Origin of the sequence: Rhizobium anhuiense, assembly GCF_003985145.1 — a bacterium.
Taxonomy (GTDB): domain Bacteria; phylum Pseudomonadota; class Alphaproteobacteria; order Rhizobiales; family Rhizobiaceae; genus Rhizobium; species Rhizobium anhuiense.
In genome coordinates this window covers 56,930-172,272 of sequence record NZ_ML133525.1, presented here as the reverse complement: position 1 = coordinate 172,272, position 115,343 = coordinate 56,930, and the positions used below count along the sequence as shown (strand labels likewise).

Below are 115,343 nucleotides of genomic sequence, written 5' to 3'. Positions count from 1 at the left end.
AAATGCGGCCGCTATGGGGGGAGTTGTAGACGAAGGGAATGGTCTGCGACACGGGCTCATGAACCTCAAAAAGCTCGTATTCGCGTATTTCCGGCACTTTCGGCCCTCTTTACCATGTCATGAACTGGCTGCTGCGCCCATGTTGCCAGTTGCCCGGCCTCAAGTCCATACTATGTAGAAGGGATGGCAATCACGCACAGGCAATTCACCGGTTGTTTACCGGCTCAAGACTAGTGTAAACGGCTGGCAGCCCACCAAAACTTATTGATCAGCGGTCTGGATTAATGACTCAGAAGATACTTCTCGCAGAAGACGACAATGACATGCGCCGCTTCCTGGTGAAAGCGCTCGAAAAGGCCGGCTACAAGGTCCTTTCCTATGACAACGGCGCCAGCGCCTATGACCGGCTGCGCGAGGAGCCGTTTTCCCTGCTGCTGACCGATATCGTCATGCCCGAAATGGACGGTATCGAACTGGCGCGCCGCGCTACCGAGCTCGACCCCGACCTGAAGGTGATGTTCATCACCGGTTTTGCCGCCGTGGCGCTGAACCCCGATTCGAAGGCGCCGAAGGATGCCAAGGTCCTTTCCAAGCCCTTCCACCTGCGCGACCTCGTCGACGAGGTCAACAAAATGCTTGCCGCGTAAGGCTTGCCGGGCGGCGCGTCACAAAACTGAAAAAAGCCTATTGACGGCTCCAAAGGTTTTGTGATCTATGCGCCGCCATCGGATGGGCGTGTAGCTCAGCGGGAGAGCACTACGTTGACATCGTAGGGGTCACAGGTTCAATCCCTGTCACGCCCACCATCCGATCCCCCTGACATCGTTGACAAATCCCCGCTTCGGGGATTTTTCGTTCTTCGCTGGCATGCGCTCCCAATCCGACACTTTACGGGCGCAAGGGCTTTTTAACTCGGATTATGTCCGGGCGGATTTCAGTCGGCTGTGCGGTCACCCGCACACGTGGGAAATTGGGGGGATGTATGGCGCAAAGAACGCGGACACGGAAAGCGATATCGATAATACTCGGCCTCGCCCTGGTTGGGATTGGCCTCTTCGGTTTCGGTTACATGCAGTTTCATGTCGTCGAACCGATCAGCATCACGTTTTGGCTGATTCCGACCACGATATTCGCGGCTGGGGTGGCGATCCTCTGGGATGATTTCAAAAATCCCTAACGCCCCGTTCGACGCCGAGCAGCGCCGGACAAGACCAAAATAAGTCACAGAACGGTGCCAATGCCTGATTATCCAACGCATGGCCGATTCGCCGTCGCAGACAGATGGGGTTGAGACAGAGAATGAGATTTTTCGCACCGGCAGCCGCCGCCATTTTTTCCGCCGCCTTCACCTTGCCGGTCTCTGCAGCACCAGCTGCTCCCGAGACGTTTCCGGGCGCACCCGGCGTCATTACCCTTTCCGGCAAATGCGCCAAGCTTGTTGTCGCCAAATTCGACGCCACCAAAGGCTGCAAGAACGAGCTTGCCAGCGTCACGCTGGCCAATGGCCTGGTGACCTTCATCTTCACCTCTGACGGCAAGGCGCTCGGCTTCCAGGGCGACGGCGCCGGCATCAAACCCGCATCCAACGGCAATGCCCGCCTGCCGCTCAGCCTTGTCACCACGGGTGTCGGCAACAAGATGACCGGGGAGGTCAAGGTCGCTGGCTTCTGCACCTTCGGCAATCCCTATTCCGGCAAGCCGATCGCAATCGAATGCACCGCCGAAAGCAAGGATTCCTCCTTTACCGGCAGCTTCCGCACCGGCGGCAAGCTGGTGAAGAAGGGCAAATAGTCCCCGTCAGAGCAGTTCCAGGAAAAGTGCGAAGCGGTTTTCCAAGGCAAAGCGCGAAGCGCTTTTGCCGGGAATGCGAAAAACAAAAGGATCGCGCGGTTCGGCGCTTCCGTTAAAAGCTGAACCGGTCTAGGCGCACCAGGCGGCGCCGGCAGCCCCCGGCTTGCGTGCCAGCCCCTCATTGATCAGCTGTGCGCCGAAAGAGCGCCCGTCGCGCGAGACGACGCGCGGCGCCCCTGAAGGCTCGGCTTTGCCCGCGGCATTCATCGTGAACGGTCCGGCGTTCAGAAGCGCCAGCAGCCGCGACTTGGCGGCAAAGGCCACCCGGCGTTCGCCGTCGCAACGCGCCTGGTCGACGACAGGGCTTGCCATGTCGGCTATCACGATCTTCTCGCCCTTGTACCAGAAGACACCGCCATCGCCGACGCAATTGATATGGGCGCCCTGCCCGCAATAGCCGAAGGCCACCGTCCCAGTTTCCGACACGGCCGGGTAGGCAGGCGACGGCACCGCCTTTATCGGCTGGATCGCCGGCGTCGGGATCGCGGCTGGCGGTAACGGTTGCGACTGTTGCACCGGCGGTGCAGCTTTCGGCGTCGGTGTGGCCAGCGCCACCTGCTTCGCCGGCACGTCCTTCCTGACTGAAGGTTTCAGCTCCGCCGTTTCCCGCGTGACCGGCGTTGCCTGCCTTGCAAGCATCGGCTGGATGCTCTTCCAATTGTCGTGGGCGACGATGCCGCCGATCGCGGCAATGCCGATCACCGCCCAGGGCAGCAATCCGCCACCGCTGCTGCGTGCTCTGCTCTTTCCTCTCGCCGGCGCCTTGCGGCGGCCGCGTGTCGCTGTCTTGGCCATCTGTCCGATTCCTGTGAGGCCGCAATTATCGCCGCCCAATCCTTTCTGAAAGGTTGGCGCGGCGGCAGGATGATGCTTGATCCGCCGATCTTTCCCTCGAATGGCATGCAAGCGTCGGCGCCTATCGGAGAGGCCAGCGTGGCGGCCGAAACGCGTGAGGGGAAAAAGCTGAACAAATCCCGCGCTCATACGTTAGCCAGCGAAAAATTCCGTATGTTCTGGGGAAAATCCATGGATCTCATCATCGCCGACATGATACCGGCGTCACGCATCCACTATCCTGTCATCTTCGCCCGCCTGATCGGCGCCATCCTCTTCGGCGGACTGATCGGTTTCGAACGCGAGGCCCGCGACCGCCCGGCAGGCTTCCGCACCCATATCCTGATCAGTCTTGCCGCTGCCCTCTTCGCCATCATCTCGATCGAGGCCGTGCACATGCCGGGTTTCGCCGATGATGAGCAGGTGCGCATCGATCCGCTGCGCGTCATCGAAGCGGTGACCGCCGGCGTCGCCTTCCTTGCCGCCGGCATGATCGTCTTTGCAAGAGGCCGGGTGCACGGGCTGACTACCGGCGCCGGCATGTGGCTCTCCGGCGCGATCGGCCTCGCCATGGGCTTCGGCTATTGGCCGATCGCCTTCTTCACGACGATTGCCGCCATCTGCGTGCTCTTCGCCTTCGGCAAACTCGAACAACGCTTCGGCTATAATTCCGGACAGCGGGTCGACCGGGATGAACATCGATAGAAAAAACGCCCGGCATCATGCCGGGCGTTTGTGTCAGCGTGACTGTCTGTCGGTTATTCGGAGCATGCGGCCGAAAGATCGTTTTTCTCAACCGGCGTCGCGTCGCCGATGGACGAGGCAAGCGGCTTCTGCCGTTTGCCGATCTGGATGCGCTCGTCCGCCGCCTCGCGTATGGCCTGCCATTCTTTTTCGTGCCGGATGAAGATCTCGCGGGGCACAAAGTTGATCGTCATATGTTTTTCACCCTGTTTCAAATCGACCGTCAGCGCGCCAAAGAGGCGGGAATGCTGGTTATTTCTTGGTCTCTGCATTGCTCTTGATGTCCGGGCCACCCTTGGAAAGATCCGCACCGGTAACATGGGCCGGCACATGAATGTCGTGATAGACACCGGGCGTCAGCGTCAGGTCGACATGATGCGGCGGCAGCACCTGCGCCTTCTGCATGCGGTTCGGCTTCGCCCGCTTCATGCGGTCGGATGCCTCCGTGCGTTTGTCGGGAATATGGGTCGAAGTGTGCATCATCGGCCTCCTTTTTTAAGCTCAACCAGAGCCTAACGGGCGGGCATCGGGATGGTTCCAAAAAAATTGCCTGATCTCCGGTGTGCCCGGAGCCTTGACTGGCCGGGGAAGTTCATTAACTAGAGCCTATCCCGCAGCCTTCCAGACATCGGCTGACGGGGAACTTTGGTGCCGGGCCCCTCTGGCGAGAGTTTTTACGGCGCTCTCGTGATGTCGGTACCGCCTGCAGCTTAGCCGGCGGATTTTTCATCGATGAACAAACTCACCATGCCTGACCCGCATGCCCGTTGTGGCGTGCCGCGTCTTTCCAATATATCCACCCTCTTCAACACGATTTGCGGCCACGAGGTGCGGCCATGAATCAGCCCGTAGTCCCTCAATCCTCGCTCGGCTATTTCCGCTGGGCTTTAATCGTCACTGCCCTCGGCCTCGTTCTCGGCGCCGTGCTCGGCTGGCAGACGACCGGCACGATCGGCGGCATGGCAACAGTCTTCTTCATCTGCACGGTGCTTGCCGTGCTGGAGATCTCGCTCTCCTTCGACAATGCCATCGTCAATGCCAACAAGCTGAAGGAGATGACGCCCGTCTGGCAGAAGCGCTTCCTCACCTGGGGCATCATCATCGCCGTCTTCGGCATGCGCATCGTCTTTCCGCTGGCGATCGTCGCGATCGCGGCGCGGATCGGCCCTTGGGACGCGCTGGTGCTGGCTGCCCGCGAACCCGAGGAATATGCCCGCATCATGAACGACGCGCATCTGCCGATCGCAGCCTTCGGTGGTACCTTCCTGATGATGGTCGGCCTCAGCTATTTCTTCGACCATGAAAAGAAGATCCATTGGTTTCGCGGCCTGGAAAAGGTGATGGCACGCTCGGCTACCATCCGAGGTATCGAGATCGCTTTCGTGCTGGCGCTGATGCTGGTTTTCTCCTGGTTGATCGGCGGCGAGGAGGCTAGCGTCTTCGTTCATTGCGCCATTTACGGCCTGCTCACCTTCCTCGCGGTCGAGGTCGTTGGCGAGTTGCTCGATGCTTCGCAGCAGACGATGAGCGCTGCCGCCAAGGGTGGTCTTGGCGCTTTCATCTATCTGGAGGTGCTGGATGCGAGCTTTTCCTTCGACGGCGTCATCGGCGCCTTTGCCCTGACGCAGAACCTATTCGTCATCGCGATCGGCCTCGGCATCGGCGCCATGTATGTGCGCTCGATGACGATCATGCTGGTGGAGAAGGGAACGCTTGCCGAATACCGCTATCTCGAGCATGGCGCCTTCTACGCCATCCTGATCCTGTCGGTGATCATGTATGCGCAGACCCTGATGCACATCCCCGAGGTTATCACCGGGCTCGGCGGCGCGGCCCTGATCGGCCTGTCGCTCTGGTCGTCCATCCGCCACAAGAGGCGCGAACGAGTGGAGGAGCACGGCGCCGAGCGGGAGGAGCTTCACGCCTGACGATGCAGGAAGCGCAGTGCGCAACAGCCTTGCGGTTAAAAACAAAGCCCGCGACCATCCGGTTGCGGGCTAATTCATTCATGCATGGCTTGAAGGCCTTAGCGGGAAGCCGGACCGAAGGAGGCCGGGTCGATGCCGAGTTCCTTGAGGTCGCTGGCACGCGGGCGGCGGCCGGCTTCAACGGCGGCGCTGACGGCGTTTGCGGCGCCCAGCACCGCAAAGGCGCGGCCAAAGAAACCTGTACGGACTGAATTGCGGATGGCGGACATTGTCCTTTTCCTCTTGCTCTATGATTGACTACCTATAGATGGCATCGCGCCCATACCTCCACAATGCTCAGAAAATCACCTCAGCCATGCAAAAACGAGAGGCCGGCGCATGTCTCCATGGCCGGCCTCGAGGGAGGGGTAAGGTCGTCTTTTTCTTCTTAGAGCGCCGCGTCTCTTCGGACCACAAAGGACGCTCTAACACTTTCAATCCCCGCATCGTGTTTTCCGAAAATCGATTCCGATTTTCGGGCCGATGCGCTAGTCTTCGTTTGCCGCCAGTTGCGACAGCACCTGGCCCCTGCCGCGCAGCCGCAGGATCAGCGGGATGAGGAAGGCGGCCGCCGCAACGATGAGCAGACCGGCCGCGATCGGCGACATCACCAGCGTCGTGACGTCGCCCTGGCTGATCGCCAGCGCACGGCGCAGCTGCTGTTCGGCCAGCGGCCCGAGGATCAGGCCGACGACGGCAGGCGCAATCGGATAGCCGAAGAGCCGCATCACATAGCCGAGCAAGCCGAAGGCGAGCAGCATGCCGAGCTCGAACACCGACGGATTGGCGCCGATCGTCCCAAGCGTTGCAAACAGCAGGATGCCGGCGTAGAGCCACGGTTTCGGAATGGTCAGCAGCCGCACCCAGAGCCCGATCATCGGCAGGTTCAGCACCAGGAGCATCGCATTGGCGATGAGCAGGCTGGCGATCAGGCCCCAGACGAGTTGCGGATTGGTGGCAAACAGCAGCGGTCCGGGCTGCAGCCCGTATTGCTGGAAGCCGGCAAGCATGATCGCCGCCGTCGCCGTCGTCGGCAGGCCGAGCGTCAGAAGCGGCACCAGCGTACCGGCGGCCGACGCGTTGTTGGCCGCCTCGGGACCGGCCACGCCTTCGATTGCGCCATGGCCGAACTCTTCCGGGTTCTTTGCCAGCCGCTTTTCAGTGGCATAGGAGAGGAAGGTGCCGATTTCGGCGCCGCCCGCCGGCATCGCGCCGATCGGGAACCCGATCAGCGTGCCGCGCAGCCACGGTTTCCACGAGCGCGACCAATCCTGCGCGTTCATCCACAGCGAACCCTTGACCGCCTCGACCTTCTCCGCGATCCGGTTGCCCTGCGCGGCGATGTAGAGCGTCTCGCCGATGGCAAACATGGCCACCGCCAGCGTCGTGACCTCGACTCCGTCGAGCAGGTCGGGGATGCCGAAGGAAAGCCGTGCCTGGCCCGTCTGCTGGTCGATGCCGACCATGGCAAGCGCAAAACCGATGAACAGAGAGGTCAGACCCCTCAATGCCGAATCGCCGAAGGCCGAGGAGACGGTGACGAAGGCAAGCACCATCAGCGCGAAATATTCGCGTGGTCCGAAGACCAGCGCCAGCTTGACGATATAGGGCGCGATGAAGGCAAGCCCGAGCGTGGCGAGCAGGCCGGCGACGAAGGAGCCGATCGCCGCCGTCGCCAGCGCCGGTCCGCCGCGGCCGGCGCGCGCCATCTTGTTACCCTCGAGCGCGGTGACGATCGAGGCGCTTTCACCCGGCGTGTTGAGCAGGATCGAGGTCGTCGAGCCGCCATACATGCCGCCGTAGTAGATGCCGGCGAACATGATCAGCGAACCGCCGGGATCGAGCTTGTAGGTGGCGGGCAACAGCAGCGCCACGGTAAGGGCCGGGCCGATACCGGGAAGCACGCCGACGGCGGTGCCGAGTGTGACGCCGACCAGCGCATAAACCAGGTTCATCGGCTGCATCGCAACCAGGATACCCTGCCATAGGAATTCGAATGTGCTCATCTTGGTGTCCCAAGCGGCATTCCCGACCCTGCGGTTTCGGGGTCAGGCGCCGCGCAAAATCAAAAGAGCTGACAGCGCCTCGCGCGGTCAGAAGAACAGATGTTCGAGCGGGCCGGCCGGCAGCGTCAGCTGCAGCAACTGCGAGAAGATCGCCCAGACGACGAAGCTGAAAACGATGCCGAACGGCAGCGAGATCCAGAGCTTGCGCTTGCCGAAGCCGCGCGCCGTCAGTGCGAACAGCACACCGGTGGCAATCGAGAAGCCGGCGGTGCGCAGAAGCAGCATCTGGGCGGCAAGACCGGCGACGATCCAGATGACCGGCGCCACTTCCTGCCGGTCGCGTTCCGGAAACTCGCCGCGCCAGGCTTCGGCGACGGTCCAGACCCCAAGACAGAAGAGCCCGAACGCCACCACTTCAGGCACCGTTGCCGGGCCAATGCGGTCGTATTGCGCGATCGTTTTCAGATGCGAGGCATCCCAGGCCATCACGCCGGCGACGACGAAGAGGAAAACGGCAATGATGAACGCCGCCCAATCAGGGCGGCGCTCGGTTGCCGAGGAGGTGTTATCCTCGCTCATTGAACAAGTCCGATCTCTTTGAGAATGCCTTCGGTGGCGGAGACGTCCTTTTCGAGCTGCGCCTTGAAGGCGTCGCCGGACAGATAGGTGTCGGCCCAGCCCTTGGTCTTCAGGGTTTCCTGCCAGGTGGCCGAGCTATGCAGCTTCTCGAAATCGGCGGTGACGGCGGCGACCTGTTCAGCCGACAGGCCGGGGGCAGCCGCAACCATGCGCCAGTTCTGGATGGTGACGTCGGTGCCGGCTTCCTTCAGCGTCGGGGCATCGACGCCGTCGATACGCTTGTCGCTGGAAACGGCGAGAAGGCGGAGCGTGCCGGATTTCACTTGCGATTGGAACTCGCTGTAGCTCGAGACGCCGGCCGTGACCTGGCCGCCGAGAATGGCGGCGAGTGCTTCACCGCCGCCGGAGAAGGCGACATAGTTGATCTTGGTCGGATCAACGCCGGACGCCTTAGCGATCAGGCCGACGGTGATGTGATCGGTACCGCCGGCCGAACCGCCGCCCCAGGAAACCGAACCCGGATCCTTCTTCAGCGCCGCAACCAGATCGGCCATGGTCTTGATCTCGGATGCGGCGGGAACGACGACGGCTTCGTACTCGCCGGTCAGCCGGGCAATCGGCGTAACGTCCTTGAGCGTCACCGGCGACTTGTTGGTGAGGATCGCGCCGACCATCACATAGCCGCCGACGATCAGCGAATTCGGGTTGCCTGCAGCCTGGCTGCTGAACTGCGCAAGCCCGATGGTGCCGCCGGCGCCCGGAACGTTCTGGACCTGCACGTTGCCGGAGATCTTCTCCTGCTGCAGCGCGGTCTGCAGCGAACGAGCCGTCTGGTCCCAGCCGCCGCCGGGAGCGGCCGGCGCGATGATGGTGTAGTCGGCCGCATAGGCCGGCAGCGCGATAACAGCTGCAAAAAGGGTTGCGATGAACGTATGCTTCACGATGTGTCCTCCGTCGGCGGCTGAGCAAACCGCCCGTTATTCTCCAGGGAATCGGGAGGATGGCTGATCAGCGGACACAAGTGTCCTGAATGACGAGCGGAATACCTCCCAAGGCTTCAGCTCTCCGCCTCCACGGAGAAGAAGTAGCCAAAGGCACCACAACAAGCTGTCATTTAGCTGACATCGGCAAGATATCCAGCAGCAGCGGACACTTTTTTGCCGTAATTGGCGGACGGCAGTCCGATTTCCAGCTTCAAAGGACGAAGCAGCTGGAAGCGGAACACCTTCACTGCGCGCGCAAGACCTCATTCCAATGCGCGATGAGCCGTGCCCGCTTCACCTGGTCGAGATAGACCATCAGCCCGGGGCTGACCGGCACCGGCCGAAGCTGGGCGCCCAGCAGCTCCTGCAGCGTATTGGCGGTATTCTCCCCCGCCACCTCAGGACTGACGGCCGGGATCTGCAGCTCCCGCGCCATGATCGTCTGACCCGCCTTCGACATGAAGAAGGCGAGATACCGCCGCCCGAGCTCCGGCTCGGCGGCCGCCTGCGGCACCAGCCCGATCCGCGACATCACCACCGTGTAATCCTTCGGCAGAACGATGCCGACATCGGGATAGCGCGAGGCCCAGTCCGCCGCATAGGAGCCGAGAATGTTGTAGCCGAGCACGAAGCGCCCGTCGGCGACGCGCTCGAGGATTGCCGAACTCGTCGAATAGAGCTTGACGCCGGCAGCCCCCATCGCCCCGATCACCGACCAGATGTCGCCGAATTGCTCCTGGTCGCGCGCCATGAACAGAAAGCCGACCCCGGAGCGTTCGATATCGTAGGTGCTGATCCGGCCATAGACCTTGTTGCCCTTGCGTTTCAGATAGTCGACGAATTCCGCCCGCGAACTCGGCACCGGCTCATGTACAAAGCTCGGCTTGTGATAGACGAACACCGCCGGCTCGAAGGTGAGCGCATAGGCGGTGTTGCGCCAGTTCGCCCATTTCGGCCATGCTGCACTCATCGGCAGGTTGCTGACCTGCGCATATCCGTCGTTGGAAAGCTTCACCTGCAGATCCATCGCCGAGGAAAAAGCGAAATCCGCCGTCTTCTCGCCGGCATCCGTCTCCTTGACGATCCGGTCGTAGATGTCGCCGGTCAGCATATCCTCGTATTTGACCGCAACGTCGGGATTGGCATCCTGGAAACCGCGGATCATCGGCCGCGCCAGCGGCTCGTCGAGCGAGGAGTAAACCGTCAGCACCGCCGCATCGGCCTGACCCGACTTCGCCGGATAGAAGGCCTGATCGGCGAGCGCGACGCCCGGCCAGAAGGCCAGCAGCAAAATGAAAACTCTCCTCATGCCGCAACAATGCCTGAGCGCGCCGGGAGGAGCAAGGCCGCCGACTAGGCGGCGACCCACTCCATCAGCGCATTCTGCGCATGCAGCAGAAAGGCTTTGGCGGCACGGCTCTGGCAGCGCGGATGTTCCATCGCTTCGGCCGTCACCTCCTGGCCACGCCTGACTGGCATGGCACGGCAGGAAGATCGCATCCTCCGACAAACGATCGAGCAGGTCGGCGCCGATCCGGTAGCCGGCGAGCGTCTCCGAGGCGGCATCGCCCGGCCATGAATCGGTGATGACGACGTCGGCGTCCGATAGCTCGCCCATATCGGCGCTCACACGGAAACGCCCGTTGAGCAGTGCAGCGTCACGGATGTGCCAGCGTTCGGGAAAGACCTGCACAACCTCTATCGGCAGCGCAATCGAGGCTTCGGCCCAGGAGCGGAGGATATTTGCGTCCGCCGCCACGCCAACGACCTTCAACCCGTCGATCGAGCCGCGCCGGCTCCTAATATAGGCAAGGTCACCGAGCGTCTCGCAAGGGTGGTTGGAGCCTGTGCGCGCATTGATGACAGGCACCGGCGAGACTGCCGCCGTCGCCTTCAATGTCGCAAGCGCCTTGGTGCGGATCACCAGCATATCGAACCAGTTGCCGAGATAACCAGCGAGATCGCCGGTCTCCTCCCTAACATCGAAACCGATCGGCACATGCGCGCAAATACCGCCCATTGCCTGAATGCCGAGATCAAAGGCAGTGGTATTACGCCAGCCACTATCGTCGGCAATCAGCGCGACACGTTTGCCCGCAAGGCTCTGCGGCACGGTGCGCTCATCCCAGCTTTTGGCGAGTTCGCCGGCGCGAGCGACAATCGATCGGAGCCCGGCCTCCGGAATATCGTGAAACTCCAGAAAATTCCGGGCCGAACCTGTCATCCAAAATCTCCGCCGCGCATGAAACATCGCCACAATAGCCGGCGCCGGCCTCATCGCAACCACCGAAGCAGCCGCGAATCACAATCATACGGCGGATACCCCTCGCAATTGTCTTCCGGCCCAACCCCTGGCTCCGCTTCAAGCCCCAAACCGCTCGACGGCCACTTTTATAGTGCCGCCCCCGAAGTATCGACCGATGAAATAAACCCGAATTTCTTCGATTAGAATTACCTTTTCATCACAAAGGATTAGCGCCGCGCACCATCCTTCACCCATTCAGAGTATTGATGAAGATCGGCGACCTTATATGGTCGCGCTGCCGCGTCAAAACGTCGAAACCGCCCGAATTTCTTATTCGGGGGACGACTCCGCGCAACAAAAACTCTATAAAAAGCTAGACTAAACTGGGAAGATCCTGGGAGGGGTCATGGAACGACGACTGAGCGCTATTCTCGCTGCGGATGTCGTCGGCTACAGCCGACTGATGGGCATCGATGAATCCGGCACGTTGCAGGCGCTGAACCGCCATCGCTGCGAACTGGTCGATATTCGTATTGCCGACTACAAGGGCCGGATCGTCAAACTCACCGGCGACGGCATCCTTGCCGAATTCCAGAGCGTGGTGAATGCGGTCGCCTGCGCCGCCGAGATCCAGCGCAGCATGGCGGCCCGCAACGAGAGCGTGCCCAAGGACGAGCGCGTCGAATTCCGCATCGGCATCAATCTCGGCGACGTCGTCGTCGAGAATGGCGACATATTCGGCGATGGCGTCAATCTCGCCGCCAGGCTCGAGCGTATCGCAGCGCCCGGCGGCATCGCCGTGTCCGCCTCGGTGCGCGATCAGGTCGGCTCGCGCCTCAATCTTGGCTTCGAGTTCATCGGCGAACATACGCTGAAGAACATCAGGCAGCCCGTTCAGGTCTATACTGTCAGCTTGGCGCCGCCCTCCTCGGCGAAATTGGTCGCGCAGAACCGCAACACGTGCTTCATTGCGGTGCTGCCCTTCACCAATATGAGCGGCGATGCCGACCAGGACTATTTCTCCGACGGCATCACCGAAGACATCATCACCGATCTCTCCAAGATCTCCAGCCTGCACGTCGTGCCGCGCAACACCATCTTCACCTACAAGGGCATATCGGTGAAAGTGAAGCGGCTCGCCCAGGAACTCGGCGTGCGCTACGTGCTCGAGGGAAGCGTGCGCATCTTCGGCAATCGCGTGCGCATCTCCGGTCAGCTGATCGACACCGCCAATGGCGACCATCTCTGGGCCGAGCGTTACGACCGCGACCTGACCGACATCTTCGCCATTCAGGACGAGATCACTCACGCGATCGTCGGCCAGTTGAAGGTGCGTCTGCTGCCGGAAGAGAAGAAAGCGATCGCCAATGAGCCGACCGCCAATGTCGAGGCCTATACCTATTACCTCAGAGGCCGCCAGCTCTCCCACACCTGGACCAAATCCTATCTGCAGCTTGCAAGGCGGATGTTCTGCAAGGCTGTCGAGCTCGACCCGGACTATGCCCGCGCCTATGCCGGCATCGCCGATTGCGATGCGGCGATCCGTGATTGGGCACCAGACGACGTGCCGCTGAGGCGCATTCTCGAGATGAGCGCCCGCGCCCTGGAACTTGATCCCGACCTTCCCGAGGCTCACGCCTCCCATGGTCTCGCCTTGCATCAGAGCGGCTATGACGACAGGGCGGCGGCGGCCTTCGAACGGGCTTTGGCGCTCGACCCCAACCTCTTCGAGGCGAATTTCCACTATGCCCGGTTCTTCTTCATGCACGGCAACTTTGCCGAATCGGTTCAATACTTCACCCGCGCCGCCGAGATCCGCCCTGACGACTATGTTTCGCCGATCCACCTGATGTCCGCCTACCGCTCGCTCGGCCGTGTGCTGGACACGGAAAACTGGGCGCGCCTCGGCCTGCTGCGCGCCGAACGCGCGCTGAACCTCAATCCGGAAAATTCCGGCCCCGCCCATCGTGGCGCGCTGGCGCTTGCCCATATGGGCGATGTGACGAGAGCCCGCGACTGGGCGGCCCGCGCGATCGCCATCGATCCCGACGACATCGTCGCCCAGTATAATCTCGCCTGTGTCTATTCCGTCCTCGGCGACGCCGACCAGGCGATCGACCTTCTCGAGAAGCTGCTGCCGAACAGCTCCGTCTACCATATCAAATGGTTCGACAATGATTCTGATCTCGACAACATCCGCGACGATCCCCGCTTCCGAAGACTCCTCAACGCCGCAATGACGCAGCGCGAACGAATCGAAATGACCGGGAGCTGACGCCAGTCTTTCCCGGCATTCGGTGGCGCATCGGCCGGAAATCGGAATCGATTTTCGCAAAGCTCGATGCGAGGATTAAAGTGCCACAGCGTATTTTGCGCGTCTGAAGGACCCGCTGCGCTGTAAGCTGCAAAATCGCTGTGACATCGCTCCGCCACCTCTGTAATCTCCTTTGAAAAACAGGGGGACATTCGTGCGCATCCTGCTCACCGAAGACAATATCGCGCTGGCCGACGGCCTGTCGGCGATCTTGCGCGGCACGGGCCACGCCGTCGATGTCGTCCATGACGGCGCATCCGCCAATGCGGTCATTGCTGCGGAAAATTTCGATCTGGTGATTCTCGACCTCAACCTGCCCGAGATGGACGGGCTCGACGTGCTGCGTGCCATGCGCGCCCGCCAGAACCAGGCTGCCGTCCTCATCCTGACGGCGCGCGGCACGCCGGAAGAAAGGGTGAAGGGCCTCGACCTCGGCGCTGACGATTACCTGATCAAACCCTTCGACATCGCCGAATTCGAGGCGCGTGTGCGGGTATTGCTGCGCCGCCAGGCGGGGCTGCGTTCGGCGACCGTCGGTTTCGGCGGCATTTCTTTCGATCTCAATTCCCGCACCTTTTCATCAGGCGCCGCACCCCTCGATATTCCCGCCCGCGAGCTCGGCCTGCTCGAAATCCTCTTCATGCGGGCCGGCAAGGTCGTCGCCAAGGAAGCGATCATCCAGTCGCTGACGGCCTTCGACGACGACATTTCCGCAAACGCCATCGAGCAATATGTCAGCCGCTTGAGAAAGCGTCTCTCGCCGCACGGCCTGACCGTCAAGACTGCCCGCGGCATCGGCTATTATCTCGACAAGCTGCCCGAGGCCTCATGAAAGCCGCCTATTCCCTCCGGCGCCGGCTGCTCTTCTGGCTGCTCGTCTCCACCGCCGTGATCGGCACGCTGGCGCTTGCCGATACCTATCGCGAGGCGGTCCAGACCTCGAACATCGTCTCCGACCGCGTGCTCGCCGGTTCGGCGCTGGCGATCGCCGAACGCGTCGTCGTCGCCGAGGACGGCACGCTGCAGGTCGATATCCCCTATGTCGCGCTTGAAATGCTGACCTCTGCCGCGCAGGATCGCGTCTTCTATCGCGTCGACGGCCCGCCGGGCCAATTCATCACTGGCTACCAGTCGTTGCCGGTCCTGAAGAAGACGCCGCCCAATGCTGCCGCCTTCGCCGACGACACCTTCCGCGGCGAGCCGATCCGTGTCGCCACACTCGAACGCTCAGCCTCGACGGGCATCCGCTCCGTGCCCTTCGTGGTAACGGTCGCCGAAACCACCATCGCCCGCCGCCAGCTGGCGCGGGCAATCCTCGTCCGCTCGGCATTGCGCCTCGCCTTCATGATTGCGGGCGCGGCCGTCATCGTCTGGATTTCGGTGACGGTGGCGCTCCGCCCGCTCTATAAGCTCGGCGACGCCATCGGCGAACGCAGCCCCGATGACCTGCATCCAATCAAGCAGACTGTGCCAAGCGAGGTCGAGCCGCTGGTCGATACGGTCAATTCCTTCATGGTCCGCCTGCAATCGGCGCTCGATGCGCTGCGCCATTTCACCGGCAATGCCAGCCATCAGCTGCGCACACCGCTGGCGATCATCCGCACCCAGCTTGCTCTTTCCGCCCGCGCCGGCTCGCTGGATGAGGCGCAGGCGGCGGCGCTGAAGGGCGATCAGGCGGTGGCGCATGCCGAGCGCATCCTCGCTCAGTTGCTCCTGATGGCCAAGATCGACGCCGCCACAGCCAAGGAAGCGCTGACCGCCTCCGCCATCGATCTTGCCGCAATCGCCCAGGAAATCACCGGCGAGCAGATCCCGACGGCGGCCGTCGCCGGCATCGATCTCGGCTTCGAGGGCGAGAGCCCGGCGATGATCCGCGCCGAGCCGCTGCTGATCGGCGAAATGCTGCGCAACCTCGCCGGCAATGCCATCGCCTATGCCGGCAACGGGGCTGAGGTCACCGTCCGCATTATCGCTGCGTCAGAGACGATCCGCCTCGAAGTCGAGGATAATGGCCCCGGCATTCCGCGCGAGAAGCTGGAGGCGGTACGCCAGCGTTTTTCGCGCGGCCATGATTCCGGCGCGCCCGGCGCCGGCCTCGGCCTGCCGATCGTCGAAGAAATCGCCAATCTTTTCAATGCCGACCTGACGCTGGAGCCGGGTACGGACGGCAAGGGCCTGAAGGCGGCCGTCACCTTCGCCAAGGCAGCGTAAAAGCCTTCGGCTCGTTTGACCTTTCCACCTTGCTTTCTTTCGCTGCATTGCACACACTGATTTTCGGGAACAGCAAGCCGCACGACGATGCGAGCCGGAAAAAAAGAGAAATATGTCGATCAAAGCCAGCATCTATCATCTGACGCATTACACCTATGACAAGCCGGTCCGCCTCGGCCCACAGATCATCCGGCTGAAACCTGCCTCGCATTCGAAGACACGAGTGCTCAGCCACTCGCTGAAGATCACGCCCTCCAACCATTTCGTCAACCTGCAGCAGGATCCCTACGGCAATTACCTTGCCCGCTACGTCTTTCCGGATCCGGTGACGGAGTTCAAGATCGAGGTCGATCTCGTCGCCGACATGACGGTTTATAATCCCTTCGACTTCTTCGTCGAGGAAGAGGCGACCAAGTGGCCCTTCGGATATCCGGAAACGATCCAGGAGGATCTGTCGATCTACATGACGCCGGAGCCGGCCGGCCCGCGCCTGAAGGCGCTGCTGCCGACGCTCGACTGGTCGCCCGGTCAGCCGACGGTCGATATGATCGTCGGCCTGAATGCCCGTCTGCAGCGGCAGATCGGCTATGTCATCCGCATGGAAACCGGCGTGCAGACGCCGGAGGAGACGCTGGAAAGCGCCAAAGGCTCCTGCCGCGACACCAGCTGGCTGCTCGTTCAGATCCTTCGCCATCTCGGCCTGGCCGCCCGCTTCGTTTCCGGTTACCTCATTCAGCTGACACCGGACCTGAAGGCGCTCGACGGGCCCTCCGGCACCGAAGTCGATTTCACCGACCTGCATGCCTGGGCGGAAGTCTATCTGCCCGGCGCAGGCTGGGTCGGCCTCGATCCGACCTCCGGCCTCTTGACCGGCGAAAGCCATATCCCGCTTGCCGCCACGCCGCATTACCGCAACGCCGCTCCTATCTCCGGTGGTTATTTCGGCGAGGCCGAAACCGAATTCGCCTTCGACATGAAGGTCTCGCGCGTTGCCGAACATCCGCGCATCACCAAGCCCTTCTCCGATGAAAGCTGGGACGAACTCAACGAACTCGGCGAGAAGGTCGATCGCGTCCTCGAAGCCGAGGACGTGCATCTGACGATGGGCGGCGAGCCGACCTTCGTTTCGATCGACGATTTCCAGTCCGAGGAATGGAACACCGCCGCCGTCGGCCCGACCAAGCGCGAAAAGGCCGACAGCCTGATCCGCCGGCTGCACGAACGCTTTGCCCCCGGCGGCTTCCTGCATTACGGCCAGGGCAAATGGTATCCGGGCGAAAGCCTGCCGCGCTGGACCTTCTCGCTCTACTGGCGCCGCGACGGCAAGCCGATCTGGCAGAACCTCGATCTGGTGGCCGCCGAAGGCAAGGATACTGGTGTTGCGGCCGAGGATGCCGAGAAGCTTCTGACGGCGATCGCCAAGGAACTGGCGATCAAGCCTGACATGGTGCAGCCGGCCTATGAGGATACTGCCGACTGGATCATCAAGGAAGGTAATCTTCCCGAAAACGTCGATCCCGCGAATTCGAAACTGAAAGATCCCGAGGAGCGCAACCGCATCGCGCGCGTCTTCGCCCGTGGCCTCACCGTCCCCACAGGTTACCTCCTTCCGGTTCAGGCATGGAACGCCAAGGCGGCCGAAACACGCGTCTGGATCAGCGAGAAATGGCGCACCCGCCGTGGCAAGATCTTCCTCGTTCCAGGCGACAGCCCGATCGGTTACCGCCTGCCGCTCGGCACGCTGCCCTATGTTCCCCCGGCGCGTTATCCCTATATCCACCCTGCCGATCCGACCATCCCGCGCGAACCGCTGCCTGATGTTTTCGTACCGGCCGGCCGAGCCATGCCGGAAGCCTCCTTCCACGCCGACGAGAGCAATCGCGGCCGGATCGAACAGACGCTCGGTGAAATTGGCGGCGCCGTGCGCACCGCCATGTCGGTCGAGCCGCGCGACGGCAGGCTCTGCGTCTTCATGCCGCCGGTCGAACGCATCGAGGATTATCTCGAGCTGATTGCCGCGGCCGAAAACGCCGCCGCCGAACTCAAGCTTCCCGTCCATATCGAAGGTTATCCGCCGCCGCAGGATGAGCGCATCAACGTCATCCGCGTCGCCCCGGATCCCGGCGTCATCGAGGTCAACATCCATCCGGCCTCGAACTGGAAGGAATGCGTCGATATCACCACGGCGATCTATGAAGAGGCGCGCGCCACCCGGCTCGGCGCCGACAAGTTCATGATCGACGGCCGCCATACCGGCACCGGCGGCGGCAACCACGTCGTCGTCGGCAGCGCCAATCCGAACAACAGTCCCTTCCTGCGCCGTCCCGATCTCTTGAAGAGCGTCGTCCTCCACTGGCAGCGCCATCCCTCGCTCTCCTACCTCTTCTCCGGCATGTTCATCGGCCCGACCAGCCAGGCGCCGCGCATCGACGAGGCCCGTCACGACGGCCTCTACGAGCTGGAGATCGCCATGGCGCAGATCGCTGCCCCCGGCCGCGGCCAGCAGCCGTTGCCCTGGCTCGTCGATCGCCTGTTCCGCAACCTGTTAACCGACGTCACCGGCAACACCCATCGCGCCGAGATCTGCATCGACAAGCTGTTCTCGCCCGACGGCCCGACCGGACGGCTCGGCCTCATCGAGTTCCGCGGCTTCGAGATGCCGCCGAACGCCCGCATGTCGCTTGCCCAGCAACTGCTGGTGCGCGCACTGATCGCCCGCTTCTGGGTCAATCCCGTCGACGGCAAATTCGTCCGCTGGGGCACGACCCTGCACGACCGTTTCATGCTGCCGCATTTCGTCTGGACCGATTTCCTCGACGTGCTCGCCGACCTTCGCGAAAACGGCTTCGACGTCAGCCCGGAATGGTTCAAGGCCCAGCTTGAATTCCGCTTCCCCTTCTGCGGCGAAGTCGAATATGAGGGCTCGAAGCTGGAACTGCGCCAGGCGCTGGAGCCCTGGCACGTCATGGGTGAGGAAGGCGCGCCGGGCGGCACCGTGCGCTACGTCGACAGCTCTGTCGAACGCCTTCAGGTGCGGCTCGAAACCAGCAATACGGCGCGCTATACCGTCACCTGCAATGGCCGCACCCTGCCGCTGACACCGACCGGCACGTCGGGCGTGTCGGTCGCCGGCGTCCGTTACAAGGCGTGGCAGCCGGCCTCCGGCCTGCATCCCGTCCTGCCGATCAACACACCTTTGACTTTTGACATTTATGATACATGGTCGAAGCGTTCGATCGGTGGCTGCATCTATCATGTTGCCCATCCGGGCGGCCGGACCTATGACACCTTCCCGGTCAACGGCAACGAGGCGGAAGCAAGGCGGCTCGCCCGCTTCGAGCCGTGGGGACATACGGCGGGCGGCTATATCCCGCGTGCCGAGACGGGTTCGCTTGAATTCCCGCTGACGCTGGATCTGCGGCGGCCCGCCGGAATTTAAGGCTGAGGTGAGGGCCGGGGGTTTAGGGCTTGGGTTTTGATGGGTAAGAGGCCGGCAGTGGAACGCAGGGGAGAGGCAGAGGACCGCATCAAGGATGCGGCCTTCGACTATGCGCCGCTTCCTGGTACCGCTGACGAGATGGTCGACAACAAAGGCGTAGTCCGCCCCGTCTGGCAGCGTTTCCTCTCGCATCTGAGCGCAATGCCGGAAAAGGATCTCGCCGAGCGCTTCGCCCGCGCCGACCGCTACCTGCGCGATGCCGGCGTCTTCTACCGCGCCTATGGCAGCAAGGGCACCGGCGAACGCGCCTGGCCGATTTCGCACATCCCCGTGCTGATCGATGAGCGCGAATGGCAGACGCTGTCGGCGGGCCTCGTCCAGCGCGCCGACCTGCTGGAGGCGATCGTTGCCGATATCTACGGCGACAACCGGCTGGTGGAGGAAGGCGTCCTGCCACCGGCGCTGATCGCCGCCAATCCCGAATTCCAGCGCCCGCTCGCCGGCATCCGGCCGGGTTCCGGCCACTATCTGCATTTCTGCGCCTTCGAGATCGGCCGCGGACCTGACGGCAACTGGTGGGTGCTGGCCGACAGGACGCAGGCGCCGTCAGGCGCCGGCTTCGCGCTGGAAAGCCGCGTTGCGACGACCCGGGCCTTCTCGGATATCTACGCCGAAACTCCGGTTCACCGCCTCGCCTCCTTCTTCGGCGCCTTCCGCGACGCGCTGCAGGGCATGAAACATTCGGGCGACGACCGCATCGCCGTGCTGACGCCCGGCCCCGCCAACGAGACCTATTACGAGCACGCCTACATCGCCCGCTACCTCGGCTTCATGCTGCTCGAGGGCGAGGACCTCACCGTCGTCAAGGGCCGCGTCATGGTGCGCACCGTCGCCGGCCTGAAGCCGATCGGCGTGCTCTGGCGTCGTCTCGATTCGGCCTTTGCCGACCCGCTTGAGCTGAACCAGAATTCGCATATCGGCACGCCCGGCCTCGTGGAAGCGCTGCGCGCCGAAAGCGTCACCATCGTCAATGCGCTCGGCACCGGGGTTCTCGAAACCCGGGCGCTGCTGGCCTTCATGCCGACCATCTGTCGCCGCCTGCTGGGCGAGGATCTGCACCTCCCTTCGATCGCCACCTGGTGGTGCGGTCAGAAGGAAGAGCGCGAGCACGTCGCAAAAAACATCGAGAAGATGGTGATCGGCCCAGCCTATTCCCGGGCACCCTTCTTCGACGACAACGGCGAATCCGTGCTCGGCTCGTCGCTGCGTGCGACGGCCAAGGATTCCATCACCGACTGGCTGAGTTCGGACGGCCCGAAACTGGTCGGCCAGGAAGTCGTCACGCTTTCGACGACGCCCGCCTGGGTGGACGGCAAGCTCGTGCCGCGGCCGATGTCGCTGCGCGTTTTCGCCGCCCGCACGGCAAACGGTTGGCAGATCATGCCCGGCGGTTTTGCCCGTATCGGCTCCGGAGCCGATGTCGCGGCGATCGCCATGCAGTCGGGCGGCGCGGCCGCCGACGTCTGGATCGTCAGCGACAAGCCGGTCGAGCGCCACACGCTACTGCCGGCCGAGGGCAGCTTCACCCGCAACATGCCGGGCAGCCTGCCGAGCCGGGCAGCCGACAATCTGTTCTGGCTCGGCCGCTACATCGAACGCGCCGAAGGGGCGCTGCGCATCCTGCGCGCCTGGCATGCACGTTTCGCCGAAGCGGCCGATCCAAGCCAGCCGCTGCTTGCCGATGTCTCCGAATATCTGACGGCCGTCGATATCGATACCGCCGAACCCGTGCCGGAAACGCTCCTGCGCAACATCGACAGCGCCGTTTATTCGGCAAGCAACATCCGCGACCGTTTCTCTCCGGACGGCTGGCTGGCGCTCAACGATCTCGCCAAGACCGCCCGCCGCTTTCACGTCACCGTCTCTGCCGGCGATGACGCCAGCCATGCGATGACGATCCTTCTGCGCAAGCTTGCGGGCTTCGCCGGCCTCGTCCACGAGAACATGTACCGCTTCACCGGCTGGCGCTTCCTTTCGCTCGGCCGTTATATCGAGCGCGGCCTGCACATGACGCGCCTGCTTGGCCACATGTCCGGCCCGGAAGCGCCGGACGGCGCGCTCGACATGCTGCTCGAGATCGGCGACAGCGTCATGACTCACCGCCGCCGCTACAACGTCAACACGGCGCGGCTGACCGTCACCGATCTCTTGGCGCTCGACCCCCTCAACCCCCGCTCGGTCCTCTTCCAGGTGAACGAGATCCACCACGAGGTCGAGCAACTGCCGAATGCCCTGATCAACGGCCAGATGTCACCCTTCTACCGCGAAGCGATGCGGCTCCATTCCGGCCTGGCGGTGATGACCCCGGAGGGCATGGGCGTCGAGGTCTATCAGCGGCTCGAACGCGAACTGGAGCAGCTTTCCGATCTGCTCGCCCAGACCTATCTCGGGTGACGTCAATGCTCTACGATCTCACTCTCCGCATGGGTTACAGCTACGACGTGCCGGCCTCCGGCGCCCGCCACGTCATGCGGCTGATGCCGCTGTCGCTGGCGAACCGCCAGCGCCTGGTCGCCGGCTCGATCACCGTCTCGCCGACGCCGGATGAGCAGGCGCATTTCGTCGATTTCTTCCATCATCCCGCCACCTCCTTCATGCTGCGTGCGCCGCACGAAACACTCGACATTCGCATGCAGGCCCGCGTGCAGGTGGAAAGCCAGCCGATCGCCGCCGATTTCTCGCCGCTGCTTGCCGACCTGCCGGAGGAGATATCAGGCATCTGGTCGTTGGCACCGGATTCGCCGCACCACTTCCTTGGCGACAGCCCGCGCCTCACCCAGGCACGCGAGATCAGCGACTATGCGCGAGGCTGTGCCCTGCCGACGCTGACGGCGATGCAGATCGCCCATGCGCTCTGCGCTCGCATCAACAAGGATTTCACCTACGATCCCGATGCGACGACGGTGGACACGACGCCGCTCGAGGCGTTCCGATTGAAGCGCGGCGTCTGCCAGGATTTCACCCACATCATGATCCTGGCGCTTCGAAGCCTCGGCATTCCGGCCGGCTACGTCTCCGGCTTCCTGCGCACCATCCCGCCGCCCGGCAAGGAGCGGCTGGAAGGGGCCGACGCCATGCATGCCTGGGTGCGGATCTGGTGCGGCGAGACGATCGGCTGGATCGAACTCGACCCGACCAACAACATCCCCGCCGGCATGGACCACATCGTCGTCGCCTATGGCCGGGACTATTCCGACGTCGTTCCCGTCATCGGCGTGCTAAAAAGCTATGGCGGCCAGCGCGCTGTCCAGGCGGTCGACGTCATCCCGCTGAAATAATCCCAAAACTGGAAAAATCCGCCGATTCGTTAAAATTCTATTGACGCCGTAAGGACCGCGGAAAGGAGAGACGTGCCTAATATCACCTCACAGGGTTTCCAGTTGGGTGAACATGATGAGCACCTCCTTTTTGCATCCCTGCCTGCGTCGCATGTTGAGCGACCGTGGCGGTAATTTCGGTATGATGACGGCTATCCTGCTGCCCGTCCTTTTCGGAGCAGCCGGCATGGCGATCCAGGTGGGCGATATGCTGCTCTCGAAGCAGCAGTTGCAGGAGGCCGCTGATTCGGCGGCGCTCGCGACCGCCACCGCCCTGGCAAACGGCACGATCCAAACGTCGCAGGCCGAGGCCTTTGCGCAGAATTTCGTTGCCGGGCAAATGGCGAATTACCTGCAGAGCGGCACCGATATCAAGAACACGACGAGCGTCAGTGTCCTGACGACGACATCGGGCAAGTCGACATCCTATCAGGTGACGGTTTCACCGAGTTACGACCTCACGGTCAACCCGCTGATGCAGGCGGTCGGCTTCAGCACGCAGCATCTCTCGACGTCAGGCACGACGGTCGGTGGTCACTCACAGACCCAGGGCTCGATCTCTATGTTCCTCGCACTCGATAAGTCGGGGTCGATGGGAGAGGATACCGCGACCCTCACGACGGAATCATACACCTACAAATGCAACCCTCACCCCAACAAAAACGGTAAGACAATTTACGACACCTGCACCGGCACGCGTACGCGTTATTACACAAAGATAGAAGCGCTGAAGCTCGCCGCCGACAAACTCTTTGGTCAGCTCGATAGCGCGGATCCCAATGCCGAATATGTCCGCACAGGCGCGGTATCCTATGATATTGTTGAATACCCCGCCAGCAGCCTCGCCTGGGGAACTGCCGCTGTCACGAGCTATGTCAACGCGCTTCAGTCGGGAGGTGGCACGAATTCCAGCGGCGCAGTGAACACGGCTTACACGTCTCTCACCGCCAAGAACGCCGCGGGCAATGACGCCGAAGACGCCGCCCACCGGCAGAAGACCGGGCAAGTGCCCAAGAAGTACATCGTCTTTATGACGGACGGCGACAATAACAATGATAGCGGCGGCGGCCGTTCCTACGACACCGCGACGAAGAAGACATGCGACGACGCGAAATCTAAAGGCATCGAAATCTATACGATTGCCTTTATGGCACCCGCAGGCGGACAGGCGCTGTTGCATTATTGCGCCTCCGACGACTCCCATTATTTCCAGGCTGAAAAAATGGAAGACCTCCTTGCGGCCTTTCAGGCGATCGGTGCGAAAGCCTCCGCTCAGCTGACACGTCTGACGAACTGAGCATACCGCTACGAAAAAGGGCAAAGGAAAAGCCGCTCCGGAACAAACCGGCGCGGCTTTTCGTTATTCTCGTCCAACCCATCTGATCGGGAAAAGCGATTGAAATCAATACCCTCAAGCCCCGTGAATATGAAGGTTTCGCAAATTTTTCGTTTGTCCAAATCCTTTGTTGCAAGTGCTTCCTAACGATGCATAAACTGTCGGAGCACAGGCGACAAATCGATTAAATCAGGCATAACATCCTGAAACCAAATTAAAATTGGCGAGATCTGACCATGAATACCGTTTCCAAGCCGGTTATCCCCTCTCCCGCTCCCCGCAGTTCAAGGCCGGAAATTCTCGCCGAAGAAATCATCGAACGCCTGACCTACCGCATCGGCAAGGACGCCAAGGTGGCAAAGCCGCATGACTGGCTGACGGCGACGATCCTGGTGGTCCGCGACCGCATCATCGATCGGTGGATGGCCTCCACCCGCGAGGTTTATGCGACCGGCGCCAAGCGCGTCTATTATCTCTCCCTCGAATTCCTGATCGGCCGCCTGATGCGCGACGCCGTCTCGAACCTCGGCCTGATGGAGGAGGTGCGCGATGCCCTCGCCTCGCTCGGCGTCGACGTCAACGTCATCGCCGGGCTGGAGCCGGATGCCGCACTCGGCAACGGCGGCCTCGGTCGTCTGGCGGCCTGTTTCATGGAAAGCATGGCAACCGTCGACGTGCCCGCCTATGGTTACGGCATCCGCTATGTCCACGGCCTGTTTCGCCAGCAGATGGCCGACGGCTGGCAGGTGGAACTGCCGGAAAACTGGCTCGCCCACGGCAATCCCTGGGAGTTCGAGCGCCGCGAAAGCTCCTATGAAATCGGCTTCGGCGGCGCCGTCGAATTCATCACCACCCATGACGACCAGCCGCGCTACGTCTGGAAACCCGCCGAGCGCGTCATCGCCGCCGCCTTCGACACGCCGGCCGTCGGCTGGCGCGGCAAGCGCGTCAACACGCTGCGCCTCTGGTCGGCGCAGCCGATCGATCCGATCCTGCTCGATGCCTTCAACGCCGGCGACCACATCGGAGCGCTGCGTGAAAGCAACAAGGCCGAAAGCCTGACCCGGGTTCTCTATCCCGCCGACGCCACCCCGGCCGGTCAGGAACTGCGCCTGCGCCAGGAATTCTTCTTCTCGTCGGCCTCGCTGCAGGACATCCTGCGCCGCCATCTGCAGCAATATGACGATTTCACCTCGCTGCCGGACAAGGTGGCAATCCAGCTGAACGACACCCATCCCGCCGTCTCGGTCGCCGAACTCATGCGCCTGCTCTGTGACGTCCACGGAATGGATTTCGACCAGGCCTGGGAAATCACCCGCCATACCTTCTCCTACACCAACCACACACTTCTGCCCGAAGCGCTGGAAAGTTGGTCGGTGCCGCTGTTCGAGCGTCTGCTGCCGCGCCACATGCAGATCATCTATGCGATCAATGCCAAGATCCTGATCGACGCGCGCAAGGGCAAGAATTTCACCGATGGGGAAATCCGCTCGATCTCGCTGATCGATGAAAGCGGCGACCGCCGCGTGCGCATGGGCAACCTCGCTTTCGTCGGCTCGCATTCGATCAACGGCGTCTCGGCCCTGCACACCGACCTGATGAAGGTCACGGTCTTTGCCGACCTGCACAAGCTCTATCCCGACCGTATCAACAACAAGACCAACGGCATCACGCCGCGCCGCTGGCTGCAGCAGTGCAATCCGGGTCTCACCAGCCTGATTCGCGAGGCGATCGGCGACGAATTCCTTGACGATGCCGAGAAGCTGACGCCGCTCGACAAGTTCGCCTCCGACCCGACCTTCCAGCAGAAGTTCGCCGCGGTGAAGCGGGCCAACAAGGTAGCGCTCTCCAATCTCGTTGCCAGCCGCATGGGCGTGAAGCTTGATCCCTCGGCGATGTTCGACATCCAGATCAAGCGCATCCACGAATACAAGCGCCAGCTGCTGAACATCATCGAGGCCGTCGCGCTCTACGACCAGATCCGCTCGCATCCGGAGCTGGATTGGGTGCCGCGTGTAAAACTCTTCGCCGGCAAGGCAGCGCCGAGTTATTACAATGCCAAGCTGATCATCAAGCTGATCAACGACGTCGCCCGCACGATCAACAACGACCCGTCGGTCCGCGGCCTCCTGAAGGTCGTCTTCGTACCGAACTACAATGTTTCGCTCGCCGAAGTCATGGTTCCGGCCGCCGACCTGTCCGAGCAGATTTCGACCGCCGGCATGGAAGCATCCGGCACCGGCAACATGAAGTTCGGCCTCAACGGCGCACTGACGATCGGCACGCTCGATGGCGCCAATGTCGAGATGCGCGACAATGTCGGCGAGGACAACATCGTCATCTTCGGCCTCAAGGCCGACGAGGTGTCGAAGGTCCGCAGTGATGGCCACAATCCCCGCGCCATCATCGAGGGGTCGCGCGAGCTCGCCCAGGCGCTCGCCGCCATCGGCTCCGGCGTCTTCTCGCCTGATGACCGCAATCGCTACACCGCACTGATCGACGGCATCTATTCGCACGACTGGTTCATGGTCGCCGCCGATTTCGACGCCTATGCCCAGGCACAGCGCGAAGTCGACCAGATCTGGACCAACCAGTCCGCCTGGTACACAAAGACGATCAACAATACGGCGCGGATGGGCTGGTTTTCTTCCGACCGTACGATCAGGCAATATGCAGACGAAATCTGGAGAGCCGGATGAAAACGCCGAAAACCGTCCCTGAAGTAAAGCTTTCCTGGGAAATTTCGGCAGATGAAATCGCGGCGATCCTTGCCGGCTCGCATTCCAATCCCTTTGCCGTCCTCGGTGTGCACCAGGCCGGCGACGTTTTCGTCGCCCGGTGTTTCATCCCGGGCGCCGAGGAAGTGACCGCCATGACGCTCGATGGCAGCGTCATCGGCGAGTTGAAACAGCTCCATGCCGACGGCGTCTTCGCCGGCCCGGTTTCCCTGACCAAGCTCCAGCCGGTGCGCTATCGCGCCCGGCGCGGCGATGCCGAATGGGCTGTCACCGATCCTTACAGTTTCGGTCCGGTGCTCGGGCCGATGGACGATTATTTTGCCCGCCAGGGCTCGCACCTGCGCCTGTTCGACAAGATGGGCGCCCATCTCATCAAGCATGATGGCGCCCAGGGTATCCATTTCGCCGTCTGGGCCCCGAATGCGCAGCGCGTCTCCGTCGTCGGTGATTTCAACAATTGGGACGGCCGTCGCCACGTCATGCGCTTCCGTTCCGATAGCGGCATCTGGGAAATATTCGCCCCCGACGTCCCGATCGGCGTTGCCTACAAGTTCGAGATCCGCGGCCAGGACGGCGTATTGCTGCCGCTGAAGGCCGATCCCTTCGCTCGCCGCAGCGAGCTCCGGCCGAAAACCGCCTCCATCACCGCCGCCGAGCTGGAGCAGGAGTGGGAAGACGAAGCCCATCTGAAGCACTGGCGCGAGACCGACAAGCGCCGCCAGCCGATCTCGATCTACGAGGTGCATGCCGCCTCCTGGCAGCGCCGGCAGGACGGCACGATGCTGTCCTGGGACGAGCTCGCCTCCAGCCTCATCCCCTATTGCGCCGATATGGGCTTCACCCATATCGAGTTCCTGCCGATCACCGAGCACCCCTATGACCCCTCCTGGGGTTACCAGACGACCGGCCTCTACGCGCCGACCGCTCGTTTCGGCGAACCGGAAGGTTTCGCCCGTTTCGTCAACGGCTGCCACAAGGTCGGCATCGGCGTCATCCTCGACTGGGTGCCGGCGCATTTCCCGACCGACGAACACGGCCTCGGCTGGTTCGACGGTACCGCACTCTACGAGCACGAAGACCCGCGCAAGGGCTTCCATCCCGACTGGAGCACGGCGATCTACAATTTCGGCCGCACCGAGGTCGTTTCCTATCTCGTCAACAATGCGCTTTACTGGGCCGAGAAATTCCATCTCGACGGCCTGCGCGTCGATGCCGTCGCCTCGATGCTCTATCTCGATTATTCGCGCAAACACGGCGAATGGATCCCCAACGAATATGGCGGCAACGAGAACCTCGAGGCGGTCCGCTTTCTGCAGGATCTCAACATCCGCATCTACGGCCAGCATCCCAACGTCATGACCATCGCCGAGGAATCGACCTCCTGGCCGAAGGTCTCGCAGCCCGTACATGAAGGCGGCCTGGGCTTCGGCTTCAAGTGGAACATGGGCTTCATGCATGACACGCTGAGCTACATGAGCCGCGATCCCATCTACCGCGGGCACCATCACAACGAGCTGACCTTCGGCCTGCTCTACGCCTATTCGGAAAATTTCGTCCTGCCGCTCTCGCATGACGAGGTCGTCCATGGAAAAGGTTCGCTGATCGCCAAGATGCCGGGCGACGACTGGCAGAAATTCGCCAATCTGCGCGCCTACTACGCCTATATGTGGGGCTATCCCGGCAAGAAGCTCCTGTTCATGGGCCAGGAATTCGCCCAGTGGAGCGAGTGGAGCGAGGAGAGGTCGCTCGACTGGAACCTCCTTCAGTATCGTATGCACGAGGGCATGCGGCGCCTGGTGCGCGACCTCAATTTCACCTATCGCAGCAAGCCGGCTCTGCATGAGCGTGACTGCGAAGGCGAAGGCTTCGAATGGCTGGTCGCCGACGACCATCAGAATTCCGTCTTTGCCTGGCTGCGCAAGGCGCCGGGCCAGAAGCCGGTCGCCGTCATCACCAATTTCACCCCTGTCTACCGCGAGAACTACTCGATCCGCCTGCCGTCCGCAGGCCGCTGGCGGGAAATCCTGAACACCGATGCCGACATCTATGGCGGCAGCGGCAAGGGCAATGGCGGGCGCGTGCAGGCCGTCGATGCCGGCGGCAACATCACCTGCTCGATCACCTTGCCGCCCTTGGCGACAATCATGCTTGAACCTGAAAATTAGTGACTGGTGGGAGGAGAAAATGGTAGAAAAACGCGTTCAGCCACTTGCCCGCGATGCAATGGCTTATGTTCTGGCGGGCGGTAGGGGAAGCCGTCTCAAGGAACTCACCGACCGGCGTGCCAAGCCGGCCGTCTATTTCGGCGGCAAGGCTCGCATCATCGATTTCGCCCTGTCGAACGCCCTGAATTCCGGTATCCGCCGCATCGGCGTCGCCACGCAATACAAGGCGCATTCGCTGATCCGCCACATGCAGCGTGGCTGGAACTTCTTCCGCCCCGAGCGCAACGAGAGCTTCGACATCCTGCCCGCCAGCCAGCGCGTCTCCGAGACGCAATGGTACGAGGGCACCGCCGACGCCGTCTATCAGAACATCGACATCATCCAGGATTACGGCGTCGAATACATGGTGGTGCTTGCCGGCGACCACGTCTACAAGATGGACTATGAATGGATGCTGCAGCAGCACGTCGATTCCGGCGCCGACGTCACCATCGGCTGCCTGGAAGTGCCGCGCATGGAAGCGACCGGCTTCGGTGTCATGCACGTCAACGCGAAGGACGAGATCATCGCCTTCGTCGAGAAGCCGGCCGATCCGCCGCCCATTCCCGACAAGCCGGATTTCGCCCTCGCCTCGATGGGCATCTACGTCTTCCACACCAAGTTCCTGCTCGATGCGCTGCGCCGCGACGCCGCCGATCCGAACTCGAGCCGCGACTTCGGCAAGGACATCATCCCCTATATCGTCAAGAACGGTAAGGCGGTCGCCCACCGCTTCGCCAAGTCCTGCGTCCGGTCCGATTTCGAGCACGAGCCTTACTGGCGCGACGTCGGCACGATCGACGCCTATTGGCAGGCCAATATCGACCTGACGGCGATCGTTCCGGAGCTCGACATCTACGACAAGTCCTGGCCGATCTGGACCTATGCCGAGATCACCCCGCCGGCGAAATTCGTCCATGACGACGAGGATCGCCGCGGCTCGGCCACCTCCTCCGTCGTGTCGGGCGACTGCATCATCTCCGGCGCCAGCCTGAACAACAGCCTGCTCTTCACCGGTGTCAGGGCCAACTCCTTCTCCAAGATGGAAGGCGCCGTCATCCTGCCGAACGTGAAGATCGGACGGCGCGCGCAGCTCAAGAATGTGGTGATCGACCATGGTGTCGTCATTCCGGAAGGCTTGGTCGTCGGCGAGGATCCCGAGCTCGACGCCAAGCGTTTCCGGCGGACGGAAAGCGGCATCTGCCTGATCACGCAACCGATGATCGACAAGCTGGATATCTGACTTATGAAAGTTCTTTCGGTTTCGTCCGAAGTCTTCCCTTTGATCAAGACAGGGGGCCTGGCCGATGTGTCAGGCGCCCTGCCGATTACTCTCAAAGCCTTCGGGGTCGAGACCAAGACCCTTCTGCCCGGCTATCCCGCCGTCATGAAGGTCATTCGCAACCCGGTCGCCAGGCTCGAATTCGCCGACCTGCTCGGCGAGCGGGCGACGGTGCTCGAGGTTGAACACGAAGGCCTCGATCTGCTCATCCTCGATGCGCCGGCCTATTACGACAGGCCGGGCGGCCCCTATCTCGATCCGCTCGGCAAGGACTATCCGGACAACTGGCGCCGGTTTGCCGCTCTGTCGCTTGCCGCCTCCGAGATTGCCGCCGGCCTGATGCCCGGCTGGCGGCCGGATCTCGTCCACACCCACGACTGGCAGGCGGCGCTGACGTCGGTCTATATGCGCTATTACCCGACGCCGGAACTGCCGAGCGTGCTGACCATCCACAATATCGCCTTCCAGGGCCAGTTCGGTTCCGAGATCTTTCCCGGCCTGCGCCTGCCCGCCCATGCCTTCGCCACCGAAAGCATCGAATATTACGGCACTGTCGGCTTCCTCAAGGGCGGCCTCAAGACCGCTCATGCGATCACGACGGTCAGCCCGACCTATGCCGATGAGATCCTGACCTCGGAATTCGGCATGGGGCTCGAGGGCGTCATCGCCAGCCGCATCGACAATCTGTACGGCATCGTCAACGGCATCGACACCGATGTCTGGAACCCGGCGACCGATCCCGTCGTCCACACCCATTACGGCCCGGCAACGCTCAAGAACCGCGAGGAGAACCGTCGCTCGATCGCCGAATTCTTCCATCTCGACAATGACGACGCCCCGATCTTCTGCGTCATCAGCCGTCTCACTTGGCAGAAGGGCATGGATATCGTCGCCAACGTCGCCGATGAGATCGTCGCCATGGGCGGCAAGCTCGTCGTGCTCGGCTCCGGTGAAGCGGCGCTTGAAGGCGCGCTGCTCGCCTCCGCCAGCCGCCATCCCGGCCGCATCGGCGTCTCGATCGGTTATAACGAGCCAATGTCGCACCTAATGCAGGCCGGCTGCGATGCGATCATCATCCCCTCGCGCTTCGAACCCTGCGGCCTGACCCAGCTTTACGGACTGCGTTACGGCTGCGTGCCGATCGTCGCCCGCACCGGCGGATTGAATGACACGGTGATCGACGCCAATCACGCCGCACTTGCAGCGAAAGTCGCAACCGGCATACAATTTGCCCCCGTGACAGAAACAGGCATGCTACAGGCAATCCGCCGTGCGATGCATTTTTACCAGGACCGAAAACTCTGGACCCAATTGCAAAAGCAGGGCATGAAATCGGATGTCTCCTGGGAGAAGAGCGCCGAACGCTACGCTGCCCTCTATTCAAGCCTCGTCTCGAAAGGCATGTGACCTAAAATGATCAAGTCCGTACCCACCACGCCCTATCTGGACCAGAAACCCGGCACGTCTGGCCTGCGCAAGAAGGTTCCAGTCTTCCAGCAACCGAATTATGCGGAGAACTTCATCCAGTCGATCTTCGATTCGCTGGAAGGCTATCAGGGCAAGTGCCTCGTCATCGGCGGCGACGGACGCTACTACAATCGCGAAGTCATCCAGAAGGCCGTCAAGATGGCCGCTGCCAATGGCTTCGGCAAGGTCATGGTCGGCAAGGGCGGCATCCTGTCGACGCCGGCCGCCTCCCACATCATCCGCAAATACAAGGCTTTCGGCGGCATCATCCTCTCCGCCAGCCACAATCCCGGCGGCCCGACCGAAGACTTCGGCATCAAATACAACATCAACAATGGCGGTCCGGCGCCGGAAAAGATCACCGACGCGATCTATGCGCGTTCCAAGACGATCGACAGCTACAAGATCGCCGATTTCGCCGACGTCAATCTCGACCGCATCGGCAAGGACGAGCTTCCCGGCGGCACGATCCTCTCGGTCATCGACCCGGTCGAGGACTATGCCGCGCTGATGGAAGAGCTGTTCGATTTCGGCGCCATCCGCAACCTGATCAGCCTCGGCTTCCGCATTGCCTTCGATGGGATGAGCGCCGTCACCGGCCCCTATGCCAAGGAAATCTTCGAAAATCGTCTCGGCGCTCCGTCGGGCTCCGTGCGCAACTTCATGCCGCTGCCGGATTTCGGCGGCCATCATCCCGACCCGAACCCGGTTCACTGCAAGGAACTCTTCGACGAGATGATGGGCGATGATGCGCCCGATTTCGGCGCCGCTTCCGACGGCGACGGCGACCGCAATCTGATCATCGGCCGCGGCATCTTCGTCACGCCGTCCGACAGCCTGGCGATCCTTGCCGCCAACGCCAATCTCGCCCCCGGCTATTCCGGCGGCCTCGCCGGCATCGCCCGCTCGATGCCGACATCGGGTGCTGCCGACCGCGTCGCCGAAAAGCGCGGCATCGGTATGTACGAGACGCCAACCGGCTGGAAATTCTTCGGCAACCTGCTCGATGCCGGCATGGCGACGATCTGCGGTGAGGAAAGCTCCGGTACCGGCTCCAATCATGTCCGCGAAAAGGATGGCCTCTGGGCCGTGCTGCTGTGGCTGAACATTCTTGCCGTGCGCGGCGAGAGTGTCGCCGATATCGTCACCCAGCACTGGCAGACCTACGGCCGCAACTATTATTCGCGCCATGACTATGAAGGCCTCGACACCGATGCGGCAAACGGCTTGGTCGACAATCTCCGCAGCCAGCTTTCCACCCTGGCCGGCAAGAGCTTCGGCAGCCTGAAGGTCGAGAAGGCAGACGACTTCGCCTATCACGATCCGATCGACAAATCGGTCAGCGAACATCAGGGTATCCGCGTGCTCTTCGAGGGCGGCTCCCGCGTCGTCTTCCGCCTGTCCGGCACTGGCACGTCTGGCGCAACCTTGCGTGTCTATATCGAGCGTTACGAGCCGGATTCGACTCGCCACAACATCGAAACGCAGGAAGCGCTCGCCGATCTGATCGCGGCCGCCGAAAGCATTGCCAGCATTCGGGAACGCACGGGACGCGACGCGCCAACCGTGATCACCTGATCCGGGGGGAACATGCGGGGAAGCAGTGCGGCGCAAGCCGGCGCGATCGTTTTCGAGACCGGCGTCGAATTTGCGGTGTGGTCGCATGATGCCGCACAGATCGAACTCTGCCTCTTCGAAGATGACGGCAACAGGGAATTCGCGCGCCTGCCGATGGCGCGCGACAGCAATCACATCCATCGTCTCTTTGTCGACGGGCTGAAGGCCGGCGCGCGCTATGGTTATCGCGCCGATGGTATCTACGCGCCCGATAACGGTCTCTGGTATGACCCCTCCAAACTGTTGCTCGATCCCTATGCCAAGGAGATCGACAGGCCGTTCCGCTACGATCCCCGTCTCGGCATCTATGGCGAAGACAGCCAGGATCTGATGCCGAAGGCGATCGTCACTGCCGATATACCCGCCTTGGTCAGCAAGCCGCTCTTCAATCCGGGCGGCTTTATCTATGAGGTGGCGGTGCGGCCCTTCACCATTCTCCATCCCGACGTGCCGGAGGCAGAGCGCGGCACGGTTGCAGCCCTTGCTCATCCCTCCGTCATCGCACACCTGAAGCGGATCGGTGTCGACGCCGTCGAACTGATGCCGATCACCGCCTGGATCGACGAGCGCCACCTGCCGCCGCTCGGCCTCACCAACGGCTGGGGCTACAATCCCGTCGCCTTCATGGCGCTCGATCCGCGGCTTGTCCCCGGCGGCATGACGGAGCTGCGCGAGACGGTCGCGGCCCTCCATGCCGAAGGCATCGCCGTCATCCTCGACCTCGTCTTCAACCATACCGGCGAGAGCGACCGTTACGGCGCGACGCTGTCGCTGCGCGGCCTCGACAATCTGCATTATTATCGCCACGCCCAGAATTGGCCGGGCGAGCTCATCAACGACACAGGCACTGGCAACACGCTTGCCTGCGATCATCTCGAGGTCCGCCGCCTCGTCATCGACAGCCTGCGCCATTTCGTGCTCAACGCCGGCGTCGACGGTTTTCGCTTCGATCTCGCCCCCGTGCTCGGCCGCACCGCAACGGGCTTCGAGCGCGACGGCGGAACGCTTGCCGCGATCCTCGCCGACGATGTGCTTGCCGACCGGATCATGATCGCCGAACCTTGGGATATCGGCCCGGGCGGCTATCAGCTCGGCAATTTCCCGGCGTCCTTCCTGGAATGGAACGACCGGGTCCGCGACGACCTGCGCTGTTACTGGCGCGGCGACGATTGGAAGACCGGCGCGCTGGCAACCGCACTCGCCGGCTCCTCCGACATCTTCTCCCGCAACGACGGCAGGCAAACGCGCAGCGTCAACTTCCTCGCCGCCCATGACGGCTTCACGCTGATCGATCTCGTCTCCTACGCCGGAAAGCATAACGATGCCAACGGCGAACACAATCGCGACGGCCACAACGAAAACCACTCCTGGAACAACGGCGTCGAGGGGGAAACCCTCTATCCCACCATCCGCAAGCGTCGCCGTGACGACGTGATGGCGCTGATATCAACCCTCTTTGCCACCCGCGGCAGCATTATGCTGACGGCAGGCGACGAGGGCGGCCGCAGCCAGCACGGCAACAACAACGCCTATTGCCAGGACAACGAGATCACCTGGCTGGACTGGAACGCGTTGGACGGGAATCTCATCGCCCACACCGCCTTCGTTGCGGAACTGCGCCGCCGCTTCACCGTCTTCTCCGAAACGGGTTTCCTGTCAGGAAATGGCGACGTCGAATGGATTTCGCTCTCCGGCGAGCCGATGACCGTTGCCGAATGGGAGACGCCGTCGCTTTCCACCCTCGGCATGCTTCTGTCGACCGAGGACCGCTCCGCCGGCGGCAGGCAGACCCGGCTTGCCGTGCTTTTCAACCGCTCGGGGAGCCGCCAATTTTTCACGCTCCCTTCCCGGGGCGAACCGGGCTGGCGCCAGTTGACGCCTGAAGGAGCGCAGAAAGCCGGCAAGAGTGCAGCCGTCGAGCCGCGCTCCGTCGCCTTTTTCGTAGAAAATTGACCGCCTGCCTTCGCTTGCGCAAATCCTTGTCGCAATCGTCACAAATGCGCGATAAGGCTTTGCCGCGACGGCTTGTTTCACGAGGAATTTATGGTCACGGAAATTTCACTCTCCGACGTGCGGGGATTGATCGGCATGGAAACGGGCCTATCGGATTGGATCACGGTCGACCAGTCGATGATCGACGCCTTCGCGGCGGCGACCGACGATCATCAGTTCATTCACGTTGATCTTGCACGCGCGGCAGCCGAGAGCCCCTTCGGTGGTACCATCGCCCACGGCTTCCTGACACTGTCTCTGCTGTCGACGATGAACTACAACTGCCTGCCGAAAGTGCGCGAGCAGACCATGGGCATCAACTACGGCTTCGAGCGCGTCCGCTTCATGACGCCGGTGAAGAGCGGCGCCCGCGTCCGCGGCCGCTTCCTGCTCTCCGAGGCCCGCTTCCGCGGCGCCGGCATGCTGATGACCACCTATGACGTCTCGATCGAGATTGAAAACGAGAAGAAGCCGGCGCTGACGGCAAAATGGATCACCATCATCCAATTCGACCCGAAGGACCGTCCCGAGGACGTCTAAGCAAAACTGCTTTTGCTACTCGGCCGAATTGAACACAGCTTCGAGAGCATGTCCGTCGGGATCCGTGACGAACGCCGCGTAATAGTGCTCACCGTAATGGGGCCGCAGGCCGGGCCGGCCATTGTCACCGCCGCCATGCGCTATGGCCGCCGCATGAAACCGATCGACCGCCTGGCGGTTCGGGGCGGCAAAGGCCAGATGAAAACCCGGGCCGGCTGGACGCTGGCCATCCGGGCGATGCTTGATCGCCAGTTTGTCCCCGCCGCCGGCAAGGCCATAGCCGATTGCCTGCCCCGTTTGCCCCGGCCGGATATCGTCCCAGACCCTGACGTAACCGAGCGCGGCCAGCGTGGTATCTTAAAATGCCGCCGACCGTTCAATATCGGAAACGCCGAGAGAAGCATGGTGCAGCATTGGCCTACCCCTTGAATGAAGGCTGACCCAGCCGGGATTGGCGCGGGTTCAATGCCCGGCGTCGTGAGCCGCCTCGTTCAGCAGCCCGAAGACGTAGTCCGAGAACGACCGCCAGCATTCCACCCGGAACGTGTCTTCTTCCGTGCGGAAAAGCACGATCTCCGCCTTGCCCAGGATCGTGCGCGATGCGGCTCCGACCGGAAAGCCAGCAAGCGACAGATCCTGCGGGCAGCCGGCCGAAAGCGTTGCCTCCGCACCCGGTCCCGAGACGATGATCGCGACATTGCGGTGGGACACGTCGGTCGCCGAATGCAGCGCGCCGGCACCGGAAAATGCCGCCATCAGGTCGGCGCCGTCCTCATCGATGACAAGCCATTCGTCCGGCCCGATCCACAGCGCCGAGCGGGCGCCAGCCCGGCCGGATGTTTTCGGGGCGGCCGGCACAGACAGGCCGAGAGCAGCGGAAAGTGCTGCGAGCGATTCTGCGGGCGCCCGCAGCGCCACCCGGCTGGCAGCGGGTGCGGTCGTCAGCCGCACCGTTGCGGAGCCGCCGAGACGGCCGGCAAGCGCCGGTTTGCGAATTGCGACTTCAGCCATGGATCCGGCCTCCTTCCTTGTCAAAGAATACGAGATCCGTCACTTCGACGGCGATCGTCCGATCCGGCATCGGCACATAGAGCGTTTCGCCCATCCGCGCCCGGCCGCCGGCGACGAGTGCAAAGGCGATCGACCTGTCGCAATTGTCCGACCAGTAAGCTGATGTGACGTGGCCGAGCATGGTCATCGGCTTCGGCTCGTTCGGGCTCGCGACGATCTGCGCGCCTTCTTCGAGCACCAGCTTCGGGTCCTTGGTGACGAGGCCGACAAGCTGCTTGCGCCCGTCCTTGACGAGATCCGGCCGCTTCAATCCGCGAATGCCGACGAAATCCGTCTTTTTCTTCGAAACCGCCCAGGAAAGTCCGGCGTCATCGGGGGTCACGGTTCCATCGGTGTCCTGCCCGACGATGATGTAACCCTTCTCGGCGCGAAGCACGTGCATCGTCTCCGTGCCGTAGACGCAGGCGCCGAGCGGTTCGGCATTGGCCCAGACCGCTTCGAGCACCGACTGGCCGTAGTCGGCCGGCACGTTGATTTCGAAGCCGGTTTCGCCGGTGAACGAGACGCGGAAGAGCCGCGCCGGCACCCCGCAGACCGTGCACTCGGCAACGCTCATATGCGGGAAGGCCTCGTTCGAAAGATCGAGCCCTTCGACCAGCGGCGCGACGATCTCGCGCGCCTTCGGCCCCTGCACGGCGATGACAGCCCATTGCTCGGTCACCGAGGTCAGCCATACCTTCAGATCCGGGAATTCCGTCTGCAGGTAATCTTCCATGTGGTGCAGGACGCGCGGCGCGCCGCCGGTCGTCGTCGTGACATGGAAACGGTCGTCCGCCAGGCGTCCGACGACACCGTCGTCATAAACGAAGCCGTCCTCGCGGGTCATGATGCCGTAGCGGGCCTTACCGGGCTTCAACGTATCCCAGGCATTGGTGTAGATGAGGTTGAGGAACTTCGCCGCATCCGGACCGACCACCTCGATCTTGCCGAGCGTCGAGGCGTCGAAGATACCGGCCGACTCGCGCGCCGTCCGGCATTCGCGTGCAACCGCCTGATGCATGGTCTCGCCAGCCCGCGGATAGAACCAGGCGCGCTTCCAGTTGCCGACATCTTCGAAGACCGCGCCATGGGCCTCCTCCCAATCGTGCAGCGGCGTCTTGCGTGTCGGGTCGAACAGCTCACCACGCGAATGGCCGATCAGCGTACCGTAGGTGACCGGCGTATAGGGCGCACGGAACGTGGTGAGCCCCACCTGCGGGATTTCCTTGCCGAGCATTTCGGCGGCAATCGCCAGGCCATGCATGTTGGAGAGCTTGCCCTGGTCCGAGGCCATGCCGTTGGTCGTGAAGCGCTTGATATGCTCGATCGAATGCATGCCTTCGCGCACGGCAAGGCGGATATCCTTGGCGCAGACGTCGTGCTGGAAATCGATGAAGGCCTTGGCGTTGGTCTTCGGACCGGCGCCTTCGGCAGCGCCGATCATGCCGCCCGTCCAGTCATAGGCCTGCTCGGCCGAAATTGCGATCTTCTCGCCGCTGCTTTTGCCGGTGGCCTGCGCCATCAGCTCGCCGGCGGCAAGCGATTCCTCGATCGTCCGCTGCAGGTCGTCGGTGCCGTTGCAGGCACCGACCGAAAGGCAATCCTGCGCGTAAGAGCCTGGCAGGAAACGCTGGCTTTCGGCATCGAAGGCCACCTTGCCGCGCGACTGCGAGAAGAGATGGACGGACGGCGTCCAGCCAGCCGAAACCAGGAGCGCATCGACCGCGATCTTGCGCGATGAACCGCCGCCGTTGCGCGCCACCGTCATCGATGAGATACGCAGCCGTCCCGCGGTGTTGATAACAGACTGGCCTGTGAGAACATCGATGCCGAGCGCACGCGCCTCTTCCAGCACCGCCGCGCCCGGCGCTTGCCTGCTGTCGACGATGGCGGCGATCGAAACACCGGCCCGTTTCAGATCGAAAGCCGCTTCATAGGCTGAATCGTGCGCCGTGTAGATGCCGACCTTGGTGCCGACGGCGACGCCGTAATGATTGAGATACATCCGCCCCGCCGAGGCGAGCATGATGCCCGGCCGGTCGTTGTTCGGAAATACCATGTGCCGCTCGATCGCGCCGGTGGCGAGGATGACCCGCTTGGCCCGGACCTGCCAGAGCCGCTCGCGCGGCAGATCGTGGGAGGGCTTGGCGATATGGTCGGTGACGCGCTCGGCAAGACCGACGAAATTGTGGTTGTAGTAGCCGAAGGCGGTCGTGCGGGTGAGCACTTCGACATTGTCCATCGCCTTCAGCCGCGCCACGGCCTTCTGGGCCCAGGCATAGCCGTCCTGTCCGTCGATCGTCACGCCGGCATCGTAGCGCAACGCACCGCCGGCTTCCGCCTGCTCGTCGCAAAGGATCACCCGGGCACCGGTCTCAGCCGCAGCCAACGCAGCCGAAAGCCCGGCAACGCCGGCGCCGACCACCAGCACGTCGCAATGGGCATAGCGGCTGGCATAATGGTCCGGATCCTCCTCCGTCGGCGCGACCCCGAGGCCGGCGGCGCGACGGATGAGCGGTTCGTAGACGTGTTTCCAGGCGGCGCGCGGCCACATGAAGGTCTTGTAGTAGAAACCGGCGGCGAAGAACGGCGACATCAGATTGTTGACGGCGCCGACATCGAAGGCGAGCGAGGGCCAGCGGTTCTGGGAGTTGACGATCATGCCGTCAAAAACTTCCTGCACGGTGGCGCGCACGTTCGGCTGCTTGCGCGCCGTATCACGGGCGACGTCGATCAGCGCGTTCGGCTCCTCGGCCCCTGCAGACAGAATACCGCGGGCCCGGTGATATTTGAACGAACGTCCCAGAAGATGCACATCGTTAGCGATCAGCGCCGAGGCGACGGTATCACCTTCGAGCGCCGTATAGCTCTTTCCGTCGAAGCTGAAGCGTGCGGTCTTGGCCGGTGTCAGGCGCCCCTTGCCGGCGATACGGTTCACGCCGCTCATTGCGCCTCTCCTTCCACGGCTTCATATGTCTCGACAGGCCCATGCTGCTTGGCCGCAGCCCCGATCTCAGGCTTCGGCTCGCCCGCCTTGTAGGTCACGATGAACTTGTCGGTCACCGTATCTCGCGCCGCGTTGAAGAAACGCCCGCAGCCGTGAATGTGTCGCCAACGTTCGAAGATCAGCCCCTTCGGATTGTCGCGCAGAAAGAAATAGGCCTCGAATTCCTCGTCCGAGATCGAGGCGATCTCGGCGGGCCGCGCGATATGCGCGTCACCCGCGCCGCGGAATTCGAGCTCGGAACGCTCTTCCTGACAGTAAGGGCAATGGATCAGCAGCATGTGGGATTTCCTTCTCCTCCCCTTCTCCCCAGCAGAGAGAAGGTGCCTGAAAGGCGGATGAGGGGGTAAGCGACGAAAGGAGTGAGCGTCCGAGGCTCAGCCATAACATTTGTCATCAGTGCGCCACCGCCGCCGCCGCTGCTTCGTCGATCAGCCGGCCGCTGCGAAAACGCTCCAGCGTCAGCCCGGCATTGAATTTATGCGGCTCGTCGCGGGCAATCAGATGCGCGAAGAGATTGGCCGAGCCTGGCGTCGCCTTGAAACCGCCGGTGCCCCAGCCGCAATTGACGTAGAGCCCGGGAACCGGCGTCTTCGACTGGATCGCCGAACGATCCGGCGTATTGTCGACGATGCCGCCCCATTGCCGCATCATCTTGACGCGCCGGAACATCGGGAAGAGCTCGCAGATGGCATCGAGCGTGTGGGTGATGATCTGCAGCCCGCCGGTCTGGGAATAGGAATTATACTGGTCGGTGCCGGCGCCGATGACCAGCTCTCCCTTGTCGGACTGGGAGATATAGGCATGCACCGTGTTCGACATGACGACGCAGGGAAAGATCGGCTTCAACGGTTCGGAGACCAGCGCCTGCAGCGGGCTCGATTGCAGCGGCACACGCACGCCGGCCATCTGCATGACCGTTGTCGTATGGCCGGCCGCCGACACGGCGACCTTCTTGGCGCCGATGAAACCGCGCGAGGTCTCGACCCCGGTCACCCGTCCGTCCGCACCGCGCCGGATCCCGGTCACTTCACAATTCTGGATGATGTGCACGCCGCGGTCCGAGGCCGCTCGCGCATAACCCCAGGCGACCGCGTCGTGCCGCGCCGTGCCGCCGCGGCGCTGCAGTGCTGCGCCGTTGATCGGGTAGCGCGCGCTGGCCGAGATATCGAGCGGCGGACAATAGGCCTTCGCCTGCTCCGGCGTCAGCCATTCATTGTCGATGCCGTAGAGCCGGTTGGCATGGATATGCCGCTTGAAGGACTGCTGGTCGTGAATATTGTGCGAAAGCATCATCACGCCGCGCGGCGAATACATCACATTGTAGTTGAGCTCCTGGGAAAGCCCTTCCCAGAGTTTCATCGAATGCTCGTAGATGTGCATGCTCTCTTCATAGAGATAGTTCGAGCGGATGATGGTGGTGTTGCGCCCGGTATTGCCGCCGCCGAGCCAGCCCTTCTCGATCACCGCAACATTGGTGATGCCGTGTTCCTTGGCGAGGTAGTAGGCGGCACCCAGCCCGTGGCCGCCGGCGCCGATGATGACGACGTCGTATTCAGCGCGCGGCTCAGGCGAAGTCCACTGCTTCTCCCAGCCCTTGTGGCCACGAAGGGCCTCCCGCGCCACGGCAAAAACCGAATATTTCCGCATCCGCCTTCTTCTCCTTCGGGCAAGGGGCTGTTCTCCGCGCCCATACAAATCGCAAATCCAAATGCGGCACAACGGTTCTTTTGCGACGCGCGAGAGCTTTGCTTTTGACACTAAACGACATGATGGCGAAAAACTGCGCGGTTTTCGGTCGACGCCATGCTCTGCCTCCTCCGTCCTAGCCCAACAGGGTGAGAAGACAAGCAATTGCTAAAATGCTAATCATCGCATGTTCTGGGGTATGTGTATCATGTGGGGTTGGCGCTCAGTATCAGTCGCGACGCTTTGCGTCGCGTTAAGCAGCGCATGGCCGGCACCCGCCGCCGAGCCGGTCGGCCAGGCTGTCGTCATCAAGACCGAGGTGACGGGACAAAGCGGCCCGATCGAGGTCGACACCAAAGTTCATCGCAACGAGCGCATCAAGACATCGCAATCGGGGCTCGGCCAGTTCCTGTTTCGTGACGGCACGAAGCTCGCGGTCGGCTGGGGTTCGTCGGTTGTCATCGACAAATATGTCTTCGATGATTCCCAATCGGTCAAGAAACTGACCATCAGAGCGGCAAAAGGGACGTTCCGCTGGGTCAGCGGCAGTTCCAACTCCTCGGCCTACCAGATCCTGACGCCGGCCGGCACGATCGGCGTACGCGGCACCGCTTTCGATTTCTACGTCGGCCCTGACGGCACGACCGCCGTCGTGCTGCTGAACGGCGCGGCCCAGTTTTGCGGCCCGGGCGGCTGCCGGCAGTTGCAGCAGCGCTGCGATTGCGTGGTGGCCAAGCCGAACGGCAATATGTCGGCGGCACGCCGGGTCGATCCCAGTGTTCTCGAGACGCTCGGAAATCCGCGCGCCCTCCCCTTCCTCTCCGGCAATCAGCGACTTTCGGGCGGCATCGGCATGCTCGGCGGCTGCAATGTGGCCTCCGTCGCGCCGGACAGAAAAGAGAGAAACCGGCCCTCGCCTCCGTCTTCAACCGAGCCGGCGCCCAATCCGCAGCGACAAGATCCGCCGCAGCGGCAGGCCGAGCCGCAGAAAGAGCGGCCGGCCACGCCCGACAAGCCCGACAAGCCTGACAAGCCGCATCACGACAAACCGGATAAACCCGATAAGCATGATGGCCGTGGCCGGCATGAACATCACGATCAGCACGATGATCACGACTATCACGATCGAGGGGATCATCGGGATCGTGACCGCGATCACGATAAAGATCGGGATCACAACAGGGATCGGAACCATGGCAAGGGCTGGGGTCTCAATCGCAACCGCTGACGCCCTCAGTCGGCCGCACTCTTCTCCAATCCATCGGGCGCCTCGCGAAAATGATCCGTCCTGCCGGATATTCGTTGATAGAATTCCGCCAGGCCGTCGATCACCTGCACCGCCCTGAGCTTTGCCGTGCCGATAAGCTTGCGGGTGTTCTTCGAATGCGAAAGCAGGGCCTGCATCAGTTGCTGATGAACGCCAACAAGTGCTGCAAACTCGGCAGATGCGGCAACACGTTCGTCGCCGACGACGGCAAGGATCTGCGTTCGGCTGCTCTTGCCTTTGAGCGGAATGGCGCCAGCCTCGATCAGCGCCATCCCCTGCACCGACTTTGCCGTGCTGTCGGATATCAGAATATCGAAGCCAACCTCCTTGCAGCATGATTCCAGCCGCGCCGCGACGTTGACGGCGTCGCCGACCGCCGAATAGTTGAAGCGGGTCTTGGCGCCCATATTGCCGACGCAGGCAAGGCCGGTATGAATGCCGATGCCGATCCCGACCTTTTGTTCAGGCCCGAAGCCGAAGGCGTCGCCGGCATTCAATTCGGCCAGCGTCTCGCGCATGGCAAGTGCAGCGCGAACCGCCTTGGTCTCATGATCGGCCACATCGACGGGCGCATTCCAGAATGCCATGATCGAATCGCCGATGAACTTGTCGAGCGTGCCTTCATTGGCCACCACATGGCGGCTCAGCGCATCGAGCAACGTGTTCAGGAACGCGACGACATCCGTCGGCGCCAGCCGCTCGCTGATCTCGGTAAAGCTCCTGACATCGACGAACATCACCGTCAGCTCGCGGTCGTCGCCGCCGAGGCGCAACGCGTCGCGGGTATGCTCGATGCGATGCAGCAGCGACGGAGAAAGATAATGGCCGAAGGCCCGCCGCACCGCCCGCCGCTCCCGGTCGATCACCAGGATCCGGAAGGAGGTCGCGGCAAAATGGATGATCGATCCGCTGACGATTGGAGCCAGCGGATCGAAGAGAAGTCCTGCATACAGAAACGAGAGCCAGGACGCCACCAACCCCATTGCCGTGATCAGCAGGCCGCAGATCAGCGCGACCGCCGGGCTGACGAAGGTCGTCACCACGACGAGCAGGCATCCGAGCACGGCAATCATCAGGATTTCCAGGCCGTCCGCCCAGTCGGGCCGCGACAGGTAATGACCGGAGAGGATCTGCTCCACAGCCTGCGCATGCAGCGAAACGCCGGGAACGTTCTCGCCGAGCGCGGTGACGCGAATGTCCTGCAGGCCGGCCGCCGACGTGCCGACGAAGACGATGCTGCCGTCGATGGCGGCCGCGACCTCGGGAGCGGCCCCTTCGGCGGCGAGCACCTGCCGGGCGGATATGTACCGCTCGGCCCGGTCGGGACTGACATAAAGCCAGAGTTCGCCCGCCGCCGTCAGCGGCACGACGAAATCCCCGATCTTTGCCGATGTCATGATGCCGGCGCGATCGGGCGCGCCTGACAGCACATAGGTCGACACTCCCTGCGCCACGCGCAGGGCCTCGATCGCCAGATTCGGATAGAGCTGCGTGCCGTCGGTCAGAAACAGCGGCACCGCCCGCACCACCGGCGAGGGATTGCCGGGGTTGAGGCTGATATGACCCAGGCCCGCCGCCTTGGCCTCCAATTGCGGCCTGAGTGGTGTCGAGGCGCGGAGATAGGGTGGAGCCGAGACGGGGCTTTCGCCGGTGAAGGCAAAGCCCGCCTTGACAGGCGGCCGGTAATTGCCCTCGTTGGAAAGACCGAAGCCGAGGACGACGGGTTTCTCGGCAATTGCGCTGGCGAATATCTCGTCATTGTCAGGCAGCTTCTCGGCAAGGGAAGGATCGACGCCGGCAACCTCGCGGACAACGTTGCGCGGCGACAGCCGGTCCGGCTCGGCGAACAGAATATCGAAGGCGATGGCCGCAGCCCCCATCTGCGAAAGCCGGTCCACCAGCAGGGCGATCCGGTCCCGCGGCCATGGCCATTGGCCGAATTCGCGCAACGATGCCTCGTCGATGTCGATCACGCGGACCGGCATCGGCTCGAAGGTTCTGGGAACCAGCCGCTGATACTCGTCGAACGTCACGCCGCGGATCAGCTTGAAAATCCCGGGATCGCCGGCCCGGAGGATCGTCAGCGCAGCCACGATCGCCAGGCCGATAACGACACCGATTTGCTGCACGCGCGTCATCATCTCACCGGGCGTCCCCTCCCACGGCAGACAGGGTAGGGCGGACCGAACCTGCCGTCAGACAGGCTACGCCGCTTTCAGTCCAAACGCCATTCGCACATGCATCCCGAGCAGTGTCTTTTCCGCCTCCCGCATTTCGTTTTCCGGCCGGCGGCCTGCAAACCTCTTCAATACCAACACACCTCCAATTTTGGCCGTGCTTTTGCTTGGATGACAAGGCTTCGACCTTGCTCGGCGCGCGGCGAAATGTTCTTGTAGCGACCGAAAAATCGGATGCTTTCGAGAGCGATGGAGGTCGCCGTGATTTCCGAAACCGCCGCGCGTCGCAGCGGCCACTGGCTGATTGTCGTCGTGCTGGCAATGCTCGCAGGGCTGCCGCTGGCCGTCTGGCTCGATATCAGCGATCTCTCCGGAAACACCCTGCGGCGTCAGGCGCGCGACATGAGCTCGCTGATATCGAGCATCCGCTCCTACTATTCCGCCAATGTCGTGGGGCGCGTGCTGGCCGCCCATGCCAGCGGCGCGACCGAAGGCACGATCGTCTCTCACAACTACGCGAATATACCAGGCGCCATTCCGCTGCCGGCCACATTGTCCCTGGAACTCGGCGACGTCATCAAGGAACAGCAGGCCAATATCACCTACCGTTTCGTCTCCGACCTGCCGTTCAAGAGCCGAGCCTCTCACGAGCTCGACGACTTCGAGAAGAAATCGCTCGCCGCGTTGCGCGCCAATCCGCAGCAGACGCTGAACGATCTCACCCGCGTCGGATTGACCGACACCTTGCGGTTCATCACCCCCGTCGTCATGGGCCAGGCCTGTGTTGCCTGCCACAATAGCCATCCCGAAAGCCCGAAGACCGATTGGAAGGTGGGCGATGTGCGCGGCATTCAGGAGGTCATCATCCGGCAGCCTTATGCGAGCAACGTCTTCGCCTTCAAATATCTGCTCTGCTATTTTCTTTTCGTCGCCATCATCGGCATCAGCTTCATTCTGCTCCAGCGGCAGCAGGCGCGCGCGATCCATAGCGCCAACCAGGATCTGGAAGCGGCGAACGAGTTTCTCGCCAGCGTTTCCCTGAAGATATCGCGCTATCTCTCGCCGCAGATCTACAAGAGCATCTTCTCCGGGCAGAAGGACGTGGTCGTGCATACCGAGCGCAAGCGCCTGACGATCTTCTTCTCCGACATCAAGGATTTCACGGCGACGACCGAGCGCCTGCAGCCGGAAGCGCTGACGGAGATGCTCAACGAATATCTGACCGAAATGTCGAATATTGCCCTGGAGCATGGCGGCACGGTGGACAAGTTCATCGGCGACGCGATGCTGGTCTTCTTCGGCGATCCCGAAACCAAGGGACCGGAGGAGGACGCCAAAGCCTGTCTGCGCATGGCCGTCGCCATGCAGCACCGTCTCGGCGAACTCAAGGACAGATGGCGCAGAAACGGCACCGAAGAGCCCTTCGTCGTCCGCATGGGCATCAACAGCGGCTATTGCAATGTCGGCAATTTCGGCAGCAATGACCGTATGGACTATACGATTATCGGGGCGGAGGCCAATCTCGCGGCCCGGCTGCAATCGATCGCCCAGGGAGGAGAGATCGTCATCAGCTACGAAACCTATGCGCTGGTGAACGAAATCGTCGACGCCCATCCCCTGCCGCCGATCACGATGAAGGGCATCCAGCGCGAAATCGTGCCCTATGCGGTGGATGGGCTGACGCTCGGCGCGGATCACAAGAGCCGTGTTCTCAGCGAGCATCTCTCCGGCCTTGACCTGCATCTGGATATGAGCCGGCTGGAGCCGGCCGACCGCCTCCGGGTCAGGACGGCTCTCAAGGAGGCCATTGCCGCGCTGGATGAAGCCGCGCCCGAAACGGCCGGATCGTGAGCGGATTCGGGGCAGGCGTGATTTTTCCACCTGCCTCCCATATCCATCTGGACTTCCCATACCCGATCTGCTATTTCGCATCACCAATCGCAAGGCTGCGGCCGCGCGAACGTTATTGTTTTGCCTCTGGCCGCTGCGCCGCCTCCGGCATCAACCAACCAAAGGAACGTGATTCTCGTGCAGGTACTTGTCCGCGATAACAATGTTGATCAGGCTCTCCGCGCTCTCAAGAAGAAGATGCAGCGCGAAGGCATTTTCCGCGAAATGAAGATGCGCGACTACTACGAGAAGCCGTCGCAGAAGCGTGCTCGCGAGAAGGCCGAGGCTGTTCGTCGCGTTCGCAAGCTGGCCCGCAAGCGCGCCCAGCGCGAAGGTCTGGTCGCACGCTGAGCGTTGCCGTCGTTTTTTCGACGTTTTCAGATGCATTGTGGCGGGGGCGATGGGTTCGCCGCCGCCTTTTTAGTTTGCCGCTGAAGATCGCATATCCGCGCACCGGATATGCCGCATGGGGAAAGCGAGCCCGAATGGCTGTCAACACCTTCAATCCGTCCCGCGCTTTGCGCTTGCAGAAAACCGCATTCCTGCCCGCCTTGGCGCTGGCGGCGATGTTCGGCCTCGCCGGCTGCGAGACGACCAACACCTCGGATGCCGTGATCCGCATCGACAAGGCGCAAGGTTCGGAAGAGAACATCGCTTCGCTGACGGCTGTTATCAATGCCAATCCGAGAGATCCAGAAGGTTACAACGTCCGCGGCTCCGCCTATGGCCGCGCCGGCGAGTTCCGCCAGGCGTTGAACGATTTCAACACGGCGCTGCAGATCAATCCGCGGTTTTTCCAGGCCTACGCCAACCGCGCCCTTGTCTATCGCAACATGGGCCAGCAGGCTCAGGCGATTGGCGATTACAATGCCGCCCTGCAGATCAATCCGAGCTACGACGTCGCCTATATCGGCCGCGGCAATGTCTATCGCATGGCTGGCCAGGACGATCAGGCTTTCAACGATTTCGACAAGGCGATCCAGCTCGGCACCACCGATGGCCGCGCCTATCACAATCGTGGCCTGATCTATCAGAAGCGCAATCAGCAGGACAAGGCGATCGACGATTTCTCGAAAGCCATCTCGCTCGCGCCGAATTCTGCCGAACCCTATAATGGCCGCGGCATTTCCTATATCGCGCTGAACGACGACGACAACGCCTTTGCCGATTTCAACCATGCGATCGAGCTCAACGGCAACCTCGCCGAATCCTGGGCCAACCAAGCGCTCGTCTACGAACGTCGTGGCGATAAGGCGAAGGCCGCCCGCTCTTATCGCCACGCGATCGGCCTCGATCCCAAATACCAGCCGGCACGCGACGGTCTTGCCCGAGTCGGCGTTGCCCCAGCCGGCTAAGGATATGAATCGGGCGGCCCGAAAACATCGGCCGCCCGTAGCAGCCCCTGCCGATCGCACCGCCCATCGGGGCGCCGGCCAAAGCCCTGAAGATTCAAACGAATCTTGCGGAAGCACCCTGCCTATATCGTCAATGTGAGATTGTGTCGCGCCGGGCGGCGGAAGCGATCCCCGCCAAAAAAAGCAGCCGCGCGCCTCCTTCAGAAGAGACGCCGGAAAAAGCGTCCGTCACGGTCGATCGCGTGTCATACCATGTTGCAACCTGCTCTTGCTCCCCCTAACATGGCGCTGCTTCGATAGCCCGCTATCGGGCGTTCGAACACGTGTTGGGGGCGGTTTGCGAGAGATGCGGATCTTTGCTTTCCTGGCCGCAAGCGAAAACCGTTGCGGGCCACGCGCATTCCGGCGCCGCGCGTCTTTTCAGGCGCGTAAAGGATGCAGTCACCCTGTGAATGGCTGCATAATTGTACCGTTAGATCGATCCGATTTAAGGAATTATGCCGTAGCCCACGTCATGTGGCGCGGCAGATGAAGATCGTCGCACTGTTCTTTCCCAAAGCCTCGATCGGCACCTACCTCGTCGCCATGGCGGTGGCGATCGCACTGCCGATCTTCGCCTTTGTGACGTTGCTTCTGCTACAGCTGGAAGACAACCAGCGCTCGGCGCTGAGGCGCGAGACGGCCCAGGATGCGCTCGCCCTTTCGCGCATCATTGATCGCCAGCTTCAGGATATGGCAACGACGCTGCGGCTGCTTTCCAGCTCGCCGGAGCTGGAAAATGGCAATCTCGCCGCCTTCCACGAACGCACCGAAACGGCCCTTCGAGACAATACGCTTTTCGTCATCGCCGTCGATCGCAGCGGCCAGCAGTTGTTGAACACACGCCGGGCATTCGGCACACCGCTCGACAAGACGGCGAACATGCCTGCCCTCGAGGCGGTCATGGCTTCCGGTCGCATCGAAGCATCGGACGTCTTTCGCGGCCGGACCAGCGGCGATTGGGTCTATAACGTTACCCTGCCGCGGAAGAACGATCCCGTTGCTGCCCTCATCATTACCCAGGATGCCAAGGATCTGCGCAAGCTCGTGACCACCGAGGGTCTTGCAACCGGCTGGTCGGCTGCCGTCATCGATGACAGCGGCCATGTCGTCGCGGCCACCGGCCCCGCCAATCTAGAACCCGGCACGGCTTTCGATCCGCGCATCCTGCCGGCACTCACCGCGCCGCGTGGCGTCTTCCGGGACGAGACGATCCTGCCGCACATGCTCCTCGGTTATGCCCAAATCCCAGGTTGGTCGTGGAAGACAGTGATCTGGGGACCGATCGCCCAGGCTTCGATCCTTAGCACCTGGCGTTTCCTCATCATCGGCGGCGTCGCCCTGGTGCTCGTCGCCGTGCTGGGCGCCTATGCCGTCGCAAGGCAGGTGCGTACCACCATCCGCGATATCGCCGAAATGGCGAACCGCATGGGCGAAGGCCATATCGTCTCGCCGGTCGAGACCAGCGTCATCGAGGCGAACCAGGTGGCGATTGCTCTTTCGAATGCCTCTTTCGATCGCAGCCAGACCGAGGACCGACTGCGTTTCGTCATGCATGAGCTCGTCCACCGCACCAAGAATCTTCTGACGCTAGCCCAGGCAATGATGCGCCAGCTCGCCAAGCAGTCCGACAGCGTCGAGACCTTCCGCGCCGCCGTCGCCGACCGCCTCGAGGGGTTGGTGCGTTCGATCGAGCTCCTGACCAGCGAGCAATGGGGCGGGGTGTCGCTGCGACGGGTGGTCGACATTCATCTGCAGGCCTTCCCGCAATCGCGCGAGCAGATCGACATCAGCGGGCAAGACTTCGTGCTGAAGCCGGATGCCGTGCAGAATCTCGGCCTCGCTTTGCATGAACTTGCCACCAATTCGGTGAAATACGGCGCGCTCTCGGTGCCGCAAGGCCGCGTCCGCTTCGAATGGCGCGATATCAGGGAGGAAGACAAGCCGGATGCCCTGCTCCGCTTCACCTGGGAGGAGCAAGGCGGCCCGACGGTCACCGAGCCATCACGCTCGGGCTTCGGCACGACCGTGATCAAAGCCCATGCCGCCTCCGCCTTCCGCGGCACGGTTGAGATCGATTTCCGCCCCGAAGGTCTGCTGTGGGTGCTGACGGCGCAACGCGCCACGCTGGAGCGGGAATAGAGCGCTGCGCGTCTCTGCAGACGCGCTGTCACTTTGAATCTGCGCCCGGAACAATCGCTATTTCCACCCGTTTCGGACAGGTCGTTCCAAAGGAGAAAGGCCATGTTCAAGCAAATCATGATCGCAGCCGCGGCACTGACGGCCGCTGCCTGGGCGAGCCCGGCGGGCGCGGAAAACTATGTCACGCTTGGCCGTCTGGTCTGCGGATCGGATGGCGGCCAGGGTCTGATCGTCACCTCGCAGAAGAACCTCATCTGCACCTACACACCGGCATCCGGCGGCGCCAAGGCGGTCTATGCCGGAAAGATCGAGAAATTCGGGCTCGATATCGGCCAGACCGGCAAGAGCGTCATGATCTGGCAGGTGCTGGCAAAGACCGGCACGGATATCCCGCAATTCGCCCTCGCCGGCGAATATTACGGGATCGGCGCCGATGCGAGCATCGGTGCAGGCGCCGGCGCCAAGGTCATCGCCGGCGGCACCGACAAGGCCTTCATGCTGCAGCCGTTGAACGTTCAGGCGCAGGAAGGTTTGAATCTGGCGATCGGCGTCGAGAAGATGACGCTGGTGCCGGGCGAGACCTGAGGAAACTAGCCAGGTCTGCCGCAAATCGAACAGCCGCCCCGAGGGCGGCTGCATCTTTGTCGATCAATGCGCGATCGCCTTGTTGATATCCTCGGTCATCTTCTTCGCGTCACCGAGCAGCATCATCGTGCCGTCCTTATAGAACAGCGTATTGTCGATACCCGCATAGCCCGAGCCGAGCGAGCGCTTGACGAAGAGGCAGGTCTTTGCCCGGTCGACATCGAGGATCGGCATGCCGTAGATCGGCGAGGTCTTGTCGTCGCGCGCCGCCGGATTGGTGACGTCATTGGCGCCGATGACATAGGCGACATCGGCCTGAGCGAATTCCGAATTGATGTCCTCGAGCTCGAAGACTTCGTCATAAGGAACGTTGGCTTCGGCGAGCAGCACGTTCATGTGGCCGGGCATGCGGCCTGCGACCGGATGGATCGCATATTTCACCTCGACGCCGTTTTTCTTCAGATTGTCGGCGAGCTCACGCAATGCATGCTGGGCCTGGGCGACCGCCATGCCGTATCCCGGCACGATGATGACCTTTGAAGCATTCGCCATCAGATAGGCTGCATCCTCGGCCGAGCCGAGCTTCACCGTCCTGTCGGATGTGTCCGGCCCGCCGATGGCCGTCTCACCCCCGAAACCGCCGAGGATGACGGAGACGAAGGAGCGGTTCATGCCCTTGCACATGATGTAGGAGAGGATCGCGCCGGAGGAGCCGACAAGCGCGCCGGTGATGATCAGCGCCAGATTGCCGAGCGTGAAGCCGATCCCGGCCGCAGCCCAGCCCGAGTAGGAATTCAGCATCGAGACGACGACGGGCATATCGGCCCCGCCGATCGGCACGATCAGCAGAACGCCGAGCGCCAGCGACAGCGCCACGACGGCCCAGAAGTCGAAATGGCTTTCGGTGGCGGCAAGCCCGATGATGAAGAGCACGATCAGCATCAGCAGGCTGGCATTGATCACATGCCGGTAGGGCAGCAGGATCGGCTTGCCGGACATGCGTCCGTCGAGCTTCAGAAAGGCGATGATCGAGCCGGTAAAGGTCAGCGCTCCGATCGCCACGCCGAGCGCCATTTCGACACGCGCCTCGGTGTGAATGTGGCCGATCTCACCGATGCCGAAGGAGGCAGGCGTATAGAGTGCGGAGGCCGCTACCAGTACGGCCGCAAGGCCGACCAGCGAATGGAAACCGGCGACGAGCTGCGGCATCGAGGTCATGGCGATGGTGCGGGCGACATAGGCGCCGACGCTGCCGCCGATGGCGAGGCCGAGGACGATCAGCACGAAGCCGCCAAAATTCGGCGTGGCCAGCACGAGCGTCGTCAGGATTGCGATCCCCATGCCGATCATGCCGTAGAGATTACCCTTGCGGCTGGTGGCCGGATGCGACAGGCCGCGCAGCGCCAGGATGAAGAGAACGCCGGAGACGAGGTAGAGAAAGGCTGCGATATTGGTCATCGGTCCCTTACCTGTCCTTCTTGCGGTACATCGAAAGCATCCGCTGCGTGACGAGGAAGCCGCCGAAGATGTTCACCGAGACGAGCACGAGGGCGACGAAACCGAAGCCGGTCGCAAGCCCGCTTGTGGAGATGCCGACCGCCAGAAGCGCGCCGACGACGATGACGGAGGAGATCGCATTGGTGACGGCCATCAGCGGCGTATGCAGTGCCGGCGTCACCGACCACACGACGTAATAGCCGACGAAGATCGACAATACGAAGATGGCGAGCTGGAAGACGAAAGGATCGATCGCCCCGCCGGTCGCAGCACTTGCCGCTTCCGGTGCCTGGGCCGCCGCCGTGATGACGGCGGTCACCGCCTGGTCGAGCTGCTCCAGCGCTCTGTCCATTGCTTCACTGGCCATCAGATGTCTCCCTTCTTCGCGCCGCCGAAGGCGGGATGAACCACGTCGCCGGCATAGGTCAGCATCGTCGCCTTGACCAGCTCGTCGTCGAGATTGACGACGACGCGGCTGGTTTCCTTGTTGACCATGGTCTCGAGGAAAGTGACGAGATTCTTGGCGTAAAGCGCCGAGGCACTGGCCGCAACCCGGCCCGGCATATTGGCGAAACCGATCACCCTGACGCCTTCGACATCGGCGATCTCGCCGGCGACGACGCCCTCGATATTACCGCCGCGCTCGACCGCAAGGTCGACGGCGACCGCCCCTGATTTCATCCCGGCAAGCATGGCGCGCGAAACGAGCCGCGGCGCCGCACGACCGGGAATCAGCGCGGTGGTGATGACGATATCCTGCTTGGCGATGTGTTCGGCTACCAGAGCCGCCTGTTTCGCCTGATAGTCGGCGGACATTTCCTTGGCGTAGCCACCGGCCGTTTCCGCCGCCTTGAATTCCTCGTCCTCGACGGCGATGAACTTGGCGCCGAGCGAAGCGACCTGCTCCTTGGCAGCGGGGCGAACGTCGGTGGCTGAGACCGCCGCGCCGAGACGACGCGCGGTCGCGATCGCCTGGAGACCGGCGACGCCGGCGCCCATGACGAAGACCTTGGCGGCCGGGACGGTGCCGGCCGCCGTCATCATCATCGGCATGGCGCGGTCATAGACACCAGCCGCCTCGATGACGGCCTGGTAGCCGGCGAGATTGGCTTGGGACGAAAGCACATCCATGGACTGGGCGCGGGTAATGCGCGGCATCAGCTCCATTGCGAAAGCCGAAAGCCCGGCACTTGCCAGAGCCGCGATCGCTTCGTCATTGCCGTAGGGATCCATGATGGCGATGACCACAGCACCGCTTTTATAGCCTGAGATTTCCGATCCGCTGGGACGGCGCACCTTCAGCACCACGTCGGCGGAGGCCGCATCGGCAAAACTGCCGATCCTGGCCCCAGCAGCCTCGAACTCCCCGTCCGGAATGCGGGAAGCCGCACCGGCGCCGGCTTCGACGACAACGTCGAAGCCGAAACTCTTCATTTTCTTCACGGTCTCGGCGGAGGCGGCGACACGCGTCTCCTCGCCCTCAGTTTCTCTCGCAACGAAAACAATATTGCCCAACTGCCCCCTCCTCCGGGTCAGCCGGACCGCCACAGGCTAGCCTGCGCGGGCCAAGCACCTAGTTCACAAAGCTTCGGAGAAGCTCTCCTCCCCTCAGAGCGCCGTGCACCTTTCGGACGCACAAAGGACGCTCTGACCCTCCGAATCTACGCGATTAGCGGAGCAGGACGATGCCGATGGCGAGAAGAATGATGAAGACGAAAAGACCGCCCAAAAGACCGGCGCCGCCGAAGAAACCGGCTGTCATTGCAAGCAGGAGGACGATGAGGAGCATCGAGCCGTATTTCGCGCCGGCGATGAACATGTCGTAGGTCTTTTCATGTTCCTTGTAATCCATCGGCGCGCCGGTCTCGACCGGTCCGGTATGATGTTCGGCCATAAATATCGTCTCCCTGAAATGCCTCTGCGCTGCCTGATTCCCCCGCTCTTGCGAGGGAAGTCCCTACGTGCAGGGATTACACAATGACAGGCGAAAGCGCAATGCATGAGAATGCCGCAGGCGCGGGTGACAACCACTATGTCAGAGGCCCGGAAAGAGCCTGAAGAGCGGCTGATATCTCTGCATTCGTCGCCCAATTCATCGGCCCCGCGGACATCGTCCCTCCGTCGGGGCAAGGACAAATCACAGCGGCAGGTCGGTGCCGAGTTCGCCTTGCGGCACGAAGCGTGCCGTCGGAATGATGGTGAGCGGCGGCAAGGTGTCGTTGGGATTGCGCGAAAACATCATGCGCTGCTCGCTGGCGCTGGAGATGAAGAAGGGATAACGCGTCAACAGCTTGCGCCCCACCTCGATCACATTCGTCGCCATCAGCGTCATGTCGATCCCGTAATTCTTCGCCAGCCGGCCGGGCACGACCGTATCGGCGTAGAAGACCCGCTTGTAGAAAGCCGCATGCGGCGGCCGAACGAACTGAAGAACGCGGTCCGCACGGAAATACGCTGCCGCCACGATGGTCGGCCTCAGCGTCAGATAAGGGATCCAGGGCAGATCGGCGGTGAGCTCGGGGTCGGCCGCAAAACGCGCCGGATCGATCAGGGTCAGTCCTGCATCCAGAAGCTCGTCCATCGCCTCGGGGAAGGCGCCGCCGGACTGGCTGAGGCGATGCTCGGGTGTCACATAATGAACCCGGATCGTGCTGACCAGCTCACCATAATAATACAGTCCGAAAATATAGGCGTGGCTGTCGAAATCGCTATCGTCCAGCAGCCCTTTCGGGGCGAGCGCCAGCACGTCATGGGCCTTGTAGGCCTTGTAGCGCAACCGTTCCACCTCTTCCATGTCTTCGCTGCTTTCGACGCGGCGATACTCGACATGATCCAAAATTTCCAAAATTTTTGTGCTGAAATCGCTACGCTTGAACAGTGTTTCTGACATTTCTCGATCCGCTCGTTAACGGATCATTAATCATACGCCAGTGAAATTTAGGCAAGGAAATCCGATAATTTCGGCCGTTTTTAAATTGTTAAGGTTAACGCGGCGCGTGACTTTCAGTGGAGAAAATCGGCCGATGAAGAGCGCTCAGGCGACTTTGTTGCGACGGCGTTGAACGACGCGGCGGCCGATGCCCTGCTGCAGCAGCGGGATATTTTGGGAAGGCACCGGCTGCGAGAAAACGTAGCCCTGCACAAGATCGGCGCTGCGGTGCTTGTTGAGCAGTGCGAGCTGCTCCTCGGTCTCGACGCCTTCGATGACGATCTTCAGGCCCAGTTCGCGGGCGAGATGGACGGTGCCGCGCAACAGCTTGAGCCGGCGGGTATCCTCGACGATGTTGCGCACGAAGGAGCGATCGATCTTGACGATATCGAGCGGCAGCGTGTCGAGATAGCTGAGGCTGGAGAAGCCGGTACCGAAATCGTCGATGGCGATGGTGATGCCGCGAGCCCTGAGCTCCGCCAGGATGGCGCGTACCGCCGCCGGCTCGTCGATCAGGCAGCTTTCGGTGACTTCGAGATGCAGCCGCGCCGCATCGAGGCCGGAATGGGCAAGCGCATCGGCAACCACCGCAAGGATGTCGGCATCGCGCAGGTCCCGCGCCGAGAGGTTGACCGAGACGGCGATATGGTCCGGCCAGTTCATGCATTCGCTGCACGCCTTGAACAGGACGAAACGGGTGATGTCGGAGATGATGCCCATATCTTCGGCGAGCCGGATGAAGACGTCGGGCGGGATCGAGCCCTTCTCCGGATGCACCCAGCGCGCCAATGCCTCGGCGCATTCGATGCGCGAGCCGTCGGCCCGGAACATCGGCTGGAAGACCAGATGCAGCGCCTGCGCCGACACTGCGTCGCGCAGATCCGCCTTCAGCTTCTGCTGCTCGATATAACGGCCGTCCATCTCCCGCTCGAAGCCTGATATGCCGCCCCTGAAGCGCGACTTGCTTTCAAACAGCGCCAGATCCGCCTTGACGCTCCATTCATCCATCGCAAAAGCGGTGCTTTCAAGGATCGCGTAGCCGGCGCTGAGCGAAACGAGGAAGGTCAGCTCGTCGACCTCATAATGACCCTGGATCGCGGCGTGCACGCGACGAATCTCGATGTCGAGCGAAGCCGGCTCCTTGGCATGCGGGAAGAACAGGATGAACTGGTCTCCCATCAGCCGGCCGAGGATGGCGTTGCCGGAGGCCTGCTTGATGCGGGCGGCGATGGCACAGAGCAGATGGTCGCCGGTGACGTGGCCGCGCATGTCGTTGACATGTTTGAACTCGTCGATATCGAGGACCATGAAGCCGAGCGGCCCGGACTTCCTCTGATGTTTGCCGAGATACTCCTGCACAAGCTGCCCGAAATATTCGCGGTTCGGCAGGCCGGTCAGCGCATCGAAGCGGACCATGTGCATGATCTTCTGCTCTGCCTTCACCCGGCTCGACACGTCCTCGAAGATCAGCACGGCGCCGCCATCGGCCCTACGGCTGGCGGAAAATTCGAGCGACAGGCCCTCGGGGAAATGAATGAGCGTGCGCGACAGGTTACCTTCGGCAACCTGGGTGAGCTGGCGCAGGATCAGCTCCGGCTGCGAGGCGTCCATGAAGCTGTAGCGCGCGCCATAGCGCAGCACGGCGCCGAGGTCGCGGTCCTTCAACCGCTCCGGCGCACCGATCTTCAGAAGCTCGCAGGCCTTGCGATTGACGACCTGGATACGGTTTTCGGCATCGACCATGACCAGGCCATGCGGCATGTTGTTGAGCGCCGTATCGAAGCGGTCGGCGATGATGGTGATTTCCCGGCGCGCGATGACATTCTCATAGAGGAACTCGCGCACACCGTTTGCCATCGCCCGCGTCGTCAGCCAGAAGGGAATGAGGAAGATCGACAGCAGGCCGCGATAAAAATCCAGCGCCAACAGGCTGCAGACGATCATCGGCAGACAGCAGGAGAAGGTCTGGAGGTCGACCGCCAGGCGTGAACCGTAATTGCGGCCGACGACGGAGACCATCGTCGCCATCGTGACGGCAATGCAGGCAAGCTCCGCAAAGGAATCGTGCACGACGAAGATGGCATAGCCGCTGGCGATGCCAAGCAAGGCGGTGGTGCAGGCCGCACCGGCAACCAGGATCCGCTCCCAACGCTCTATTCCGGCGCGCGACAGGCTTTCCTTGTCGACGCAATCGAACTGCCGGAAGATGACCATGCGAACGCAGAAGACCAGAAGGAAGGCGGCCGCCAGCGGGATATAGACGAAGAACTGCGTCTTGGCGGCAACGGCAAGGCACGTGGCGACATGCACGATCACGCCAGCAAGAAGCGTCATGCGATTCCCGGAAAGGGAACTCACAAACGACAGATACACATCTATAGGGACCCTGTTCGGGTTATCTGGCTTCATCCACACTTTCCCTGTGCGCGGGAATTCTAAGCCCAACCCTTTAAAAATTGATTTCAATGGAATCAAACATTTGGTCAAATTTTCTAAAACCAGAGGATGAACAGCACAGCCTACGCGAGATAATGCATCCTTCTCGCGAGTTTATTGAAATAATTTATCCACGCCTGGGTTGTCGAAATATTCGACGGCGCTAAAGCACGACCGGCGCGGATAAGACTATACTCCAAGGCCAGGCATTTATCCTTTCAATTTCAAAGGCCGTAGTCTACATCGGTTGCAAAGGGAAAACTGCCGGAAAACCGGCAGGATAAGAACAAGGGGAGAAAATGTCGGTACTTCTGGCCGCCAGTCGGCTGATCGACTCGATCAGCCAGTTCATGGGCAAAATTTCCGAATATATGGTGCTGTTCTGCTGTCTGATAAGCGCCGGAAACGCCATCGTCCGCTATGCCTTCAACTACAGTTCGAACGGTTGGCTTGAGATCCAGTGGTATCTCTTCGCCTTCGTCGTCCTGCTCGGCGCCTCGCATGCGCTGCGCAACAATGAGCATGTCCGCGTCGATCTGATCTATGGCTCGGTTTCCGACAGGGCGAAGATCTGGATCGACATTGTCGGCCTTATCGTTTTCCTCCTTCCCGCATGCATCTTCCTCACCTGGATTTGCTGGCCGTTCTTCGCGCTTTCCTACCAGCAGGGGGAAATATCGGGCAATGCCGGCGGGCTGATCCGCTGGCCCGTCAAGCTGGTCCTCGTCGCCGGTTTCGGGTTGCTTTCCCTTCAGGGCGTTTCCGAACTGATCAAGCGGATCGCAGCCCTTACCGGCCATATCAGCATCGATATGAAATACGAAAAGCCGCTGCAGTAGCGCGGGCTGGGAGAAACGGATTTGTTTGATTTCGGCATCATCCCGCCGGCCATGTTCCTGGGCATGGTCATCTTCATGCTCTACGGCTTTCCGGTCGCCTTTTCGCTCGCCGCCGTCGGGCTGTTCTTCGGCATTATCGGCATCGTCACCGGCCATTTCGGCGAGGTCTTCCTGCAGGCTCTGCCGCTGCGCTTCTTCGGCATCGTCTCCAACGACCTGCTGCTCGCCATCCCCTTCTTCACCTTCATGGGCGCGGTGCTGGAGCGCTGCGGGCTGGCCGAGGATCTGCTCGAAGGCACCGGCAAGCTCTTCGGTGGCATCCCCGGCGGCCTCGCCTATGCCGTCATCCTCGTCGGCGCCGTGCTCGGCGCCATCACCGGCACGGTGGCCGCCTCCGTCATCACAATGGGGGTGATCTCGCTGCCGATCATGCTGCGCTACGGCTACAGTCCCCGCCTTGCCACCGGCGTCATCGCCGCCTCGGGCACGATCACCCAGGTGATCCCGCCCTCGCTCGTGCTCGTCGTTCTCGCCGACCAGCTCGGCAGGTCGGTCGGCGACATGTATCTCGGCGCGATCGGTCCCTCGATCCTGCAGGTGACGATCTTCGTGCTCTTCATCCTGGTGATGTCGATCATTCGGCCGAAGTCGATGCCGCCGCTGCCGAAGGAGGTGCGCGGCGACTTCAACTGGGCGCTGCTCGTGAAAGTGCTGATGGGCATGGTGCCCTCGATCGTGCTGATCTTCCTGGTGCTCGGCACGATCTTCATGGGCCTTGCGACACCGACCGAAGCCGGCGCGCTCGGCGTTGTCGGCGCCATGCTGCTCGCCGCCATGAATCGTCGCCTCACCTGGCCGCTGATCCGCGAGGCGATGACATCGACCACGCATATCACCTCGATGGTGGTGATGATCCTCATCGGCTCCACCTGTTTCAGCCTTGTGTTCCAGGGCATGGACGGCTCGCGCTGGATCGAGCATATGCTGTCGGGCATACCAGGCGGCCCGGTCGGCTTCCTGATCTTCGTCAACATCTTCATCTTCGTGCTCGCCTTCTTCCTCGATTTCTTCGAGATCGCCTTCATCGTCATCCCGATGCTCGCCCCCGTCGCCTCCAGTCTCGGCATCGACCTGATCTGGTTCGGCGTGCTGATCTGCGTCAACATGCAGACGAGCTTCATGCACCCGCCCTTCGGCTTCGCGCTCTTCTACCTGCGCTCGATCGCCAGCAAAGACGTCAAGACCTCGGATATCTACATGGGCGCACTCCCCTGGGTCGGCATGCAGCTGATCCTGGTGGCGATCGTGATTTTCTGGCCGCAATCGGTAACCTATTGGCTGGATCGCGGCCCGAAGGTCGATCCGAACTCGATCAAGATCGAAGTCCCGGGCTTCGGCGGCCAGCTCGGCCTGCCGCCGCTGGGCGGCGGCAACGGCTCACCGCAGATCCCCGGCCTGACCCTGCCGCCACTGAACGGCCTGCCCGGAGCACCGCCGCCACCTGCCAAATAGCAGCCCAGAAAAACAAAACCCCGGACGGAATCCGGGGTTCTGCCATTGCGTTCATCTCAACTGCCGAGCTTGCCGGCGGAAAGCTTAAAGCTTCCCAGCCCGCTGCTGGATCATCATGAACGTGTCGAAGGTGTATTCCGAAAGCTGCATCCAGAGATAGGCATCCCGCTTGAAGGCGGTCTGATCGTCGTAGATCTTCTTGAAATACTGGTTGGTGCCCGAGATTTCGCTGTAGATGCCGGTCGCAGCCTGGAAGCATGCTTCCATGATCTCCTGGCTGAACGGGCGCAGCGTCGCGCCTTCCGCAACGAGCTGCTTCAGCGCCGTCGGGTTCTTCGTGTCGTACTTCGCCAGCATATTGGTGTTGGCGAAGGCGCAGGCATCGGTCAGGGCTGCCTGATAATGCTTGGGCAGGCTGCTCCATTTTTCGAGATTGAAGAATCCGTGCACCGTCGGGCCACCTTCCCACCAGCCCGGATAATAGTAGTACTTCGCCACCTTGTGGAAGCCGAGCTTCAGGTCGTCATAGGGACCGACGAATTCGGCCGCATCGATCGTGCCTTTTTCCAGTGCCGGATAGATGTCGCCGCCGGCGATCTGCTGCGGGATCACGCCGACCTTTTCCATGACACGGCCGGCAAGGCCGGCAATGCGCATCTTGACGCCCTTGAGGTCGTCGAGCGTATTGATTTCCTTGCGGAACCAGCCGCCCATCTGCGCACCGGTATTGCCAGCAGGCAGCGCATACATGCCTTGTGTGGCATAGAATTCGTTCATCAGCTTGTTGCCGTTGCCTTCGTAATACCAGGCATTGGTCAGGCGGCTGTTCAGGCCGAACGGAATGGCCGTTCCGATGGCATAGGTCGGGTCCTTGCCGACGAAATAATAGGAGGTGGTGTGGGCTGCCTCGACCGTACCGGCGGCGACGGCATCGACGGCCTGCAGGCCCGGCACGATTTCACCGGCCGCAAAGGGCTGGATCGTGAAATTGCCGTCGGTGGCGGCGGCAACATGCTTGGCGATATCCTCGGCTCCGCCATAGATCGTATCCAAGCTCTTCGGAAACGACGATGTCATGCGCCACGCGATCTTCGGATTCTCCTGCGCGATCGCAGGCGCTGCCAATGCCGTTGCGGCGACCGCACCGGCGCTGGCGGTTCCCGCCTTCTTGAAAAACGAACGACGATCCATCAAAAACCTCCCATATAGATGGCACTGCGCGGTCAGTCTTCACCCCTACCCGCAGCGAGGGCAAAGCTAAGCATGGCAGTGGCCGCGATTCAAGCTTTAGTCTATTAGCCTTTGGCATCAAGATGGCAATAGGACGGCGCACACGTACCCATCAGAATCAGCGGCTTAGCGGCAAACGCCAGCGGCGGCACCGCCTCCGCCGCAATTTGCCTGGCTGATACAGCCAAACGTTGACTTGACGGCTGTTCTGGCGGCAGAAATGACCAGCATAAGATTTTTGACCGGGGCTGATATGACGAAACCGATCGTTGCCATTCCTGCCGATATCCGTAGCTTCGACGGCGCCACCTGGCACGCCGCGCAGCATCAGTATCTGCGTGCTGCATTGAATGCGGCGGGCGTCATGGCCTTCATCATCCCCGCTTTCGAGGAAGGCTACGATACCGACGCGATTCTCGACCGCGTCGACGGCCTGCTGGTTTCCGGCTCGGCCAGCAATGTTCATCCCTCGCTCTACGGCGCGGAGGCGAGTGACAAGGACGGCCCTTTCGACCCTGCCCGCGACGCCACCAGCCTGCCGCTCATCCGCCGCGCCATCGACCGCGCCATCCCGATGCTCGCCATCTGCCGCGGCATCCAGGAGCTGAATGTCGCCCTCGGCGGCTCGCTGGCAAGCGAGATCCAGGAGCAGCCCGGCATCTGGGACCATCGCCGGCCGGAAGGCGTCGACCGGGACGGCATGTACGCCGTTCGCCAGAGCGTCCATGTCAAGGAAGGATCCTGCATCGCCGGCATTCTCGGCCCGGGCGAGGTCCGCGTGAATTCCCTGCATCGCCAGGCGATTGCCAGGACCGCCCCGCGCCTGCAGGTGGAAGCGACCGCCGAGGACGGCACGGTGGAAGCCGTTTCCGTCATCGACGCCAAGGCCTTCGCCGTCGGCGTGCAATGGCATCCGGAATATTGGGCTGAAACCGACAAGCCTTCGAACAAGCTGTTCGCCGCTTTCGGCGACGCCGTCCGCGCCTATGCCGCCGGGAAGCTGCCAGCCATCCCCGCGCAGGCAATCGCCTGATGCTGCGGCGCCGACGCGCCGTGCGTTAGACAGCGCGCTTGAGCCGGCCGCAGAGTCGGTGCGACACGCCTAAGCCTTCTGCGGCGTCTCCGGCACCGGCGTCAGCGCCGCACCGTTCTCGAACCAGGCGATGAGATTGTCAGCGACGAGATCGGCCATCGCATTGCGCGTCGGCACCGACGCGGAGGCGACGTGCGGCAGCAGCACGGCATTGGCCGGCTCCAGCAAGTCGGCCGGCACGGTCGGCTCTTCATAGAAAACGTCGAGGCCGGCCGCTCCGAGCGCGCCGGAAGCGAGGGCAGCACTCAGCGCCTGCTCGTCCACCGTCCAGCCGCGACCGACATTGACGAGAATGCCGTTCGGGCCGAGTGCGGCCAGAATATCGGCATCGATCGTCTTGTGCGTTTGCGGCGTCTTCGGAACGATCGCGATCAGCGTATCCACCGCTTCCGCCAGCCCCTTCAATGTCGGGTGATAATCGTAGGCCACATCGGCATGGCGCGACCGCGTGTGATAACTGATCTTCACCTTGAACGGCTCGAGCCGCTTGGCGATTTCGAGCCCGATGCGGCCAAGACCATAAAGCCCGACATGGCGGCCCTTGAGCGAGAAGCGCGACAGCGGATAGGCAGTGCCCGGCTTCCAGTTGCCCGCCCGCAGCCAGGCTTCGGCCCGCGGCAACTCGCGGACCGTATTCAGCAGCAGGCCGATCGCCGTATCGGCGACCTCGTCGTTCAGGACATCAGGCGTATTGGTGACGACGATGCCTTTCTCGGCAGCATGTTTCACATCGACGCCGTCATAACCGACACCGAAATTGGCGACCACCTCGACTCCAGGCAGTTGGTCCATCCAGGCGCCCGGAAACGGGCCGGAAACGGCGACGCCGCGGATACGGCCGGCGGTCTCGCCCTCAAGCGCAAGCCTTTCCTCGCGTGCGACGGCGATGATATCAAAACGATCCTTCAGCCTTTCGAGAACACGCTCGTGTATCTTCCCAGGGACGAGAATGGCAATGCGGGACATGGCTTTTCCTCTTGGATGACGGTCTTGGTTCAGGCGCGGGGCCGATGGGGACTGGTGGATTGGCGAATGCGCATTTCCGGTTTGATCAGATGCATGCCGTCAGGCTCGTGGCTGCCGGCAAGGCGATCGAGCAGCGCCCGGGCGGCCAGGCGCCCGACTTCGGTCTGGCCGTTCCAGACAGTCGTCAGCGCCGGAGTGGCGATCGAGGCTTCCTCGAGATCGTCGTAACCGGTGACGGAAATATCGCGTCCGGGCACCAGGCCGGCGCGCGCAATGCCGTTCATCAGACCGATCGCCACGAGATCGTTCCAGCAGACGGCCGCCGTCGGCTTCTGCGGCAGCGACAGGAAATGTACGGCGGCCTCGAAGCCGCCCTGCTTCGAGCGCGGGCCGGGAATGCGCAGGTTCGGATCGACCTCGATGCCGGCCTTGCGCAGCGCATTGACATAACCCTGGTAACGATCGCGGCCGGTGGATGTCTGGTCCGTGCCGCCGATCATGGCAATCGAGCGGTGGCCAAGGCCGATCAGGTGATTGGTGGCAAGCGAGATGCCGTAGCTGTCGTCACCCCGATAGGTCGGCAGGTCCTGCCCTTCCATCGAGCGGGCGACCAGGATCGCCGGCATGCCGTTTTCTTCCGCCAGTTGCACGTCCTCAGGCGGCGTACCGATCGCCGGCGACATGATGACGCCGTCGCCGCCGAGCTGCAGGAGCGTCTCGATGAAGGTGCGCTGCTTCTCGACATTGTCGTAATGGTTGGACAGGATGAAGGTGTGGCGGCTGCGGTCGAGCTCGCTTTCGATCGCCTTCAGGATCTCCCCATAGAAGGGGTTCATGATGTCGTGGACGACGACGCCGATGATGCCGGAGCGCGAGGTGCGAAGGCTGGCGGCGCGGCGATTGTAGATATAGCCGAGCGCGCGCGCCTGTTCCTTGATTTTCTCCCGGGTATTGCCGGCGACGAGCGGGCTGTCGCGTAAGGCAAGCGATACGGTCGCCGTTGAAATGCCGAGTGTTTCGGCGATTGTCGAAAGCTTGATTTTCTGGACCACGTGTCCTCCTCCAGGCAGCACGCAAGACAGGCAAGACCCCGCCGGAAACCGGCGCGGCCCTTAAAATGTTTAATTAAAAGATTTAATCGGCGGAAGCAATTCGTCTTTCAGGGAAATTTCAGTCTTCGTCCGGTTCTTCGATATGAATGGCTTCGGCCTGCAGATTGGCATCGATCGCCTTCAGCAGGCGGACGAGATTGCGGATTTCCTTTTCGGAAAACTCCTGCGTCGCCAGCTTGTCGCAGGCCGAAGCCGCCATCTCGATCCCCTGCACGCTGCCGCGGCCGAGTTCAGTGAGATAGACCTTGGTGAGGCGGGCATCCTCGGCATCGGGCTTGCGCTCGAGGAAGCCCTGCGCCTCCATGCGGCCGATCGTGCGCGTCATCGTCGGCGCCTTGACGCCGAGCTTCTGGGCAAGGCCGCCAGCCGTCATGCCGTCGCTCTCGGCAAGCGCGAGAATGACGCCGTCCTGGCCGGCATAGAGGCCGCTTTCAAGCAGGTTGCGCGACAGCACCGTACGCATGGAACGCGCCGCCTGGGTGAGCGCCGGAGAGAGATCGACGAGCGTATACTCGGTCTGGTCCTTCTTCTTGGACTTGTTCTTTTTGCCGTCCTTGTGCTTCTTTCCCATAGCCATCCCTTTGATCTTTAAGCCCCGGCGCCGCTGCGATATGACATTGCCCAGGATCTCGTCATAAACAAGAGGGTACGACCGGATGATGACGCCTTCGCCGCGCTTCGAGGACAGCAACCCGGCCTTTGCCCCGGACGGAGGCCGTCTGATCGCCGTGCTGCCGCTCGGCGCCCATGAACAGCACGGCCCTCACCTGCCCTTTGAAACCGACACGCTGATTGCCGAAGGTATCGCCGGACGATTGAAGATGGCCTTGCCTGCCGGCCGGCCGGTCACCTTTCTGCCCGCCGAATCCGTCGGCTATTCCGTAGAGCATATGGATGTCGAAGGAACGAAGTCGCTGGCTTTCGACGAAGCGGTGAACCGCTGGCTCGGCATCGCTGAAGGCGTGGCGAAGCAGGGCATCCGCAAATTCGTGATGCTGAACGCCCATGGCGGCAATTCGCCCTTGATATCAATCGTCGCGACCGAGGCGCGGATCCGCTTTGCCATGCTGGCGGTGGCGACGAGCTGGACCCGCTTCGGCGTGCCCGACGGCGTGGTCGCGCCGGAGGAAAAGGCGATCGGCATCCATGGCGGCGATATCGAGACCTCGGTGATGCTGGCGCTTCATCCCGACAAGGTTGATATGGCGAAGGCGGCGGACTTTTCCTCGCGGCAAACGGAGTTTGCCGCGCGTTTCAAACATCTGCGCGCCTACGGGCCGCACGCCTTCGGCTGGAAGATGTCGGATCTCAATACCGCAGGCGCAGCAGGAAACGCCGCGGCCGCCACGGCAGAAAAGGGTGAGGCGCTGATTGCCCACGCGGTGAAGGGACTGGCGGAATTGCTCGAAGATGTCGATGCATTCGACGTCACGCAACTCCGGTGAAGATGCGTCACCTGCACCGGCCAGACGATGTGATCTTATAACATTATAAAACCCTTTGAACTGCCACGCCCAAGCCATTATATGAGACCAACCGTTCAAGCAGCCGATCCCAGCCGCTCGGCCGCACGCCTAATCCTAGAGGTTCTCATGACCGACGCGATCTCCACCCAGAAGCCTATTCCCGTTACCGTGCTCACCGGTTATCTCGGCGCCGGCAAGACGACCTTGCTCAACCGCATCCTGTCCGAAAATCACGGCAAGAAATATGCGGTCATCGTCAACGAGTTCGGCGAAATCGGCATCGACAACGACCTGATCGTCGAGTCGGACGAGGAAATCTACGAGATGAACAATGGCTGCGTCTGTTGCACGGTGCGCGGCGACCTGATCCGCGTCGTCGAAGGCCTGATGCGCCGCCCCGGCCGCTTCGACGGAATCATCGTCGAGACGACGGGCCTTGCCGATCCGGTCCCGGTCGCCCAGACCTTCTTCATGGATGACGATGTGCGCGCCAAGACCGAGCTCGACGCCGTCGTCGCCCTCGTCGACGCCAAGCACCTGCCGTTGCGCCTGAAGGACAGCCGCGAAGCCGAAGACCAGATCGCCTTCGCCGACGTCGTCATCATCAACAAGAGCGACCTCGTAACCCCGGAAGAACTTGATGTGATCGAGGACATCGTCCGCGCCATCAACCCGGCCGCCCGCGTCTACAAGACCAGCCGCTCCGGCGTCGATCTCGCCCGCGTGCTCGACCAGGGCGCCTTCAACCTGGAGCGCGCGCTCGAAAACGATCCGCATTTCCTGGAGCACGGCCATGACGACCATGTCTGCGGCCCCGATTGTGATCACGACCACCACCATCATGACCACGATCATCATGATCACCATGGTCATGACCATCACCACGATCATCATCATGGTGCGATGTCGGCGATCCACGATATCACCGTGCAGTCGGTGTCGCTGCGCGGCGGCCAGATGAACCCGGAGCGTTTCTTCCCCTGGATCCAGAAGATTACCCAGACACAGGGACCGAATATTCTGCGTCTCAAGGGCATCATCGCCTTCAAGGACGATCCTGAGCGCTACGTCGTTCAGGGCGTGCACATGATCATCGAGGGGGATCACCAGCGGCCGTGGAAAGAAGGCGAGAAGCACGAGAGCCGTCTCGTCTTCATCGGCCGCGATCTTGATCGCGCAAAGCTTGAAGCCTCCTTCAAGGCCTGTGAGGCAGCCGCCTGATGCCGACAGTTGCACCGCTTGATCTCGACGGCCACGTTCTGGCCGTCGAATTTTTAGGTGAAGTTCCCTTCTTCGCAACCGCAAACGGTACATTCCACCGGCTGGACGGCGGCGACAGGGTGTCCGAAGCCCATCAGGGCATGCTCACCGTCATCCGCGATCCCTATAGCGAGAGTCTGATCTCGGGCGGCGAGGACGGTAAGGTGCTGCGCATTGCCGCCGACGGTAGCGTCAGCGAGATCGCCACCGCGCCGCGCAAGTGGATTTCGCAGGTCGCAGCCGGCCCGCAGGGTGCCGTTGCCTATTCCTACGGCAAGAGTTCGCTCCTCCGCCTTGCCGACGGCACGACCAAGGAATTCCCCGAAGAGCGCACGGTCGAAGGCCTGGCCTTTGCGCCGAAAGGCCTGCGGATTGCGGCCGCGCGCTACAACGGTGTGTCGCTGCATTGGATCGGCATGAACGCCAAGCCGGTCGATCTCGAATGGAAGGGTGCGCATACCGGCGTCACCTTCTCGCCGGATGGTAATTTCCTCGTCACCTCGATGCAGGAAAACGCGCTGCACGGCTGGAAGCTCGACATCAAGCCCGGCGCTGAGGCCCGCCACATGCGCATGACCGGTTACCCCGCCAAGGTCAAATCGCTCTCCTGGTCGGTCAAGGGCAAATGGCTCGCCTCTTCGGGCGCGCCGGCGGCAATCGTCTGGCCCTTCCAGGGCAAGGACGGGCCGATGGGCAAGGCGCCGCTGGAACTCGGCACCCGCGCCAATATCATGGCGACCGCCGTAAAATTCCATCCGCTCGAAGACATCCTCGCCATCGGCTTCATCGACGGCATGATCCTGGCCGTGCGCATTGCCGACAGCAAGGAGGCGCTGCTGCGCCGCCCCGGCAAGGGGGCGATCACGGCGATGAGCTGGAGCAAAAACGGCAAGCTGCTTGCCTTCGCCTCCGAAGCCGGCGATTGCGGCGTCATCGATATTTCGGCTTGAGGCCACATTAGCCGGCGATGAATGACATTTCGATCGAGCCGGACATCGTGGCGCTCGCGGCCGACCACATGCAGGCGGCCGCCGGTATCAGACGTGTCTCCTTGTGGCAGCGGCTGCCCTGGCTGCCGGACCTGCATACGCCGGCCGAAGAAGAGCAGTATTGGCGCATGCATCTGTTGCCGAACTGCACCATCTTAGGTGCTGCCATGGCCAACCGGCTGGTCGGCGTCATCGCCTATGGCGACAGCTGGATAGAGCGGCTCTACATCCTCCCCGGCTTTCAGGGCATGGGCATCGGCTCTCTGCTTCTCGGCCGCGCCAAGGAGGAGATGTACGAGATCAGGCTCTGGACGTTCCGGCGCAATATCGGTGCACGCGCTTTCTACGAGAAACACGGCTTTACCGCCGAGGAGGAGACCGACGGTGCCGATAACGAGGAAAGAGAGCCGGATGTGCTCTATCATTGGCGCCGGCGTCCGACGCTGACACCGGCCCTGCAACCGTCCAGCAACTAGAATAAAGCTTGCCAAATGCCTTGCCCGGGCGAAACATGAACCACGCAGCAAGCGCTTGCGCCGGCGCCCTGGCTGACAGAGGAAACGGAAATGCCGAAATCGACCGGCCTCGGTTTGGCCGAGCAACAGCCGCAGGCTTTGGGCGGTGCATCCGTCTGGGCGGTGATCCGCGCCGAAGCGGCCGAGCTTGCCGCACGCGAACCGATATTGCAGCGGCTGCTGGCCGCGCAGGTGACGGACACCGCCGGCAACGAGGATATCATCGCCCGCGTGCTGGCCGCCCGGCTTTCGGTGGCGCAGGTGGAAACGGGGGATATCTTCGATCTCATCCGATCCACATTGAACGACGATATCATGCGGCAGGTCGAGGCCGATCTCATCGCCGTGCGCGAACGCGATCCGGCCTGCACGACATTTCTGCACGCACTTCTCAATCTCAAGGGCTTTCATGCGTTGCAGACGCACCGCATCGCCCATGCGCTGTGGATCTCCGGCCGGCCGGAGATCGCCAGCTGGCTCGCCAATCTGGTTTCGCTGGTCTTCGGCCCGGATATCCATCCGGCAGCAAAGATCGGCGCGTCGATCATGCTCGACCATGGTTCGGGCATCGTCATCGGCGAAACGGCTGTTATCGAGGACGAAGTGTCGATCCTGCAGAACGTCACGCTCGGCGGCACCGGCAAGGAGACCGGCGATCGCCACCCGAAGATCCGCCACGGCGTGATGATCGGCGCGGGCGCCAAGATCCTCGGCAATATCGAAATCGGCGCCTTCAGCAAGATCGCCGCCGGCAGCGTCGTGCTGAAGCCGGTGCCCACCCATTGCACGGTCGCCGGCGTGCCGGCAACGCTCGTGCGCGTCCACCGCGCCGACGAAATCCCGGCCGAGACGATGGATCAGAATATCTAGGGTCGCTCTGAGATGGGGAATTCGCCCGATCCTACGCGGCCTGCTGATTCTCTCCGAAGGCTTCGACCCGGTTGCGGCCTTCGCGCTTCGAACGATAGAGCGCCTCATCCGCCTTCTGCATCAGCCGTTCAAAATCTCCGTCGTTTTCCCGACGCGCGGCAACGCCGATGCTGAGCGTCGGAAAGATCGCCAGATCCGGCCGCTGCATGACGGCGGCGGCGAAGGTGAGACGGATGCGCTCGGCAATCGCCACCGCATCTTCGCAGGAAATATTTTTCAGCACCGCCAGGAACTCATCCCCGCCTTGACGGGCGAGCAGATCGCCGGACCCCATGATCCCTCTCGCAACACGGGCGAAAAGCCGCAGGATATCGTCGCCGGCGGCGTGGCCATGCCGGTCGTTCAGTTGCTTGAAATGATCGATATCGATGATGAGCAGCGATGCCGGCTGAGAACCGAGAGCGGGCAGATGCTGCGCGAGGCCGCCGCGATTGAGCGCGCCGGTCAGCGGATCGTGGTGAGCGAGTTCCATCAGCTGATTTCGGCTGCGCTCGGCGGCCATCAGCACCATCGCCATGCTGCGGAGCATGATGAACGCGACCGCCGATACCGCCATCCAGCTATGGACCACATTGGCGCCGAAAGGATCCGGCCCGCCGATCTCGCCGGTCGCCGCGAGAATGCTGCGAGCCGCAAAGATCGCGGCAGTGCAGACATAGAGGCCGACAAGCAGGGCTGCCGAATAAAGCCTCTCGCGCCGGACAATGCTGATTGCCTCCCTTGCGACGGCAAGATCACAGAGGCAGCAGATGACCGAGACGTAGAGGAGCCTCGCCGATACCGCCGAGGGATCGCTGACGATGAGCACGACAGGCACGCTGACGAGCAAGATGGCCAACCAGAAAGAACGCTGGTCGAGCGCTCGCCCCGAAAACACGCGTACGGCAAAGAACATCAGCATGTAGCCGGCGATGGTGACGATATTGCCGCCGTCGATCGAGACCGAATAGGGAACGAGATTGCGCAACGCGACGAGGAAAGACCCGATGCCGACAAGAAGGTTGCTCAAGCCCCACCAGAGCGGCCACCGCTCAAAGCGACCGGTCGCATAGGCTGCAAGCTGGAGAATGCCCAGCACGAAGCAACTCACGGCAACAATGAAATAGATTGTCCTGAGATCCAGCAACATGGCGCTTTCCCGAAGTTCTGGCGGGGAAGCTACAGCAAGCGCTTTGCGGTTTGATTGGAGGCTTCGCTAAGACTTTAACGATCGCGGTTTTTCCGCTGCAGCACAATTCAAGGGATGCTGCCGTCAGGCGGCCCGCACCGTGCCGATGATATCAGCCAACAGACCATGCAACAGATCCCGGTAGCCGTTTCGGGCAGACGGACCGCTCTCTTCTGAAGTCATGACGACGGTGAGATCGAGCGACGGGACGATGTAGAGCATCTGCCCGCCGTAACCCCAGGCGAAATGCACCTCTTCGCCGCCGATCTGCCGCGTGAACCAGCCGTAGCCATATTCATCGCCGGAGAAGCGCGAGTTGGTGCGAGGCTGCCACGACTGGGAGATCCAGTCGGCAGATACGATCTGGCGGCCGTCGGCAGTCTTGCCGCCGTTGCGATAGAGTTCACCGAAGGCAAGCAGGGACCGGGCGCTCATCGCCATCTGATTGCCGCCGAGATAGATGCCCTGCGGATCGCGCTCCCATGCGCCGATGCGGAAACCATCGACCGGACCGAGCCATTCCTGCGCCAAGGCCAGCGTCGACCGCCGGCTGACCTTCGTGAGAATGGCCGAGAGCAGATGCGTGGACGCGGTGGAATAGAGCATCTCGCCACCGGGCTGATCGACGAAAGGCTGCGAGAGCGCAAAACGTACCCAGTTGCGCGAGGAAACCCAGCGGCCGTAGTTCGCCCCCGACATGCGATCGAGCCCGGCTTGCATGGAGAGAAGATTGCCGATGGTGATGTCGTTGAGGCGCGGATCCGGCGTTAGCGGGAGATCGACCTTCAGGATCGGCGCGATCTTCTGATCCGGCCCCGAAAGCAGGCCTTTGTCGATGGCGATACCGACCAGCGCCGAAATGATCGATTTCGAAGCGGATTTGATATTGGTCGATTCCGCCGGCGAATGACCATGAAATCCGCGTTCGGTAAGCACACGCCCATCGCGAGCAACAATCACCGTCTTTAGAGGCCGCATCGCAGGATCGGTCGCCACTCGATCGAGACGCGGCCCAAGCCCACCGGCGGTGGAAGCCGTGCTCTGGGCAACCGCCGATTCCGCCGCTGCAAGCGGCATGCAGAAGAGAAGCAGAAGGGAGAGAAGACGGATCATCTGGCGCAAGATAGGATATCGCCGCGCCATGTTCGCGTGACTGCGGCACTTTTCACGCGATTGTGTTTCCGCGCGCGATGCTTACCCAGGTGACCGCAGCTGGGCTCGCGCCCAAAAGAATAATCCGCGCCGCAACCACGACAGGCCCGTCTGCCTCCATGGTCAAGCGGCGCGGATATTGCCGGACGGCGAAAGGACGTCCAACCCCGACCGACCCATCGACACAGCTCAGGCCGCGCGGCGAACCGGCGCGCTGGCCAGCATGCGCCCCGAGGGGACGATCATGCCGGCCGCGCCGTCAAGCCAGCCTTCCGTCAGCTCGAGCGCAAGAAAGCGCGAGCGTTCGAACGGACCCGGCATGACAAGATGGCGAGCCTTTTCGGCAAAAAAGCCGAAACGCTCGTAATAGGCAGCATCGCCGACGAGCAGGACGGCGCCATGCCCGCGGTTCTTCGCTTCAAGGATCGCAGCCCGCATCAGCGCCGCACCGATGCCCTTGCCGCCATGTTGCGAGGCAACGGCAAGCGGCCCGAGCAGCAGCGCATTGATCGGCGTGCCTTCGTCATTGACGCCGGCCTCGATGTTCCAGAGCCGCACCGTACCGATGATCCGGCCGTCGCGGTCACGCGCGACGAGCGCAAGACCCTCGGCCGGGACGCGGTTGCGGCGGATCTTCTCCGACGATTTCTTGCGGCGATCCGCGCCCATGACGCGGTCGAGCAGGTTTTCGCGAGCAACGACATCCGAGGGATTCTCGGCGTCGATGGTGAAAGTGGTGGGCGCAAAGAATGCGCGGACAGAATCAAGAACAGCGGCCATCTTGGCCTCCCGTACCCAATACCGTTATCAGCGGCGATGAAGGAAAATTGTGAAGTTGCCGCCCCGGCTGGTTACGGGGCCGGCGGAAACGACCTCAGATGACGTAGGCCTTCAGCGGTTCGAAACCATTGAAAGCGACCGCCGAATAGGTCGTCGTATAGGCGCCGGTGCCTTCGATCAGGACCTCGTCGCCGATCGAAAGGGAGATCGGCAGCGGATAGAGGTTCTTCTCGTAGAGCACGTCGGCCGAATCGCAGGTCGGGCCGGCGATGACGCAGGGCTCCATCTCGTCGCCGTCGTGCTCCGTGCGGATCGGATAGCGGATGGCTTCGTCCATCGTCTCGGCGAGACCGCCGAACTTGCCGATGTCGAGGAAGACCCAGCGGGCATCGTCATTGTCCGACTTCTTCGAAATCAGAACGACTTCCGCCTTGATGACACCGGCATTGCCGACCATGCCGCGGCCCGGCTCGATGATCGTCTGCGGGATCTGGTTGCCGAAATGCGTGCGCAGCGCCTGGTAGATCGACTTGCCGTAAGCTTCTGCGGACGGAACGTCGCGCAGGTACTTGGTCGGGAAGCCGCCGCCCATGTTGACCATCTGCAGGTGGATGCCCTGCTTGGCAAGCGATACGAAGACACGCTTGGCATCGGCGAGCGCCGAATCCCAGGCATCGACCTTGGTCATCTGGGAACCGACATGGAACGAGACGCCGTAGGACTGCAGGCCAAGCTGATGGGCGTAGACGAGAACGTCGACGGCCATCTGCGGAACGCAGCCGAACTTGCGCGACAGCGGCCATTCAGCGCCTTCGCCATCGGTCAGCACGCGGCAGAAGACGCGGGCGCCGGGAGCGGCGCGCGAGATCTTCTCGACTTCCTCGTGGCTGTCGACCGCAAAGAGGCTGACGCCGAGCGCATGCGCGCGGGCAACGTCACGTTCCTTCTTGATCGTGTTGCCGTAGGAGATGCGGGCGGCGGTCGCACCGGCTTCGAGCGCCATTTCGATTTCGGCTACGGATGCGCAATCGAAATTGGAGCCGAGGCCTGCAAGCAGCTTCAGCACTTCCGGGGCCGGGTTGGCCTTGACGGCGTAGTAGATGGCGCTGTCCGGCATGGCGTGACGGAAGGCGTGGAAATTGTCGCGAACGACGTCGAGGTCAACCACGAGGCAGGGACCGTCGGGACGTCGGGTTGCGAGAAAGTCGCGGATGCGCTGGGTGGTCATATCGATTCCCTCTTCCAATTCCAGAGCTCCGGCATGAACCGGAGGACAAAGGGCATACGATAGCTCGCATTGGAACCAGCCGGTGGAGACCCCGGAACCATAGCAAGCGCTCGATGCGCAGATAGTGAACCAACGCCGCGGACGCGGTGTAAGTTCGGCTTTGTCTGCCATGGATTGGAGGGAGAATCCCAACCGCACTTCCGGCAATGATGGTGTGCCTCTTCAGTAACCCCCGCTGATGGAAAGCAGGGAGAGAACAAAAAGGCCCGCACCGTCGTTGCTTCAGGCGTCCTCGCATTTTCCGGTTGGCCGGAATAGCGACTGGAGGGGTTAATTCCAGGTACCTTACCGATTTCCTCACCAATTCGAGGGTTCGGCGGACACCCATGGGCACGTGCGACTTTGGGCTGAGTGGGAAATAAGAATATTCGCCTTCATAATCAAGCGATTTTTTAATCTGGGGCCAAAAAAATAATTGAACAAAATCGCCCAATTTGTTCAACATTCCGAAACAGCTTCGGGAACAGCCATGGACACCTTGACACGCATACGGGCCTTCATCGATGTCGTCGAGGCCGAAGGCTTTTCCGCCGCGGCGCGGCGCACCGGCCGCTCGAAGGCGCTGCTCTCCAAATATGTGCGCGAACTGGAGGATGAGCTCGGCGCCCTGCTGCTCAACCGCACCACCCGGCAGTTCTCAATGACCGAGGCTGGCCATACCTACTACCGCACCGCCTCCGATATCCTGAAGGAGATCGACAACCTCGCCGATCTCGTGCGTGAAAACAATGCACAGCTCAAAGGGCGGCTTCGCATCTCGGTGCCGCGCACCTTCGTCGATGCCGATGTCGGCCAGTCGCTGATCGATTTCGCCAAGGAGAACCCGGACCTTTCGCTGGAGATCGCCGCCGACGACCGGTTCGTCGACCTGATCGAGGAAGGTTTCGACGTGGCGATCCGCGTCACCAAACTCGAGGATTCCGGCATGATCGCCCGCAAGATCTCGGATTTCCGCGTCCATCTCTGCGCCACCCCGGAATTTCTCGAACGCCATCCCGATCTCGAGCACCCCAGCGACATTTCCAACGTCCCCTTCATCGTCGACACCAATGCGCGCACCCAGGCAAGCATCCGCTTCCACAATCCCGACAACACCTCGTTCGCCGTCGCCGTCAGCGGACCGATCGAGGTCAACAGCCCGCATGCGACATTGCGCGCAGCGCTCGCCGGCATCGGCATCGCCCTCATCCCGGATTTCATCGCCCGCAAGCCGATCGAGAGCGGCGCACTGGTGACGCTGTTCAACGACTACCTCCCGACCGACCGCGGCATCTACGCCGTCTATCCGCATCGGCGCTATCTGCCGGCCAAAGTGAGGATCTTCGTCGACTACCTGCACAACTGGTTCAAGAAACATCCATAATGGGGCGGATGCGACATTCCGTCCGCGCCAGCCACCACTAACCCGGTCCCAATTCCGTCCCAATTTCTGGCAAGAAGTCAGGGTCACCGAACAGGGCAGCGGAACAGATGAAACATTCGACGATATTGATGGCCGCGCTTCTTTCGCTGGCGCCGGCCGCCGCCTTTGCCCATCCGCACATCTTTGTGGAGGCGCGTCTCGAAGTTGTGGCCGGCAAGGACGGCAGCGTCGAGGAACTGCGCAATGTCTGGCGCTTCGACGAGGTCTTCTCCTCCTCCGTCGTCATGGATTTCGACAAGAACACCGATCTGAAGCTGGAGCCGAACGAACTCGCCGAGGTCGGAAAGACGGTGAAGCAATCGCTCGCCGATTACGACTACTACATGAACCTGACGATCAACGGGAAGAACATCACCGTCCAGAAGCCCGACATCATCCATGTCGACTACAAGGACGGCCAGCTCTTGATGTTCTTTGCGGTGAAGCCGGTGGAGAAGATGCCACTCAAGGGCAGGCTCACCTTCGGCGTCTACGACCCGACGCTCTATACCTCGATCGATTTTCCCACAGACGGTGAACTGGCAACGGTCGGCGACGGTTTCAAGGCCTGCAAGCATCAGGTGGTAAGGCCTGATGCCGACCAGGTGATCTCGGAAAACAAGCAGTCACTGACGGACGCCTTCTTCAACGATCCCACCGGCACCAACATGTCCAAACTCTTCGCCACCCGGCTGGAGGTCACATGCTGACGAAACGGTTACCCCTCACCCTTTCCGCTGCAGCTCTCGCGCTGCTGACGGCGGCAAGCCTCGCCCATGCGCAATCGCCGCTCGGCATCGGCACGGCGGAGCCGAGCTTCCAGCCGACCGGCGGGCCGCTCGCACCGCTTCTGCTCTACGTGAACTATGAGCAGCAGGCCTTTTACCGGGCGCTGACCGGTGCCTTGAAGGCCATGCGCCAGGACCCGTGGCAGCTGGCATCGCTGATCGGCCTCTCCTTTGCCTACGGCGTCTTCCATGCCGCTGGCCCCGGCCACGGCAAGGCGGTCATCTCCTCCTACATGATCGCCAACGAGGTCGAGTTGAAACGCGGCGTCGTGATTTCCTTCATTTCGGCCTTCGTCCAGGGCGTGATGGCGGTAGCGCTGGTCGGCGGCGCCTGGCTGGTGCTGCGCGGCACCGGTATCACGCTGACGGCGGCGACCCATGCGATGGAAATCGCAAGCTTCGTCATGGTCATCCTCTTCGGCGGCTGGCTGCTGTTCCGCAAACTGCGCTCGATGGTGGGCAACATGCCGCGCCGCCGGCTGATGGCGACGTCCGCCGGCCCGGTCAGCATGATGCTCGACTGGAAGGATAATGCGGCCGAGCGCCAGGTCTATGCCTTCAACGGCAAGGCACAGGCCATCGACGCCGGCCATACCTTCGTTCCCGGCATGGCCTGCGAGACCTGCGGCAATGCCCATGTGCCTGATCCGGCCCTGCTCGCCGGCGACAGGTTCAGCGCCCGCGAGGCCTGGTCGGCGATCGTTGCCGTCGGTCTGCGCCCCTGCTCGGGCGCACTGCTGGTCATGACCTTCTCGCTGCTGAACGGGCTCTATCTCGGCGGCGTGCTTTCCGTCGCCGCCATGTCGCTCGGCACGGCGATCACCGTTTCCCTGCTTGCCACACTTGCCGTCACGGCCAAGGGGGCGGCCGTCCGACTCTCCGGACGCGGCTCGACCGCCTCGATCTGGGTCGGCAACGCCATCGAAATCCTCGGCGCCGTGCTCGTCATGCTGATGGGCGCCCTGCTGCTCGGGGCCTCGCTGCAGGGGTAGAGCTGTAGCCCTATTTCTCTCTGCCGCGCTGATAGCGCGCCCGCAGCCAGAACACCGCGAAGAACGCCATGATCAGGCAGACGCCGACGGCAATCGCCAGTGTCGGCGAGAAATTGCCGATCCACAGCACGATGGTCGGCAGGAAATAGATGACCAAGGCGGCACCAAGCAGGATGATGCCGGCGGCTGTCGCCTGCGAGCGGCTCTCCGGACTCATACGAGCCTTTCCTTTTCGAGATCGGCGCGGATATCCTGCAGGCGGCGGATCTGGTTGCCGGCGGCGTCGAAATTCTCAGGCGAAAGCCAGGCCTCGAAGGCATCGTTGATCATCGGCCATTCGACATCGATCATCGAGAACCAGGCGGTATCGCGGTTGCGATGCTTGGAAATCATGTGCTGGCGGAAGACGCCTTCGAAGCTGAAGCCGTAACGCGCGGCCGTCGTCTTGCTCGCCTCGTTCTTATTGTCGCATTTCCATTCGTAGCGGCGGTAGCCGAGATCCTCGAACACGTGCTTGGCCATCAGATAATGCGCCTCGGTCGAAAGCGGCGACCGCTTCATCTCGGCGCCGTGCGCCACTCCGCCGATCTCGACGACGCCGTTTGCCGGGTCGGCGCGCATGTAATTCGCCATACCGACAATCTTGCCGGTGGCGTTGTCACGGAAGATATGGGTGAGCCAGCCGGACTTGGTGTGGACGGCTTCCAGCCAGTTGGCGAAATCGTCGATACCGGAGAAATCGTCCTGCGCGAAATAGAGAAGCAGCGGGTTGATGCCCATACCGCCGAGCCCGTCCCACAGCGCCTCGAGATGTTCCGCGCGCCGATAGGGCTCGACGGTGACGAAACGACCCTTGAGCGTGACCGGCGTCGGCGCCGGACAACCGTTGAAATTTGCTAGATCGCGCATGTTCACTCCCCTTGTCTAGGAGTGGATAGGCCAGCCGCCCGACAAAGGCAACCGGCCTGCTTGTCACTGTGACAAGGTCACCTTGGCGGAGGACACCGTCGCCTCGATATGGTCGACCAACTGGTCGGCAAGACCGAGGCGGCCGGCGAGCAGATCGAGATAACCGCGCTCGGCGCGCGAATCCGGCTCGATGGTGAGCCGCGAGGCGGTGTAAAGTTCGACGCGCTGTTCTTCGGTCCTCGCCGCGGCCACCAGCGCATCGATATCCGTCGGCGAAGCGAGTTCGTGCTCGATGAAGGCCGCGGCCTCACCACTGACGTCGGCGGCCTTGACCTTGTCCATGATGAGGGCGCGTTCGGCATCGTCGATATGGCCGTCGGCCTTGGCGGCGGCGATCATCGCGCGGATCAGCACCAGCACGAATTCATTGCTGCCGGCAGGCGACGTCGGTCCGAAACCGGATTCGGCGGGCGGCGGCAAGAGAACCGGATTGTTGGCCGAGGGCGCATCCGAGGGGGCTGCGGGCGCCTGCCCCGCCTGGTAATTCTTGTAGGCCTGGTAGCCGAGGCCGGCAATGGCGGCAAGACCGCCGATCGCCAATGCATTGCCGGCAATACCCCGGCCGGTCTTGGTGCCGAGAAGCGCGGCTGCAATCGCGCCTGTCGCCAGCGGGTTGTTTTTAGCCGTCTGAACGGCGTCGCCCGCCCTGTCGCGGACCGAACCGCCGAGACCCGGCACCTGCGAACCCAAGAACTGGTCGAGAAGCTTCTTTGCGTCGAACATTCCTCGTCATCTCCCTGTTTGAAGCTGGAGAGGTACATAGGTTTGCGACGGGTGAAATACAAATTGAGGAGTGGGGATTATGCCCGAAGGCCGACCCCACCCCTACCGAAACTCAGGCCTTCAGTGCCGCCGCTTCTGCCGCGAGCCTGGTAATGCCAGCCCAGTCGCCGGCCGCGATCAGTTCCTTCGGCGCTACCCAGGAGCCGCCGACGCAGATGACGTTCGGCAGCGAGAGATAATCATTGGCGTTCCTCAGCGAAATGCCGCCGGTCGGGCAAAACAGCGTGCCGGCGAGCGGTGAAGAGAGCGCCTTCAGCAAGGCCGCGCCACCGGCCTGCTCCGCCGGGAAGAATTTCAACACTTGGTAGCCTTCTTCGCGCAAAGCCATCACTTCGCTGGCGGTCGCAGCCCCCGGAAGCAACGGCACATCGGAGTCGGCAGCGGCATCGAGCAGTTCCTGTGTCGTACCCGGGCTGACGATGAACTTCGAACCGGCCTCGACGGCGGCTTGCCAATGGGCGGCATTCAGGATCGTGCCGGCGCCGACTTCGGCGCCCTCGACCTCGGCTGCGACGGCGCGCACGGCATCGAGTGCCGCCGGCGTGCGCATGGTGATCTCGATCGCCTTCAGGCCGCCCGCGACGAGCGCCCGGGCCAGCGATACCGCCGACTTGGCATCGTCGACGATCAAGACCGGAACGACCGGCTGGAGTTTCAGGATGGAAAGGAGCTTTTCTGTTTTCTCGCCCATGGTCGTGCGACTTCCTTGAAACGATTGAATTCGGATCCCGAATAACGCCCCCGCCGACCCTTGTCGAGATAAAACCAGACCATATGACAAGATGGGTAGGAAATGCGTGGAAATTGGTCTACCGTGCCGCAATCGTCACAAAAGGTTCACCGATATGGCGAAAGAGATCGAGCGGAAGTTTCTTGTACGCAGCGATGGATGGCGTTCCGCCGTCGAGACGAAGTCTGTTCTCCGGCAGGGTTACATCGCTTCGATGGACGACCGTTCCGTCCGGGTGCGCATCCTCGACGACAGGAAAGCGAAGCTGACGATCAAGATCGGCCGCAGCACGATTACCCGCGACGAATTCGAATACGACATCCCGATCGCCGATGCCAAAGAGCTGCTGCAGAATGCGATCGGCATCGTCATCGAGAAGACGCGCTACCGCGTTCCACATCAGGGTTTCGTCTGGGAGGTCGACGTCTTTACTGGCGAGCATCGTGGCCTTGTCATCGCCGAGGTGGAGATGACGGCGGAAACCGACAATCCGGCCCTACCCAGCTGGCTTGGCCGCGAGGTGACCGGCGATTTCCGCTATTCCAACCAGGCCCTTGCCACAGAATATGAGCACGACAGGCATGGCCTATCGCATTCGGCCTGACGCCGATTTCACGAACGCGTTCCGCAGCGTCGCGACACAGCAGCTGGAACGTGCCATTACGCTTGTCGAGGAACGGCCGGACGGCACCGATGAGGCAATCCATTCCTTCCGCAAGAGCCTGAAACGACTGCGCTCGCTCTACCGCCTCGTTCGTCGCAAGGTGCCGGATTTCCAGGCCCAGGAAAACACGAGGCTGCGCGGTGCCGCAGTGTCGCTTTCGGCGATCCGCGACGCTGCCGCCCTCATCGGCACCGCACAATATCTCCAACAATCAGCCCGGGGGAACGAGGAAAGCGAGGCGCTCGGCCGCATCGTCACTGTTCTCGAAGGACGCCGTGACTGGATGGCCGAAGCCGAAAGCGGCCTGGAGCAGCGGCTGACGGAAACCTCTGCCGTCCTGACGGCGGCGATCGCAGCCCTGGATAAAGTGTCCTTCGACGGCAGCCACCGCAAGAATGCCCGCATGCTGGCAAAGAGCTGGCGCCGCACCGCGCGCAAGGCGAAGACCGCGCTTGCGGCCTGCCACGGCGAGGCATCGGCCGACGATTTCCACGATCTGCGCAAGCGCGCCTACGACTATCGGCTCTACCATGCTCTTCTGCGTGACGTCTGGCCGGGCGCGATGAAGGCCAAGCGCGATGCCGCCACGGAACTTGTCGAAGATCTCGGCCATATACACGATCTCGCCGTGCTCTCCGAACTGGTGGAGGCCGAACCGCAGCTCTTCACCCGCAACGACGATCTCGCACACCTGCTTGACGCCATCATCTTCCGCCAACAGGAAGACCGGCGGCAGGCGCTTGTCAAAGCCGAAATCGTCTTCACCGATGATCCCGACGAGGAAGCCGACCGCATCGAGCTTCTCTGGCTGGCCGCCGGGAATCGATAGGTGGCGACACCGGCAGTGCTTGCGAACGCTGCATTTCCGAATGCCTCAGCGCATCTGAAATATCATGGGCAAACCCATTGACCTCAACCAGTCTTGAGGTCCTAGCCTCCGGTGGTCGAACAAGCAAAGACCTGACGCTGCGAGGAAAAAATGACCGCCGAAAATGCCGCTATGCCGAAGGTGCTCGGACTCTACGAGACCCATCTGACCGTTGCCGATCTCAAGACCTCTACGGATTTCTACCGCGATGTCGTCGGGCTAGAGCCCGCAGGATCGTTCGAGGAGCGCAAAGTCACGTTCCTCTGGGTGGACGACCGGAAGACCGGCATGCTGGGCCTTTGGGAAACCGGAACCGGACCCTTGAAGATGCGGCTGCATATCGCCTTCCGCATGACCGCCGATAGTGTGCTGCAGGCTCCCGCCTTGCTCAAGGCAAAGGGCGTGGAGCCTCTCGGCTTTAACGGTGAACCGGCAACGGAACCGGTGGTTCTCGGCTGGATGCCGGCGCTGTCGATCTATTTCAAGGATCCGGACGGGCACTCGATCGAGTTCATCAGCATTCTCGACGCCATCCCCGACCGGAGTTTCGGCGTGCGGCCGTTTTCCGAATGGCAGGCGCGAGCGTAGTCCGCCACCTGTCGAAATCGCCTCTGGCGAAGGCAATTGCGTGGCCCGCCGATTTTCTGTATTTCCAGGCCTATGACCGACAGCCTCACACACACCAGCCCGTTCCTCGTGGCGGCCCTCTACCATTTCGTTTCCGTGCCGCGTTTTGCCAGCCTGCAGGCACCGCTGCAGGCGCTTTGCGAGGAAAACGGCGTCAAGGGAACGCTGCTTCTGGCGCATGAGGGCATCAACGGCACGATCGCCGGACCGGATGCCGGGATTGGCGCCGTGCTCTCCTTCCTGCGCGCCCAGGCGGAATTTTCGGGCCTGGAGCACAAGGAAAGCCGCGCCTCGAAAATGCCCTTCCTGCGCATGAAGGTGAAGTTGAAGAAGGAAATCGTCACCATGGGCGTCGAGGATATCGACCCCAACAAGGTGGTCGGTACCTATGTGGCCGCCAAGGACTGGAACGCGCTGATCTCCGATCCCGATACGATCGTCATCGACACCCGCAACGATTATGAGACGGCAATCGGCACCTTTCGCGGCGCGCTCGATCCGAAGACCAAGACCTTCCGTGAATTTCCGGATTGGGTGCGCAACAATCCCGGCCTGCACAACAAGCCGAAGGTCGCCATGTATTGCACCGGCGGCATACGCTGCGAGAAGGCCACGGCCTTCATGAAGGCTGAGGGCTTCGACGAGGTCTATCATCTGAAGGGCGGCATCCTGAAATATCTGGAGGAAGTGCCGCAGGAGGAAAGCCTCTGGGATGGCGCCTGCTTCGTCTTCGACGAGCGCGTCTCCGTCGAGCACGGGCTGACGGAAGGCGAACACAGGTTGTGCCATGCCTGCCGTAACCCGATCACATCAGAGGAGATCACCTCGCCGCTCTACGAGGAAGGCGTTTCCTGCAGCCACTGTTATCCCAAGCGCACGGAAGAAGACCGGCTGCGCTACCGTCAGCGGCAGCACCAGATCGCCCTCGCCAAAAAGCGCGGCCAGCGGCATATCGGCAGCTGAGCCGGATTCTGTGTGAATCAAATTTGCTTTCTGAAGATCAGGCCGCCGGTCAGGCTGCGCCTATACGACGCCGGCCTGTCGGCTCCGCTGCCCGTCGCTCGCTCAGCATCTTGGTGATGAGGTCTGCTGTAACAGGCTTTCCGAACAAATAGCCCTGCAGGCAGTCGCAGCCGAAAAGGCGCATGGCGATCGCCTGCTCCTCGGTCTCGATACCTTCGGCCGTCACCGGAATGTCGAGCGAACGGGCAAGCGCCACTGTCGCCTGCAGCATCTCGCGCTGGCGCTTATCCTCGTTGACGCCCATGACCAGCGAGCGGTCGATCTTGATGCGGTCGAAGCCGAACTGCCTGAGATAACCGATCGAGGAGAAGCCGGAGCCGAAATCGTCAAGCGCCACCTTGACCCCCAGCCCCTTCAGCCGTTCGATCGACTGGCGGGTCCGCTGCGGATTCTGGATCATGTAGCCTTCGGTAATCTCGAGCGTGATGCGGCTGGCTTCGATCTCCGTCTGCTTCAGCACGTAACGCACATAGTCGCTGAAGGCGGGATTGCGGAACTGGCCGGGCGAGACGTTGACCGAAACGTTGAGTTCCGGCCATTGCTTGGCCGTCTCGCATGCCTTGCGCAGCACGAACAGGCCAAGCGATTCGATGAGGCCGCTGGTCTCCGCGATCGGGATGAACAGCTCGGGCGAAACAGGACCGTGGCCCGGGCGATTCCAGCGCACCAGTGCTTCGACGCCGGTCATCGCCTGGGTGGTCGCATCGATCAGCGGCTGGTAGGCGAGCGTCAGGTCACCGCTTTCGATGGCGATCCGGAGATCGAGTTCCAGCGCGTTGCGCTGCTCTCGATCCGCATCCATCGACGGATCGTAGAGCGTCATCCGCGCGCGGCCGGCCTCCTTCGCCTTGTACATGGCAAGATCGGAGCGGCGCACCAACTCCTCCCGGCCGATCGAACCGAAGGGTGACATGGCGATGCCGATACTGGCCCCGACGACGACGACGCGGCGCCCGATCTCCAATGGCTCGACAAGAAAATCGAGGATCTGCTCGGCAAGCTGCAGTGCGGCGGCATTCTCGCTGTCGGAGAGAAAGGCGATCGCAAATTCATCGCCGCCAATGCGCGCCAGAACCGCATCCTGTGGAATGAGCACTTCGAGCCCGGCAGCGACCGCACGGATCAACTGGTCGCCGGTGCCATGGCCATAGCTGTCATTGACTTCCTTGAAGCCATCGAGGTCGAGATAGAGGAGCAGCACGTTGCGCCTGGTCTGGCGTGCTTCGACGACAAAACGATCGACGGCGAGCCCGAGCCCGTCGCGATTGGAAAGGCCGCTCAGCCTGTCGCGCAACGCCTCCTCGCGGGCGCTGCCTTCCTCTGCCTTCAGGCGGCGGCCGGCAAGCAAGCCGATGACCAGCAGTACCGCGAAAAACAATCCGACGAGGCCGAGCGCCTGGATGACCATCGGCCGCACCTGCGCATAGGCGATGTCGCCGGGTGAACGCGAGGTCCAGACGAGCTTGCCGAGCGTTGCCCCCGTCGGATCGACGATCGGGACGCGATAGTCGGCCGCAAAGCTGGGTGGCGCCAGCCTCAGGCCGCCAATGACATAGGTCTGGCCGAGAGCGGTCACCCTGTCGTCATCGAGATGGCGGGCGAAAACGAGATACCGGTGCTGGCCGGCGGGCACGTCAAGCGCACCGGACTTCTTCCGAACCAATGCCACGCCGACAGCGGCAATGCCCCGCTTGGTGGTGACGAAACCGACCGCTTGAGGACGATCTGCCGGGCCGGCCGCCTTCACCGTGTCGAGCAGGGTCCAGAGCGACGGCGCGAAGAAATCCGTGAGCGGCTCCTCCATCGGTTTGCCGTCGCGATAGGCGATGATCGCCTTCTTCGCGTCATCGATGACGATCGCCATGTCGAACAGCGAGCTGTTGAGCGACATCTCGCCGTAATTGCTCACCGTCCAGTCCATACCGTCAGGCGCGTAGACGTTGACGGCAGCGTCGTCCCAGGCGGCATAATCGTCGAGTGTCGCGCCGAGCTGATCCTCGAAAGTCTTCACCGCGCCGATCGTCGTTTCGCGCGAGCGCTCGTCATCGAGGAGATTGGCATTTTCGGCCACGCGTTCAAGCGCCGTCAGCACCATGATGGTGACGACGGCGACGACGATCGCGAAGGAGAAAAGCACGCCGGTGACGGCGATGTGGCGGCCTATTCCCGATCCCTTGCTTTGCGACTTTCCGACTGTCTGCATTACGACTCCCTGACCGTTGGACTTTGCCAGTCAAGGGTTCAAAAACGTTTAAGCAACCGCCTGTTGTACGTTTCTGACAATCTATTTTTATGCGTGCCGCCGGCCGCCGTGACATTGACGGCAGGCAGCGTCAGCTTGCCGTGCCGGCCGGTAGTTCGAGTTCAAGAGGCGCCTTATCAACTGCCCGCGCGAGGAATGGCGCTAACCCGCTTTGTAATTGCCCTTCGGGAATTGAGCCGCAAGGTCGCGATACCATTTGCCGCTCTTCTTCACCGTGCGCTGCTGGGTCTCGTAATCGACGTGGACGAGGCCGAAGCGCATGCGGTAGCCTTCCGCCCATTCGAAATTGTCCATCAGGCTCCAGGCGAAATAACCGCGCAGGGGATAGCCGTCCTTGACGAGGTTGGCGACGACATCGAGGTGCTCACCGACATAGTCGAGGCGCATCGCGTCATCGACCTCGCCATCGACGACATCGGTGTTGTCGCAGGCACCGTTCTCGGTGATGTAGCATTCCGGCAGTTCGTAGCGGCGGTAGAGGTCCTCGACGGAGAGCTTCAGACCCGGCGCATAGATTTCCCAGCCGATATCGGTCTTGACGTCGCTTGCCGGCGGCGCCTCCACCGTCCAGGGGAAATCGCCTTTGCGATCGGCATCATCAGTGACTCGCTCGGGCTTGTAATAGTTCAGGCCCCACCAGTCGAGTTTCTGGCTGATGAGCTTCATGTCGCCATCTTCGATGACGGGCATGCGGTCGCCGAGCGCTTCGACGAATTCCTTCGGATATTCGCCCTTGAAGACAGGATCGAAGAAGGCGCCGTTGTGGAACTGATGCGCACGCTCGCCGGCGGCAAGATCGGCGGGGCTGTCGGAGCCAGGGATGATCGAGGCGGCGTTGAGCACGAGCCCGACAGGCACATCAGGGGCTTCCGAGCGGATCGCCTCGACGCCGAGGCCATGGGCAAGGTTCATGTAGTGCATGGCGTGAAGGGCGGCCTGCATGTTGCGCTCGCCCGGAGCATGGATGCCGTAAAGGTGGCTCAGCCAGACGATGCACCAGGGTTCGTTGAAGGTCGCGACGGCATCGAGGCGGTCGCCAAGGCGGTTCATCACCGTCTTGGCATAGCGGTGATAGGCATAGGCGGTCGAGCGCGCCGTCCAGCCGCCGTCGCCGGCGAGCAGCAGAGGCAGGTCCCAGTGGTAGAGCGTCGCAAAGGTCTTGATCCCCCGCGCCTTGCAACCGTCGACCAGCCGGTCGTAGAAATCGAGGCCGGCCTCGTTCACCGGACCCGTGCCGTCGGGGATAATGCGCGGCCAGGCAATGGAGAACCGGTAGGCTTCGACGCCCATATCCTTGATGAGATCGAGATCCTGCTCCAGGCGATTGTAGTGATCGCAGGCAACGTCGCCATTATGGCGATGATAGACGCGACCCGGCATATTGCAGAAGGCATCCCAGATGGACGGCTTGCGGCCGTCTGCCTTGCTGGCGCCTTCGATCTGGAAGGCGGCGGTGGCAACGCCGAAAGTGAAATCGCCTGGAAAGCGGTCTGCGAGTTTTTTCGGATCGATCATCTGTAAATCCCGTTCTCGGCGTGTGGGTGAACCGTTTGGGTTCGGATTTAGCCAAGCCGAAAAGCAAAGTACAGGCCCGGACGCAGAAAAACTGCAACGTTACAGTACGGCCGCGAAGCGGCGGTGACTGCAGTATTCGGTCGCCCTGACCTGCGGCACTTTCCGGCGCGGACTGCTCCCATAACGTGAACGTCAGAAGTCGTGACTTGCCGGCGCGCCCGCGATCGTTGCACAGCCAAGACATCACAAACAGGAAAGGAATCCAATGCTGTCTTCGATCCATCTGCTGCAGCCGCATCTGTTGAGCTTGCTGCGCATCATCTCCTCACTTGTGCTTTTTAGCTACGGAACGCAGAAGATTTTGCATTTTCCGGTTGCGGCAAGCGTGCCTCCCGTCGGCTCGCTGTCCTGGGTTGCCGGTCTTCTCGAACTCACCCTCGGCTTCCTGGTGCTGGTCGGATTCCAGACCCGTATCGCCGCCTTCGTGCTCTCGGGCCTGATGGCCTTCGCCTATTTCATCGGGCATGCGTCGAAGGGCATCTATCCCGCGCAGAACGGCGGCGTCGCGGCAATCCTGTTCTGCTTCGTATTTCTTTATCTGGTGGCGGCAGGCGCCGGACCCTTGAGCGTCGACAACCTGCTGAAGCGTGGCCGCACGGCTGCGGCCTGATCGAGAATAAACAAAAACGCCGAGGCGACTCGAGCCCGCCTCGGCGTTTTTCATTGAGTGACTGGGAACGTCAAATTCAGACCTTGACCCAGGCGCCGTTCTTCTTCGAAGATGCGACGCAAGCCTCGACGAAGGCCACGCCCTTCACGCCGTCATCGACCGTCGGGTAGACCACCGCCTTGTCGACAGCTTTGCCCTTCTTGCGGGCGTTGATGGCATGCGCCGCTTCCGTATAGATCGTCGCAAAGGCTTCAAGATACCCCTCCGGATGCCCTGACGGCACGCGCGAGACACGGCCGGCAGCCGCGCCCGAACCGGCGCCGCCCCGGGTGATCAGCCGCTTCGGCTCGCCGAAAGGCGTGTACCAGAGATAGTTCGGGTCCTTCTGGGTCCATTCCAGCCCGCCCTTGGTGCCGTAGACGCGCACCATCAGGCCGTTTTCATGGCCGGGCGCCACCTGGCTGCACCAGAGCATGCCCTTGGCCGGCTTCTCCGAGCCTTTTGCCTTGAAGCGCAGCAAGACATGGGCGTTGTCATCCAGCCGGCGGCCCGGGACGAAGCTGTCGAGATCGGCGGCAAGGCTGTCGAGTTCCAGGCCCGATATGAAGGCGGCAAGATTATAGGCATGCGTGCCGATATCGCCTGTGGACCCACCGACGCCGGATTGCGCCGGATCGGTGCGCCAGGCGGCCTGTTTCTGGCCGGTCTGCTCGACCGCTTCCGTCAGCCAGTCCTGCGGATATTCGGCCTGAACGACTCTTATATCGCCGAGTTCGCCGTTCGCGATCATCGCGCGCGCCTGGCGGACCATCGGATAGCCGGTGTAATTATGCGTCAGCACGAACAGCGCACCGCTCTCGTCGGCGATCTTCTTCAGCTTCTTCGCATCGGCCAGGTTTGACGTCAGCGGCTTGTCGCAAATCACATGGATGCCGCGCCTCAGGAATTCCTTGGCCGCATCGTAATGCACATGGTTCGGCGTCACGATCGCCACCGCCTCGATGCCGTTCTTCAGCTTCGCCTCGCGGATCGCCATCTCGCGATAGCTGGAATAGGTCCGCGACGGATCGAGGCCGAGGTCGCGGCCGGACTGCACGGCCTTCTCGGGCGTCGACGACAGCGCGCCGGCGATGAGATCGTACTGATCGTCGATGCGCGCAGCGATACGGTGCACGGCGCCGATAAACGCGCCCGCGCCGCCGCCCACCATGCCGAGCCGGATGCGCGGCTCGCGTGTCTGTTCGGATGATGCTTCGATTGCCATTAATTCCTCCTGAAATTTAAACTTGGTGCGGACGCATGCCCCTCATCCGGCTGCCGCCACCTTCTCCCCGTAAACGGGGCGAAGGGGATATGCCGCGATGTTTACGCCCATCTCAACGGCTGGTGCGGCAACTCCCCTCTCCCCGTTTACGGGGAGAGGGTTAGGGTGAGGGGCACCCACGAGATGCCCTGTTTTAGGAAAGCCCCAGCATCCGCCGGTTCGCCGCCTGATCCGTGCCGCTGCCGGCGAAATCGTCGAAGGCTTTCTCGGTGACGCGGATGATATGGGCGGCCACGAATTCGGCGCCTTCGCGGGCACCGTCTTCCGGATGCTTCAGCGCACATTCCCATTCGACCACGGCCCAGCCGTCGAAATTATTGGCGGTCATCTTCGAGAACACCGCACCGAAATCGACCTGGCCGTCGCCGAGCGAGCGGAACCGGCCGGCGCGTTCCACCCAGCCCTGATAGCCGCCGTAGACCCCCTGGCGCCCGGTCGGATTGAACTCCGCATCCTTGACGTGGAACATCTTGATGCGGTCCTTGTAGATGTCGATGTTGTCGAGATAATCCAGGCACTGCAGGACGTAGTGCGAGGGGTCATAGAGCATGTTGGCGCGCGGATGGTTCTTCACGCGCTCCAGGAACATCTCGAAGGTGATCCCGTCATGCAGGTCTTCACCGGGATGGATCTCGTAGCAGACGTCGATGCCGTTTTCGTCCGCATGGTTGAGGATCGGCGTCCAGCGGCGGGCGAGTTCGTCGAAGGCCGTTTCGACCAGACCGGCAGGGCGCTGCGGCCAGGGATAGATGAACGGCCAGGCAAGCGCGCCGGAGAAGGTCGCATGCGCCTTGAGGCCGAGATTTTTGGATGCCGTCAGCGCCATCTTGACCTGCTCGACAGCCCATTCCTGGCGCGCCTTCGGATTGCCGCGCACCTCCGGTGCCGCGAACCCGTCGAAGGCTTCGTCATAGGCCGGATGAACGGCGACGAGCTGGCCCTGCAGATGGGTGGAGAGTTCGGTGATCTCGATGCCGTTTTCGCGCGCCTTGCCGGCGAATTCGTCGCAATAATCCTTCGACGTGGCAGCCTTCTTCAGATCGATCAGCTGACTGGCCCAGGTCGGCACCTGGACACCCTTATAGCCGATGTCGGCCGCCCATTTGGTGATGGCGTCCCAGGAGTTGAAAGGGGCAGTATCGCCCGCGAACTGGCCAAGAAAAAGGCCCGGGCCCTTGATCGTCTTCATGTCAGATTCCTCCCTGAATATGGACCGTAAACGTTTCTGAAGTGTTGTAGCACGCTATTTTGCGGGCGCAAGGCGCCTCCTCGCCCTTGCCAGCGGATTTGGCGCAAAGCCATATGCGGTATGGCCGCGAGCTAATCATGATGGGCTTTGGCGGGCAAGAGGTACGTGCAGCATTTTCGGCCGCACACTGTGTGGAAGCATTAAAAATGCGCCCATCCTTACGAATGGGCGCATGTCTCCAATCGATGGATCAGAACGGCGAATCCGGGAAGTAGAAGTCCTTGGCATTTTCCTTGGTGACGAGCGTCGCGTCGAGGATATAGCTGCCGTGAACCGGGACCTGATCGTAAAGGGCTGCCGCCGTCAGTTCCATCGCCGTGCCGACCATTGCCGGCGGATAGAGGACGTCGACAGGGATCAGCTTATCCCCGTCCATGACCTTCTTGACCATATCCTTGGAGCCGGCACCGGCGACAACATATTTGATGTCGGTGCGCTTGGCCTGCTCGATCGCCTGCAGAACGCCGACGGCCATGTCGTCGTCCTGGCACCAGACGACGTCGATCTTCTGGTACTTCGTCAGGTAGTCCTGCATGACCTTGAAGGCATCGTCGCGGTTCCAGTTGCCGTACTGGCGGTCGAGAACCTTGACGTTCGAGCCGGCAATGCCCTTGTCGAAACCGTCCTGGCGCTGCTGGTCGATCGGGATCGGCAGACCGCGGATGATGACCACTTCGGCATCAGGCGTGTTGTCCTTGATGTATTTGCCGGCGACTTCGCCGAGAGCCGGGTTGTTGCCGGCGACATAGAGGTCGCGCACGGAATTGTCGTTGTTGCTCGGCGCACGGTCGACGAGGGCGACAAACTTGCCCTTGCCCTTGACTTCCTTGATGGCGTTGACGAGCGGATCCGGATCCGACGGCAGGATGACGAGGGCGTCGATGCCTTGCGTATCGAGATCCTGCACGGCGTTCGCCTGGCTGGCGGCATCCGGCGAGGTCTTGACGATGACGTTGAGACCGGGATGTTCGGCCATCAGCAGCTTGGCGACGCGCTCGGCATGGAACACCACGCCCGAAGTCCAGCCGTGGTCGGCCGCCGGAATGGAGACGCCGATGGTGAATTTCTTGTCCTGGGCGTGAGCGGCGCCGGCGAACGTCACCGCCGCAACCGCGAGACCCAACATCAATCTACGCATGCTATTTCCTCCCACTAACTTCAGGGACTTTTCCATATCGGGACCGGACGCCCTGTCAGCCCGGTCAATTCATGATTTGCGCACCAGCGAGCGCTGGACGAACATGGCAATGATGATGATCGCACCCTGGATGGCGCCGATCAGATATTCGCTGATGAAATTCGAAAGCAGCATGATGTTGCCGACGAGTTCGAGAATAAAGGCGCCGCAGATCGTGCCCCAGACCCTGCCCGCGCCGCCCTTGAGCGCCGTGCCGCCGACGACGACGGCGGTGATCGCCTGCAGCTCCCACAGGATGCCCGTCGTCGCCGAGGTCGAGCCGAGACGCGGAACGTAGAGCAGCACGGCAATGGCTACGCACAGTCCCTGGATGACGAAAGCAATCGTCCTGACGCGGTTGACCGCGATGCCCGAATAGCGGGCGACATCGCTGTTCGATCCCACTGCGACGACATGGCGCCCGTAGCGGGTGCGATAGAGGATGAAGGCTGCAACCGCCGTCACCGCCAGGATCACCACGATCGGTATCGGCACGCCGGCGATATTGCCGAAATAGGCAGGACGATAGAGCGTCTGGATATCGGCGGAGCGAAGCGTGATGGCGCCGCCCTGCGACAGCCATGTCGTCAGGCCGCGATAGATGCCCATCGTGCCGAGCGTCGCGATGAACGGCTCGATCTTGCCCACTGTGGTGATCAGGCCGTTTGCCAGGCCGCAGAGCGCGCCGGCGACGATGGTGAAGGCGACCGCGACCGTCAGCATCAAAGCCGGGTTTTCGACGGCGCCCGAATTCATCAGCAGGATCATCAGGCTGGCGACGAAGGCCACCATCGAGCCCACAGACAGATCGAGGTCGCCCGCTGATATCACGAAGGTCGCGCCGACCGCGATGATGGCGATGAAGGCGCTACGCGTCGCGACATTGGCAAGGTTGGTGATGCCGATGAAATTGGGATTGACCAGGGCTCCGACGATCAGGAGCAGGGCCAGGGCGACAAAGGGCGCGACCGCACGCAGGTCGACATCCCGCCAGGATCGGCGCCGGATTTCCCTGGTCTCCTCGTTGACACTCATTTCCAAAACCAACCTCCCGTCCCATATTTTCTGGGCATCTTATCTGTCGTCCTGATCGGCGAAGCCCTGCTTCAGCCTCAGGCGGCCGCCTTCTTCTTGAGCCCGGCGGCGTAACGCATGATCTCCTGCTCGGAAATCTCGTCTCCTTCGAGCATGCCGACGATACGCCCTTCGCGCATCACCGCCACTCTGGTGCAGAGACCGATAACCTCCGGCATCTCCGACGACACGACGATGATCGACCGCCCGTCCCGGGCGAGCGCCGAAATGAAATGATAGATTTGCTGCTTGGTGCCGACATCGATGCCGCGCGTCGGCTCGTCGATGATGATGATATCAGGATCGGTCTCCATGACCTTGGCCAGCAGCAGCTTCTGCTGGTTCCCGCCCGACATGCGCCCGGCGACGATATTGCCGTCGCGAACCCTGATGTCGAAGCGGCGTTTGGCCTTTGCCATGGCGGCCGCCTCGCTTCCCGGGCTGAGATAGCCGTGACGCGCATGCCTTCCGAGCGATTGCAGCGTCAGATTGGTCACCATGCCGGAGCGCAGCAGCAGGCCCTTCGACTTGCGGTCCTTGGTCATATAGGCGAGCCCGCAGCGATTGGCGGCATGCACGTCGCCGGAGGGAACCGTTTCGCCCTTGATGACCACCTCGCCCTCGAGACGGGTCCGCAATCCGGCGATCGCTTCCATCAGTTCGGTGCGGCCGGAGCCGATCATGCCGGAGAAACCGATAATTTCGCCCTTGCGCACCTCGAAACTCGCATCCTTCACATAACCGGTCGACACCGAATCGACGCTGAGAACGACCTCCTCGTCGATATCGGGCTCGACCTTGGCGGGATAGAGGCTGGAAAGTTCGCGGCCGACCATCAGCTGGGCGATCGATTCCCCGTCCAGAATGGACGTCGGCGACGTCTTGATCCATTGGCCGTCGCGCAGCACGGTGACGCGGTCGGTCAATTCCATCACCTCGTCGAGCTTGTGGGACACGAAGACGAAGCTCGTGCCCTGGTCGCGCAGCTTGCGAACCTGCTTGAAGAGCATGCTGGTCTCTTCCCGCGACAGCACCGCGGTTGGCTCGTCCATGAATACCACCCGCGCATCGCGGCTGATCGCCTTGGCGATTTCGACCATCTGCTTGTCGGCGATGGAAAGCGTGCTGATCAATGCGTTCTCGTCGACATGCGAACCGAGCACGTCGAGAACCTTGCGGGTCTCCGACCGCATATATTTGCGGTCGAGCACACCGAAGCGCGTGACTTCTCGCCCGAGGAAGAGGCTCTCCGTTACGGTCAGGTGGTCGGCGAGGTTGAATTCCTGGTGAATGATGACGATGCCGAGCGCCTCGGCAGCACCATTGGGCGGCAGGACGACGGGCTTGCCGTCGAGCAGGATCTCGCCGGAACTCGGCTGTTCGAAACCGGACAATACCTTGACAAGCGTGGATTTGCCGGCCCCGTTTTCACCCATCAGGGCATGGATTTCGCCGGCGCGAAGATCGAAGTTCACGCTGAAGAGGACCTGCACCCCACTGAAGGATTTGCATATGCGCCTGGCGGACAGCACCACGGGTGCGGTGTCGGCGGCTTCCACGGTCATCTGATCCTCCCCAAAGCGGCTCTCCATCCGCTCTGGACCCTATGTAAACCTTTACATACATCGTGTAAAGGTTTACATCGTTGATTTACACAGATCAGTTGAAGCCTGCCTTTGACCTCTCGACAAGTCTGTGTAGTGTCTCGGCGAAGACAGCCCCAAGGCAGAGCCCAGTGTCGAATTCCACGCCCGCAACCATCGAAGACGTCGCCCGGATCGCCGAGGTCTCCATCGCGACGGTGTCCCGGGCGATCCATATGCCCGAGAAGGTCGCCAACTCCACACGGCTCAAGGTCAACCAGGCGATCGCCATCACCGGTTATACGACCAATGCGATGGCGCGCAGCCTGAGGCTTGGCCGCTCCAACATGATCCTGGTGGTGGCGCCGGATATCGGCGATCCCAATTTCTCCAACATTCTCGTCGGGCTGGAGAACGAGGCGCGCGCGCATGGCTACGGCATCCTGATCGGCCACACGCAGAACGACGCCCAGCGCGGCCTCGAATATCTGAAATTCTTCAATTCCAACCAGGCGGCCGGATTGATCCTCTTCACCGGCATCCTGCCCTTCGGGCATCAGACGATGACCGCGCGGCTGCCGCCGAGCGTCGGCGTTTTCGAGCCTGTCTTCAACGGCGGCATTCCCTATGTCGGTGTCGACGATACCGAAGGCGCCAGGAAAGCGGTGGATCTGCTGCTGGCCGAAGGGCATCGCAAGATCGCCTTCATCGGCGATTCACGCACCCGGCTTGCCTATACCAGGCGCCGCATGGGTTACGATGCCGGTCTCGACGCCGCCGGCATCCCGCCCGACTTGAGGATCGTGCTCGAAGGCGACGGCACGATCGAAAGCGGGCGGCATGCGGTCGAACAGCTTTTCATGCGTGACACGCTTCCCACAGCCTTCATGTGCGTCAACGACCAGACGGCGATCGGCGTCATGGTCGGGCTCGGCGCGCGGGGTTACGACATTCCGCGGGATTTCTCGGTGACCGGTTTCGACGACGTGCCGCAGGCCGTCTTCATATCCCCGCCACTGACCACGATCCGCCAGCCGAGAACGGCAATCGGCAAACAGGCAATGGCGCTGCTGTTGGAACTGCTGTCCGATGGCCGGCCGACCGAAACGGAAATCCTGCTGAGGCCGGATCTGGTGGTTCGAAACTCCGTCTCGGCGCCGTCGCGCAACTGGTTGAAACGGTAAATCCATATAGGCTTCCGGCCGGAGAGGGCTGCGCCGGCGGCCGATGACCGCCGGCGCGCTTTATCAGACGTAACGATTGACGACGTTTTCCAGCAGCTCCTGCTTGCCGGATCTCGGCTGCGGGTTGACGTCGTGGCTTTCGACATAATGGCTGATCTCATCCAGCGAATACTCGCCGCGGAAGAGCTTCTGCGCCTCGGCGGATTCCCAGCCGGCATAACGATCGGCGAGCGGCTGCGACAGAGCCTTGTCCTCGATCATCTTAGCAGCGGCCTTCAGACCGCGGGCGCAGCAATCCATGCCGCCGATATGGCCGATCAGTAGATCCGCCGGGTCGAGCGACTGACGGCGAAGCTTCGAGTCGAAGTTGGTGCCGCCGGTCTTGAAGCCGCCGCCTGCCAGAACGTGATAATAGGCCAGCGCCATTTCGGGAACATTGTTCGGGAACTGGTCGGTATCCCAGCCGGACTGGTAGTCGTTGCGGTTCATGTCGATCGAGCCGAAGATGCCGAGCGCATTGGCAAGCGCCAGCTCGTGCTCGAAGGAGTGGCCGGCAAGAATTGCGTGGCCCTGCTCGATATTGAGCTTCACCTCGTTTTCAAGGCCGTGCTTCTTGAGGAAGCCGTAGACGGTCGCGACGTCATAGTCGTACTGGTGCTTGGTCGGCTCCTGCGGCTTCGGCTCGATCAGGATCGTGCCCTTGTAGCCGATCTTGTGCTTGTATTCGACGACGAGGTTGAGGAAGCGGCCGAGCTGGTCGAGCTCGCGCTTGATATCGGTGTTGAGCAGCGTCTCGTAACCTTCGCGGCCGCCCCAGAGCACGTAGTTTTCGCCGCCGAGCTTCTGCGTGGCATCGATGCAGGTCTTGACCGTCGCGGCTGCGAAAGCAAAGACATCTGGATCCGGATTGGTCGCCGCACCCGACATGTAACGGCGGTGAGAGAAGAGGTTCGCCGTGCCCCAGAGCAGCTTGGTGCCGGTTGCGGCCTGCTTCTCGGCGAAATAATCGACGATCTCGTTGAGGTTTTTGGTGTTCTCGGCGAAATTCTTGCCCTCCGGACGCACGTCGGCGTCATGGAAGCAGTAGTAGGGCGAGCCGAGCAGCGAGAAGAATTCGAAGGCGACGTCGGCCTTGAGCTTGGCGGCCTTCATCGTGTCCTCGAACCAGGGACGCAGGAAGGTCTGGCCGCCGAAGGGGTCGCCGCCCGGCCATGTGAAGGTGTGCCAATAGGCCACCGCAAAGCGCAGATGGTCTTCCATGCGTTTGCCCATGACGATCTCGTCCGGCTGGTAATAGCGGAAGGCCAGCGGATTGGTGCTGTCGGGGCCTTCGTATTTCACTTTCTGGATATCGCCGAAAAATCCGGTGCTCATGTTGGGTCTCCTTGGGTTCGTATCTTTTCGAAGTTCTGAATTGTTAGTCTATGCTAGGGGCCCCCTCATCCGCCTGCCGCACCTTCTCGCCGGCGGGGAGAAGAAACTTGTGGCAACGTCGCGGCTCCCTCGAATGAGGGTAGGGTGAGGGGGCGCCTCGATCTCAATGCGCCAGCGACTTGATCGCCGGATAGAGCGCCCGATAGCGCTTGTAGGCATCCTCGTAAGCGCCGCTCAGCGCCGACACCGGCTCGATCGTTCCGGCCGTTACCGGCGGCGTGCAGACGGCAATGGGATCTGCCCCCGTTGCCGCGATCAGGCCGAGGCGGGCTGCCCCGAAGGCGGCGCCGAAATCGCCGTCGGCCGGCAGGTCGACGGGAACGCCGAGCGCGGTCGCAATCGAGGCCAGCCAGTAACGCGAGCGCGACCCGCCGCCGATTGCGGTGACCCGGGATATGCCGGTGCCGGCCGAACGCAGGGCTTCGAGATTGTCGCGAATGGCGAAGGCGACGCCTTCGAGCACCGCCTGGGTGAGCACGACACGGCTGCTTTCATGTTCGAGGCCGATGAAGGCGCCGCGGATGACGGCATCGTTGTGGGGCGTGCGCTCGCCGGAGAGATAGGGCAGGAAGGTGACGCCGGTTGGCGCCTTCAGCGTCTCCCCGAGTTCACCGGTAAGATCGGCGGCCGACTTGCCGGTCACGCCGGAATGCCAGTTGAGCGCATCGGTCGCCGACAGGATGACGCCCATCTGGTGCCAGGTGTTCGGCAGCGCGTGGCAGAAGGCATGCACGGCGCTTTCCGGTTTCGGCAAATAGGAACCGTTGGCGGCAAAAAGCACGCCTGACGTGCCCAGCGAGACGAAAGCGGCGCCATCGCTGACCGTGCCCATGCCGCAGGCCGAGGCTGCATTGTCGCCCGCGCCGCCGGCAACGACGACATCGCCGGAAATACCCCATTGCGCCGCCAGTTCAGACCGCAGCTTGCCGGCCTGCGCGGTGCCTTCGACAAGCGCCGGCATCTGCGCCTCGGAAAGGTTGGTGGCGGCGAGCAGTTGCGACGACCAGGCGCGCTTGCCGGTGTCGAGCCAGGACGTGCCGGCCGAATCCGACATTTCCGAAATATATTCGCCGGTCAGCCAAAGACGCAGATAGTCCTTCGGCAACAGCACCTTGGCGATTTTGGCGAAGACATCGGGCTCATGCTTCTGGACCCAGGCGAGCTTCGGCGCCGTGAAGCCCGGGAAGACGATGTTGCCGGTCAGCGCGCGAAAACGCGGATCGGCATCGAGCGCCGCGGCCTCTACATAGCTGCGCGTATCGTTCCAGAGGATGCAGGGCCGCAGGACCTTATCGCTGGCATCGATGAGCGTCGCCCCGTGCATCTGGCCGGAAAGGCCGATGCCCCTGACCGCGGCGAACTCTTTCGGATGTTTCGCCTTGAGGCCGGTGACAGCCTCCTCGGTGGCCCGCACCCAGTGGGCTGGCTCCTGCTCCGACCAGCCGGAATGCGGACGCGAGACGTCGAGCGAACCATTGGCCGAGCCGACGATCTTCTGATCACCATCGATCAGCATCGCCTTGACGCCGGAGGTTCCGAGATCGAGACCCAGATACATGTGGTATTTCTCCCTTTGCCGTTACGGCAGATTGTCTTTCAGGAATATGTCGAGGCGGATGCGCTCCTGCGCCTCGATGACGGCCAGCCCGTCCGCCTTGGCTTTCAGCACGCGAATCGCGCTGCGTACCTCGTGGCCGGCGTCCTGGTTGAGGATCGCATCGATCGTATTGTCGATCAGGGCTGCACGCGTGTGGGCGGTCAGTTCGTGGGCAATCACCGTCAGCACGCGATCGACGGCCTTCTCCTTCAACGCCCGGATGAGGCCGCGATTGCCGGCGCCAAGGCTGTAGACGCCGATGATGCCGGCATTCCTGCAAAGCGCGTCGGCAACGAGCATATGGGCGATCTCGGGGTCGTCGCGGCCTTCGAGAACCGGCAGGATCGCCAGATCGGGAAATTCCTCGGCCATGACGGCGGTGAAGCCCTCTAGCCGCTCGCGATGGTCGCGCACCAGCATGGAGCCGGCAAGCACGGCAATCTCGCCTTTTTTCGGTCCGAGGAATCGGCCGAGCAGGCGAGCCGCCGTGCGCCCGGCGGCGATATTGTCGACGCCGGCATAGTGATGGCGCAGCGAGCCGGTGAGATCGGAAACCAAGGTGACGATGGGAAAACGCTCGCGCACCAGCCTGTCGACGACGGCGCGCACGCCAGGCGCATCGGTCGCAACCAGTGCGATGCCACAGGGCTTTTCCCGGGAAAGCTCCTCGAGCACCGAGACAAGCGCTGCGGGATCGAAGGCCGGCACCTCGATGGTGCGGATATCGGTGCGCTCGGCCGACGATCGGAGGACTGCCTGGCGGATCTCGGCATTGAGCCCGTGCATGAAGGAGTTGTCGCTGGCCGGGAGGATGAAGACCAGCGGATAGGTGCGCCCTTTGGCAAGATTGGCGGCGGCGACGTCTCTGATATAACCGAGCTCGCGGATCGCGGTCTCGACCTTTTCCCGCGTGACGTGGCGCACACCGGGCCGCTGGTTGAGAACCCGGTCGACAGTCGCCAGACTGACACCGGCGGCGGCGGCGATATCGTGAACGGTTGGTCTCATCATTCCTCCTGACGAGACCATTAGCGCCAATTTTGATGTACGTAAATCAAAAAATCGAACGGGCCGGTTTCCGCGTGGTTTTCCGGCATGGCCTACCCGATTCGGATCGATCCGACCGGCGATCATTCGCCTGATGACACGACGGCCGGAAAACAGCAACAAAAAGGCCCTCCGAAGAGGGCCTTTTCAAGGGGCGGCAGGCCGGAGGTCAGTGGCCGCCACCGCCTCCCCCGCCTTGCGGCGCGGGTTTCTTGATCATGGCGACACCGAGGATCATCGCCAGGAAAAGCGCGGTCAGGATCAGGAATACGTCGCTGAAGGAGAGAATGATCGCCTGCTTGGTGGCAAGGCCGACCATCTGCTTGACTGCGACCGAGGCGCCATCCATGCCGTAGGTGTTGAAATTGGCGGCCATGTTGTTCATCTGGTCGACCGCCGCCGGATTGCCCCAGTCCATATTCTCCCGCAGCCGCTCGTAGTGCACGTCCTGCCGGTTGGTGAGCACGGTGTTGATGACGGCAAGGCCAACGGCGCCGCCGAGGTTTCTGGTCAGGTTGAACAGGCCGGACGCGCCGCGAATGCGCGAAGGCGGCATCGTGCCGAGCGCGATGTTGTTGATCGGCACCATGCACATCATCAGCCCGAAGCCGCGCAGGATCTGCGGGATGAAAAGTTCGTAGAAATCCCAATCCGCCGTCAGATGCATCATGATGAAGGTGCCGGCGGCAAAGCTGACGAAGCCGATCACCATCATCAGGCGCAGGTCCATCTTGGTCGACAGCCGGCCGGCGATCGGCGCGGTGAAGAACATCGCAAGCCCGGAGACGAACATCGTCTCGCCGATCATCAGCGAATCATAGCCGCGGATGCGGCCGAGATAGACCGGGTAGATATAGGTGAGGCCATAGAGGCCGATACCCATGACGAAGGAGAAGACCGAGCCGAAGGAAAAATTCCGGTTCGCAAAGGCCTTGAGGTCGACGACGGGGAATTCCACCGTGAAGGCGCGATAGAAGAAGATGATGGCGGCAGCGCCGGAAGCGACCGCTGCGATGGTGATCGAGCTGTCGTTGAACCAGTCGTTCGAATTGCCCTCTTCGAGCACATATTCCAGCGCGCCGAGGAAGACGCCCATCGAGATCAGCCCCCACCAGTCGAACTTCTTGAAGAGCGACAGTTCCGGCTTGTCGAAATCGATGAAGTTCCAGGTGACGATCGTGACGATGATGCCGGGTACGATGTTGACGAGGAACAGCCAGTGCCAGGAGAAGGCGTGGCTGAGGTAGCCGCCGACGGTCGGGCCGATGGTCGGCGCCAGCGTCGCGATCAGACCGATGATCGGCGAGACGATGCTGCGCTTCGACGGTGGGAAGATGGTGAAGGCGGCTGCGAAGACCGACGGGATCATACCACCGCCGATGAAGCCCTGGATGACCCGGTAGACGATCATCTGGTCGATATTCGTCGCCGTCGCCGCCAGCGCGCTCGCCATGGTGAAGCCGGCAGCCGAGATCGCGAAGAGGTAACGCGTCGAGATGATGCGCGCCAGCGTGCCGGACAGCGGGATCATGATCACTTCGGCGATCAGATAGGATGTCTGCACCCAGCCGATTTCGTCGCTGCCGGCCGAAAGGCCGGCCTGGATTTCGGCAAGCGAGGCCGAGACGATCTGGATGTCGAGGATCGACATGAACATGCCGAGCACCATCGCAAAGAAGGCGATGAGCTTCTTCGGATCCATGCGCTCGTCGGCCTGCGCAGGCGTTGCCGGAATCGTCCCCGCTGTTGCTGTCGCGCTCCCGGCCATCAGACCACCTCCGCCTTCCGCCTTTTCGAAAGGCCTACTTGCTCGGCGCCGTGCGGGTATCGACGTCGACGACGACGCTGAGGCCCGCGCGTAGACGCCCGCTGTCGAGCGCATCCTGCGGCAGCGCGATGCGCACCGGCACACGCTGGATCACCTTGGTGAAATTACCAGTCGCATTTTCCGGCGGCAGCAGCGAAAAGACCGAGCCGGATGCTGGCGAGATCGATTCGACGGTGCCGACGATCGGATGATTGCTATAGGCATCGACATGCACGTTGACCTTCGATCCCGCCACCAGATGCTGGATCTGCGTTTCCTTGAAATTGGCGTCGATATAGAGCTGGCGCACCGGAACGAGCGCCATCAGGCGCTGGCCGGGCGAGACGAGATCGCCTTCCTGGACCGAGCGGTTGCCGACAATGCCGTCATAAGGCGCCTTCAGCACGGTGAAGGAAAGGTCGCGGGCAGCCTTGTCGCGCGAGATCTCGAGCGAACGGACCGAGCCTTCGGCCTCTTTGCGCTGGGCCTGGAGAATGGTGACATTGGCCTGCGCAACCACGATGTTGGCATCGCCGCCGGAAAGATTGGCCTTGGCCTGATCGAGAGCGATGTTGGCGTTGTCGAGATCGGCGGCAGTGCCGACCGACTTCGCCTGAAGCTCGCTCTGGCGCTTCTGGGTGATCTCAGCACCGCGAACGGCCGCTTCGAGTGCCACCTTCTGCGCCCGCGCCTGCACGAGGCTCGCATTGGCGCCTTCGATCTGCGCGTCGATACGCTGCAGCGAAAGCTGTTCGGTGGCGATCTGGGCCTGGGCCTGGTCGAGGGCGTTCTGATAGTCGCCGTTATCAAGCGTGGCAAGCACGTCGCCCGCTTTGACTTCCTGGTTGGCGACAACATTCACCTTCGCGACGTAGCCCGTGACCTTCGGCGAAATCGTTGCAATATCGCCCTCGATATAGGCGTCGTCGGTCGACACCATGAAGCGGCCGTTCGTCCACCATTCATAACCATACCAGCCGCCGCCCGCGAGAAGGGCGAGCACGACGATCGGCAGCACCGGGCTGCGGCGTTTCTTCGCAGCCGCAGGTGCGGCGACCGGGGCCGGCGCCGACTGGGCGGGAGTGGAAGGGACTTCGCGGGCTTCCGCCGTCGGAGCTTCCGCAACAGCTGCGACCTCGGCCTTGACCTCTTCGGTCTCGGCGTTTTCGCTGACAATCCGCGCGACATTGCTCTTCTGGTTGCTCGACATGGCCACTTTACCGATCTTGGAGTAAATAATCGAACTGAACGGTTCGGTTCAGTTGACTTAAACCTGTTTTACCGTCATATCAAGATGTATAGAACCAATCGGTTCGATTTCTTTTAAAGAAAATACGAAACCGTCAACACGGTTAAGGAGACATGACGCTGAACCCCGACCACGCCGCCGTCTTCAGCCCTCCCGCGCCCGGAGGCCGATTTGCTGCAGGCGAAGATCCGGCCAAGCGCCAGCAGATTCTCGCCGGCGCCAAGCGTGTCTTCATGAAAATGGGTTTCGACGCCGCCAGCATGAACGACGTGACGCGCGAGGCCGGTGTCTCCAAGGGAACGCTCTACGTCTATTTCACCAACAAGGAAGAACTGTTTTCGGCGATGATCGAGGCCGAGCGCGCCGCCTTCGTGGCGGCCGTGCGCACGGCGCTTGCCGAACATGACGATCCCGAAGCCGGCCTGTATGAATTCGGGATAAGCTTCGTCACCCATATGACCGATGAAAAGGTCATCAACGCGATGCGCACCGTTCTCGGCGTTCGCGACCGCATGCCGGTTCTCTGTCAACGCTTCTTCAAGGGTCCGGAAAACCTGCGCACCATCATGCGCGACTTCCTGGAGCGGCACATCGCCGAAGGCAGATTTGAGATCGACGACATCGATCTGGCCGCCGGCCAGTTTCTCGATCTCGCCAGCGGCAGCTTCTTCAAGCTCCGGCTGTTCGGAAGCATGGAAGAACCGCCGTCTCGCGACGAAATCGAGCGCGTCATCCGCGGCGCCATCCGGGTCTTCATGGCCGCCTACGGTGCGCCCCGACACAAGACCGACTGACCGCACCCTTGACTGCCCGCCTCCATCGGCCAAAAGTCCGCAACTGCGATCAAACCCGGCTGCCGGCTTTTCTTTAAGGAAGAAGCCGCAACCAGGGGAGTGAGGATGAGCGCCGTTGGACGGGCGATCTGGTTCATAGAGAGCCATTTCGAAAGCGATATATCGCTGGAAGAGATATCGGAAGCCGCCGGATTGTCGCGCTACCATCTGTCGCGCGTCTTCGGGCTCGTCACCGGCCACTCGATCAGCAGCTATATCAGAGGGCGGCGCCTCAGCCGCGCCGTGCCGGCCTTGGTCGGCGGTTCATCGACCATTCTCGAGGTTGCGCTTTGCGCGGGCTACGGCTCGCACGAGGCTTTCACCCGTGCCTTCCGCGACCAATTCGGCATGACGCCGGATGCGGTGCGCAGACAGGGACACGCCCGTAACCTTATCTTGCTGGAGCCGATCAGAATGGACCCCGCCCACCTCAACGACCTCGAACCGCCCCGCTTCGAAACCCTTCCGCCGATGCTCTTTGCCGGCCTGCAGGAGATCTATCCCTATGGTGGCAATGCCGCCATTCCCTCCCTCTGGCAGAAGTTCAATGCCCATTTCGGTCATATCCCCGGCCAGAAGGGCAACGTCGCCTACGGCATCTGCACGCATATCACCGGCGAAGCGGAGAAATTCCGCTATATGGCCGCCGCCGAAATCGCCGATGCTGGCGATCTGCCAGCGGATTTTGCAACGCTCAAGCTTCCCGGCCAGCGTTACGTCGTCTTTAGCCATCGCGGCCATGTCTCGGGCATTCCGGCGACGATGAACCGGATTTTTGGCGCATGGTGGCCGACATCCGGCCTGGAGCACGGCGAGATACCCGACATGTTCGAACGCTACGACGAGCGCTTCGATCCCTATACCGGCATGGGCGTCACCGAAATCTGGTTGCCGATCAAGGAATAAAAGTCACATCACTTTCGTATACCCCCTTGCGGCGCTTGTCTGGCAGGCCGGTGTCATTACATTGCGAGCGTCATTTATCCATATGACGCAAAAGGGATATACGCTGATGCAGGAAATCATGACGCTCATTCAGGATCCGGCCGCCTGGGTGGCGCTCATCACGCTGGTGGTGATGGAAGTCGTTCTCGGGATCGACAACCTGATCTTCATTTCCATTCTCACCAACAAGCTGCCGCCCGAGCACCGGGAGAAGGCCCGCAAAATCGGCATCGGCCTTGCGCTCGTCATGCGCCTGGCTCTGCTCGGCACCATCGCCTGGATCGTGCAACTGACCGAACCGCTATTTGAAGCCTTCGGCCACGGCTTCTCCTGGAAGGATTTGATCCTGATTGCCGGCGGCCTGTTCCTCGTCTGGAAGGCCACCAAGGAAATCCATCATACCGTCGACCCGGAAGACCATCAGGAGGATTTCATCGCCACGTCGGCAACGACCGGCTTTGCATCGGCCATCGGCCAGATCCTGCTGCTCGATCTCGTCTTCTCAGTCGACAGCATCATCACCGCCGTCGGCATGACGCCGCATCTGCCGATCATGGTGGTCGCAGTCGTCGCCGCCGTCACCGTCATGCTGGTTGCGGCGACCCCGCTGGCCAACTTCATCGAGAGGAACCCGACGATCGTCATGCTGGCGCTCGCCTTCCTGCTGATGATCGGCACGACGCTGATCGCCGAAGGCATGGGCTTCCACGTGCCGAAGGGCTACGTCTACGCCGCCATGGCCTTCTCGGCGCTGGTCGAGGTGCTGAACATGTTCGCGCGCAACGCCCGCAAGCGAAAACGCGACGCCGCCCATTGAGGCTTGGACTGGAGGGCGCGGCCGAACCGCCGCGCCCTCACCCGCCGCCATCAGGCCTTTGCAAACGTGGTTTTTCTTGACGCGCCCGGTTGAATATGGCCTAAGGCCAGCCGAACGGACGATCGGCGGAGAGTGCGGGCGCATGCCCTTTTCCGGCCGGTTTGCCGATGAAGATATCTGCATCCTTCCGGCCGAACGTCGCTTTCCCATGAAAGCCGTCCGGCATTCATTGACGGGCACACACAATGACAGTTTCCGGGACAGCTACCGGCGTCCGCGTCCGCATCGCTCCCTCGCCGACCGGCGAGCCGCATGTCGGCACCGCTTATATCGCTCTCTTCAACTATCTTTTCGCCAAGAAGCATGGCGGCGAGTTCATCCTGCGCATCGAGGATACCGATGCGACGCGCTCGACCCCGGAATTCGAAACGAAGGTGTTGGACGCACTGAAATGGTGCGGGCTGGAATGGAAGGAAGGCCCGGATATCGGCGGCCCCTACGGCCCCTATCGCCAATCCGACCGCAAGGAAGTGTACCAGCCTTACGGGCAGGAATTGCTGGACAAGGGCCATGCCTTCCGCTGTTTCTGTACGCCCGCTCGGCTGGAGCAGATGCGCGAAACCCAGCGCGCCGCCGGCAAGCCGCCGAAGTACGATGGTCTCTGCCTCAACCTCACGGCCGAGGAAGTCACCTCGCGCATGGCCGCCGGCGAAACGACCGTCATCCGCATGAAGATCCCGGCCGAAGGCTCCTGCGACTTCACGGACGGCGTCTACGGCGATGTTTCCATCCCGTGGGATTCGGTCGACATGCAGGTCCTCATCAAGGCCGACGGCATGCCGACCTATCATATGGCCAACGTCATCGACGACCATCTGATGAAGATCACCCATGTGGCGCGCGGCGAGGAATGGCTGGCTTCGGTGCCGAAGCACATCCTGCTCTATCGCTACTTCGGCTGGGATCAGCCGGTCTTCATGCATCTGTCGCTGATGCGCAATGCCGACAAATCGAAGCTGTCGAAGCGCAAGAACCCGACCTCGATCTCCTATTACTCCGCGCTCGGCTATATCCCGGAAGCGCTGATGAACTTCCTCGGCCTGTTCTTCATCCAGATCGCCGAAGGCGAAGAGCTGCTTGAGATAGACGAGCTCTCCGAAAAATTCGACCCGGAAAACCTCTCCAAGGCCGGTGCGATCTTCGATATTCAGAAGCTCGACTGGCTGAACGGCCGCTGGATCCGCGAGAAGCTGTCGGAAGAAGAATTCCAGGCGCGCGTGCTGAGCTGGGCGATGGAAAACGATCGTCTGAAGCAAGGCCTGCGGCTGTCGCAGACGCGCATCTCCAAGCTCGGCGAGCTGCCCGATCTCGCCGGTTTCCTGCTGAAGTCCGATCTCGGCCTGCAGCCTTCCGACTTTGCCAAGATCAAGTCGCCGCCGGAGGAGATCCTCGAGATCCTCAACACCGTTCAGCCGGATCTCGAAAAGATCCTGGAATGGAATGTCGAGACGATCGAGGCCGAGCTGCGCGCGATCGCCGACCGCATGGGCAAGAAACTGAAGGTCGTGGTCTCGCCGCTCTTCGTCGCCGTGTCCGGCTCGTCGCGGTCCCTGCCGCTCTTTGATTCCATGGCGATCCTCGGCCGCTCCGTCGTACGCCAGCGCCTGAAGCTCGCCGCACAGGCGGTCGCCGCCCTCGTCGGCTCGAAGTAAGAACAGTCAGAGGATTTCGACAGTGGCTGACAACAAGACCGAAAACACCCTCTCCTCCGACGCGACTGAGGTGCGCGCCCAGAAGCTGAAGCTGCTGCGCGAACAGATCGGCGAGGTCTATCCGGCGCATTTCCATCGGACGATGGGCAATGCCGAGCTGACCGCGAAATACGAGAGCCTGGAGCCGGATACAGAGACGCAGGATGTCGTCACCGTCGCCGGCCGCGTCTATTCCTCGCGCAACTCCGGCATGTTCATGGATATCCATGACGCCTCCGGCAAGATCCAGATCTTCTCGCACAAGGACGTCACCGGCGAGGAGGCCCGCGCCCTGCTGCCGATGATCGACATCGGCGACATCATCGGCGTCACCGGCATCGTCCGCCGCACCAAGCGTGGCGAGCTGACGATCAATGCGCAGAAGATCGAAATGCTGACGAAGTCGCTGCTGCCGATGCCCGAGAAGTGGCACGGCCTCTCCGACATCGAGCTGCGGTACCGCAAGCGCCATCTCGACATCATGACCAACGAGGATTCGAAGCTCCGCTTCCAGCAGCGCTCGAAGATCGTCTCCGGCATCCGCCGCTTCATGGAAAATGACGGCTTCATGGAAGTCGAGACGCCGATGCTGCATTCGGTCTATGGCGGCGCCACCGCCGAGCCGTTCAAGACGCATCACAACACGCTCAAGCTCGACATGTATCTGCGCATCGCGCCGGAACTGTTCCTCAAGCGCACGCTGGTCTCGGGCCTCACCGACAAGGTCTTCGAGATCAACCGGAACTTCCGCAACGAGGGCGTCTCCACCCGGCACAATCCCGAATTCACCATGATGGAATGCTATTGGGCCTATGCCGACTACGAGGACGTCATGGACCTCGTCGAGCGGCTGTTCGAGACCCTGGCGCTCTCCATTCACGGCACGACGGAATTCGACTTCGGCGACAAGCGGATCTCCTTCAAGGGACCGTTCAAGCGCGTACCGATGCCCGATGCCGTCAAGGAAGCCACCGGCATCGATTTCCGCGCCATCAAGACCGATGAAGAGGCGCGCGCCGCCGCCAAGGCTGCCGGCTTCGCGGTCGAGAAGGATTGGACCTGGGGCGAATGCCTCGCCTTCATCTTCGAGGAAAAGGTTGAATCGACACTGATTCAGCCGTCGCATGTCACGCATTTTCCGAAGGACATCTCGCCCTTCGCCAAGGAAGTGCCGGGCGAGCCGCGCCTCGTCGAACGTTTCGAGACCTATTGCAACGCCTGGGAACTCGGCAACGCCTTCTCGGAACTCAACGATCCCGAAGAGCAGCGCCGCCGCATGGTCGAGCAGCTCGAACAGGCGCATGCCCGCGGCGAGAAGGAAAAGCAACTGGACGAGGAATTCCTCGACGCGATCGATCAGGGTATGCCGCCGGCCGGCGGCCTCGGCATCGGCGTCGACCGCCTCATCATGCTTCTCACCAACGCGCCGTCGATCCGCGACGTCATCCTCTTCCCGGCCCGCCGCAACAAGGCCGACTGACGGAAAAAGACGCAGAGAAACGAAGCGGAGTGCCATTGCGTAATTCCTTAAATCGGAATCGATTTAAGGATAAAATTATGCAGCGATTCAAAGTGCTACAGCGTCCTTTGCGCGTCTGAAAGACGCGCGGCGCTGTAGCCGGCGCTCCGCTTTTTTCATGCCGATTAATCAGTGTTTCTTGGCAGGCGCGGTTTCCGGCGGCTCTTCGGCCGGGGCCTCCGCCACCCCATCGGCGCTCCCGCCCTTTGCGGCAGGCGCGGCTTCGCTTTCGCCCGCCGGTGCGGCACCATGGCCGCCGCCGGCAGCCTTCGTTTCCCTGGCTTTTTCCCCATTCTTCGTCGAGCCGACCGCGACCGGATCGACGCAATCCTCGGGGTCCTTGAAGGCGGCGCTGATCATGGCGACCTCCTCGGACGGCATGTCTATGCGCTCGCCGAAGAACAGCCCGTTTTCGCTGGCCTTGCCGTCATAATAGCGCGCCGTATAGGACTTGTCGTTAAGGCCTGGAACGGTCTGATCGGGATGCGGGATATAGACGACATCGGCGCCAATCGCCCGGCCGCGAATGTCGGCACGCAACGTCGGGCCGTTCTCGTCGAGCACCACCACCTGCACCAGATCCGGCTTCTGCGCGGCATAAACGGCCTGGGCGACACGAAGCGCGGTCCTGACGCGCGTCATCCCGTCGGTCGGTTCGGTCTTGATGTATTTGCGCACCCAGACGTGGTTCTGCTTGCGGATCGTCACCAGGTTGACGTCGCTGCATTCGAGCCCGTAGCCGCCACCAGCGGCGCCGATCAGCCTGTCTTTGCCGACATAGACTGCCGCACCGCCGGAAACGCCCGCCAGAAGAGCGACTCCACCGATGATGATTGCCAATTTCCGGGAGGGCCGGAAGATGCGCAGTAAGGCCTTCACGCCAACTGCTCCGCCATCTGAAACTCCAACGCAGGACTAGTGCTGAGAACGCTAAGGAAATGACGTTTCAGAAAGTTTAAGTGGGCGCGCAAAGCCTGCGCCATTTTGGAAAAACACCAAAAAAGGTCCACTTTTTTAGGCCGCTTGCCACGGCCTGTTTCGCCATGCTCTAAACGCCCATGGCTTTCACGCTTCGCCAGGTTCAATATTTCGTCGCCGTCGCCGAACAGGGTTCGGTGACGCGCGCCGCGCAGAACCTTTCGATCTCGCAATCCTCGGTGACGGAAGCGCTGAAGGAGCTCGAAACCGACCTCGGCGTCGAACTCTTCGAGCGTCATCCGCGCGGCCTGACGATCACCCATAACGGCCATCAGTTCCTGCGCCACGCGACGAAGATTCTCGCCTCCGTCTCCGATGCGCGGACCAGCTTCTCCGGCCAGCAAAGCACCCTTTCCGGCGCGCTGAACATCGGCGTCACCTCGCTCGTCGCCGGCTACGTCCTCTCCGACCTGCTGGCGCGATACCGGCGCGCCTGCCCGGGCATCGAGGTCAGCGCCATCGAGGACAATGGCGGTTACCTCGAACATCTCCTGGTCGGCGGCGAACTCGATGTCGCCGTCATGGTGATCTCAAACCTGCGCGACCGCATGGCGCTGCAGGCGGAAATCCTCGAAACCTCGCCCTATCGACTGTGGCTGCCGATGGGCCATCCGCTGGTGTCGGCCGACATCATCTCGATCGCCGACATCGCCCGCGAACCGTTGATCATGCTGACGGTCGACGAAATCGAGGAGAATACCGGCAAGCTGCTCTCGGCACTCGGCGCCCGCCCGCATGTCGCCTTCCGCACCCGCTCGGTGGAGGCGGTGCGCAGCCTGGTTGCAACGGGCGCCGGCGTGGCGCTGCTTCCCGATCTCGTCTACCGACCATGGTCGCTGGAAGGCGACCGCATCGAGAGCCGCGACGTCTCCGGTTCGCTGCCGGTCGTCCAGGTCGGCATGGTCTGGCGCAAGGGTTCCAGCCTGCCGCAGGCGGCGCGCGATTTCGTCGGCATCGCCGAAAGCCTGCGGTCCGGCCGCATCCGCTGATATCGGAATTTCCGATAACGCCCTTCTGATAAATGAATTTGCGAAAGCGACCTTTTCGCGTCACCTTTTCATCCGGGAACAAACCGCCACAAAAGTGGCACCAGACCGGGAGACGGATGATGACGAATCTCTTGAAATCCTGCACGGCAGCGCTTGCCTGCCTGAGCTTCGCGACGCAGGTGGTCGCCGCCGAACCGCTGAAGGCGCTCGGCAAGGGCGAAGGTGCGGTCAGCATCGTCGCCTGGGCCGGTTATATCGAACGCGGCGAAACCGACAAGAACTATGACTGGGTCACCGATTTCGAAAAGGAGACCGGCTGCAAGGTTTCCGTCAAGACCGCCGCCACCTCGGATGAAATGGTCTCGCTGATGAACGAGGGCGGTTTCGATCTCGTCACGGCGTCCGGCGACGCCTCGCTGCGCCTCATCGCCGGCAAGCGCGTCCAGCCGATCAACACCGATCTGATCCCGAGCTTCAAGACCGTCGACGAGCGCCTGCAGAACGGCCCATGGTACACGGTCGGCGGCGTCCATTACGGCGTGCCCTATCTCTGGGGACCGAACGTGCTGATGTACAATACCGATGCCTTCAAGGACAAGGCGCCGACCAGCTGGAACGTCGTCTTCGAGGAGCAGACGCTGCCCGACGGCAAGTCGAACAAGGGCCGCGTCCAGGCCTATGACGGCGCGATCTATATCGCCGACGCCGCCATGTATCTGATGGCCCACAAGCCGGATCTCGGCATCAAGGATCCCTACGAACTGACCGAGGACCAGTACAAGGCCGCCCTCGACCTGCTTCGCGGCCAGCGCAAGCTCGTCTCGCGCTACTGGCACGACGCAATGATCCAGATCGACGACTTCAAGAACGAGGGCGTCGTCGCCTCCGGCTCCTGGCCCTTCCAGGTGAACCTGCTGCAGGCCGACAAGCAGAAAATCGCCTCCACCTTCCCGGAGGAAGGCGTCACCGGCTGGGCCGACACCACCATGCTGCATGCCGACAGCGAACATCCGAACTGCGCCTATATGTGGATGGAACATTCGCTGAAGGCCAAGGTCCAGGGCGATGCCGCCGCCTGGTTTGGCGCCGTGCCCTCCGTTCCCGCAGCCTGCAAGGGCAACGAACTGATGGGCGAGGCCGGCTGCGCCACCAACGGCTTCGATCACTTCGACAAGATCAAGTTCTGGAAAACCCCGGTCGCCAAATGCACGACGCAGAGCGAATGCGTGCCCTATCATCGCTGGGTGTCGGATTATATCGGAGTGATCGGCGGGCGATGAACCGGGCCGGTCCGCGTCCATAAAGTCCCCTCCCTACGAGGGGGTCTGAACGGCACCGCCGAATCCTGCCGAAACACCAAGGTATTTGCGAAAGGGTACGGCAGGTTAAGCCCCTCCCCCTTGTGGGGGAGGGGTTTGGGGCCGGGTCTTTATTGACCAAGACCGAGCCTCTCTCTGAACACACACGACCCGGAGCTCCCATGACGTCAGCCGTCCGCTTCCAGCAGGTATCGCGCCATTTCGGCCAGGTTCGCGCCGTCGACGGCGTCGATCTCGAGATCGCACCCGGCGAATTCTTCGCCATGCTCGGACCTTCCGGCTCCGGCAAGACGACCTGCCTGAGATTGATCGCCGGCTTCGAACAGCCGACATCGGGCCATATCCAGATCTTCGGCGAGACGGCCGACGGCGTTCCGCCCTATCGCCGCAACGTCAACACCGTATTCCAGGACTACGCGCTTTTTCCGCACCTCAATATCTTCGACAATGTTGCCTATGGGCTGATGGTCAAGGGTGTCGGCAAGGCGGAGCGGATGAAGGCGGCGGGCGATGCTCTGGAACTCGTCAAGCTGCCGGGCTACGGCGCCCGCCGCCCCGGTCAGCTGTCCGGTGGCCAGCGGCAGCGCGTGGCGCTCGCCCGCGCGCTGGTCAACAAGCCGAAAGTGCTGCTGCTCGACGAGCCGCTCGGCGCGCTCGACCTGAAGCTGCGCGAGCAGATGCAGGAGGAATTGAAGAGCCTGCAGCGCGCGCTCGGCATCACCTTCGTCTTCGTCACCCACGATCAAGGCGAGGCGCTGTCGATGGCCGATCGCGTCGCCGTCTTCAACGATGGCAACATTGTCCAGCAAGGCACGCCGCAGGATATCTATCGCTGCCCGAAGACCCGCTTCGTCGCCGATTTCGTCGGCTCCTCGAACGTCATCGCGCCCGATCTCATGGCCTTGCTCGGCGGTGAGAAACGCTGGGCAAGCCTGCGTCCCGAGGCGATCCGGCTGACAGGCGACGGCGTCGAGGCGAAAGTCGAAAACGCAAGTTTCCTCGGCGCAGCCACGCGTCTCAGCGTCGACCTCAAGGGCAGCCGGCTGCATGTCATGCTGCCGGCAGGCACGCCGGTGCCGGATGTCGGAGCCGGCATCCACCTCGCCTGGCAGCCGGCCGATATCCACTATATGGACGATGCGGCATGACGGCGCTCACCATCTCAGGCGGCAAGACATCGATCCTTCCGGGGCGCGGCGGCTTCTTCGGCCAATTGTCGGATGCCTTCTGGCGGCACCCGAAGCTGCTGCTCTTGCTGATGCTGACGCCGCCGCTGCTCTGGCTGGGGATCATCTATATCGGCTCGCTGATCGCCCTGCTTCTGCAGAGCTTCTTCTCGATCGACGATTTCTCCGGCCTGGTGAATTACGAATTCACCCTCTCGACCTATGCCCAGCTGCTGAATCCTGCGAATTTCGACATCATCATCCGCACCGTCGTCATCGCGGCGCTGGTCACCGTCGCTTCCGCCCTGATCGCCTTTCCGATCGCCTATTACGCGGCGCGTTATGCGCAAGGCAAATGGAAGGCGCTCTTTTATCTCGGCGTCATGCTGCCGCTCTGGTCGAGCTATCTCGTCAAGATCTACGCCTGGAAGCTGATCCTCGCCAAGGAAGGCATCCTCACCTGGATCTTTGAGAAGCTCCATCTCTCCTGGCTGCTCGACGCCGTCCTGAATCTGCCCGTCATCGGCGGCAATTCGCTGTCGGTGAGCTACCTCGGCACCTTCATCGTCTTCGTTTATATCTGGCTTCCCTATATGATCCTGCCGACGCAGGCGGCCCTGGAGCGCGTGCCCGGCAACCTGATCGAGGCCTCGGCGGATCTCGGCGCCACGCCGCGCCAGACCTTCCGCACCGTGCTGCTGCCGTTGGCGCTGCCCGGCATCGTCGCCGGTTCGATCTTCACCTTCTCGCTGACATTGGGCGATTACATCATCCCGCAGATCATCGGCTCGTCCAGGCTGTTCATCGGCCAGGCGGTGTATGCCCAGCAGGGAACGGCCGGCAACGTGCCGCTGGCGGCCGCCTTCTCCGTCGTGCCGATCGTCATCATGGCGCTCTACCTGTCGCTCGCCAAGAAGATGGGGGCCTTCGATGCGCTCTGACCTCAAGACATCGCCGCTGGCTTTGAAGATCGCCGCAGCCGTCGGACTGCTCTTCCTGCATCTGCCGATCCTGTTGATCTTCGTCTATGCCTTCACGACCGAGGAAAAGAGCTATCAATGGCCGCCACCGGGGCTGACCCTGCAATGGTTCCCCGTTGCCTGGAACCGGCCGGATGTCTGGTCGGCGCTCAGCCTCTCCGTACAGGTCGCAGTCATCGCCACGGCGATCGCGCTGGTGCTCGGCACGCTCTGTGCTGCGGCCGTCAGCCAGACGAAATTCTTCGGCCGCGAGGCGATCTCGTTGCTGGTCATCCTGCCGATCGCCCTTCCCGGCATCATCACCGGCATTGCGCTGCGCTCCGCCTTCAGCCTGTTCGACATCCCGTTTTCGGTCTGGACCATCGTGCTCGGCCACGCCACTTTCTGCGTGGTCGTCGTCTACAACAATGCGGTCGCCCGCTTCCGCCGCACCTCCGGCTCGCTGATCGAGGCTTCGATGGATCTCGGCGCCGACGGCTTCCAGACCTTCCGCCATATCATCCTGCCGAACATCGGCACCGCTCTTCTTGCCGGCGGCATGCTTGCCTTCGCCCTGTCTTTCGACGAGGTCATCGTCACCACCTTCACCGGCGGCCAGCAATCAACCTTGCCGATCTGGATGCTCGAAGAACTCATCCGCCCGCGCCAGCGCCCGGTCACCAACGTGGTCGCCATGCTCGTGGTGCTCGTCACCTTCCTGCCGATCCTGGCAGCCTACTACCTCACCCGCGACGGCGACCAGATCGCCGGCGCCGGCAAATAAAAGGGAGAACATCATGGATACCCAAATGCTGATCGGGTCCCGCTTCGAAAAGGGCACGGAGACGGAAGAACACATCCTCAACCCGAAGACAGGCGAGACGGTGATCGACCTTGCCGAAGCCTCGCTTTCCCAGGTCGATGCCGCCGTCGATGCTGCCGAAAAGGCCTTCGCACGCTGGTCGCAAACGACGCCGGGCGAGCGTTCCGGCTACCTGCTGAAGATCGCCGACGCCATCGAGAAGGATGCTGTCGGCTTCGCGACTCTGGAAGCGTTGAACTGCGGCAAGCCGATCAATGCGGTGCTGAACGACGAAATCCCGGCGATCGTCGATTGTTATCGCTTCTTCGCCGGCGCCGTGCGCAACCTGCACGGCCCGGCCGCCGGCGAATACCTGCCCGGCCACACCTCGATGATCCGCCGCGATCCGATCGGCATCGTCGGCTCGATCGCGCCGTGGAACTATCCGCTGATGATGATGGCCTGGAAGCTGGCGCCGGCGATCGCCGGCGGCAATACCGTCGTCTTCAAGCCCTCGGAACAGACGCCGCTGACCTCGCTGAAGATGGCGAAACTGCTCTCGGACATCCTTCCCGAAGGTGTCGTCAACGTCATTCTCGGGCGCGGCGAAAGCGTCGGCAACGCCCTGATCAACCATGCCAAGATCGGCATGGTCTCGATCACAGGTGATATCGCCACCGGCAAGAAGGTGCTGCAGGCCGCCGCCAAGACGGTCAAGCGCACCCATCTGGAACTCGGCGGCAAGGCGCCGGTCATCGTCTTCGACGACGCCGATATCGATGCCGTCGTCGCCGGCATCCGCACTTTCGGCTATTACAACGCCGGTCAGGACTGTACCGCGGCCTGCCGCATCTATGCCGACGCCAGGATCTATGACAATTTCGTCGCCGATCTCTCCTCAGCCGTCGGAAGCATCCGCTTCAACCGGGCCGACGATACCGAAAATGAGATCGGGCCGCTGATCTCCAGGCGCCAGCGCGACCGTGTCGAAAGCTTCGTCGCCCGCGCTTCCGAACACAAGCATATGGAGATCACCACTGGCGGCAAGGTTTCCGGCGACAAAGGCTTCTTCTTCGCCCCGACCGTCATAGCAGGCGCCTTGCAAGACGACGAGATCGTCCGCCGCGAGGTCTTCGGCCCGGTCGTCTCGGTCACCCGCT

98 protein-coding genes, 1 tRNA gene and 2 pseudogenes (2 of these 101 running past the window's edge) are annotated in these 115,343 nt (G+C 62.1%); 54 read left to right on the top strand and 47 right to left on the bottom strand.

Annotation, left to right across the window (positions count from 1 at the left end):
• A protein-coding gene (locus EEQ99_RS16070; RefSeq protein ID WP_025570459.1) for an N-formylglutamate amidohydrolase crosses the window boundary here: on the bottom strand, positions 1 to 97 show its start. It extends 785 nt beyond the left edge of the window; only the first 97 of its 882 coding nucleotides appear in the window; it begins with the start codon at positions 95 to 97; the stop codon falls past the left edge of the window.
• A 187-nt stretch (positions 98 to 284) separates the two neighbouring features.
• On the opposite strand from EEQ99_RS16070, the gene cpdR1 reads away from it, so the two are divergent.
• From cpdR1 to EEQ99_RS16050, 4 genes are all read left to right on the top strand, one after another.
• The gene (gene cpdR1, locus EEQ99_RS16065; protein ID WP_003542883.1) at positions 285 to 647 is read left to right on the top strand and encodes a response regulator CpdR1; all 363 of its coding nucleotides are present in this window, start codon (positions 285 to 287) and stop codon (positions 645 to 647) included.
• An 84-nt stretch (positions 648 to 731) separates the two neighbouring features.
• Positions 732 to 806, top strand: a tRNA-Val gene (locus tag EEQ99_RS16060).
• 176 nt (positions 807 to 982) lie between these two features.
• Positions 983 to 1,177, top strand: a complete 195-nt coding sequence (locus EEQ99_RS35490) for a hypothetical protein (protein ID WP_127430745.1) — start codon at positions 983 to 985, stop codon at positions 1,175 to 1,177.
• Positions 1,178 to 1,299: 122 nt separating this feature from the next.
• A complete protein-coding gene (locus EEQ99_RS16050) occupies positions 1,300 to 1,791 on the top strand; it encodes a hypothetical protein (protein WP_244604806.1) in 492 nt (163 codons plus the stop codon).
• Between the two features lie 129 nt (positions 1,792 to 1,920).
• Here EEQ99_RS16050 and EEQ99_RS16045 read toward each other — a convergent pair whose 3' ends face one another.
• Positions 1,921 to 2,646, bottom strand: a complete 726-nt coding sequence (locus EEQ99_RS16045; RefSeq protein ID WP_127430743.1) for a hypothetical protein — start codon at positions 2,644 to 2,646, stop codon at positions 1,921 to 1,923.
• Positions 2,647 to 2,877: 231 nt separating this feature from the next.
• Between EEQ99_RS16045 and EEQ99_RS16040 the strand changes: the two genes are divergently transcribed.
• Complete coding sequence (locus EEQ99_RS16040) at positions 2,878 to 3,390, top strand: MgtC/SapB family protein (protein WP_025570447.1); 513 nt, start codon at positions 2,878 to 2,880, stop codon at positions 3,388 to 3,390.
• 53 nt (positions 3,391 to 3,443) lie between these two features.
• On the opposite strand, the gene EEQ99_RS16035 is transcribed toward EEQ99_RS16040, so the two are convergent.
• Together EEQ99_RS16035 and EEQ99_RS16030 are read right to left on the bottom strand one after the other, a co-directional pair.
• Positions 3,444 to 3,623: a hypothetical protein gene (locus EEQ99_RS16035; protein WP_029868306.1), complete on the bottom strand. Its 180-nt coding sequence runs from the start codon at positions 3,621 to 3,623 to the stop codon at positions 3,444 to 3,446.
• A 58-nt stretch (positions 3,624 to 3,681) separates the two neighbouring features.
• A complete protein-coding gene (locus EEQ99_RS16030) occupies positions 3,682 to 3,912 on the bottom strand; it encodes a hypothetical protein (RefSeq protein WP_025570441.1) in 231 nt (76 codons plus the stop codon).
• 353 nt (positions 3,913 to 4,265) lie between these two features.
• Here EEQ99_RS16030 and EEQ99_RS16025 point away from each other — a divergent pair, with 353 nt between their 5' ends.
• Positions 4,266 to 5,357 (top strand): DUF475 domain-containing protein, encoded by a 1,092-nt coding sequence (locus EEQ99_RS16025; RefSeq protein WP_127430742.1) that lies wholly within the window; start codon positions 4,266 to 4,268, stop codon positions 5,355 to 5,357.
• A 98-nt stretch (positions 5,358 to 5,455) separates the two neighbouring features.
• Here EEQ99_RS16025 and EEQ99_RS34630 read toward each other — a convergent pair whose 3' ends face one another.
• From EEQ99_RS34630 to EEQ99_RS16000, 6 genes and pseudogenes are all read right to left on the bottom strand, one after another.
• On the bottom strand, positions 5,456 to 5,626 hold the full coding sequence (locus EEQ99_RS34630; protein ID WP_088930351.1) for a hypothetical protein: 171 nt from the start codon (positions 5,624 to 5,626) through the stop codon (positions 5,456 to 5,458).
• 258 nt (positions 5,627 to 5,884) lie between these two features.
• Entirely contained in the window at positions 5,885 to 7,402 is a 1,518-nt protein-coding gene (locus tag EEQ99_RS16020) for a tripartite tricarboxylate transporter permease (RefSeq protein WP_025570437.1), read from the bottom strand.
• A gap of 87 nt (positions 7,403 to 7,489) precedes the next feature.
• Positions 7,490 to 7,981, bottom strand: a complete 492-nt coding sequence (locus EEQ99_RS16015) for a tripartite tricarboxylate transporter TctB family protein (RefSeq protein ID WP_025570435.1) — start codon at positions 7,979 to 7,981, stop codon at positions 7,490 to 7,492.
• On the bottom strand, positions 7,978 to 8,922 hold the full coding sequence (locus EEQ99_RS16010; protein WP_127430741.1) for a Bug family tripartite tricarboxylate transporter substrate binding protein: 945 nt from the start codon (positions 8,920 to 8,922) through the stop codon (positions 7,978 to 7,980). Before EEQ99_RS16010 ends, EEQ99_RS16015 begins: the two co-directional genes overlap by 4 nt.
• Before the next feature lie 286 nt (positions 8,923 to 9,208).
• A complete protein-coding gene (locus EEQ99_RS16005; protein WP_127430740.1) occupies positions 9,209 to 10,255 on the bottom strand; it encodes an ABC transporter substrate-binding protein in 1,047 nt (348 codons plus the stop codon).
• A 62-nt stretch (positions 10,256 to 10,317) separates the two neighbouring features.
• Positions 10,318 to 11,188, bottom strand: a pseudogene (locus tag EEQ99_RS16000) (ornithine carbamoyltransferase).
• Positions 11,189 to 11,615: 427 nt separating this feature from the next.
• Here EEQ99_RS16000 and EEQ99_RS15995 point away from each other — a divergent pair.
• The 14 genes from EEQ99_RS15995 (at position 11,616) to EEQ99_RS15930 (ending at position 35,726) form a co-directional block, all read left to right on the top strand.
• Positions 11,616 to 13,484, top strand: coding sequence for an adenylate/guanylate cyclase domain-containing protein (locus EEQ99_RS15995; RefSeq protein WP_127430739.1), 1,869 nt, complete (start codon positions 11,616 to 11,618; stop codon positions 13,482 to 13,484).
• A gap of 193 nt (positions 13,485 to 13,677) precedes the next feature.
• Positions 13,678 to 14,355 (top strand): response regulator, encoded by a 678-nt coding sequence (locus EEQ99_RS15990; protein ID WP_025570656.1) that lies wholly within the window; start codon positions 13,678 to 13,680, stop codon positions 14,353 to 14,355.
• Positions 14,352 to 15,734, top strand: a complete 1,383-nt coding sequence (locus EEQ99_RS15985; RefSeq protein WP_063475324.1) for a sensor histidine kinase — start codon at positions 14,352 to 14,354, stop codon at positions 15,732 to 15,734. Before EEQ99_RS15990 ends, EEQ99_RS15985 begins: the two co-directional genes overlap by 4 nt.
• Before the next feature lie 112 nt (positions 15,735 to 15,846).
• The gene (locus EEQ99_RS15980; RefSeq protein ID WP_127430738.1) at positions 15,847 to 19,173 is read left to right on the top strand and encodes a transglutaminase family protein; all 3,327 of its coding nucleotides are present in this window, start codon (positions 15,847 to 15,849) and stop codon (positions 19,171 to 19,173) included.
• Positions 19,174 to 19,212: 39 nt separating this feature from the next.
• Positions 19,213 to 21,627 carry a circularly permuted type 2 ATP-grasp protein gene (locus EEQ99_RS15975; protein WP_047616384.1) on the top strand — a complete coding sequence of 805 codons (2,415 nt, stop codon included), beginning with the start codon at positions 19,213 to 19,215 and terminating at the stop codon, positions 21,625 to 21,627.
• 5 nt (positions 21,628 to 21,632) lie between these two features.
• Positions 21,633 to 22,511 (top strand): transglutaminase family protein, encoded by an 879-nt coding sequence (locus EEQ99_RS15970; RefSeq protein WP_047616613.1) that lies wholly within the window; start codon positions 21,633 to 21,635, stop codon positions 22,509 to 22,511.
• A 115-nt stretch (positions 22,512 to 22,626) separates the two neighbouring features.
• Positions 22,627 to 23,847: a TadE/TadG family type IV pilus assembly protein gene (locus tag EEQ99_RS15965; RefSeq protein ID WP_127430737.1), complete on the top strand. Its 1,221-nt coding sequence runs from the start codon at positions 22,627 to 22,629 to the stop codon at positions 23,845 to 23,847.
• 275 nt (positions 23,848 to 24,122) lie between these two features.
• Positions 24,123 to 26,585, top strand: coding sequence for a glycogen/starch/alpha-glucan phosphorylase (locus EEQ99_RS15960; RefSeq protein WP_063475320.1), 2,463 nt, complete (start codon positions 24,123 to 24,125; stop codon positions 26,583 to 26,585).
• Positions 26,582 to 28,789 (top strand): 1,4-alpha-glucan branching protein GlgB, encoded by a 2,208-nt coding sequence (gene glgB / locus EEQ99_RS15955; protein ID WP_127430736.1) that lies wholly within the window; start codon positions 26,582 to 26,584, stop codon positions 28,787 to 28,789. The genes EEQ99_RS15960 and glgB overlap by 4 nt, the downstream gene beginning before the upstream one ends.
• Before the next feature lie 19 nt (positions 28,790 to 28,808).
• Complete coding sequence (gene glgC / locus EEQ99_RS15950; RefSeq protein ID WP_028756864.1) at positions 28,809 to 30,071, top strand: glucose-1-phosphate adenylyltransferase; 1,263 nt, start codon at positions 28,809 to 28,811, stop codon at positions 30,069 to 30,071.
• A 3-nt stretch (positions 30,072 to 30,074) separates the two neighbouring features.
• Complete coding sequence (gene glgA, locus EEQ99_RS15945; protein ID WP_127430735.1) at positions 30,075 to 31,517, top strand: glycogen synthase GlgA; 1,443 nt, start codon at positions 30,075 to 30,077, stop codon at positions 31,515 to 31,517.
• A 6-nt stretch (positions 31,518 to 31,523) separates the two neighbouring features.
• Entirely contained in the window at positions 31,524 to 33,155 is a 1,632-nt protein-coding gene (locus EEQ99_RS15940; protein ID WP_028756866.1) for an alpha-D-glucose phosphate-specific phosphoglucomutase, read from the top strand.
• A gap of 12 nt (positions 33,156 to 33,167) precedes the next feature.
• Complete coding sequence (glgX, locus tag EEQ99_RS15935) at positions 33,168 to 35,147, top strand: glycogen debranching protein GlgX (protein WP_127430734.1); 1,980 nt, start codon at positions 33,168 to 33,170, stop codon at positions 35,145 to 35,147.
• A gap of 90 nt (positions 35,148 to 35,237) precedes the next feature.
• On the top strand, positions 35,238 to 35,726 hold the full coding sequence (locus tag EEQ99_RS15930; protein ID WP_127430733.1) for a MaoC family dehydratase: 489 nt from the start codon (positions 35,238 to 35,240) through the stop codon (positions 35,724 to 35,726).
• Between the two features lie 15 nt (positions 35,727 to 35,741).
• Here the strand turns inward: EEQ99_RS15930 and EEQ99_RS15925 are convergent.
• The 5 genes and pseudogenes from EEQ99_RS15925 to EEQ99_RS15905 form a co-directional block, all read right to left on the bottom strand.
• A pseudogene (locus EEQ99_RS15925) lies at positions 35,742 to 36,140 on the bottom strand (VOC family protein).
• A gap of 48 nt (positions 36,141 to 36,188) precedes the next feature.
• Positions 36,189 to 36,737, bottom strand: coding sequence for a sarcosine oxidase subunit gamma family protein (gene soxG, locus EEQ99_RS15920; protein ID WP_097543083.1), 549 nt, complete (start codon positions 36,735 to 36,737; stop codon positions 36,189 to 36,191).
• Positions 36,730 to 39,723: a sarcosine oxidase subunit alpha gene (locus EEQ99_RS15915; RefSeq protein WP_127430732.1), complete on the bottom strand. Its 2,994-nt coding sequence runs from the start codon at positions 39,721 to 39,723 to the stop codon at positions 36,730 to 36,732. Before EEQ99_RS15915 ends, soxG begins: the two co-directional genes overlap by 8 nt.
• Positions 39,720 to 40,061, bottom strand: coding sequence for a sarcosine oxidase subunit delta (locus EEQ99_RS15910; RefSeq protein ID WP_028756872.1), 342 nt, complete (start codon positions 40,059 to 40,061; stop codon positions 39,720 to 39,722). Before EEQ99_RS15910 ends, EEQ99_RS15915 begins: the two co-directional genes overlap by 4 nt.
• Positions 40,062 to 40,176: 115 nt before the next feature.
• Complete coding sequence (locus EEQ99_RS15905) at positions 40,177 to 41,430, bottom strand: sarcosine oxidase subunit beta family protein (RefSeq protein WP_028756873.1); 1,254 nt, start codon at positions 41,428 to 41,430, stop codon at positions 40,177 to 40,179.
• 247 nt (positions 41,431 to 41,677) lie between these two features.
• Here EEQ99_RS15905 and EEQ99_RS15900 point away from each other — a divergent pair, with 247 nt between their 5' ends.
• Positions 41,678 to 42,697, top strand: coding sequence for a FecR family protein (locus tag EEQ99_RS15900; RefSeq protein ID WP_127430731.1), 1,020 nt, complete (start codon positions 41,678 to 41,680; stop codon positions 42,695 to 42,697).
• 5 nt (positions 42,698 to 42,702) lie between these two features.
• Here the strand turns inward: EEQ99_RS15900 and EEQ99_RS15895 are convergent, their stop codons facing one another.
• Positions 42,703 to 44,874: a CHASE2 domain-containing protein gene (locus tag EEQ99_RS15895; protein WP_047616792.1), complete on the bottom strand. Its 2,172-nt coding sequence runs from the start codon at positions 44,872 to 44,874 to the stop codon at positions 42,703 to 42,705.
• A gap of 288 nt (positions 44,875 to 45,162) precedes the next feature.
• Between EEQ99_RS15895 and EEQ99_RS15890 the strand changes: the two genes are divergently transcribed.
• The 5 genes from EEQ99_RS15890 (at position 45,163) to EEQ99_RS15870 (ending at position 50,924) form a co-directional block, all read left to right on the top strand.
• Entirely contained in the window at positions 45,163 to 46,764 is a 1,602-nt protein-coding gene (locus EEQ99_RS15890) for an adenylate/guanylate cyclase domain-containing protein (RefSeq protein ID WP_127430774.1), read from the top strand.
• Positions 46,765 to 46,941: 177 nt separating this feature from the next.
• The gene (rpsU, locus tag EEQ99_RS15885; RefSeq protein WP_003585885.1) at positions 46,942 to 47,154 is read left to right on the top strand and encodes a 30S ribosomal protein S21; all 213 of its coding nucleotides are present in this window, start codon (positions 46,942 to 46,944) and stop codon (positions 47,152 to 47,154) included.
• 134 nt (positions 47,155 to 47,288) lie between these two features.
• Positions 47,289 to 48,158 carry a tetratricopeptide repeat protein gene (locus tag EEQ99_RS15880; protein WP_047616361.1) on the top strand — a complete coding sequence of 290 codons (870 nt, stop codon included), beginning with the start codon at positions 47,289 to 47,291 and terminating at the stop codon, positions 48,156 to 48,158.
• Positions 48,159 to 48,686: 528 nt separating this feature from the next.
• Positions 48,687 to 50,339 carry a sensor histidine kinase gene (locus EEQ99_RS15875; protein WP_097543080.1) on the top strand — a complete coding sequence of 551 codons (1,653 nt, stop codon included), beginning with the start codon at positions 48,687 to 48,689 and terminating at the stop codon, positions 50,337 to 50,339.
• Positions 50,340 to 50,441: 102 nt separating this feature from the next.
• Positions 50,442 to 50,924, top strand: coding sequence for a DUF992 domain-containing protein (locus EEQ99_RS15870; RefSeq protein WP_047616357.1), 483 nt, complete (start codon positions 50,442 to 50,444; stop codon positions 50,922 to 50,924).
• A gap of 63 nt (positions 50,925 to 50,987) precedes the next feature.
• Here EEQ99_RS15870 and EEQ99_RS15865 read toward each other — a convergent pair whose 3' ends face one another.
• The 6 genes from EEQ99_RS15865 to EEQ99_RS15840 form a co-directional block, all read right to left on the bottom strand.
• Positions 50,988 to 52,382: an NAD(P)(+) transhydrogenase (Re/Si-specific) subunit beta gene (locus EEQ99_RS15865; RefSeq protein WP_127430730.1), complete on the bottom strand. Its 1,395-nt coding sequence runs from the start codon at positions 52,380 to 52,382 to the stop codon at positions 50,988 to 50,990.
• A 7-nt stretch (positions 52,383 to 52,389) separates the two neighbouring features.
• Positions 52,390 to 52,788 carry a proton-translocating transhydrogenase family protein gene (locus tag EEQ99_RS15860; RefSeq protein ID WP_003542949.1) on the bottom strand — a complete coding sequence of 133 codons (399 nt, stop codon included), beginning with the start codon at positions 52,786 to 52,788 and terminating at the stop codon, positions 52,390 to 52,392.
• The gene (locus EEQ99_RS15855; protein WP_047616352.1) at positions 52,788 to 53,936 is read right to left on the bottom strand and encodes a Re/Si-specific NAD(P)(+) transhydrogenase subunit alpha; all 1,149 of its coding nucleotides are present in this window, start codon (positions 53,934 to 53,936) and stop codon (positions 52,788 to 52,790) included. Before EEQ99_RS15855 ends, EEQ99_RS15860 begins: the two co-directional genes overlap by 1 nt.
• 154 nt (positions 53,937 to 54,090) lie before the next feature.
• Positions 54,091 to 54,315, bottom strand: coding sequence for an aa3-type cytochrome c oxidase subunit IV (locus EEQ99_RS15850; protein WP_047616350.1), 225 nt, complete (start codon positions 54,313 to 54,315; stop codon positions 54,091 to 54,093).
• A gap of 243 nt (positions 54,316 to 54,558) precedes the next feature.
• Complete coding sequence (locus tag EEQ99_RS15845; protein ID WP_047616349.1) at positions 54,559 to 55,311, bottom strand: N-acyl amino acid synthase FeeM domain-containing protein; 753 nt, start codon at positions 55,309 to 55,311, stop codon at positions 54,559 to 54,561.
• Positions 55,312 to 55,455: 144 nt separating this feature from the next.
• Positions 55,456 to 57,759, bottom strand: a complete 2,304-nt coding sequence (locus tag EEQ99_RS15840) for a putative bifunctional diguanylate cyclase/phosphodiesterase (protein WP_047616347.1) — start codon at positions 57,757 to 57,759, stop codon at positions 55,456 to 55,458.
• Between the two features lie 326 nt (positions 57,760 to 58,085).
• On the opposite strand from EEQ99_RS15840, the gene EEQ99_RS15835 reads away from it, so the two are divergent.
• Positions 58,086 to 58,625 (top strand): TRAP transporter small permease subunit, encoded by a 540-nt coding sequence (locus EEQ99_RS15835; RefSeq protein WP_047616344.1) that lies wholly within the window; start codon positions 58,086 to 58,088, stop codon positions 58,623 to 58,625.
• Between the two features lie 21 nt (positions 58,626 to 58,646).
• Positions 58,647 to 60,137: a TRAP transporter large permease gene (locus EEQ99_RS15830; RefSeq protein WP_047616343.1), complete on the top strand. Its 1,491-nt coding sequence runs from the start codon at positions 58,647 to 58,649 to the stop codon at positions 60,135 to 60,137.
• Positions 60,138 to 60,221: 84 nt separating this feature from the next.
• Here EEQ99_RS15830 and EEQ99_RS15825 read toward each other — a convergent pair whose 3' ends face one another.
• On the bottom strand, positions 60,222 to 61,328 hold the full coding sequence (locus tag EEQ99_RS15825; RefSeq protein WP_018243590.1) for a TRAP transporter substrate-binding protein: 1,107 nt from the start codon (positions 61,326 to 61,328) through the stop codon (positions 60,222 to 60,224).
• A 292-nt stretch (positions 61,329 to 61,620) separates the two neighbouring features.
• On the opposite strand from EEQ99_RS15825, the gene EEQ99_RS15820 reads away from it, so the two are divergent.
• Positions 61,621 to 62,400, top strand: coding sequence for a gamma-glutamyl-gamma-aminobutyrate hydrolase family protein (locus tag EEQ99_RS15820; protein WP_047616342.1), 780 nt, complete (start codon positions 61,621 to 61,623; stop codon positions 62,398 to 62,400).
• 69 nt (positions 62,401 to 62,469) lie between these two features.
• Here the strand turns inward: EEQ99_RS15820 and EEQ99_RS15815 are convergent, their stop codons facing one another.
• The 3 genes from EEQ99_RS15815 to EEQ99_RS15805 form a co-directional block, all read right to left on the bottom strand.
• Positions 62,470 to 63,426, bottom strand: coding sequence for a 2-hydroxyacid dehydrogenase (locus EEQ99_RS15815; RefSeq protein ID WP_097595176.1), 957 nt, complete (start codon positions 63,424 to 63,426; stop codon positions 62,470 to 62,472).
• Positions 63,427 to 63,455: 29 nt separating this feature from the next.
• Positions 63,456 to 64,478: a LacI family DNA-binding transcriptional regulator gene (locus tag EEQ99_RS15810; RefSeq protein WP_003590238.1), complete on the bottom strand. Its 1,023-nt coding sequence runs from the start codon at positions 64,476 to 64,478 to the stop codon at positions 63,456 to 63,458.
• A gap of 118 nt (positions 64,479 to 64,596) precedes the next feature.
• On the bottom strand, positions 64,597 to 65,109 hold the full coding sequence (locus EEQ99_RS15805) for a MarR family winged helix-turn-helix transcriptional regulator (protein WP_047616336.1): 513 nt from the start codon (positions 65,107 to 65,109) through the stop codon (positions 64,597 to 64,599).
• Positions 65,110 to 65,194: 85 nt separating this feature from the next.
• Between EEQ99_RS15805 and EEQ99_RS15800 the strand changes: the two genes are divergently transcribed.
• The 5 genes from EEQ99_RS15800 to cysE all read left to right on the top strand — a co-directional run bounded on the left by EEQ99_RS15800 (position 65,195) and on the right by cysE (position 69,638).
• Entirely contained in the window at positions 65,195 to 65,983 is a 789-nt protein-coding gene (locus EEQ99_RS15800) for a creatininase family protein (RefSeq protein WP_047616333.1), read from the top strand.
• Between the two features lie 147 nt (positions 65,984 to 66,130).
• Positions 66,131 to 67,225, top strand: coding sequence for a CobW family GTP-binding protein (locus EEQ99_RS15795; protein WP_047616331.1), 1,095 nt, complete (start codon positions 66,131 to 66,133; stop codon positions 67,223 to 67,225).
• Entirely contained in the window at positions 67,225 to 68,214 is a 990-nt protein-coding gene (locus EEQ99_RS15790) for a WD40 repeat domain-containing protein (RefSeq protein WP_127430729.1), read from the top strand. The genes EEQ99_RS15795 and EEQ99_RS15790 overlap by 1 nt, the downstream gene beginning before the upstream one ends.
• Before the next feature lie 17 nt (positions 68,215 to 68,231).
• Positions 68,232 to 68,729 (top strand): GNAT family N-acetyltransferase, encoded by a 498-nt coding sequence (locus EEQ99_RS15785; protein WP_127430728.1) that lies wholly within the window; start codon positions 68,232 to 68,234, stop codon positions 68,727 to 68,729.
• Between the two features lie 90 nt (positions 68,730 to 68,819).
• A complete protein-coding gene (gene cysE / locus EEQ99_RS15780; protein ID WP_047616324.1) occupies positions 68,820 to 69,638 on the top strand; it encodes a serine O-acetyltransferase in 819 nt (272 codons plus the stop codon).
• A gap of 31 nt (positions 69,639 to 69,669) precedes the next feature.
• On the opposite strand, the gene EEQ99_RS15775 is transcribed toward cysE, so the two are convergent.
• From EEQ99_RS15775 to odc2, 4 genes are all read right to left on the bottom strand, one after another.
• Entirely contained in the window at positions 69,670 to 70,827 is a 1,158-nt protein-coding gene (locus tag EEQ99_RS15775) for a GGDEF domain-containing protein (protein ID WP_097543075.1), read from the bottom strand.
• A 123-nt stretch (positions 70,828 to 70,950) separates the two neighbouring features.
• Positions 70,951 to 71,979, bottom strand: coding sequence for a serine hydrolase domain-containing protein (locus EEQ99_RS15770; protein ID WP_164735941.1), 1,029 nt, complete (start codon positions 71,977 to 71,979; stop codon positions 70,951 to 70,953).
• A gap of 228 nt (positions 71,980 to 72,207) precedes the next feature.
• Positions 72,208 to 72,798: a GNAT family N-acetyltransferase gene (locus EEQ99_RS15765; RefSeq protein WP_028757641.1), complete on the bottom strand. Its 591-nt coding sequence runs from the start codon at positions 72,796 to 72,798 to the stop codon at positions 72,208 to 72,210.
• 94 nt (positions 72,799 to 72,892) lie between these two features.
• A complete protein-coding gene (odc2, locus tag EEQ99_RS15760) occupies positions 72,893 to 74,026 on the bottom strand; it encodes an ornithine/lysine decarboxylase (RefSeq protein WP_016737287.1) in 1,134 nt (377 codons plus the stop codon).
• A 529-nt stretch (positions 74,027 to 74,555) separates the two neighbouring features.
• Between odc2 and EEQ99_RS15755 the strand changes: the two genes are divergently transcribed.
• The 3 genes from EEQ99_RS15755 (at position 74,556) to EEQ99_RS15745 (ending at position 77,268) form a co-directional block, all read left to right on the top strand.
• Complete coding sequence (locus EEQ99_RS15755; RefSeq protein WP_047616318.1) at positions 74,556 to 75,449, top strand: LysR family transcriptional regulator; 894 nt, start codon at positions 74,556 to 74,558, stop codon at positions 75,447 to 75,449.
• Positions 75,450 to 75,556: 107 nt separating this feature from the next.
• The gene (locus tag EEQ99_RS15750) at positions 75,557 to 76,198 is read left to right on the top strand and encodes a DUF1007 family protein (protein WP_047616317.1); all 642 of its coding nucleotides are present in this window, start codon (positions 75,557 to 75,559) and stop codon (positions 76,196 to 76,198) included.
• The gene (locus EEQ99_RS15745; protein WP_063475298.1) at positions 76,192 to 77,268 is read left to right on the top strand and encodes a nickel/cobalt transporter; all 1,077 of its coding nucleotides are present in this window, start codon (positions 76,192 to 76,194) and stop codon (positions 77,266 to 77,268) included. Before EEQ99_RS15750 ends, EEQ99_RS15745 begins: the two co-directional genes overlap by 7 nt.
• A 10-nt stretch (positions 77,269 to 77,278) precedes the next feature.
• Here EEQ99_RS15745 and EEQ99_RS15740 read toward each other — a convergent pair whose 3' ends face one another.
• From EEQ99_RS15740 to EEQ99_RS15725, 4 genes are all read right to left on the bottom strand, one after another.
• On the bottom strand, positions 77,279 to 77,485 hold the full coding sequence (locus EEQ99_RS15740; protein WP_047616314.1) for a hypothetical protein: 207 nt from the start codon (positions 77,483 to 77,485) through the stop codon (positions 77,279 to 77,281).
• Positions 77,482 to 78,177 carry a GNAT family N-acetyltransferase gene (locus EEQ99_RS15735; RefSeq protein WP_063475297.1) on the bottom strand — a complete coding sequence of 232 codons (696 nt, stop codon included), beginning with the start codon at positions 78,175 to 78,177 and terminating at the stop codon, positions 77,482 to 77,484. The genes EEQ99_RS15740 and EEQ99_RS15735 overlap by 4 nt, the downstream gene beginning before the upstream one ends.
• Before the next feature lie 63 nt (positions 78,178 to 78,240).
• Positions 78,241 to 78,960: a tellurite resistance TerB family protein gene (locus tag EEQ99_RS15730; RefSeq protein WP_047616310.1), complete on the bottom strand. Its 720-nt coding sequence runs from the start codon at positions 78,958 to 78,960 to the stop codon at positions 78,241 to 78,243.
• A 112-nt stretch (positions 78,961 to 79,072) separates the two neighbouring features.
• Positions 79,073 to 79,711 carry a 2-dehydro-3-deoxy-phosphogluconate aldolase gene (locus tag EEQ99_RS15725; protein ID WP_127430727.1) on the bottom strand — a complete coding sequence of 213 codons (639 nt, stop codon included), beginning with the start codon at positions 79,709 to 79,711 and terminating at the stop codon, positions 79,073 to 79,075.
• Between the two features lie 154 nt (positions 79,712 to 79,865).
• Here EEQ99_RS15725 and EEQ99_RS15720 point away from each other — a divergent pair, with 154 nt between their 5' ends.
• From EEQ99_RS15720 to trhO, 4 genes are all read left to right on the top strand, one after another.
• Complete coding sequence (locus EEQ99_RS15720; protein WP_047616306.1) at positions 79,866 to 80,354, top strand: CYTH domain-containing protein; 489 nt, start codon at positions 79,866 to 79,868, stop codon at positions 80,352 to 80,354.
• A complete protein-coding gene (locus tag EEQ99_RS15715) occupies positions 80,332 to 81,243 on the top strand; it encodes a CHAD domain-containing protein (RefSeq protein ID WP_127430726.1) in 912 nt (303 codons plus the stop codon). The genes EEQ99_RS15720 and EEQ99_RS15715 overlap by 23 nt, the downstream gene beginning before the upstream one ends.
• A gap of 150 nt (positions 81,244 to 81,393) precedes the next feature.
• Positions 81,394 to 81,870: a VOC family protein gene (locus tag EEQ99_RS15710; protein WP_127430725.1), complete on the top strand. Its 477-nt coding sequence runs from the start codon at positions 81,394 to 81,396 to the stop codon at positions 81,868 to 81,870.
• Between the two features lie 72 nt (positions 81,871 to 81,942).
• Positions 81,943 to 82,872: an oxygen-dependent tRNA uridine(34) hydroxylase TrhO gene (gene trhO, locus EEQ99_RS15705; RefSeq protein WP_063475296.1), complete on the top strand. Its 930-nt coding sequence runs from the start codon at positions 81,943 to 81,945 to the stop codon at positions 82,870 to 82,872.
• 49 nt (positions 82,873 to 82,921) lie between these two features.
• On the opposite strand, the gene EEQ99_RS15700 is transcribed toward trhO, so the two are convergent.
• Both EEQ99_RS15700 and EEQ99_RS15695 read right to left on the bottom strand, forming a co-directional pair.
• Entirely contained in the window at positions 82,922 to 85,135 is a 2,214-nt protein-coding gene (locus EEQ99_RS15700) for a putative bifunctional diguanylate cyclase/phosphodiesterase (RefSeq protein ID WP_127430724.1), read from the bottom strand.
• 201 nt (positions 85,136 to 85,336) lie between these two features.
• Positions 85,337 to 86,710 carry a GH1 family beta-glucosidase gene (locus EEQ99_RS15695; protein WP_047616296.1) on the bottom strand — a complete coding sequence of 458 codons (1,374 nt, stop codon included), beginning with the start codon at positions 86,708 to 86,710 and terminating at the stop codon, positions 85,337 to 85,339.
• Between the two features lie 265 nt (positions 86,711 to 86,975).
• Here EEQ99_RS15695 and EEQ99_RS15690 point away from each other — a divergent pair, with 265 nt between their 5' ends.
• Complete coding sequence (locus EEQ99_RS15690) at positions 86,976 to 87,380, top strand: DoxX family protein (protein ID WP_127430723.1); 405 nt, start codon at positions 86,976 to 86,978, stop codon at positions 87,378 to 87,380.
• A 76-nt stretch (positions 87,381 to 87,456) separates the two neighbouring features.
• Here the strand turns inward: EEQ99_RS15690 and EEQ99_RS15685 are convergent, their stop codons facing one another.
• The 5 genes from EEQ99_RS15685 to EEQ99_RS15665 all read right to left on the bottom strand — a co-directional run bounded on the left by EEQ99_RS15685 (position 87,457) and on the right by EEQ99_RS15665 (position 93,769).
• Positions 87,457 to 88,644 (bottom strand): Gfo/Idh/MocA family protein, encoded by a 1,188-nt coding sequence (locus EEQ99_RS15685; protein WP_127430722.1) that lies wholly within the window; start codon positions 88,642 to 88,644, stop codon positions 87,457 to 87,459.
• Between the two features lie 193 nt (positions 88,645 to 88,837).
• The gene (locus EEQ99_RS15680; RefSeq protein ID WP_062939707.1) at positions 88,838 to 89,893 is read right to left on the bottom strand and encodes a sugar phosphate isomerase/epimerase family protein; all 1,056 of its coding nucleotides are present in this window, start codon (positions 89,891 to 89,893) and stop codon (positions 88,838 to 88,840) included.
• A 250-nt stretch (positions 89,894 to 90,143) separates the two neighbouring features.
• Positions 90,144 to 91,091, bottom strand: coding sequence for a substrate-binding domain-containing protein (locus EEQ99_RS15675; RefSeq protein WP_063475293.1), 948 nt, complete (start codon positions 91,089 to 91,091; stop codon positions 90,144 to 90,146).
• Between the two features lie 69 nt (positions 91,092 to 91,160).
• Complete coding sequence (locus EEQ99_RS15670; protein WP_047616285.1) at positions 91,161 to 92,165, bottom strand: ABC transporter permease; 1,005 nt, start codon at positions 92,163 to 92,165, stop codon at positions 91,161 to 91,163.
• A gap of 77 nt (positions 92,166 to 92,242) precedes the next feature.
• Positions 92,243 to 93,769, bottom strand: coding sequence for a sugar ABC transporter ATP-binding protein (locus tag EEQ99_RS15665; RefSeq protein ID WP_063475292.1), 1,527 nt, complete (start codon positions 93,767 to 93,769; stop codon positions 92,243 to 92,245).
• A 170-nt stretch (positions 93,770 to 93,939) separates the two neighbouring features.
• On the opposite strand from EEQ99_RS15665, the gene EEQ99_RS15660 reads away from it, so the two are divergent.
• Positions 93,940 to 94,971 carry a LacI family DNA-binding transcriptional regulator gene (locus EEQ99_RS15660; RefSeq protein ID WP_047616282.1) on the top strand — a complete coding sequence of 344 codons (1,032 nt, stop codon included), beginning with the start codon at positions 93,940 to 93,942 and terminating at the stop codon, positions 94,969 to 94,971.
• Positions 94,972 to 95,034: 63 nt separating this feature from the next.
• Here the strand turns inward: EEQ99_RS15660 and xylA are convergent, their stop codons facing one another.
• From xylA to EEQ99_RS15635, 5 genes are all read right to left on the bottom strand, one after another.
• Complete coding sequence (gene xylA / locus EEQ99_RS15655) at positions 95,035 to 96,345, bottom strand: xylose isomerase (protein WP_047616280.1); 1,311 nt, start codon at positions 96,343 to 96,345, stop codon at positions 95,035 to 95,037.
• Between the two features lie 163 nt (positions 96,346 to 96,508).
• Positions 96,509 to 97,963, bottom strand: a complete 1,455-nt coding sequence (gene xylB, locus EEQ99_RS15650; protein WP_127430721.1) for a xylulokinase — start codon at positions 97,961 to 97,963, stop codon at positions 96,509 to 96,511.
• A gap of 21 nt (positions 97,964 to 97,984) precedes the next feature.
• A complete protein-coding gene (locus EEQ99_RS15645; RefSeq protein WP_127430720.1) occupies positions 97,985 to 99,010 on the bottom strand; it encodes a LacI family DNA-binding transcriptional regulator in 1,026 nt (341 codons plus the stop codon).
• 208 nt (positions 99,011 to 99,218) lie between these two features.
• Positions 99,219 to 100,817: a DHA2 family efflux MFS transporter permease subunit gene (locus tag EEQ99_RS15640; RefSeq protein ID WP_127430719.1), complete on the bottom strand. Its 1,599-nt coding sequence runs from the start codon at positions 100,815 to 100,817 to the stop codon at positions 99,219 to 99,221.
• 34 nt (positions 100,818 to 100,851) lie between these two features.
• Complete coding sequence (locus EEQ99_RS15635; protein WP_127430718.1) at positions 100,852 to 102,066, bottom strand: HlyD family secretion protein; 1,215 nt, start codon at positions 102,064 to 102,066, stop codon at positions 100,852 to 100,854.
• Between the two features lie 152 nt (positions 102,067 to 102,218).
• Between EEQ99_RS15635 and EEQ99_RS15630 the strand changes: the two genes are divergently transcribed.
• The 5 genes from EEQ99_RS15630 (at position 102,219) to lysS (ending at position 107,931) form a co-directional block, all read left to right on the top strand.
• On the top strand, positions 102,219 to 102,899 hold the full coding sequence (locus EEQ99_RS15630) for a TetR/AcrR family transcriptional regulator (RefSeq protein WP_047616269.1): 681 nt from the start codon (positions 102,219 to 102,221) through the stop codon (positions 102,897 to 102,899).
• A 105-nt stretch (positions 102,900 to 103,004) separates the two neighbouring features.
• Positions 103,005 to 103,844 (top strand): AraC family transcriptional regulator, encoded by an 840-nt coding sequence (locus EEQ99_RS15625; protein ID WP_047616266.1) that lies wholly within the window; start codon positions 103,005 to 103,007, stop codon positions 103,842 to 103,844.
• Between the two features lie 106 nt (positions 103,845 to 103,950).
• Positions 103,951 to 104,700, top strand: a complete 750-nt coding sequence (locus EEQ99_RS15620) for a TerC family protein (protein ID WP_047616605.1) — start codon at positions 103,951 to 103,953, stop codon at positions 104,698 to 104,700.
• 245 nt (positions 104,701 to 104,945) lie between these two features.
• On the top strand, positions 104,946 to 106,412 hold the full coding sequence (gene gltX, locus EEQ99_RS15615; protein WP_047616688.1) for a glutamate--tRNA ligase: 1,467 nt from the start codon (positions 104,946 to 104,948) through the stop codon (positions 106,410 to 106,412).
• Between the two features lie 22 nt (positions 106,413 to 106,434).
• A complete protein-coding gene (gene lysS / locus EEQ99_RS15610) occupies positions 106,435 to 107,931 on the top strand; it encodes a lysine--tRNA ligase (RefSeq protein ID WP_063475288.1) in 1,497 nt (498 codons plus the stop codon).
• A gap of 168 nt (positions 107,932 to 108,099) precedes the next feature.
• On the opposite strand, the gene EEQ99_RS15605 is transcribed toward lysS, so the two are convergent.
• Complete coding sequence (locus EEQ99_RS15605) at positions 108,100 to 108,849, bottom strand: hypothetical protein (RefSeq protein ID WP_127430717.1); 750 nt, start codon at positions 108,847 to 108,849, stop codon at positions 108,100 to 108,102.
• A 179-nt stretch (positions 108,850 to 109,028) separates the two neighbouring features.
• Between EEQ99_RS15605 and EEQ99_RS15595 the strand changes: the two genes are divergently transcribed.
• The 6 genes from EEQ99_RS15595 to EEQ99_RS15570 form a co-directional block, all read left to right on the top strand.
• Complete coding sequence (locus EEQ99_RS15595) at positions 109,029 to 109,937, top strand: LysR family transcriptional regulator (RefSeq protein ID WP_127430715.1); 909 nt, start codon at positions 109,029 to 109,031, stop codon at positions 109,935 to 109,937.
• A 119-nt stretch (positions 109,938 to 110,056) separates the two neighbouring features.
• Entirely contained in the window at positions 110,057 to 111,217 is a 1,161-nt protein-coding gene (locus EEQ99_RS15590; protein ID WP_097595193.1) for an ABC transporter substrate-binding protein, read from the top strand.
• A gap of 200 nt (positions 111,218 to 111,417) precedes the next feature.
• On the top strand, positions 111,418 to 112,404 hold the full coding sequence (locus EEQ99_RS15585) for an ABC transporter ATP-binding protein (RefSeq protein ID WP_097543070.1): 987 nt from the start codon (positions 111,418 to 111,420) through the stop codon (positions 112,402 to 112,404).
• Entirely contained in the window at positions 112,401 to 113,363 is a 963-nt protein-coding gene (locus EEQ99_RS15580) for an ABC transporter permease (protein ID WP_127430714.1), read from the top strand. Before EEQ99_RS15585 ends, EEQ99_RS15580 begins: the two co-directional genes overlap by 4 nt.
• Positions 113,353 to 114,165 (top strand): ABC transporter permease, encoded by an 813-nt coding sequence (locus EEQ99_RS15575; RefSeq protein ID WP_097543068.1) that lies wholly within the window; start codon positions 113,353 to 113,355, stop codon positions 114,163 to 114,165. The genes EEQ99_RS15580 and EEQ99_RS15575 overlap by 11 nt, the downstream gene beginning before the upstream one ends.
• Before the next feature lie 13 nt (positions 114,166 to 114,178).
• Positions 114,179 to 115,343, top strand: the 5' portion of a protein-coding gene (locus tag EEQ99_RS15570; RefSeq protein ID WP_047616249.1) for a gamma-aminobutyraldehyde dehydrogenase. 263 nt of this gene lie beyond the right edge of the window; 1,165 of the gene's 1,428 nt are visible here — the first part of the coding sequence; its start codon is at positions 114,179 to 114,181; its stop codon lies beyond the right edge, outside the window.

What these genes read in the sequence shown, in the direction of transcription:
- EEQ99_RS15765 (WP_028757641.1), bottom strand. Translation starts at nt 72,798, where the DNA reads ATGGCCGCTGTTCTTGATTCTGTCCGCGCATTCTTTGCGCCCACCACT.
- glgA (WP_127430735.1), top strand. Translation starts at nt 30,075, where the DNA reads ATGAAAGTTCTTTCGGTTTCGTCCGAAGTCTTCCCTTTGATCAAGACA.
- EEQ99_RS15745 (WP_063475298.1), top strand. Translation starts at nt 76,192, where the DNA reads ATGCTGACGAAACGGTTACCCCTCACCCTTTCCGCTGCAGCTCTCGCG.
- EEQ99_RS15970 (WP_047616613.1), top strand. Translation starts at nt 21,633, where the DNA reads ATGCTCTACGATCTCACTCTCCGCATGGGTTACAGCTACGACGTGCCG.
- EEQ99_RS16030 (WP_025570441.1), bottom strand. Translation starts at nt 3,912, where the DNA reads ATGATGCACACTTCGACCCATATTCCCGACAAACGCACGGAGGCATCC.
- EEQ99_RS15585 (WP_097543070.1), top strand. Translation starts at nt 111,418, where the DNA reads ATGACGTCAGCCGTCCGCTTCCAGCAGGTATCGCGCCATTTCGGCCAG.
- EEQ99_RS16015 (WP_025570435.1), bottom strand. Translation starts at nt 7,981, where the DNA reads ATGAGCGAGGATAACACCTCCTCGGCAACCGAGCGCCGCCCTGATTGG.
- EEQ99_RS15815 (WP_097595176.1), bottom strand. Translation starts at nt 63,426, where the DNA reads ATGTCCCGCATTGCCATTCTCGTCCCTGGGAAGATACACGAGCGTGTT.
- EEQ99_RS15975 (WP_047616384.1), top strand. Translation starts at nt 19,213, where the DNA reads ATGGGTAAGAGGCCGGCAGTGGAACGCAGGGGAGAGGCAGAGGACCGC.
- EEQ99_RS15675 (WP_063475293.1), bottom strand. Translation starts at nt 91,091, where the DNA reads ATGCGTAGATTGATGTTGGGTCTCGCGGTTGCGGCGGTGACGTTCGCC.
- EEQ99_RS16050 (WP_244604806.1), top strand. Translation starts at nt 1,300, where the DNA reads ATGAGATTTTTCGCACCGGCAGCCGCCGCCATTTTTTCCGCCGCCTTC.
- glgB (WP_127430736.1), top strand. Translation starts at nt 26,582, where the DNA reads ATGAAAACGCCGAAAACCGTCCCTGAAGTAAAGCTTTCCTGGGAAATT.
- EEQ99_RS16040 (WP_025570447.1), top strand. Translation starts at nt 2,878, where the DNA reads ATGGATCTCATCATCGCCGACATGATACCGGCGTCACGCATCCACTAT.
- EEQ99_RS15820 (WP_047616342.1), top strand. Translation starts at nt 61,621, where the DNA reads ATGACGAAACCGATCGTTGCCATTCCTGCCGATATCCGTAGCTTCGAC.
- EEQ99_RS15725 (WP_127430727.1), bottom strand. Translation starts at nt 79,711, where the DNA reads ATGGGCGAGAAAACAGAAAAGCTCCTTTCCATCCTGAAACTCCAGCCG.
- trhO (WP_063475296.1), top strand. Translation starts at nt 81,943, where the DNA reads ATGACCGACAGCCTCACACACACCAGCCCGTTCCTCGTGGCGGCCCTC.
- EEQ99_RS15645 (WP_127430720.1), bottom strand. Translation starts at nt 99,010, where the DNA reads ATGAGACCAACCGTTCACGATATCGCCGCCGCCGCCGGTGTCAGTCTG.
- EEQ99_RS15800 (WP_047616333.1), top strand. Translation starts at nt 65,195, where the DNA reads ATGATGACGCCTTCGCCGCGCTTCGAGGACAGCAACCCGGCCTTTGCC.
- EEQ99_RS15625 (WP_047616266.1), top strand. Translation starts at nt 103,005, where the DNA reads ATGAGCGCCGTTGGACGGGCGATCTGGTTCATAGAGAGCCATTTCGAA.
- glgC (WP_028756864.1), top strand. Translation starts at nt 28,809, where the DNA reads ATGGTAGAAAAACGCGTTCAGCCACTTGCCCGCGATGCAATGGCTTAT.
- EEQ99_RS15900 (WP_127430731.1), top strand. Translation starts at nt 41,678, where the DNA reads ATGTGGGGTTGGCGCTCAGTATCAGTCGCGACGCTTTGCGTCGCGTTA.
- cpdR1 (WP_003542883.1), top strand. Translation starts at nt 285, where the DNA reads ATGACTCAGAAGATACTTCTCGCAGAAGACGACAATGACATGCGCCGC.
- EEQ99_RS15845 (WP_047616349.1), bottom strand. Translation starts at nt 55,311, where the DNA reads ATGTCAGAAACACTGTTCAAGCGTAGCGATTTCAGCACAAAAATTTTG.
- EEQ99_RS15995 (WP_127430739.1), top strand. Translation starts at nt 11,616, where the DNA reads ATGGAACGACGACTGAGCGCTATTCTCGCTGCGGATGTCGTCGGCTAC.
- EEQ99_RS15910 (WP_028756872.1), bottom strand. Translation starts at nt 40,061, where the DNA reads ATGCTGCTGATCCATTGCCCTTACTGTCAGGAAGAGCGTTCCGAGCTC.
- EEQ99_RS15860 (WP_003542949.1), bottom strand. Translation starts at nt 52,788, where the DNA reads ATGGCCAGTGAAGCAATGGACAGAGCGCTGGAGCAGCTCGACCAGGCG.
- EEQ99_RS15850 (WP_047616350.1), bottom strand. Translation starts at nt 54,315, where the DNA reads ATGGCCGAACATCATACCGGACCGGTCGAGACCGGCGCGCCGATGGAT.
- EEQ99_RS15880 (WP_047616361.1), top strand. Translation starts at nt 47,289, where the DNA reads ATGGCTGTCAACACCTTCAATCCGTCCCGCGCTTTGCGCTTGCAGAAA.
- EEQ99_RS15735 (WP_063475297.1), bottom strand. Translation starts at nt 78,177, where the DNA reads ATGCGCGATCTAGCAAATTTCAACGGTTGTCCGGCGCCGACGCCGGTC.
- EEQ99_RS15620 (WP_047616605.1), top strand. Translation starts at nt 103,951, where the DNA reads ATGCAGGAAATCATGACGCTCATTCAGGATCCGGCCGCCTGGGTGGCG.
- EEQ99_RS15715 (WP_127430726.1), top strand. Translation starts at nt 80,332, where the DNA reads ATGGCCTATCGCATTCGGCCTGACGCCGATTTCACGAACGCGTTCCGC.
- EEQ99_RS15775 (WP_097543075.1), bottom strand. Translation starts at nt 70,827, where the DNA reads ATGTTGCTGGATCTCAGGACAATCTATTTCATTGTTGCCGTGAGTTGC.
- EEQ99_RS16035 (WP_029868306.1), bottom strand. Translation starts at nt 3,623, where the DNA reads ATGACGATCAACTTTGTGCCCCGCGAGATCTTCATCCGGCACGAAAAA.
- EEQ99_RS15940 (WP_028756866.1), top strand. Translation starts at nt 31,524, where the DNA reads ATGATCAAGTCCGTACCCACCACGCCCTATCTGGACCAGAAACCCGGC.
- EEQ99_RS15795 (WP_047616331.1), top strand. Translation starts at nt 66,131, where the DNA reads ATGACCGACGCGATCTCCACCCAGAAGCCTATTCCCGTTACCGTGCTC.
- EEQ99_RS15905 (WP_028756873.1), bottom strand. Translation starts at nt 41,430, where the DNA reads ATGCGGAAATATTCGGTTTTTGCCGTGGCGCGGGAGGCCCTTCGTGGC.
- glgX (WP_127430734.1), top strand. Translation starts at nt 33,168, where the DNA reads ATGCGGGGAAGCAGTGCGGCGCAAGCCGGCGCGATCGTTTTCGAGACC.
- EEQ99_RS15870 (WP_047616357.1), top strand. Translation starts at nt 50,442, where the DNA reads ATGTTCAAGCAAATCATGATCGCAGCCGCGGCACTGACGGCCGCTGCC.
- soxG (WP_097543083.1), bottom strand. Translation starts at nt 36,737, where the DNA reads ATGGCTGAAGTCGCAATTCGCAAACCGGCGCTTGCCGGCCGTCTCGGC.
- EEQ99_RS15575 (WP_097543068.1), top strand. Translation starts at nt 113,353, where the DNA reads ATGCGCTCTGACCTCAAGACATCGCCGCTGGCTTTGAAGATCGCCGCA.
- EEQ99_RS16020 (WP_025570437.1), bottom strand. Translation starts at nt 7,402, where the DNA reads ATGAGCACATTCGAATTCCTATGGCAGGGTATCCTGGTTGCGATGCAG.
- EEQ99_RS15630 (WP_047616269.1), top strand. Translation starts at nt 102,219, where the DNA reads ATGACGCTGAACCCCGACCACGCCGCCGTCTTCAGCCCTCCCGCGCCC.
- EEQ99_RS15730 (WP_047616310.1), bottom strand. Translation starts at nt 78,960, where the DNA reads ATGTTCGACGCAAAGAAGCTTCTCGACCAGTTCTTGGGTTCGCAGGTG.
- EEQ99_RS15580 (WP_127430714.1), top strand. Translation starts at nt 112,401, where the DNA reads ATGACGGCGCTCACCATCTCAGGCGGCAAGACATCGATCCTTCCGGGG.
- EEQ99_RS15755 (WP_047616318.1), top strand. Translation starts at nt 74,556, where the DNA reads ATGGACACCTTGACACGCATACGGGCCTTCATCGATGTCGTCGAGGCC.
- EEQ99_RS15890 (WP_127430774.1), top strand. Translation starts at nt 45,163, where the DNA reads ATGGAGGTCGCCGTGATTTCCGAAACCGCCGCGCGTCGCAGCGGCCAC.
- EEQ99_RS15710 (WP_127430725.1), top strand. Translation starts at nt 81,394, where the DNA reads ATGACCGCCGAAAATGCCGCTATGCCGAAGGTGCTCGGACTCTACGAG.
- xylA (WP_047616280.1), bottom strand. Translation starts at nt 96,345, where the DNA reads ATGAGCACCGGATTTTTCGGCGATATCCAGAAAGTGAAATACGAAGGC.
- EEQ99_RS15665 (WP_063475292.1), bottom strand. Translation starts at nt 93,769, where the DNA reads ATGACCGTGGAAGCCGCCGACACCGCACCCGTGGTGCTGTCCGCCAGG.
- EEQ99_RS15680 (WP_062939707.1), bottom strand. Translation starts at nt 89,893, where the DNA reads ATGAAGACGATCAAGGGCCCGGGCCTTTTTCTTGGCCAGTTCGCGGGC.
- EEQ99_RS34630 (WP_088930351.1), bottom strand. Translation starts at nt 5,626, where the DNA reads ATGTCCGCCATCCGCAATTCAGTCCGTACAGGTTTCTTTGGCCGCGCC.
- EEQ99_RS15960 (WP_063475320.1), top strand. Translation starts at nt 24,123, where the DNA reads ATGAATACCGTTTCCAAGCCGGTTATCCCCTCTCCCGCTCCCCGCAGT.
- EEQ99_RS15980 (WP_127430738.1), top strand. Translation starts at nt 15,847, where the DNA reads ATGTCGATCAAAGCCAGCATCTATCATCTGACGCATTACACCTATGAC.
- EEQ99_RS15985 (WP_063475324.1), top strand. Translation starts at nt 14,352, where the DNA reads ATGAAAGCCGCCTATTCCCTCCGGCGCCGGCTGCTCTTCTGGCTGCTC.
- EEQ99_RS15790 (WP_127430729.1), top strand. Translation starts at nt 67,225, where the DNA reads ATGCCGACAGTTGCACCGCTTGATCTCGACGGCCACGTTCTGGCCGTC.
- odc2 (WP_016737287.1), bottom strand. Translation starts at nt 74,026, where the DNA reads ATGACCACCCAGCGCATCCGCGACTTTCTCGCAACCCGACGTCCCGAC.
- EEQ99_RS15785 (WP_127430728.1), top strand. Translation starts at nt 68,232, where the DNA reads ATGAATGACATTTCGATCGAGCCGGACATCGTGGCGCTCGCGGCCGAC.
- EEQ99_RS15805 (WP_047616336.1), bottom strand. Translation starts at nt 65,109, where the DNA reads ATGGGAAAGAAGCACAAGGACGGCAAAAAGAACAAGTCCAAGAAGAAG.
- EEQ99_RS15695 (WP_047616296.1), bottom strand. Translation starts at nt 86,710, where the DNA reads ATGATCGATCCGAAAAAACTCGCAGACCGCTTTCCAGGCGATTTCACT.
- EEQ99_RS15895 (WP_047616792.1), bottom strand. Translation starts at nt 44,874, where the DNA reads ATGACGCGCGTGCAGCAAATCGGTGTCGTTATCGGCCTGGCGATCGTG.
- EEQ99_RS15590 (WP_097595193.1), top strand. Translation starts at nt 110,057, where the DNA reads ATGACGAATCTCTTGAAATCCTGCACGGCAGCGCTTGCCTGCCTGAGC.
- EEQ99_RS15685 (WP_127430722.1), bottom strand. Translation starts at nt 88,644, where the DNA reads ATGGCAATCGAAGCATCATCCGAACAGACACGCGAGCCGCGCATCCGG.
- cysE (WP_047616324.1), top strand. Translation starts at nt 68,820, where the DNA reads ATGCCGAAATCGACCGGCCTCGGTTTGGCCGAGCAACAGCCGCAGGCT.
- EEQ99_RS15915 (WP_127430732.1), bottom strand. Translation starts at nt 39,723, where the DNA reads ATGAGCGGCGTGAACCGTATCGCCGGCAAGGGGCGCCTGACACCGGCC.
- EEQ99_RS35490 (WP_127430745.1), top strand. Translation starts at nt 983, where the DNA reads ATGGCGCAAAGAACGCGGACACGGAAAGCGATATCGATAATACTCGGC.
- EEQ99_RS15835 (WP_047616344.1), top strand. Translation starts at nt 58,086, where the DNA reads ATGTCGGTACTTCTGGCCGCCAGTCGGCTGATCGACTCGATCAGCCAG.
- EEQ99_RS15930 (WP_127430733.1), top strand. Translation starts at nt 35,238, where the DNA reads ATGGTCACGGAAATTTCACTCTCCGACGTGCGGGGATTGATCGGCATG.
- EEQ99_RS15640 (WP_127430719.1), bottom strand. Translation starts at nt 100,817, where the DNA reads ATGGCCGGGAGCGCGACAGCAACAGCGGGGACGATTCCGGCAACGCCT.
- EEQ99_RS16025 (WP_127430742.1), top strand. Translation starts at nt 4,266, where the DNA reads ATGAATCAGCCCGTAGTCCCTCAATCCTCGCTCGGCTATTTCCGCTGG.
- EEQ99_RS15700 (WP_127430724.1), bottom strand. Translation starts at nt 85,135, where the DNA reads ATGCAGACAGTCGGAAAGTCGCAAAGCAAGGGATCGGGAATAGGCCGC.
- EEQ99_RS15750 (WP_047616317.1), top strand. Translation starts at nt 75,557, where the DNA reads ATGAAACATTCGACGATATTGATGGCCGCGCTTCTTTCGCTGGCGCCG.
- EEQ99_RS15635 (WP_127430718.1), bottom strand. Translation starts at nt 102,066, where the DNA reads ATGTCGAGCAACCAGAAGAGCAATGTCGCGCGGATTGTCAGCGAAAAC.
- EEQ99_RS15690 (WP_127430723.1), top strand. Translation starts at nt 86,976, where the DNA reads ATGCTGTCTTCGATCCATCTGCTGCAGCCGCATCTGTTGAGCTTGCTG.
- EEQ99_RS15720 (WP_047616306.1), top strand. Translation starts at nt 79,866, where the DNA reads ATGGCGAAAGAGATCGAGCGGAAGTTTCTTGTACGCAGCGATGGATGG.
- EEQ99_RS15840 (WP_047616347.1), bottom strand. Translation starts at nt 57,759, where the DNA reads ATGAAGCCAGATAACCCGAACAGGGTCCCTATAGATGTGTATCTGTCG.
- xylB (WP_127430721.1), bottom strand. Translation starts at nt 97,963, where the DNA reads ATGTATCTGGGTCTCGATCTCGGAACCTCCGGCGTCAAGGCGATGCTG.
- EEQ99_RS15670 (WP_047616285.1), bottom strand. Translation starts at nt 92,165, where the DNA reads ATGAGTGTCAACGAGGAGACCAGGGAAATCCGGCGCCGATCCTGGCGG.
- EEQ99_RS15595 (WP_127430715.1), top strand. Translation starts at nt 109,029, where the DNA reads ATGGCTTTCACGCTTCGCCAGGTTCAATATTTCGTCGCCGTCGCCGAA.
- EEQ99_RS16045 (WP_127430743.1), bottom strand. Translation starts at nt 2,646, where the DNA reads ATGGCCAAGACAGCGACACGCGGCCGCCGCAAGGCGCCGGCGAGAGGA.
- EEQ99_RS15740 (WP_047616314.1), bottom strand. Translation starts at nt 77,485, where the DNA reads ATGAGTCCGGAGAGCCGCTCGCAGGCGACAGCCGCCGGCATCATCCTG.
- EEQ99_RS15825 (WP_018243590.1), bottom strand. Translation starts at nt 61,328, where the DNA reads ATGGATCGTCGTTCGTTTTTCAAGAAGGCGGGAACCGCCAGCGCCGGT.
- EEQ99_RS15965 (WP_127430737.1), top strand. Translation starts at nt 22,627, where the DNA reads ATGAGCACCTCCTTTTTGCATCCCTGCCTGCGTCGCATGTTGAGCGAC.
- gltX (WP_047616688.1), top strand. Translation starts at nt 104,946, where the DNA reads ATGACAGTTTCCGGGACAGCTACCGGCGTCCGCGTCCGCATCGCTCCC.
- EEQ99_RS15875 (WP_097543080.1), top strand. Translation starts at nt 48,687, where the DNA reads ATGAAGATCGTCGCACTGTTCTTTCCCAAAGCCTCGATCGGCACCTAC.
- EEQ99_RS15865 (WP_127430730.1), bottom strand. Translation starts at nt 52,382, where the DNA reads ATGACCAATATCGCAGCCTTTCTCTACCTCGTCTCCGGCGTTCTCTTC.
- EEQ99_RS15770 (WP_164735941.1), bottom strand. Translation starts at nt 71,979, where the DNA reads ATGATCCGTCTTCTCTCCCTTCTGCTTCTCTTCTGCATGCCGCTTGCA.